This window comes from Agromyces mariniharenae, assembly GCF_008122505.1.
GTDB lineage: Bacteria > Actinomycetota > Actinomycetes > Actinomycetales > Microbacteriaceae > Agromyces > Agromyces mariniharenae.
The window spans coordinates 2,667,723-2,780,369 of the sequence record NZ_VSSB01000001.1 but is presented as its reverse complement, the minus strand read 5'-3'; the positions used below and the strand labels follow the sequence as shown (position 1 = coordinate 2,780,369).

Below are 112,647 nucleotides of genomic sequence, written 5' to 3'. Positions count from 1 at the left end.
CGCTCCACGTGGGCATGGCGGTGCTGGTGCTCGGACGGGGCGGCCGGGGCCGCGGCATCCGTGCTGGGATTCTCGGTCAAGAGCCGGCTGCGGGACTCGAACCCGCAACCACCGCTTTACAAGAGCGGTGCGCTACCAATTGCGCCAAGCCGGCGGGCGGCGATGCCTCACGACATCCTATCGGCAGCACGAAGGCCCGGCACGTGGCCGGGCCTTCGTCGCGCGTCGTGACCGCCTACTGCGGCGCGGGCGTCGGCGTCGGGGTGGGCGTCGCGCCGGAGTCGTTGAACGTCGCGCTCGTGGCCTGGAGCACGAACGCCTGGAACTCCTGCGGGTCCTCGAGCGAGCCGCCGTACTGCTGGCCGTTCACGAGCACCGTCGGCGTGCCGGTGACCGACGGCAGCTCGGGGTCCGTGTTCGGGATCGGCTCGGTGAGCGCGCGGTTCGTGGCGTCCTGCACCCACGACTTGAACTGCTGGTCGTCGATGCACTGCTCGATCGTCGAGAGGCTCGAGACGCCGGCCTCGTCGGCGAGCGTCTTCAGCTCGTCGTTCGTCAGGCCCGACGTGCCCTCCTCGGGCTGGTTCTCGAACAGGATCGCGTTGAAGTCGAAGAACGAGTCGGGCGACGAGTCCGCGACGCAGGCGGCGGCGTTCGCCGCACGCAGGGAGTACTGCGTGCCGGCCGACTTGTTCGTGAGGATCGCGATGGGGTGCACCTCGAGGGTGGCCGCGCCCGACTCGACCATCGTGCGGATCGAATCCGAGTTCGTCGCCTCGAACTGACCGCAGAACGGGCACAGGTAGTCGATGTACATGACGATGTTGGCGACCTCGCCGCTCTCGTCGGGAACGGTCGGCGTGGGGGCCTCGCCGGCGTCGAGCGCGGGGGTCTCGACGGCCACGATGGAGCCGTCCTCGCCGGCGGTCAGCACGATGCCGTCGCTGGCCATGTTCTGCGGGCCGGGGCCCGCGGGCTTCGTGTTCTGGACGACGATGCCGATGATGACCGCGGCGATCAGCGCGACGACGACGGTGACGCCCGTGATCAGGAGCGCCCGGTTGCGACGCTCGCGCTTCTTCTGCTGTTCCCGGAGGATCCGGGCCTTCTCCCGTGCCGCTTCCCTGCGTTCGTTTCGGGTCTGGCGTGGCTGGATGGATCCGCCGTAGGTCATCAGGTGGTCAACTCCGGTCGCTGTGTGGGCGCGCGCGAATGCATGCGAACGCACCCACGATAGTAGGAAGCGTGTCTGGGAATCACCCAAGCGGATGCCGCGTGCGGGCCGCGTCCGGCATGGGAGTCCACCCCATGTCGGGACCCTCCGTCGCGCGCCGGCTCGGGCCCGGCCGCCCGACCCCGATTCGGACCGCGCCTGAGCGTATGCGATACTGAGCGGGCGTCGACGGCGACGCACTCATCCATTCACTACGGATCGTCCGGCACGTACCTGCCGGTGAAGGAGAAGCAGAACCATGGCAACGGTCACGTTCGACAAGGCCACCCGGCTCTATCCCGGTGGCACCCGCCCCGCGGTCGACAAGCTCGACCTCGACATCGCAGACGGCGAGTTCCTCGTCCTCGTCGGCCCCTCGGGTTGCGGCAAGTCCACCTCGCTCCGCATGCTCGCGGGCCTCGAAGAGGTGAACGAGGGCAACATCTTCATCGGCGACCGCAACGTCACCGACGTGCCGCCGAAGGACCGCGACATCGCCATGGTCTTCCAGAACTACGCGCTGTACCCGCACATGACCGTCGCCGAGAACATGGGCTTCGCGCTCAAGATCGCGGGCGTCGGCAAGGAGGAGCGCGCCGCTCGGGTCCTCGAGGCCGCGAAGCTGCTCGACCTCGAGCCGTACCTCAGCCGCAAGCCGAAGGCCCTCTCGGGCGGCCAGCGCCAGCGCGTCGCCATGGGCCGCGCGATCGTGCGCCAGCCGCAGGTGTTCCTCATGGACGAGCCGCTGTCGAACCTCGACGCCAAGCTCCGCGTCCAGACCCGCACCCAGATCGCCTCGCTGCAGCGCCGCCTCGGCGTCACCACGGTCTACGTCACGCACGACCAGACCGAGGCCCTCACCATGGGCGACCGCATCGCGGTGCTCAAGGACGGGATCCTCCAGCAGGTCGGCACCCCGCGCGACCTCTACGAGATGCCGCAGAACGTGTTCGTCGCGGGCTTCATCGGCTCGCCCGCCATGAACCTGTTCCACGCCGACCTCGTCGACGACGGCATCAAGTTCGGCACCGCCACCGTTCCGGTCGACCGCGAGACGCTCGCGGCGTCGACCGGCAAGGTCGCGACGATCGGCGTGCGTCCCGAGGACATCACCGTCTCCCCCCACGAGGGCGAGGGCCTCGCGGTCGACGTCGACCTCGTCGAGGAACTCGGCGCCGACGGCTACCTCTACGGCCACTCGACCGTCGAGGGCAAGCGCACCGACATCGTCGCGCGCGTCGACGGCCGCAACCACCCGAACGCGGGCGAGCGCGTCTACCTCACTGCGACGCCGAACCACGTGCACGTCTTCGACGCCGAGACCGGAGAGCGTCTCAGCAAGAAGCCGGTCGTGGCCTGACGTCCACGCGACATCCGATGATGCCGGCCGGGGTTCGCCCCGGCCGGCATCGCCGTCTCCGCGCCACCCCCGGTTCCTCGACATCCGTGCCACCGGGCTACGCTGAACGAACGATGAGCGGTTCACTTTCGATCACGTCGGCCATGGCCGACCCCGCCCTGCTCGACCTCCCGTGGGACCTGCCCCTGGAGTCGTGGCCGAACGACGCGATCGCCGCGCTGCCCAAGGGCATCTCCCGGCACCTCGTGCGCTTCGCCCACCTGGCGGGGCACGTTGTGGCGATCAAGGAGACCACGGCCGAGATGGCCAAGGGCGAGTACGAGATGCTGCGGATGCTGCAGCGGCTCGAGATCCCGTGCGTCGACCCGGTCGCGGTGATCACGAACCGCTCCGACGCCGAGGGCGAGGAGCTGAAGCCCGTGCTGGTCACCCGGCACCTGCGCTTCTCCCTCCCCTATCGCGCGCTCTTCTCGCAGACGCTGCGCCCCGACACCGCGACGCGCCTCGTCGACGCGCTCGCCGTGCTGCTCGTGCGCCTGCACATCGTCGGGTTCTTCTGGGGCGACGTGTCGCTCTCGAACACGCTGTTCCGGCGTGACGCCGGCGCATTCGCCGCGTACCTCGTCGACGCCGAGACCGGCAAGCTCTACGAGGGCGGCCTCTCGAACGGCCAGCGTGAGAACGACCTCGAGATCGCACGGGTGAACATCGCCGGCGAGCTGCTCGACCTCGAGGCGGGCGGCCGCGTGGCCGACGAGCTCGACCCCGTGCGCATCTCGAACGGCATCGTCGAGGCGTACCGCAGCCTCTGGAAGGAGCTCACCGGCTCGGAGTCGTTCTCGACGGCGGAGCGGTGGCGCATCAACGAGCGCGTCAACCGGCTCAACGACCTCGGGTTCGACATCGAGGAGCTCGCGATCCGCACCGACGACACGGGCACGACCGTGCGCATCCAGCCGAAGGTCGTCGACGCCGGGCACCACCAGCGGCGCCTGCTGCGCCTCACCGGTCTCGACGCGGGCGAGAACCAGGCCCGTCGGCTGCTCAACGACCTCGACTCCTACCGCGCGGCCTACGGCAAGGGCGACCTCGACGAGGAGATGGTCGCGCACGAGTGGCTCATGCGCGTGTTCGAGCCCGTCGTGCGTGCGATCCCGGTGGAGCTGCGCGGCAAGCTCGAGCCCGCCGAGGTCTTCCACCAGCTGCTCGAGCACCGCTGGTTCATGGCGCAGCAGGCCGGGCACGACATCCCGCTCGCCGAGGCGGTGTCGTCGTACGTGAACACCGTGCTGCGGCACCGTCGCGACGAGGCGACGGTGATCGGGCCGCCCACAGGCTCGACGACCGCCATCGACGTCGTCGCGCCCGATACGTCCGCCATCGCCGTCGTCGACCCCGACGACGAGGAGGACTGGCGCCTGAAGGTCTAGGCGCCGTTCCTCGGCCGGTGTGGGGCCGGGGCCGTCGCAGCGCCGTCAGACCAGGAGCCGGAGGGGGTGCTCCACCAGTGCGGTGAAGGCGGCGAGCCAGCGCGCGCCCACGGCGCCGTCGAGCACGCGGTGGTCGGCCGAGAGGGTCACGGTCATCACGGTCGCCGCGACGAGCTCGCCGTCGACGACCACGGGGCGCGGCGTCGCGGCGCCCACCGCCAGGATGCCCGAGCGGGGCGGGTCGATGATCGCCGTGAACTCCGTCGTGCCGTACATGCCGAGGTTGGACACCGAGAACGCCCCGCCCGAGAGCTCGGCCGGACGGAGGCGACCCGATCGGGCACGGTCCGCGAGGTCGCGGGTCGCGCGGGCGAGGTCGGCGAGCGGCATCCGATCGACGCCGCGCACGACGGGCGCGATGAGGCCGTCGTCGAGTGCGACGGCGATCGCGACATCGACGCCGTCGAAGCGCCGGATGGCGTCGCCCAGGAAGATCGCGTTCGCCTCGGGCACCTCGCGCAGCGCCATGGCCACGGCCTTCACGACGAAGTCGTTGAGCGAGATGCGCTCCCCGGTCTGCTCGAGCAGGTCGGCCCGCAGGCGCGCAAGCGCGTCGATCCGGCAGTCCGCGCGCACCTCGAAGTGCGGCACGGTCGTGACGCTCTCGGTGAGGCGGCGGGCGATTGCCCGGCGCATGGGGGTGAGCGGCTCGTCGGTGAAGCCGGCCTCGGCACCAGCAGGCACCGCGGCGGGGGCCCGGCGGGCGGATGGCGCGGGAGCTGCTGGTGCCACGGCCGGCTCGGGCGCCGTGCCGGAGTCGGCCGACGCGGCCGCAGCGGTCAACAGCTCGTCGACGTCACGGCGCACGATGCGGCCGCCCGGTCCGCTTCCCGCGACGCGTGCGAGGTCGAGGTGGTGCTCGCGCGCGAGCCGGCGGACCAGCGGGCTCATGAACCGACGTCCTGTCGGCGCTTCGGCTGCCGGGCCGGCGGGTTCCCCAGTGGACTCCTCTGGGGGCTCGGCCCTCGCCGCGGCATCCGCCGTCTGGGCCGGGGGCGGCGTCGGCGCGTCGTCGAGCACGGGCGACCCCGACTCGGGGTCCGCGGGCGCGGGCGTCGGCGTCGCGGCATCCGTCACCCGAGCACCGGCCGTCGCCGCGACCGAGTCGGCGTCCGCCGCGCGCCGCGCATCGTCGGCCGACTCCCCTGCCTCGGCGAGCACGAGGATCGGCGACCCGACCGCCACCGCATCGCCCGGGCCGACGAGCAGCGCGGCGACGGTCCCGGCGTCCTCGGCGCCGTACTCCACGACCGCCTTCTCGGTCTCGATCTCGGCGACGGGCTGGCCGAGCGCCACGTCGTCGCCCGGCGCGACGAGCCAGGACTGCAGCGACGCCTCGGTCGCGCCGGCCATGACCGCCGGCATCCGCACGACGATGGCCATCAGGCACCGCCCCGGCCGACGCGGATCCGCTCGAGGCCGGCCACGACCTCCTCGGTGCGCGCGATCGCGGCGCGCTCGAGCACCTTCGAGATGCTCGGGCTCGCCTCGCCGCCCGTCACGCGCTCGATGGGCTGGTCGAGCCAGTCGAAGAAGCGGCGCTGCAGCTCGTCGGCGAGCCGGCCGCCGTACGACGTGCCGCGCGCGCCCTGCTCCACGATGAGCACGTTGTTCGTCTTGCGGATGCTCGCGCCGATCGTGTCCCAGTCGAGCGACGCGAAGTCGAGCCAGCGCAGGTCGACGAGCTCGGCGTCGACGCCCGACTGCTCGATCGCCTCGAGGCAGTGGCCGACCATCGAGAGGTAGCTGAGGACCGTCACCTCCGTGCCCTCGCGGCGGATCGCCGCACGACCGGGCGGCAGCACGTAGTCGAGGTCACCGGTCGGCACGGAGTCGCGCCGCGCGTAGAGGTCGACATGCTCGATGACGAGCACCGGGTCGTCGAGCGCCAGCGCCGCGTTCATGAGTCCGATGTAATCGGCGGCGGTCGACGGCGCGACGATGCGCCAGCCGGGGCTCGTCGAGAAGACGCCGGCCGGGTCCATGAGGTGCTGCGAGCCGTAGCCCGATCCCATCGCGACCTTCGTGCGCAGTACTAGCGGGATCGGGTTCTCGCCGCCGAACATGTGCCGCGCCTTGCCGATCTGGTTGAACACCTGATCGGCCGCGACCCAGGTGAAGTCCGCGTACATGAACTCGACGATCGGCCGGAACCGCCCGTCGAGCGCGAGGCCGCCGGCGAGCCCGGCGAACGCGTTCTCGCTGATGGGGGTGCCGAGCACGCGACCCGGGTAGGCGGCGGCGAGCCCCTTGGTCGCGCCGTTCGTGCCGCCGGCGAGCCGGTGGATGTCCTCGCCGAGCACGACGATGCGCTCGTCCTGCGACATGCGGCGGTCGAGCACGGCCGCGATCGCGTCGACGAACCGGGCCTCCTCCGGCGTGGCCGCATCGGGATCGGCGGCGGGCCCGGCCGATGCCGCGGGGTCGGCCACGCGCGCGCCGGCGAGCTCGCTCGCATCGCCTCGGATGCCCACGTCGACGAACGACGGGTCGGGCCACAGCGCCGGGACGATGCGCCGCTGCCCCTCGGTCTCGGGGTCGTCCTCGACGAGCTGCGCGACCGTCTCGCGCATCGCCTGCACGGCCTGCTCGCGCACGGATGCCGCCTCGGCCTCGCCGACGTGCCCGAGCGCGCGCAACTCCCGTTCCATCCGCGCGATCGGGTCGCGGTCGCGCCACGACTGCTCCTCGTCCTTCGTGCGGTAGCCGAACGCGCTGCCGGGGAACGGGCCGTTCTGGTGGAAGTAGCGGTAGACCTCGGCCTCGATCACCACCGGGCCACCGCCCGTGCGGAGCAGGTCGAGCGCCTCGGAGGCGGCGAGGTGCACGGCGAGCGGATCCATGCCGTCGACCCGCCAGGCCGGCGTCGCGAACCCGAGGCCCCGCGCCGACAGGCGCCGCTCGCGGGTCACCTCGTCGATGCGCGTCGCGACGGCGTAGAGGTTGTTCTCGATGAAGAAAGCGAGCGGGAGGTCCCACGCCGACGCGAGGTTCATCGTCTCGAGCACCGAGCCGATGTTCACCGCACCGTCGCCGAAGTAGGTGAACGTCGTGTCGCTCGTGCCGGCGTGCCGCTGCGCCCAGGCGCTGCCCGCCGCACCGGGTACGCCGCCGCCGACGATGGCGTTCGTGCCGAGCGCGCCGGCCTCGAGCCACTGCAGGTGCATCGAGCCTCCGCGGCCGCGGCAGTAGCCCTGCGCCAGCCCGAGGATCTCGGCGAGCGTGCGCCTGAGCACCTCGGCGACGTCGGGCGTCACGACCGCGTCGAGCGCGAAGCGCCCACCCGTGACGTGCGTGAGCGCCTTCGCGAGGAACTGGTGGTGACCCCGGTGCGAGCCGTTCACGGCGTCCGTCGACCGCAGCCCGATGATGGAGCCGACCGCACCGCCCTCCTGCCCGATGCTCGAGTGCGCCGGACCGTGCACGAGGCCGGCACCGGCCAGGTCGAGGACGGTTTCCTCGAACGCGCGGATGAGGTGCAGCTCGGCGAGCATGCCCGTGAGCAGCGCGGGATCGGCGGCCCGCCAGTCCTCCTCGGTCGAGCGCAGCTCGATCCACGGGGCTCCGGGGGCGAGGGGCTCGCGGCTGGGCATCACGCCCTCCTCTCCGTCGACGGGGCGCGCGGCGCCGCTCCGACGCGGGCGCCGCGTGCCGCCAGCATAGGCTCCGTTGCATCCAATCTCAATGGATTCAGTGCTCGATGCTCGCCATTCTCCGCTTCCAGCGTGATACTGGATCCAATACGACCCTGCGACCGGCTCGACCGACGCGGGACACGGGAACGCGAGGACGCGACCATGCCACTGCCCGGACTGCGAGGCGCCGACCACCTCGGCATCACGGTGCCCGACCTCGAGGAGGCGCACGCGTTCCTCGTCGACGTGCTCGGCGCGCAGTACGTGTACACGCTCGGGCCGTTCCAGCGCAACGACGACTGGATGCAGGAGCAGCTCGGCGTGCACCCCCGCACCGTCATGCGCGAGCTGCGCTTCTACCGACTCGGCCACGGCACCAACCTCGAGGTGTTCCAGTACGAGGCCGCCGACGGCCAGAAACCGGTGCCGCGCAACAGCGACCTCGGCGGTCACCACCTCGCGATCTACGTCGACGACCTCGACGCGGCGGTCGAGTACCTGCGCTCGCGCGGCGTCGAGGTGATGGGCGAACCCGTCGCGAGCCGCAACGCGAGCGAGGGGCAGCGGTGGGTGTACTTCCGCGCGCCGTGGGGCATGCAGTTCGAGCTCGTCAGCTTCCCGCAGGGCAAGGCCTACGAGGCGGATGCCGCGGTGCTCCTGTGGCACCCCGGGCACCCCGAGGCGTGAGCACGATGGCCCAGGCGACGGCGGCCCTCATCGCGGACGACACGGGAGCAGCGGCGCACGGCGCGGCCGGACGCCGGATCGCCGACGCGCTGCGCCGCGACATCCTCGACGGCGTGCTCGCCCCCGGCACCCGCATCCGCCAGGAGCGGCTCGCCGAGGAGTACGGTGCGAGCCGTGTGCCCGTGCGCGAGGCCATCCGGGCGCTCGAGGGCGAAGGGCTCGTCACGGTCGTCGCGAACACCGGCGCGTGGGTGTCGCGCCTGAGCCTCGCCGAGTGCGACGAGCTCTACCGGGTGCGCGAGCGCATCGAGCCGCTGCTCATCCGCATGAGCATCCCGGGCCTCGACGACGCGGATGCCGCGGAGCTCGCACGGCTCGCCGACGCCATGGAGTCCGCGGCCGACGCCGACGAGTTCGTGCGCCTCGACCGCGCGTTCCACGACCTCACCTACCGCGGCGCTGAGACGCTCATGCTCGGCGACACGGTCGCCCGGTTGTGGAACCGCACGCAGGCGTACCGCCGGGTGTACTCCCGGCTCTTCCTCCGGCATGCCGCCCGTGCCGTTCACCACGAGCACCACCTGCTCGTGCACGCCATCGAGACCGGCGACGCCGACGACGCCGAGCGGGTGCTGCTCGGGCACATCCGCCGCACGCGGCTCGCGCTGGCGAAGCATCCCGAGGTCTTCGACGACGCCGACGCGGCGTCGCTACAGTGAAGCTGGGCTGAACGGCCGAGCCGACCGCGTGAGGAGCGTGCGATGGCGGAAGTGGGATTCCTGGGCCTCGGGAACATGGGGAGCGCGATGGTGTCCCGCCTCGTGGCGGCGGGGCACGACGTCCTCGTGTGGAACCGGTCGCCCGAGGCGACGGAGCCGCACGTCGCCGCCGGCGCGACCGCCGCGACCAGCGCCGCGGCGGCCCTGCAGCGGCCGGTGTCCTTCTCGATGCTCGCCAACGACCAGGCGGCCGAGTCGGTGCTCACGGCCGAGGCGTTCGCCGGTGACCCCGGCCGACTGCACGTGGTGACCGCGTCGATCAGTCCCGACGCGGCCGACCGCATCTCCGCCGTGGCCGCCGATGCGGGCGTGCACTACCTCGCCTCCCCCGTGCTCGGGCGCCCGACGGTGGCCGCCGAGGGCGCGCTCAACCTGCTCGTCGCAGGCGACGCCGACGACATCGAGCGGGCACGGCCGTTCCTCGACGTCCTCGGCAAGCGCGTCTGGGTGCTCGGCCCGAACCCGCGCACCGCGAACGTCGTGAAGGCGGCGGTGAACTACGACATCATCCACGCGATGCAGGCCATCGGCGAGTCGCTGACGCTCGTCGAGTCCGAGGGCGTCGACGCGAACGAGTTCGTCGAGCTCCTCCGCAGCACGCTGTTCGCCGGGATCGTCTACACCTCCTACGGCGACATCATCGCGAACCGCAGGTACCACCCGGCGGGCTTCGACATCGCGCTCGGCCTCAAGGACCTCGGGCTCGCCGAGGACATCGCCGCGGCGGCCGGCGTCGAACTGCCGACGGCCGAGGCGCTGCGCGGCGTCTTCGAGGAGGCGCTCGCCGACCCCGAGCTGCACGACGCCGACTGGTCGGCCATCGCCGAGATCACGCGGCGGCGCCTGGCGCGCGACTGAGCACGCGGTCGCGTCAGCCTCGTGCGAGACCGGGAGCGCCCGATCGCGACGGCGAGGTCAGTCGCCGTCGGCCGCCCCGCCGAGCTCGCCCGCTTCGGCGGCCGACGGCTCGTGGTCCTCCACGACGGAGGCAGTGGTGGAGCCGAGCGAATCCCCCGCCCGCAGCTCGGCCGCCTCCATCGCCCGCTGGATGGCGAGGTCCGCGTCGGAGCCGCTCTCGATTCGATCGTCCATGTCTGGTGCCTCCCGCAACCACCGTAGGCGCGGGCCTAGGTGAGCCGCCACCCTCGATCGACGTAGACGCTCGTGCCCGAGACCCCGCGGTTGTCGAGCAGGAACTGCACCGCGCCCACCACGTCGGCCATGGTCGCGAGCTCGCCGCCCGGCGTGCGGGTCCGGTACTGGTCGAGCACCCCGGCCGGCTTCGCCGACCAGAACGGGCTGTCGCCGATGATGCCGGGATGCAGCGCGTTCACGCGGATCGGCGCGAGCTCGTGCGCGAGGGTGTTCACGAGGCCCTCGACGCCGCCGTTGATCGTCGAGACCGTCGTCGAGCCGGGGTACGGCATGTCCTTCGCTCGTCCGCCGAAGAGCACGATGCCCGTGCCGCCCGAGGGCTCCAGCCGGTCGAGCAGGGTGTGCACCGTCTCGGTGTAGCCCACGAGCTTCAGCGTGATGAGTCGTTGGGCGCGCACCATGTCGTAGTCGCGGATCGTGTTCGCGTCGCGCTCGATCGCGGCGAGCACGAGGCCGTGCACCGGGCCCTCGATCGCGGCGAGCGCGCCGGCGATCGTGGCGGGCTCCGAGATGTCGACCGCGACGCCCGACGCGCCCGGCCCGACGTCGGCGGCGATCGCCGCGGCCTTCGCATGATGGCGACCCGTGAGCGCGACCCGGTCGCCGCGCGCGACCAGGCTGCGCGAGAGCTCCAGGCCGATCCCCGACGTGCCGCCCACCACGACGATCGTTCGTGTGGTCATCTCGTCCGTCCTCCGTTCGTCGATGTCATCGGATGCCGCGCGCCGGCGCGTTCACGCCTCGCCGCGTCCCCACGTGGTGTTCAGGTGCGACTGGCTGTCGCGCCGCAGGTCGAGCGGGCCGTCGACGGTGTAGTACCGGCGTCCGGCCACGAGCAGCTCCTCGGCCGGGAACTTCGTGATCACCTCGCAGCCGTCGGCGGTCACGACGACCTCCTCCTCGATGCGCGCGGCGCCCCAGCCGTCGGATGCCGGCCAGTACGTCTCGAGCGCGAAGACCATGCCCTCCTCGATCACCTCGGGGTGGTCGAGCGACACGAGCCGGGAGAAGATCGGCTTCTCCCAGATCGAGAGCCCGACGCCGTGGCCGTACTGCAGCGCGAAGGCGGCCTCCTCGTCGGCGAAGCCGAACTCCTGCGCCTCGGGCCACACCTCGACGATGTCGGCCGTCGTCGCGCCCGGCCGCACGAGGGCGATCGCACGGTCCATGTACTCACGGGCTCGCGTGTACGCGTCGCGCTGCGCCGAGCTCGCGGAGCCGACCGCGAACGTGCGGTAGTAGCACGTGCGGTAGCCGTTGTAGCTGTGCAGGATGTCGAAGAAGGCCGGGTCGCCGGGCCGGATCAGCCGGTCGGAGAACACGTGCGGGTGCGGCGAGCACCGCTCCCCTGAGATGGCGTTCACGCCCTCGACGTACTCCGAGCCGAGGTCGTACAGCGTCTTGGCGACGAGCCCGACGGCCTCGTTCTCGCGCACGCCGGGGCGGAGGAAGCGGTAGAGGTCCTCGTACGCGGCATCCACCATCGAGCACGCCTGCGTGAGCAGCCGGATCTCATCGGAGGTCTTGATGCGCCGGGCCTCCATGAACACCTGCTGCCCGTCGACGACCTCGATGCCCTGCTGCTGCAGCGCGAACAGCACCGGCAGTTCGATGACGTCGACGCCGAGCGGCTGGTCGGCGACGCCGAACTTCTCGAGCTCGCGCGTGATCTTCCGCGCCAGCTCCTCGGCGATGCCGGCGTCGGGGGTGAACGCACCGCGCAGCGTCGAGATGCCCGCGCGGGCGCCGCGCTCGAGCCTCGGCCGCCGGGCGCCCTCATGGGGGGCGTTCGGATCGGCGTCGAGCTCGGCGGTCGTGACGTCGAGCCACGGGTTGTACAGCGCGTGGTGGCGGGCCGCCGACCCGAAGTCCCACGAGATCGGATCGGACTGCCGCGTGAGCAGGCTGAAGCGGATGAGCTTGTCCATCGCCCATGTGCCGATGTGGGTCGAGGTCATGTAGCGGATGTTCGAGAAGTCGAACGCGAGCAGTGCGCCGAGGTCGGAGCGCTCGAGCTCGGCCTTCAGCCGGCCGAGCCGATCCCAGCGCAACCGGTCCATGTCGACGCGAGCCTCCCAGTCGACGGCGTTCATCCCCGTCGTGCCGGTGTCCTTCATGGTCGCCCTCCTCTCGTGGTTGCGGCATCCGTGTGTCGTTGCCGAACGTTGTGCAGCTTCGCTGAACGATTTGCGGTGTATCCTCGCCACCACCAGCAGTGCGAGGGATCGGAGTCGGCATGGCCGCGGAGGACATCGGCGAGCGGCTGCGCGACGCTCGCCTCCGCCAGGGCCTCAGCCTGCGCGGGCTCGCGAAGGCGCTCGGCGTCTCGCCGAGCCTCATCTCCCAGGTCGAGACGGGCAAGACGCAGCCGTCGGTGTCGACCCTCTACGCGATCGTGAGCCTGCTGGGCGTCTCGCTCGACGAACTGCTCGGCGTCGGACCGGTCGCCCCGCGCGGCGCCGCGCAGCCGAGCCCCGTGCAGCGCGGGGCCGACAACCCCGTACTCGAGATGGAGAACGGCGTGCGCTGGGAGCGCCTCGCAGTTGGCGACGGCAGCAACGACGCCCTGCTCGTCACCTACGACCCGGGCGCGTCGAGCTCCGTCGAGGGCCGGCTCATGCGCCACGCGGGCGTGGAGTACGCCTACATCCTCGAGGGCGAGCTCACCCTGCAGCTCGACTTCGACACCTTCGTGCTCGGGCCGGGCGACTCCCTGCACTTCGACTCGGTGCGACCGCACCTCTACTCGAACCGGGGAACGTCGCCTGCGAGGGGCATCTGGTTCATCGTGGGGCGCCGCGAGCAGCACCGCACGCTCCCCGACGCGCCCGACGCACCCGAGTTCGACGCCGCGGCCCCGCTGACCTCGGCGGTCGACGTGCTGCGGGCGATGGACGGCCTGTCCCGCTGACGCGGGATGCCGGCGCACGACCTGCTCCATCACGTCCCCCTCACGACCGGGTGTGCACGGCCGGCCGGGGGGCGGCGATCCACGGGTCGATGAGCGTCTTGATCTGGCGGGCGCCGCCGCGCAGCAGCGGGGCGAGCGCATCGTCGACGAGTCCGTCGAGCGGGAGCACCTCCGCGGCGAGGTCCGACCAATCGGGTCGGGTGCCGAGCAGCCGCACCGCCTCGGGCACGTCGGTCGCGAACACGTGGGCGACGCTGCCCACGACGGCGAGCTCGCGCAGGGTCCACGATCCGAACGGCGCGGCGACCTCGGTCTTCTGCACGCCGACGGGCACGATGACCGAGCCGGGCACCGCCGCGGCGAACACGGCCTCGAGCCCGTCGGGCGAACCGCTGACCTCGAAGAGCACGTCGGGCTCCACGCCGAGCCGCCGGAGCCGGTCGGGCAGCGGCTCGTCGGCGAGCACCGCGTCGGACGCGCCGAGCGACCGCGCGAGCTCCAGCCGGGCGGGGCTGCGGTCGACCGCGACGACGCGGGCACCGGATGCCGCGGCCGCGAACGTGATGAACGAGCCGATGCCGCCGACCCCGACGACCACGGCGTCCTGACCCGCATGCAGGCCGCTGCGCGACACGACGTGCACCGCGATGGCCATGGGCTGCACGAGGCCGAGCGTGTCGAGCGACAGTCCCGAGCCCGAGACGTCGAGGAGGATGCCGGCTGGCGCCACGACGTAGCCCGCGAGCCCGCCGTCGAGCTGCAGGCCGAGCGTGCGGTACTCCCGGCAGAGGTTCGTGCGACCCTCACGGCAGCGCTTGCAGGTGCCGCAGCTGACGCCCGCGCCGCAGACGACGACCGCGCCCGGCGCGAGCCCGTCGACGCCCTCGCCGACCGCCTCGACGACGCCCGCGAACTCGTGCCCGAGCACGACCGGCGGCACCGTGAGCACCGGCCCGCGGTCGTACTCGGTCGCGTCGGTGCCGCACACGCCGCAGACCGCCACGCGCACGAGCACCTCGCCGGGCCCGGGGCTGGGCACCTCCCGGTCCTCCATGCGCAGGTCGCCCGCCGCGTGGAGGACCGCCGCACGCATGGTCCCGGTCACGGGCCGGCGTCCGCACCCAGCTCGAGCTGCACCGCCACGCGGTCGGCGATCATGCGGCCGAGCAGGCGTTCGTAGACGGCGGCGTGCGCCGGCGCGTCGAGGTAGGCCTCGAGCGCCCGCGCGTCCTCCACCATCGCGGCGACGCCGTAGTCGGCCGGGCTCGGCCGCACCCGCAGGTTGGGCCCGCAGTGGTACGACTGCAGCTCGGGGATCTGCGCGGCCATGTCGCGCAGCTGCGAGGTGAGCTCGGCGATGTCGTCGGCGGTGACGTCGTCCTTCCAGGTGAACGCGGCGAGATGCAGGATCATCGGTCTCCCGTCGCCGCCGTCACGTGGGCGTCGCCCTCGGTGTAGGTGTAGGGGTTCTCGATCTGCTCGGCCGGCGGCAGCTCGGGGTGCATGCCCTCGTCCCAGGCCTGGTCGCCGAGCTTCGAGCGCACGTACTCGACCGATGCCGCGACCTTGTCGGCGATCGGCGCCAGCTCCAGCCCGATGCGCTTGCCCGCGTACTTCACGACGCGTCCGTTCACGACCACGGTGTGCACGTCGGCCGTGCCCGCCTGGTACACGACGTGCGCATAGGGGTGCAGGATCGGCGTCATCGCCGGGGAGTCGTCGTTCTTGATGAGCAGCAGGTCGGCTTTCTTCCCGGGCGTGATCGACCCGATGACGTCCTCCATGCCGAGCGCCTTCGCGCCGCCCATGGTCGCCATGCGCACGACGTCCTCCGCGCGCAGGCGATTGGCGACGATCGTCTCGTTCACCGCGTGCGCCTCGAGGTGGTCGCGCGAGCGGTCGGCGCTCAGCGTCGCCCGCATCGCCGAGAAGAAGTCGGCGCTCCACCAGACGCTCGTGTCCATCGAGATCGAGGTCGGGATGCCGTAGCGGCGCGCCACCCAGCTCGACGGGTAGCCCTGCCCCGCGCTCTGCTCCGACTCGGTCGCCACCGAGATGGTGCCCCCGGTCGCGGCGATCTTCTGGTAGCTCTGCTCGTTGAGGGATGCCGCGTGCACGTACGTGATCTCGGGCGTCATGAAGCCCGCGTCGTACATCTGCGTGATCGCGGTGTCGGTCGTGGCGCCCCAGACGCCGGCGTGCGTGGTGACCCGGAGTCCGAGCTCCCGCGCGGCCTCGAACGCGGCGCGCTCGGGGAACTCGGCGGAGCCCGGCACGTCGAACGCGAGCTGCAGGCGCATCATGTCGTCGGGCGACGAGAAGTTGTCGGACACGAACTTCCGGAACTCCGGGGTGTTCGACCACTCCCACGGCCCGGCCAGGTAGTTGCCGTAGGCCAGGACGAACCGGCCCGGGATCTCGCGCAGCGCGGCGAGGGCGGCCTCGCCGTAGTCGGGGTTGCGCAGGCCGTGCGACCAGTCGAGCGTCGTGGTCACGCCCGTGTCGACCGACTCGAGCGCGCTCAGCAGGTTGCCGGCGTACACGTCCTCGGGGCGGAACACCTCGCCCCACTGCAGGTAGTAGAAGACGAAGTACTGGCTGAGGGCCCAATCGCCGCCGTAGCCGCGCAGCGCGGTCTGCCACATGTGGCGGTGCGAGTCGACGAAGCCGGGGGTCAGGATGCCGCCCGACGCGTCGATCTCGAGCGTGCCCTCCGGCACCTCGAGCGACGGGCCGACGGCCTCGATCGCGTCGCCGCGCACGAGGACGTCGCCGCCCTCGATGACGCCGGGCGAGTCGACGGTGATGACGGTCGCATTGCGGAAGACGAACGGTCGATCCGCGGTGAACTCGTCGGGACGGGGGGCTCGGGCGGAGGCCGCATCGGCTGCGCTCATCACTTCTCCTCTTCGAGAATGTTCAGCTGCAATCAACACTCTGCCCCCGTTCATGGGCCGTTTGCAACCGTTTCTTGCCCGGGTGTTCAATGTGACTGTAGCCCCGGCGTGTACGCGTGATTCCCGGGCCGATCGAAGGAGACGGCATGACCGATGGTGGGACCGACCTGCGCGTCGCGGTGCTCGGCGCGGGCGCGAACGGCGCCTCGATCGGCGCCGACCTCACCGCGGCCGGCGTCGACGTGACGTTGGTCGAGCAGTGGCCGGCGCACGTCGAGGCGATGCGCGAGCGGGGACTCGTGATCCGCATGGCCGACGGCGACCTCGAGGTGCGGCCGCGGGTCGTGCACCTGTGCGAGGTCGCGACGCTGCGGCATCCGTTCGACGTCGTGCTGCTCGTGATGAAGGCGTACGACTCGGAATGGGCGACGCAGCTCATCCGGCCGGTGCTCGCCGACGGCGGCGTCGTCGCCGCGGTGCAGAACGGCATGACGACCGAGGCCGTCGCGCGGGTGGTCGGGCCCGACCGGGCCGTGGGCACCGTCATCGAGGTGTCGGCGACCATGACCGAGCCGGGCACCGTGCACCGGCACACGCCGCCCGCGCGCTCCTGGTTCGCGGTCGACGCCCGCCCGGCCGGCGGTGCGGTCGCCGCACTGCTCGCGCACTCGGGCACGGTCGAACGCCTCGACGACATCGCCGCCGCGAAGTGGATGAAGCTCGTGAGCAACGCCACCACCCTCGTCACGACGGCGAGCCTCGGGCTGCCGATGCTCGATGCGATCGCCGTGCCCGGCCTGCGCGACCTCATGCTCCGCGCCGGGCAGGAGGCGCTCGACGTCGGACGGGCGGGCGGACGCGACATCCTGCCGATCTTCGGGCTCGGGGCATCCGACCTCGACCGACCCGACCAGGTCGTCGAGACCATGCTCGACGTGCTCTACGACCGGTTCGTCGTGCCGGGCGCCACGACGACCGTGCTGCAGGACTGGCGCAAGGGCCGACGCAGCGAGGTCGACGACCTCAACGGCGCGGTCGTCACCGAGGGCGCACGGCTCGGGGTGCCCACCCCGGTGAACCGCGCGGTCGTCGAGCTGGGCCACCGCATCGAGCGCGGCGAGCTCGACCCCGACCCGGCCAACGTGGGACTGCTGGCGGCCGCGTTGCGGGAGTGAGCCGGCTCAGACTTCCCTCAGAGCGCGACGCTGCGGTTCTCGCCGATGTCGGGCGGGCGACGGGTCACGATCGCCGCGGCGGCCTTGACGAGCGAGAACACGCCCGGCTCGGTCTTCGCCCAGTACTCGGCGCCGTCCCCGGCGACCTCGACGACGGCGATGCGCGGGTCGTCCCTGCCCTGCGGGAACCACGCCTCCGCGGCGGGATTCCACAGCTCGTCGACGAGGGCGTCGTCGCGCACGACCGAGGCCCGGCCGGCGATCGACAGGTAGCCGTGGCGCGACGCGAACGAGACGTTCACGACGGGATCCGCCTCGATCTCGAGCGTCTTCTCACTCGGATGCTGCACGAGGAACCGCACGATGCCGTCGAAGTCCTTCTGCAGCACCGCGAGCGGTCGCGCGTGCAGCGTGCCGTCGGCGCCACGGCTCGTGAGGAGCGCCGTGTCGGCACCCGTGACGAGTTTCGTGATGAGCTCGCGCTCGTCCTCGGAGTCGGGCGGCGGATCCGCGAGCTCGGCTCGCGTGACCGCGGCCGGCGTGCGTTCGGCCTCGGCTCGGTCTGCGGCTCGGTCGTCCCGGATCTCGTCCATGCGGTCGCTCATGCCGAGCGACGTTACGTGGGCGGGCGCGCCCGATCGAGGCCTTGACAGCCGCGGGCGGGCGAGGCAGCGCCGGGCGGGCGAGGCAGCGCCAGGCGGGCGAGGCAGCGCCCTGCGGGCGGGGCAGCGCCGCTCCGTTACTCCGTCGCCCGCAGCTTCGAGATCTCGTAGAGCGTGACGGATGCCGCGATGCCCGCGTTGAGCGACTCGGTCGACGACTCGATGGGGATCGAGACGATCGCGTCGCACGTCTCGGCGACGAGCCGCGAGAGGCCCTTGCCCTCGCTGCCGACCACGACGACGATCGGACGGTCGGCCCACGTGAGCCCGGGCAGGGACACGTCGCCGTCGCCGTCGAGGCCGAGCACGAAGACGCCGCGCTCCTTCAGCGACTTCAGCGTCTGCGTGAGGTTGGCGGCCATCGCCACGGGCACGCGGGCGGCGGCGCCCGCGGAGGTCTTCCACGCCGCGGCGTTGACGCTCACCGAGCGGCGCTGCGGCACGATCACGCCCTGCCCGCCGAACGCCCCCGTCGACCGCAGGATCGCGCCGAGGTTGCGTGGATCGGTGATGCCGTCGAGCGCCACGAGCAGCGGCGTCTCATCGCGTGCGATCACCTCGTCGAGCAGCTCGATCGGGTGGGCGTACTCGTAGGGCGGCACCTTGAGGGCGAGCCCCTGGTGCACCGCGCCCTCGCCCGCGAGCCGGTCGAGCTCGGGCCGCATGACCTCGAGGATCGGGATGTTGCGGTTGGTGGCGATCTTCATCGCCTCCTTCACGCGGTCGTCCATCTCGACGCGAGCGGCAACGTAGAGCGTGGTCGCCGGGATGCGAGCGCGCAGCGCCTCGACGACCGAGTTGCGGCCCGTCACGATCTCGGACTCGTCGCCCGACTTCGCCCGGCGCGACGCGCCCGAGGCGCCTCGGGGAGCACCGGCACGCTGGCCGGCGACCTTCTGGCCCGGCTTGCCCTTGCCGCCCGACGCGCGATACCGCTCCTCGGCGGCCTTGCGCTTGCCGGCCGGGTGCCAGGCGCGGTCCTCCGCCTTGGGGGTCGGACCCTTGCCCTCGAGCGCCTGCCGTCCCTGGCCGCCGGAGCCGACCTGCTTGCCCCTGCTCTTGCGCACCGCTCCGGCGCGCGACTTGCCGCTGCTGCCCTTCATGATCCGAGGCTCCAATGCGTTCCGGTCTGGCTGTCTTCGATGGTGATGCCCGCCGCGGCGAGCTCCGCGCGGATGCGGTCGGCCGCCGCGAAGTCGCGCCCTGCGCGTGCGGCCTGGCGGTCCTCGATGAGGCGGGTGACGAGCGCGTCGAGCGCGGATGCCGCGGGCCCCGCGTCGGGCGCCCAGTGCGGGTCGCGCGGGTCGATGCCGAGCACCTCGACCATCGCGACGACCTGGCCGTGCAGGCTCGCCGCGTCGTGCAGCTCCTCGGCGTCGAGCGCCTGGTTGCCGGCACGCACGGTGTCGTGGAGCACGGCGAGCGCCTGCGGCACGGAGAGGTCGTCGTCCATGGCCGCGGCGAACGCGTCGGGGATGACGGGGCTGCCGACGCCCGCGAAGCGCGTGCCGGCGAGGCGCCGCTCGACCCGCACGAGGAACGAGCGGATGCGGTCGACCGCCGCCTCGGACTCGGCGAGCGACGAGGGCTGGTAGTCGAGCGTCGACCGGTAGTGCGCCGCGCCGAGCAGGTAGCGCACGGCCAGCGGCGTCGCCAGCTCGAGGAGGTCGCTCGCGTAGACGGAGTTGCCGAGCGACTTCGACATCTTCTGCCCGCCGACGTTGACGAGCCCGTTGTGCACCCAGTAGCGCGCGAACGCCTGGCCGTCGGCCGTGGACTGGGCGAGCTCGTTCTCGTGGTGCGGGAAGCGCAGGTCGAGCCCACCGCCGTGCAGGTCGAACTCCTCGCCGAGGTAGCGGGCGGCCATGGCCGAGCACTCGATGTGCCAGCCGGGGCGGCCCGGACCCCACGGCGACTCCCATGCCGCCGACGCGGGCTCCTCGGGCTTGCGCCCCTTCCAGAGCGCGAAGTCGCGTGGGTCGCGCTTGCCGCGCGGGTCCGCGTCGGCCGCGGCCTCCATGTGGTCGCGCGACTGCCGCGTGAGCTCCCCGTAGGCGGGCCAGCTCGAGGTGTCGAAGTACACGTCGCCCGAGCCGTCGGGCGCGGCGTAGGCGTGGCGCTTCTCGATGAGGCGGGCGATGAGCTCCTGCATCTGCTGCACGCTCGCGGTCGCGCGCGGCTCGTAGGTCGGCGCGAGGATGCCGAGCGACGCGTACGCCGCCGTGAACTCGAGTTCGACGCGGTAGGCCAGCGCCCACCACTCCTCGAACTTCGAGTCCTCTTCATCGGCCGCGGCGAGGATCTTGTCGTCGATGTCGGTGACGTTGCGCACGAACATCACGTCGTAGCCGCGGTACGAGAACCAGCGACGCAGGATGTCGTAGACGAGCGCGCTGCGGAGGTGCCCGATGTGCGGGCTCGACTGCACGGTGGGGCCGCAGACGTACATGCCGACGCGCCCCTCGCGGAGGGGCACGAAGTCACGCAGGGCCTGGGCCTTCGAGTCGTAGAGTCGCACGGTCACCCGCCAAGCCTACCGGCGGGCGCAGCGCGGCCACTCGTGTGACGCGACGAGCTCAGGCGGGCACGACCACGGCGGTCGCGATCGCCGCGATGCCCTCGCCGCGGCCCGTGAACCCGAGGCCGTCGGTCGTCGTCGCCGCGACGCTCACGGGCGCGCCGAGGATGCCCGAGAGGAACGCCTCCGCCTCGCTGCGGCGCGGCGCGAGCTTGGGGCGGTTGCCGAGCACCTGCACCGACACGTTGCCGACCGCGAGCCCGGCCTCCTGCAGCAGCCGCAGGGTCTCGGCGAGGAACACCTCGCCGTGCGCGCCCTCGAAGCGCGGGTCGCCCGTGCCGAACACGCCGCCGACGTCGCCCAGGCCGGCCGCGGCGAGCAGCGCGTCGCAGATCGCATGGCAGGCCACGTCGCCGTCGCTGTGCCCGGCGAGCCCGCGCTCGTGCTCCCAGTGCAGGCCGGCGAGCCAGAGCGGGGTGCGCGGGTCGTCGGCGAACGCGTGCACGTCGACCCCCGTGCCGATGCGCGGCAGGGCGATCGCGGGCGCCTCGACGGACTCCTCGACGGTGGCGGCGGCCGCCGCGGCATCCGTCGCCTCGGTCGCAGCGGGCGCGAGACGCGACGCGCGCTCGGCGACGATCGCCTCGGCCCGGCGCAGGTCGGCGGGCAGCGTGACCTTGAACGCGCGCGCGTCGCCGGGCACGACGTCGACGGCGAGGCCGGCGGATGCCGCGAGCGCCGCGTCGTCCGTGAACTCCGTCGTCGCGGCGGCGTAGGCGGCGTCGAGCGCCGACCGCGGGAAGCCCTGCGGCGTCTGCACGGCGGCGAGCTCGGATCGGTCGATCGTCTCGAGCACGCGCCCGTGCGCGCCGACGCGCTTGATCGTGTCGACCACGTCGAGGGCGGGGATCACGCCGTGCCCCCGCGCCCGCACGGCCGCGACGACCTCGTCGAAGACGATCGACGGCGTCAGCGGGCGTGCGGCGTCGTGCACGAGCACGGTGTCGACGAGGTGGGGCAGCACCGCGAGGCCCGCCGCGACGGACCCCTGCCGGGAGTCGGCGCCCGCGACGACGTCGATGGGTGCGGATGCGGCGGCCGCGACGGCCTCGAAGCGGGCGCGCGTCTCGTCGACGCGGTCGCCGGGCACCACGACCACCACGTGCGGTGTCTCGTGCATGCCGAGCACGGAATCCAACGCGACGCCGAGGATCGTGTCGGCGCCGAGCGGCACGAACGCCTTGGGCTCGACGTGCCCGAGGCGCGTGCCGCTGCCCGCGGCGACGACGATGACGGCGACCGTTGACGCGCTCATGGTTCGAGCGTATCGCGCCGCACCCGGCGCGAGGCCGGGTGCGGTGGGACGGTGAGCGGTGGCTCCGCGCTAGGAGGCGAGCACCTCGTCGAGCACGGTCGAGGCCTGCTCCTCGTCGGTCTTCTCGGCGAGCGCGAGCTCGGAGATCAGGATCTGACGGGCCTTCGCGAGCATGCGCTTCTCACCGGCGGAGAGGCCGCGGTCCTGGTCGCGCCGCCACAGGTCGCGGACGACCTCGGAGACCTTGATCACGTCGCCCGAGGCGAGCTTCTCGAGGTTCGCCTTGTAGCGCCGGGACCAGTTGGTGGGCTCCTCGGTGAAGGGGGCGCGAAGCACCTCGAAGACCTTGTCGAGGCCTTCCTTGCCGATGACGTCGCGCACGCCGACGAGGTCGACGTTCTCGGCCGGAACCTCGATGACGAGGTCGCCCTGCGTGACGTTCAGCTTGAGGTAGAGCTTCTCTTCACCCTTGATGATCCGTTTCTTCACTTCGGTGATCGTTGCGGCTCCGTGGTGGGGGTAAACGACGGTCTCGCCAACCTCAAAAAGCATGAATGAATGTCCTTTCGGCAACTTTCAGGATATCACATTCGGGATCATGCTAAGGTTCGCCACCCCTCCCGGGAGGCGCCTGCGCCGTAGGCTACACTCGGAGCGATCCCCTTCGCGCGGGCTCGCATCCGTTCGCGCGCACGCACGCTCTTGGAGGTTCTGTGAAGGCGCGTCTCGCGGCATCCGCTGCCCTGGCCATCGTTCTCGCGCTCGGCGCGAGCGGCTGCGCCATGCTCACGTACCAGGCGACCACCGAGAAGTACGAGCCGAGCGACGGCGTCTCGGCCGACGTCGGAGACCTCGACCTGCGCAACATCCTCATCGTGAGCGAGGACGGCGACGAGGGCACCCTCGTGATGACCGTCGTCAACACGGGCGCCGACGATGCGACGCTCGGCGTGCAGGTCGGCGAGGGCGGCGGCGACGTCACCGAGATCGAGGTCGAGGCCGGCCAGACCGTGGTCCTCGGCTCCGAGGACGAGGAGAAGGTCGTGCTCGAGGGCCTCGACGCCGAGGTCGGCGGCCTGGCGCTCCTCTTCTTCCAGGCGGGCGACGCCGAGGGCCTCGAGAAGCAGGTCCCGGTGCTCGACTCGCGCCTCCCCGAGTACGCCGACCTCGCCCCGTAGGCGGCACGCGCGACCGCGCGAGCGATGCAGCGCGAGCGGATGCCGCGGCATCCGTGACGGCGCATGCACGCGCATGCCGTGACCGGCGTGCGAGCGACGCGACCGCCTACGCCTCGAAGCGGTACCCGAGTCCGCGCACGGTGACGAGCTGCACGGGCTCCGACGGCTGGCGCTCGATCTTCGACCGGATGCGCTTGATGTGCACGTCGAGCGTCTTGGTGTCGCCGAAGTAGTCCGAACCCCAGACGCGGTCGATGAGCTGGCCACGCGTGAGCACGCGACCGGGGTTGCGCATGAGCAGCTCGAGCAGCTCGAATTCCTTCAGCGGCATGGCGATGGGGTCGCCGTCGACCTCGACCGTGTGCCGGTCGACGTCCATGCGCACGCGCCCGCCCTCGAGGATCGCCTCGTCGAAGTCCTCGACCTCGAGCCGTCGTCGCAGTACCGCCCGGATGCGCGCCAGGAGCTCGCGCGTCGAGTACGGCTTCGTGACGTAGTCGTCGGCGCCGAGCTCGAGCCCCACGACGATGTCGATCTCGGAATCCTTCGCCGTGAGCATGATGATCGGCACGGTCGAGCGGGAGCGGAGCTCGCGGCACACCTCGGTGCCCGGCAGGCCGGGCAGCATGAGGTCGAGCAGCACGAGGTCGGCGCCGCGCTGGTCGAACGCGGTGATGGCCGACGGGCCGTCGTCGGCGACCTCCACCTCGTAGCCCTCGCGCTCGAGCAGGAAGCTGAGCGGGTCGCTGAGGGCGATCTCGTCCTCGACGAGCAGGATACGGGTCACGTGCGGTCTCCTCGGTCAGGGGTGGCGACGCGCGTCGCCGGCTCGGTCGCGCGGGACGAACGTCGTGCGCCGCGCTTGGGCTTGCCGGCGGAGGCCGGTGGGACCTGGGATGCGGCGTGCTCGCGCCGCGCGTCGTCGCCGTCGGGCTCGGGCTCGGGCGCCGTCTCGGCGACCGGGAGCCGGATCATGAACGTCGAGCCGCGCCCCGGCTTGGACCACACGCGCACGTCGCCGCCGTGGTTCTGCACGGTGTGCTTCACGATGCTGAGGCCGAGGCCGGAGCCGCCCGTGTTGCGGGCGCGCGCCTGGTCGACCCGGTAGAAGCGCTCGAAGATGCGGTCGAGCTCCTCGCCGTCGATGCCGATGCCCTGGTCGGTGATGGCGATCTCGACCGTCCCGTCGCTCACCTTGGCGCCGACGCCCACGCGGCCGCCCTCGTTCGAGTAGGCGACGGCGTTCGAGACGAGGTTGTGCACGGCGACGACCATGAGCGCGCGGTCGCCGTAGACCTGCGCCTTCGTGGACGCCTTCACCGCGATGTCGACGTGCTTGGCCGCCGCGACGACGCGGTTCTGGTCGACCGCCGCGGCGATGACCTCGTCGACGGGCACCAGCACGTCGGGCCGCAGCGCATCCCGCGCCTGCAGCCGGGACAGCTCGATGACCTCGCTCGTGATGTGCGCGAGCCGCGCCGCCTCGACCGAGAGCCGGCCGGCGAACCGGCGCACCTGCTCGGGCTCGTCGGCCGCATGGTCGAGCGCCTCGGCGAGCAGGCTCACCGACGCGATGGGCGTCTTCAGCTCGTGGCTGATGTTCGCCACGAAGTCGCGTCGCACCTCGTCGAGGCGGTGCGCCTCGGTGCGGTCCTCGGCGAGCAGCAGGATGAACCGGGTGCCGAGCCGGGCGACCCGCACCTGGAGGCGCATGGTCGACTCGCCGTAGGGCCCGCGCGCGACGTCGAGCTCCTCCGCCATGGTCTCCCCCGAGCGGCGCACGAGGCCGACGAGCTCGACGAGCTCGGGATGCGTGAGGTGCGACTGGCGCACGAGGCCCATCGCGAGGGCACCGGGCGACGCCTTCAGCACGTTGTTCGACGGATCGAGCACGACGCCCGCGGACTCCAGCACTTCGAGCACCTGGTCGATCCCGTCGGGAACGGTCGGCGCGACCACGCGGGCGGCGCTCGAACCGCGGCGCTCGGCCACGTGCAGCACGATCATGAAGGCGGCACCGAGGAAGATGCCGAAGGCCAGTGCCGTGAGCACCAACCACATGGAGTCCATGGCATCACCATAACCAGTCCGAGCGGATGCTCCGCCCGCACCGACGGCGACCGTCCCGAGGTTACGGCGGTAGGTTAACGAGTGTTCAGGGTCAGGGCACCTGTTGTTCACCTCCCGCAGGGAGGATGCCAGAGGCCGGATTCGACCGGTGCGTCCGCGCGCGCTCAGGCGCGGGATCGAGCAGCAAAGGATTTCGTTACATGCGTGAGGTGTTCCAGCAGGAACTGCGCGAGGTGCAGGACCGACTCGTGGAGATCGCCGAGCTCGTCGCGATCTCGATCGACAAGGCGACGCGGGCGTTCAACGAGTCCGACGTGAGCCTCGCCGAGGAGGTCATCGCCGAGGATCCGCGCATCGACCAGGCGACCGTCGCACTCGACGAGCTCGCGATCACGATCCTCGCGCGGCAGCAGCCCGTCGCCCGCGACCTCCGGATCGTCGTGAGCGCGCTGCGCATCAGCGCCTCGCTCGAGCGCATGGGCGACCTGTCGACGCACATCTCGCAGCTCGCCCGCTACCGCTTCCCCGACAAGGTCGTGCCGAAGTCGCTCCGCTCGACCTTCGCCGAGATGGGGGCGCTCGACGTCGAGATCGCGAACAAGCTCACCTCCCTGCTCCGCAGCGAGGACGTGCAGCTCGCCGAGGAGATCCGCAACGAGGACGACAAGGTCGACGCGCTGCACCTCTCGGTGTTCGACAAGGTGCTCGGCGAGAAGTGGAAGGGCGAGGCCGTCGACACGGTCGACGCGACCCTGGCGAGCCGCTACCACGAGCGCTTCGCCGACCACGCCGTCGCGATCGCGAAGATGGTGCAGTACCTCGCGACCGGCGACTGGGACCAGTCGGCGGCCTGACCCGGGCCCGGTCGTCGAGGAGCGCGCCGCGCAGCGGCACGCGTATCGAGACGCCTCGACCACCTCGAGACACGCGAAGGGCGGAGGATGCCGCATCCTCCGCCCTTCGGCGTTCCCGTGCGACCCGGGTTACTTCTTGCCCTGCGCGGCGACCGCGGCCGCACCGGCGGCGGCCGCCTCGGGGTCGAGGTAGCGTCCGGGAGCGAGCGGCATGAAGTCGTCGCCCAGCTCGTAGACGAGCGGGATGCCGGTGGGGATGTTGAGCTCGGCGATGTCCTCGTCGGAGATGCCGTCGAGGTGCTTCACGAGCGCGCGCAGCGAGTTGCCGTGCGCGGTGACGAGCACGACCTTGCCGGCGGCGAGGTCGGGGATGATGTCGGTCTCCCAGTACGGCAGCATGCGCGCGATGACGTCCTTCAGGCACTCGGTGCGAGGCAGTTCGTCGTCGGAGAGCTCGGCGTATCGGGGATCGCCGACCTGCGACCACTCGGCGTCGTCGGGGAGCGGGGGCGGCGGCACGTCGAACGAGCGACGCCAGAGCTGGAACTGCTCAGGCCCGTACTTCTCGAGCGTCTCGGCCTTGTCGAGGCCCTGCAGCGCGCCGTAGTGGCGCTCGTTGAGCCGCCACGACCGGCGCACGGGGATCCACGCCCGGTCGGCGACGTCGAGCGCGATGTTCGCGGTCTGGATCGCGCGCGTGAGCACCGAGGTGTGCTGCACGTCGGGCAGCACGCCCTGCTCGACGAGGAGCTCGCCGGCGCGGTTCGCCTCCTCGGTGCCGATGTCGCTGAGCCGCACGTCGACCCAGCCGGTGAACAGGTTCTTCTGGTTCCATTCGCTGTTGCCGTGGCGCAGCAGCACGAGCGTGTGAGGCATGGGGAACAGCCTAGCCGGGGCGGCATCCGCGCCCATGCCGCGTTTCGTCCGGCGACGCACGCCGCCGCGGGCGCGGGAGGCCGCCGCGGTGCTGCGAGACTTGAGGTCATGCCCGTCGGATCGATCACCCGCGGCACGACGAACACCAACCGCCTGCGCCGCGTGGACCGATGGATCGGCGAGCAGGCCGCGCTCCGTCACGCCGCCGACCCGTTCGTGGTCGACCTCGGGTACGGCGCGAGCGGCGTCACGACGTTCGAGCTCGCCGCGCGGCTCACGAGGACGCGTCCCGACGTCGAGGTGCTCGGGCTCGAGATCGATCCCGAGCGCGTGCGCGCCGCGCGCGAGCAGCTCGAGCGCACCCGCGCAGGCGACGGCCACTTCCCGGCCGACCTGCCGGTCGCGTTCGGGCTCGGCGGGTTCGAGGTCCCGACGCCGGGCGGCCGCCGGCCCGCGGTCATCCGGGCCTTCAACGTGCTGCGCCAGTACGACGAGACGCAGGTCGCCGACGCGTGGCGGCGCATGGCCGAGCGACTGGCGCCCGGCGGCCTGCTCGTCGAGGGCACGTGCGACGAGCTCGGCCGCGTCGCGAGCTGGGTCGGGGTCACGGCGGCGGGCCCGCGCACCTTCACCATCAGCCTGCGCCGCTCGGGCCTCGAGGCGCCGTCGATCGTCGCGGAGCGCCTGCCGAAGGCGCTCATCCACCGGAACGTGCCCGGCGAGCGCATCCACGAACTCCTCACCGCGTTCGACCTCGCCTGGCGCATCCATGCGCCGATGTCGGTCTACGGCCCGTCCCAGCGGTGGATCGCCGCGGTCGCGACGCTCCGGCACGAGGGCTGGCACGTCATCGGCGGCCCGAGGCGCACCCGCCTCGGCGAGCTCACGCTGCCGTGGGAGGCGGTCGCGCCGGGCTGACGGATGCCGCGTGCTCAGTCCGCCGGCAGCAGCGATCGTGCCGCGTCGAGCTCGAGCCCCGTGGCGGTGAGCAGGTCGACGAGGTAGGGCCGCAGCGCCGTGATCGTGTTCCGGTCGCCGACCGGGCCGTCGGGCAGGATCGCGGCCGGGTCGAGGTGCCGGGCGATCTCGGAGAAGGCCTGTCGTGCGACCGGCTGCGCCGAGACGTCGCGCAGCGAGTCGGCGAGCAGGGCGAGGGCCGTCGCGATGCGCGCGTGCACGTCGGCGATCTCGGGCCGCGGGCGCCCGTCGCGCAGCACCCACTCGATGCGCCGCGCGATGATGCGGAGGTTCCGCGTGGCGAGGTCGAGGCCCGAGCACATCACGAGCAGCCGCTCGAGGTCGAACCGCGACCGGCGCACGAAGGGCGACACGCGCGCGATCGCGAGTCCGGAGTCGACCGACGCGGTCCACGACTCCACGAGGGGCTGCGTGGCCCGGGCGCGGGAGAGCGCCCGGCCCGCGGCATCCGTGCGTCCTGCCCGGAGCGCGTCGGCGAGCTCGCCCAGCACGCCGACGTGCTCGTCGATGAGGCGTCGACCGTCGCGAACCGCGGTGCGGCGGGGGTCGCGCGGGATGATCGCGGTCGCCGCGAGCGCGAACGCACCGCCGACCACGGCGTCGAGCGTGCGCACGAACGGGCCGCCCGCGGGGGCCGGCACGAGCATGACGAGGGAGCACTGCACGGCGGCGGCGATGGCGAACGCGGCGTTCGCCGAGACGAGCCGCGCGACGGCGAGTGTCAGGGCGAGCGCGGCGCCGTACTGCAGCAGTCCTGGGCTGGCGGCGAGCAGCAGCACCTCGGCGAGCGCGATGCCGAGCGTCATCGCGACGACCGTCTCGAGCACGCGGATCGGGCGGGCGTCGCGCACGAAGCCGAGCGCCGTGATCGCGACGATCGCGGCGATGAGCGGCTCGTCGTGGCCGAGCACGTACACGGCGAAGGCGTACGCCGCCACCGCCGTGACCGTGACCTGCAGAATGGCGGGCACCGAGTCGCGGAGCCGCCGGGACCCGTCCGCGAGACGCGCGGAGAGCCCGGCGGCGGCGCTCACTTCCGGACGCCGAGCCGGGGCAGTCGTGGCACGTCGACCGCGGCACTGGCGTCGGCCGGCACGATCTCGACCTGCGCGGCGGCCACGTCGATGCCGTGGCTCTCGACGATGAGCGGCAGGTCGGCGGGCACGGCGCGCTTCACCACGGCGAGCGCCACCGGGCCGAGCTCGTGGTGCATGGCGCTCGACGTGATGCGGCCGACGGGCCGGCGCTCGGGCTCCTCGCCCTCGGCGGGCTCTGGGCGCGCCTTCTCGCCGACGACCAGGTCGCCGCGCGCGGGCAGCACCGTGTCGCTGCCGTCGAGGTGCAGCAGCACGAGCCGGCGCGGCGGCCGCCCGAGGTTCAGCACCTTGGCCACCGTCTCCTGGCCCTTGTAGCAGCCCTTGCCGAGGTCGACGGCGCTGCGCAGCCAGTCGAGCTCGTGCGGGATGGTCTTCTCGTCGACCTCCGACGCGAGCCGCGGGCGCCACGCCGCGATGCGCAGCGCCTCGGCGGCGAGCGATCCGGCGACGGGCACTCGGCCCGCGCGCACGGCGTCGGCCGCGACGGACAGCTGCTCGCGCGGCACGATCCGCTCGATCCAGTGCCACTCGGATGCCGGGTGGCCGGCGTCGGGCGCGTAGCGGTGGGCGGTCGGCGCGGGCTCGCTCCACGGGTCGGTCCAGTCGAGGGGCACGCCGTTCGGGGCGGACGCGGGCAACGCGGCATCCAGCGCGGCGACGGATGCCGCGGCGACGACGCCGAACTCGGCCGAGCGGTCGGCGACCTCGACCCGCAGCATGAAGCGCATGCGGTCGAGGAAGGCGGCCAGCGGCGCGGCATCCGACCCCTCGACGACGAGCCAGGTGGTCTCGCCGTCGTCGACGACGTGGGCGTCGTGCTCGATGTGGCCGGCCGCGTCGAGGAAGAGTGCCTCCGCGGAGGCGCCGGGCGCGAGGCGGTCGAGCGCCTGGCTCGCCATGGAGTGCAGCCAGCTCAGCCGGTCGGGCCCCGTGACGGTGAGGACGCCGCGGTCGGAGACGTCGACGATCGCCTCGCCGCGCTCGAGCCGTCGCTGCTCGACGATCGGGTTGCCGTAGTGGCCGGGCACGCCCTCGTCGATGCCCTCGGCGGGCACCGCGCCGTCGAGGGCCAGGAACGGCGAGCCCGACATCAGTCGACCTTCGCGAGTCGCGCGGAGGCGTGCGTGCGCAGGTCCTGGCCGAGCGCGGCCATGTCCCACGCCCAGAGCAGGTGCCCCTCGACGAGGCCGTAGAGGCGCGTCGCCGCGGCGTAGTCCTTGGCGCCCGCCGTGCGCATCACCGCGTCGGTGGCGAGGTCGATGCGCGGGCCCTTCACCTGGCCGAGGTAGAGCTCGGCGACGCCGCCGGGGTGCACGAGCGACACCTCGAGGTCGAAGCCGCCGTCGGCGTTGCGGAGCGTCTCGACGGACTCTGCGTCGGGGTACTCGGGGTCGCCCACCGCGGGGAGCAGGCCGGGACCGACGTCGCCCGTGCCGAGCTCGCGCTCGATGCGCCAGTAGCCGGTCTCGGTTGCGAGCGGCTTGGGGTCGCCGTCGGGCTCGTCGGGGAAGAGCCAGGTGTACGACGTGTAGTTGAGGTGCGGCAGCCCGTCGTGGCTGAAGCTCACGCGCTGCCCGAACTCGTGGGTGACCGACTCGTCGCCCACCTTGTAGTCGATGACGCCCGAACCCTCCCAGACCCCGATGAGCCAGGAGAGCGGGACGAGCTCGGCCGGAAGGTCGACGGGAAGCTCGATCATGCGATCAGCGCTGCCCCTTGAAGAGCTTGTAGACGACGACGCCGCTGATCCACGCGATCGCGAGGCTGGCCAACCCGAGCAGGCCGATGAAGAGGAGTTCGAGGGCGAGCAGCTGCGACATGGTCCGAGTCTACCCGCTCACCCGAGGGCCGACGGCGCCACCGCGAGGGCGGCCAGGGCGACGATCACGGCCGCGCCGGCCACGCTCGCGCTCGCCCGCGTGACGTAGCCGCTCGGTCGTCGCGTCGCCAGCTGCACGACGAGCGCGCCGAGCACGGATGCCGCGAAGACGATGCCGAGCGCGCCGTACACGCCGAGCGACCGGGGGTCGTCGAACCAGGCCCCCGAGCCCGAGTACGCGAGCGAGACGACGACGATCGAGCCGACCGCCGCGATGATCCACACGAGCACGATCCCGGGCCATCCGCCCCGCGTCTCCGAACCCGCCTGCATCGCAATCCCCGTTCGCCTCGCACAGCCGATGTCCGGCGTCACGTAGTATTGACCGCACCTTACTACTGGAGGGTGTGCGTGGCGCAGCTGCTGATCCTGTCGCCGGCGGCCAACGATGACGTTCTCCCGGCTCTGTCACTCCTGACTCACCGCGTGCGGATCATCCCCGCATCGCCTGAGCAGCTGGTCAGGGCGCCCGAATCCGATCTCGTCCTCCTCGACGCGCGCACCAACCTCGCCGGCGCGAAGGCGCTCTCGCAGATCCTGCGCACCACCGGACTCTCCGTCCCGCTCCTCCTCATCGTCACCGAGGGCGGGCTCACGGCCGTCACGCCCGACTGGGGCATCGACGACGTCGTGCTCGTCGACGCCGGCCCCGCCGAGGTCGACGCGCGCATCCGGTTGGCCCTCGGCCGCGCGCAGTCGAACCAGCCCTCCGAGCGCATCCAGACCTCCGGCGTCGTCATCGACGAGGCGAGCTACTCGGCCAAGGTGCACGGCCGCACGCTCGACCTCACCTACAAGGAGTTCGAGCTGCTCCGCTTCCTCGCGGCGCATCCCTCGCGCGTGTTCACCCGCGAGCAGCTGCTCAGCGAGGTGTGGGGCTACGACTACTTCGGCGGCACGCGCACGGTCGACGTGCACGTGCGGCGCCTGCGTGCGAAGCTCGGCGACCTCGACAGCCTCATCGGCACGGTGCGCAACGTGGGCTACCGATTCAACGTCCACGAGGAGGACGACCAGGGAGCGACGACCGTCAGCACCCGCTGACGTCGGCGTCACGAGCCGTTCACACGGTCCTCACCCCCGGTGACGTGCCCAGTGGCATGATGTTGGGATGACGGACGCCGCCCTCGACGAAGACCGCACCGCCAGCGACTTCGACGACGACTTCGAGCCCTTCGACATCGAGGGCGCGCCCGAGCTGCCCGCCGAGCGGTACCTCGACCGCGAGCTCAGCTGGCTCGCGTTCAACCAGCGCGTGCTCGAGCTCGCCGAGGACCCGCGCCTCCCCGTGCTCGAGCGCGCCAACTTCCTCGCGATCTTCGCGTCGAACCTCGACGAGTTCTTCATGGTGCGGGTCGCCGGCCTGAAGCGCCGCATCAACACGGGACTCGCCGTGCCCACCAACGTCGGGCGCGCGCCGATCGACGTGCTGAGCGATATCTCGCGCAAGGCGCACGAGCTGCAGGAGCGGCACGCCGCGGCATACCAGGAGCTCGTGAAGCCGGCGCTCGCGGAGGCCGGCATCCGCATCGTGACCTGGGCCGAGCTCGGAGAGCGCGAGCGCGAGCACCTGCACGGGTACTTCTCCCGGCAGATCTTCCCCGTGCTGATGCCGCTGGCGGTCGACCCGGCGCATCCGTTCCCCTATATCTCCGGCCTCTCGCTCAACCTCTCGGTGCGCGTGCGCAACAGCCGCAGCGGCCGCCAGGAGTTCGCCCGCGTGAAGGTGCCGCAGATGCTGCCGCGCTTCGTGCAGGTCGACCCCGACGAGTCCATCGAGGACGGTCGCTGGATCGCCCTGGAGGAGCTCATCGCGAACCACCTCGAGGACCTCTTCCCCGGCATGGAGATCGTGGAGCACCACGTGTTCCGCGTGACCCGCAACGAGGACGTCGAGATCGAGGAGGACGAGACCGAGAACCTCATCAAGGCGCTCGAGAAGGAGCTCCTGCGGCGTCGCTTCGGCCCGCCGATCCGCCTCGAGATCACCGACGACATGGACGAGGTGACGCTCGGCCTGCTCGTGCGCGAGCTCGACATCTCCGACCAGGAGGTCTACCGGCTCCCCGCGCCGCTCGACCTCGGCGGCCTGTTCGACCTCGCGCGGATCGACCGCCCCGACCTGCACTACCCGCCGCGCGTGCCGACGACGAACGCCCTGCTGCAGCCGACCGAGCCGAACCTCGATGCCGACATCTTCAAGGCCGTCTCCCGTCGCGACGTGCTGCTGCACCACCCGTACGAGTCGTTCTCGACGAGCGTCGTGGCGTTCCTCGAGCAGGCCGCGGCCGATCCCGACGTGCTCGCCATCAAGCAGACGCTCTACCGCACGTCGGGCGACAGCCCCATCGTCGAGGCGCTCATCGACGCGGCCGAGTCGGGCAAGCAGGTGCTCGCCCTCGTCGAGATCAAGGCGCGCTTCGACGAGGCGGCGAACATCACGTGGGCGCGCAAGCTCGAGAAGGCCGGCGTGCACGTGGTCTACGGCCTCGTCGGCCTGAAGACGCACTGCAAGCTCGCGCTCGTCATCCGCCAGGAGAAGGACGGGCTGCGCCACTACAGCCACATCGGCACGGGCAACTACAACCCGAAGACGAGCCGCATCTACGAGGACCTCGGCCTGCTCACGGCCGACGACCAGGTCGGCAAGGACCTCACCCGCCTGTTCAACGAGCTCTCGGGCTACGCCATCGAGAAGAAGTTCAAGCGCCTGCTCGTCGCCCCGCTGCACCTGCGCAAGGGGCTGCTCAAGCTCATCGCGGGCGAGATGCGCAACGCCGAGGCCGGCCGGCCGGCGCGCATCCGCATCAAGGTGAACTCGATCGTCGACGAGGCGATCATCGACGCGCTGTACCGCGCCTCGAACGCGGGCGTGCCGGTCGACATCTGGGTCCGCGGCATCTGCAGCCTGCGACCGGGCATCCCGGGGCTGAGCGAGAACATCCGGGTGCGCTCGATCCTCGGCCGCTACCTCGAGCATTCGCGGGTGTTCTCGTTCCACAACGACGGCGACCCGCAGGTCTACATCGGGTCGGCCGACATGATGCATCGCAACCTCGACCGTCGCGTCGAGGCGCTCGTGCGACTCGTCGACCCCGACCACCTCGCCGAGATCGAGTCGCAGTTCGACCAGGCGATGGACGAGCGCACCAGCTCGTGGTGGCTCGACAGCTCGGGCGAGTGGATCCGGCACTCGGTCGACGAGGCGGGGCATCCGCTCGACGACATGCAGGCGCGGCTCATGCAGCGGACGGGCCAGCGCACCCGCACGGGGAAGCGCCGTTGACGACCGCGATCTACGCCGCCGGCGCGGTCTGCTGGCGGATCATCGACGGGCGGATCCACGTGCTCGTCGTGCACCGCACGGTGTACGGCGACGTCACGATCCCGAAGGGCAAGGTCGATCCGGGCGAGTCGCTCCCCCGCACCGCCGTGCGCGAGATCGCCGAGGAGACCGGCCTCGAGGTCGCGCTCGGCGTGCCGCTCGGCATCTCGCGGTATCCGCTGCCCAGCGGCCGCGAGAAGATCGTGCACTACTGGGCCGCCGAGGTGAGCGAGAAGGCGGTGCAGCGCTCGACCTTCAAGCCGAACGCCGAGATCGCCGCGCTCGAATGGGTCACCATCAAGCGCGCCCGCACGTACCTCAGCTACGAGCCCGACGTCGAGATCCTCGAGAACTTCGCCAAGCTGGTCGACCAGGGCGTGACGTCGACGTTCGCCCTCCTGCTCGTGCGCCACGGCAAGGCCGTCGGGCGCAGCGGCTGGAAGGACGCGGATGCCGCGCGACCGCTCGTCGAGCGCGGCGTGCAGCAGGCCGCCGCGATGGTCGACACCGTCACCGCATGGGCGCCGAAGCGGATCGTCTCCTCGCCCGCGGTGCGGTGCATCACGACGGTCGCGCCGCTCGCCGCCGCGACGGGCATGACGATCAAGCGTGAAGAGGGCATCAGCCAGGAGGCCTGGGAGACGGGCCACGACGAGGTGCGCCGCGTGGTCGGCAAGCGCGTCCGCGCGGGCAAGACGGCGGTGCTCTGCAGCCACGGCCCCGTGCTTCCCGAGATCATCCGAGAGATCGCCCTCGCGACGGGCACCCCGCTCGGCTCCTACGTGACGGATGCGGCGGGGCTCGAGCCCGGCGCGTTCAGCGTCGTGCACCTGAGCGCCACGAACTCGGGCTCGGGCCTCATCGCGATCGAGACGCACGCGCCGAGGGCGTGACGCGCACCGTCACGGCCCCCTGCGAACGCCGGCCGCCCGGGCGGTCCTCGCGGAAACCACCGCCCATCTGGGGCATCCGGAGCCGACAAGTCTCGTTCACCTCCCGTTTACCGTCGTGGCGGAAGCTCGTAAGGCGCGAGTCCTAGCGTCGCAGGCGGGTCGGCACCCGGCCCACACCCTGCAATCAGAACCCCGGAAGGGAATCACGTGAACCTCAAGCGTTTCGGCGTGCCCGCCGTCATCGCCGTCACCGCGGCGATCGCGCTCAGCTCCTGCGCCTCGAACGAGGGCGCCGCTGCGCCCTCTGAGTCGGCCTCGTCGCTCTCGGGCAACCTCGTCGGCGCCGGCGCGTCCTCGCAGGACGCCGCCCAGCAGGCCTGGATCGCCGCGTTCCAGACGGCGAACCCCGACGTCACGATCGACTACGACCCCTCGGGCTCGGGCGCGGGCCGCGAGACCTTCCTCGAGGGCGCCAGCGACTTCGCCGGTTCCGACCGCGCGTTCAACGACGAGGAGATCGGCGCCGGCGGCTTCGCCAAGTGCGCGCCCGACACCGACATCGTCGAGCTCCCCGTCTACATCTCCCCGATCGCCGTGATCTTCAACGTCGAGGGCGTGGACACGCTCGACCTCGACGCGGCGACCGTCGCGGGCATCTTCGCCGGCACGATCACCCAGTGGAACGACCCGGCGATCGCCGACCAGAACCCCGACGCGACGCTGCCCGACCAGGCGATCACCCCGGTGCACCGCTCCGACGACTCGGGCACGACCGAGAACTTCACGGACTACCTGTCCGCCACCGCCCCCGACGTGTGGACCTTCGAGCCCGACGGCGTGTGGCCGCTCGAGAGCGGCGAGGGCGCGCAGGGCACCTCGGGCGTCGTCGACGCGGTGACCAACGGCACCGGCACCATCGGCTACGCCGACGCGTCGCGCGCCGGCGACCTCGGCACGGTGTCGATCAAGGTCGGCGACGAGTACGTCGCGTACTCGCCCGAGGCCGCCGCTGCGGTCGTCGACGCCTCGCCGCTCGCCGAGGGCCGCTCGGAGGGCGACCTCGCGATCGAGGTCGACCACGCGACCGAGGAAGCCGGCGTCTACCCGATCATCCTCGTGAGCTACCTCATCGGCTGCCAGGAGTACGCCGAGTCGGAGAACGTCGAGCTCGTGAAGTCGTACTTCTCGTACGTCGCCAGCCCCGAGGGCCAGGACGACGCGGCCGAGGCCGCCGGCTCCGCCCCGATCTCCGACTCGCTCCGCGAGCAGATCGTCGCGGCGATCGACTCCATCCAGTAAGTGGTCTCGTGCCCGACCCCCGAGGATCGACGGTATCCGACGGGGTCGGGCACGACCATGTCCCCGAACCACCACAGAAACACGAGGGTCAACGCCAGATGAGCACCGCACCCACCGCCATCAAGGCGAAGCAGCGACCCGGTGACCGGGTCTTCTCGGGCTCGGCCGTGTTCGCCGGGTCGATGATCCTCGTCACCCTCGCCGCCGTCGCGATCTTCCTGATCGTCCAGAGCATCCCGGCACTCGTGGCGGACCACGAGGACGCCTCGATCCTCCCCGAGAACTTCTGGTCGTACGTCGGCCCGCTCGTCTTCGGCACCGTGTGGGCCGCCGCCCTCGCCCTGCTCTTCGCCGTGCCGATCTCGATCGGCATCGCGCTGTTCATCTCGCACTACGCACCGCGCCGCCTCGCGTCGGTGCTCGGCTACATCGTCGACCTGCTCGCCGCGGTGCCCTCGGTCGTGTTCGGCCTCTGGGGCATCGGCGTGCTCGCGCCCGCCGTGCAGCCCATCTACTCCTGGCTGGTCGACAACCTCGGCTGGTTCCCGCTCTTCGCCGGCCCCGTCTCGGGCACCGGCCGCACGATCCTCACCGCCGCGCTCGTGCTCGCGGTGATGGTCCTGCCGATCATGACGGCCATCTGTCGCGAGGTCTTCCTGCAGACCCCGGTCCTCCACGAGGAGGCCGCGCTCGCGCTCGGCGCGACCCGCTGGGAGATGATCCGCACGGCGGTGCTGCCCTTCGGTCGCTCCGGCATCGTCTCGGCCTCCGTGCTCGGCCTCGGTCGCGCCCTCGGCGAGACGATGGCCGTCGCCATGGTGCTCTCCGCGACCGGCGCGGTGACCTTCCAGCTCCTCACCTCGGTGAACCCGACCACGATCGCCGCGAACATCGCCCTGAGCTTCCCCGAGGCCTACGGCATGAACGTCAACGTGCTCATCGCGACCGGCCTCATCCTGTTCGTCGTCACCTTCATCGTCAACGCGATCGCCCGCTGGATCGTCAGCCGTCGCAAGGAATTCTCGGGAGCCAACTGATGACCATGACGATGAAGCCCGAGCCGGCCACCGGCACCCCCATCGCCAACTCCCTCACCGCAGGTCGCCTGCCCGCGCCCGTCCCGTGGATCATCCTCGGCACCGCGATCGCCGTGTCCTTCGCCGTCTTCGGCGTGATGGCCCTCGCCGCCGGCACCGGCCTGAACTGGGGCGGCGCGCTCCTCGTGGGCGCCATCCTGTACATCCCGTCGATCTGGCTGTTCTCGATGCTCGTCGAGGGCCGCCGTCGCGCGATGGACCGCCTCGTGACCGCCCTCGTGACGGGCGCGTTCGTGATCGCGATGATCCCGCTCGTGTCGCTCACCATCACGGTGATCACGTTCGGCCTCAACCGCTTCGACCTCGACTTCTTCTCGATGTCGATGCGCAACGTCACCGGCGAGGGCGGCGGCGCGCTGCACGCGATCGTCGGCACGCTCCTCATGACCGGCACCGCCGCGCTCATCTCGATCCCGATCGGGCTCATGACCTCGATCTACCTCGTCGAGTACGGCCGCGGCCGGCTCGCCAGGGGCATCACGTTCCTCGTCGACGTCATGACCGGCATCCCGTCGATCGTCGCCGGCCTCTTCGCCTACGCGCTCTTCGCGATCTTCTGGGGCCCCGGCACCCGCACCGGCATCGCCGGCGCCGTCGCGCTGTCGGTCCTCATGATCCCGGTCGTCGTGCGCTCCAGCGAGGAGATGCTGCGGCTCGTGCCGAACGAGCTGCGCGAGGCGGCGTACGCGCTCGGCGTGCCGAAGTGGCTCACGATCGTGAAGGTCGTGCTCCCCACCTCGATCGCCGGCATCACCACCGGCATCATGATCTCCATCGCCCGCGTCATCGGCGAGACGGCCCCGCTGCTCATCGCGGCGGGCTTCACCGCGAGCATGAACTACAACCTCTTCGACGGCCGGATGTCGTCGCTCCCGGTGTTCGTCTACACGCAGTACGCCAACCAGGGCAATCCGGCCGAGGCCTACCTCGACCGTGCGTGGGCCGCCGCGCTCACCCTGATCCTCATCGTCATGTTGCTCAACCTCATCGCGCGGGTCGTCGCCAAGGCCTTCGCCCCCAAGTTCGGCCGCTGAAACGCCAGATAGGAAACCCGTGTCCAAGCGCATCGAAGTCCGCGATCTCAACGTCTACTACGGCAAGTTCCTCGCCGTCGAGGGCGTGAGCCTCGAGATCGAACCCCGCAGCGTCACCGCCTTCATCGGGCCGTCGGGCTGCGGAAAGTCCACCTTCCTCCGCACGCTCAACCGGATGCACGAGGTCATCCCCGGCGCGCGCGTCGAGGGCGAGGTGCTCATCGACGGCAACAACCTCTACGACCCCGCCGTCGACCCGGTGCTCGTCCGCCGCCAGGTGGGCATGGTGTTCCAGCGCCCGAACCCGTTCCCCACGATGTCGATCCGCGACAACGTGCTCGCGGGCGTCAAGCTGAACAACCGCCGCATCTCGAAGTCCGACGCCGACGACCTCGTCGAGAAGTCGCTGCAGGGCGCGAACCTCTGGAACGAGGTCAAGGACCGCCTCGACCGCCCCGGCTCCGGCCTCTCGGGCGGCCAGCAGCAGCGCCTCTGCATCGCCCGCGCCATCGCGGTGTCGCCCGAGGTCATCCTCATGGACGAGCCGTGCTCGGCCCTCGACCCCATCTCGACGCTCGCGATCGAGGACCTCATCGAGGAGCTGAAGCTGCAGTACACGATCGTGATCGTGACCCACAACATGCAGCAGGCGAGCCGCGTCTCCGACCGGACCGCGTTCTTCAACATCGCCGGCACCGGCAAGCCCGGCAACCTCATCGAGTACGCCGACACGACGACGATCTTCTCGAACCCGTCGGTCAAGGCCACCGAGGACTACGTCTCGGGTCGATTCGGCTGATCGGATGCCGCGTGCGCGGCGTTCGAGGCCCGGGGGCGGCCGTGCGTGCAGCACGGCCGCCCTCGTCGTTCCCGGCGCTCAGTCCCGGGGACTGAGCAGGTACTCGTTGAGGGCGCGGGTCTCGGCGGCGTCGTAGGGCATCGGGGCGCCGTCGAGTTCGGTGATGCCGGCCGCGAGCCGGACGCTCGACACGAGCCACGCGGCATCCGCCGACCGGAGCTCGTCGACGGGGATGTCGCGGTACTCGGTGCGCCGGTCGGTCGCCTCGAGGTGCTCGAAGAGGCTGAGCTGCGTGGTGCCGTGCAGGATCGCGCCCGAGGGCGCGGGCGTCGACCACACGTCGCCGTGGCGCAGGATGACGCTCGACGTGGGCCCCTCCATGACGTAGCCGTCGCTCGTGACGAAGATCGTGTCGTCGGCGCCGTGACGGTGCGCCTCGCGCAGCGCGGCCATGTTCACCGCGTAGCTCAGCGTCTTCGCGCCGAGCAGCAGCCAGGGCGCGCGCTCGGCCGTGCCGCGGTCGTAGCCGCGGTCGAGGGTGACGACGCGGATGCCGCGTTCGCGCGGCGCGCTGAAGTCGGCAGCGGGCGAGACGTGCAGCCAGGCCGTGGGCGCGGGGCCGTGCTCGACGCCGCGGCTCAGCACGAGCTTCAGCGCGAACTCCCCGGTCGCCGGCAGCGCCCCGACGGCGCGGGCGATCGCCGCCTCCCACTGCGCGAGGTTCGGCTCGGGGAGCTCGCAGATGCGCGCCGAGTTGCGGAGTCGTTCGAGGTGCGGGCGGACCTCCTGCGCGTGCCCATCGACGACGCCGATGGTCTCGAAGATGCCGTCGCCGCGCTGCGTCGACAGCTCGCCGACCCGCAGGGCGGGTGCTGAGGCGTCGACCTCTCGGAACGTCCCGTCGACGGCGGTCGCGTCGGCGTCGGCGGCGAGGGGCTCGATGAGCAGGGTGACGGTGTCGGGCATCCTCCGATGCTACGCGGCGCGACGTGCTCTCGAATGCGCACGGATGCCGCGACCGCCGTCTGCGGCGATCGTGATGCGCGGGCCCGGACATGGGAATACCGGGCCGCAGAACGCCTCTCGGCGCGAGGCCGCTCGGAGCGGCGAATATTGGAGCCCGGGGTTACTGCGGCCCGGCACAAAGAGTCTAAACGACGGTCGGGGGTGGTTCATTCCCCGATGCGCGGATCCGGTCGCACGGTGCGTCAGTCGAGCGCGTCGCGCCGCCAGAGCCGCGCGCACGACGTGAACTCATCGGCGAGCTGGGTGAGGCGCAGGGCGCGCTGGGTGAGCTCGGTGGGCCGGTCGGGATGCGCCGCGTCCGCGGCATCCGCATCGTCGGCCAGGCTGGCGAAGCCCGCGGCGACGACCCGGCAGAACGCGGCGGCGCGTTCGAGCGCGACCGCGAAGTCCCCCGTGAAGACGCCGTGCAGGATGCGGTCGGCGAGCTCCTGCACCTCGGTGGGTCCGGCGGGGATGGCGGCGCCCGCGACGACCTGGTCGATCGTGTGCGACACCTCGGTGCCGCGCTGGAAGGCGTGGCTCACGCCGAGCGGATCCTGGCGGATGAGCGTTCGGAGCAGGTAGACGCGCCAGAGCGCACCGGGGAGGCTCTTGGCGGACGACTGCGACCAGAGCTCGGCGATCGCGTCGATGCCGTGCTCGTCGGTGTACGTGATGAGGCGCTGGACGATGACCGGATCGGGGTCCTCACGCACGCGCGACAGGATCGCCGATGCGGTGTCGTGCGCGACGCGGCTCAGCGTCGCCGGGTCGTCGCCGCCAACGAAGCCCTCGAACATGCCGGGCGGGATGCGGGTGGGTCGGTGGTAGTCGGAAGCCATCGCGGCCACGATACTCCTCGCGCCCGAACGCGGACCGGGCGGACCGGGCTCACGTGGCCTCGCCCGCCCGTCGCATGAGCGCGGTGCGCCAGGTCTCGCCCATGCGCTCGTAGGTGACCTTCGCGTGGCAGTTGCGGCACCGCACGTCGCACTTCGCGATCTCGTCCATGACGCGGGCCCACGAGTACCCGTCTTGGACGAGCTTCATCACGTCGGCGCGCTTCGCGACATCGGGGCGATGATCGAAGTCGAGCACCCGAAGGTCGCCTTCGCCGCAGTCGATGCACGGGTTGGCCGCGAGGTACTGGGCGATCGCCTCGAGCGTCGCCCGACGGATCTGCGCCTTGCGCGCCATGATGACCCGGATGTGCGCCTCGCGGTGTTCGGCGTAGTACCGTCGCGCCTTCGCTCGATTGCACGATTTGCAGATGTTCTGCAGCCCGTCGGCTGACGCACGCCGGATGTTGAATTCAGCCAGTGGCCTAGACTGCTGGCAGGCGGAGCAGTGCTTCGTCGTCATCATGGAAAGCCCCCGTAGCTCAGAGGCAGAGCAGCTGACTTTTAATCAGCGGGTCGGGATGTCGGAATTCCCCGGGGGCACCACGGAACGGTGGACGCAAGCCCTTTCCGACCAGGTGCGGCAGTCGTCCCGTCAGCCTCATCCCAGCTCCTTCGTCTCCGGTTCCAGGAACGTATCCGACCCCGCCGACACGGACGAACCGCCCGTCGTCGCGAGGCTCGAGGGAATGGTCGCGAGCCGCGCTCGATGCATCTCGTGGGCGCCCTGTCAAGCCCTATCGTCCCCCGTTCGCGGGGCGTAGGAATGGAGTCACGGGTCCGAGCGACCCGAAGAGGCGGGCCGGACCGGCCGGCGCTGCGCTATCGACCACGCGCATCCCAGGACGTGTCGACCGGTGCCGGTCCGCCATCACCATTCATTCGATGGGGAGTGTGCCAGATGCTCTCGCGACCGCGTACGGAGACTCGTTCCCATGTCGAGTTGACGCCGCTCAGCGACAAGACCTGGCGCGTGTGCGACGACCGATTCGACTCCGGCGACCGACGCCGCATCGTGGGGTACCTCCAGGACCTCGACGGCGAGTACGAGATGCTGTGGATGCGACCGCATCCGGGCGTCGTCTACCGGCATCCCACGATGGAGTCCGCGGTCGCGGCAATCTCGGTACGACTCCACCGCACGTCGTTCGTCGACTGACACGAACGCCTCGCTCGATCGCCGACCCCTGTCGGCCCGCTGCCGCATGATCACGCGGATCCCGGCGTTCGGCGGGGGCACCGCCAGACGGGGGTTCGAAGGTCGAGTCGGGTCGGACCCAGGCTCAGAGCTCGAACGTCCCCGCCACGGCGGCTCCTCCCCAGGTTCCCCTTCCCCCACGGCATCGTGCGGGTGAGACACACGCTAATCCCGACCGGGTCGCTGCGCCAGCATCGTGCCCTGTTTTGGGGGACTTCCCGGTGTCGGAGGACGCTCGCAGCACCCTGCGAGTCGCAGGTGGCGGATGCCGCGGCGACACTCAGCCGACGAGCCGCCGGAACCCGGCCATCAGCGCCACGCGCTCGGCCGAGTCGCGTGCGAGCGGCGTCACCGCGAGCGTCGTGACACCCGCCTCGCGGAACGCCGCCACGCGCTCGGCGACGTACGAGGCCGGCCCGATGAGCGAGATCGCCCGCACGAGCTCGTCGGGCACCGCCGCGATCGCCTCATCGCGCCGACCCTCGAGGTAGAGGTCCTGCACGCGCGCCGCCTCGGCCTCGAAGCCGTAGCTCGCGATGAGGTCGTTGTAGAAGTTCCTGCCACGGGCGCCCATGCCGCCGACGTAGAGCGCGAGCTGCGGCTTGACGAGCGGCAGCACGGCCTCTGGCCGGTCGGTGATGGCGAGCGCGGGGCTCGCGAAGACGTCGAGCGGCGCGAGGTCGGGCTGCCGCTTCGTCGTACCGATCGCCAGCGCATCGCCCCAGACCGCGCCGGCGCGCTCGGGGTGGAAGAACATCGGCAGCCACCCGTCGGCGATCTCGGCGGTCTGCTCGACCGACTTCGGGCCGAGGGCTGCGACCGTGATCGGGATGCGTTCGCGCACCGGGTGGTTGATGAGCTTCAGCGGCTTGCCGAGCCCGGTCCCCTGCCCCTCGGGCAGCGGGATGCGGTAGTGACGCCCCGTGTGCACGACCGGCTCGCGTCGCCAGACCTGGCGGCACACGGCGATGAGCTCGCGGATGCGGCCGACGGGCGCGTCGTACGGCACGCCGTGGAAGCCCTCGACGACCTGCGGTCCGGATGCCCCGACACCGAGCTCGAAGCGGCCGTCGGACACGTAGTCGAGGCCCGCCGCCGTCATCGCCGTGAGCGTGGGCGTGCGCGTGTAGAGCTGCAGGATGCCGGACATGAGCGTCATGCGGCTCGTGCGGGCCGCGAGGAACCCGAGCTGGCTGACGGCGTCGAACGAGTACGCCTCGGGCACCGCCACGAGGTCGACGCCGGATGCCTCGAGCTCGGCGACCTCGTCGGCGACCTCCCGGAAGCCGCCCGCGTAGTTCAGGAACATGCCCACGCGCATCCGTCACTCCCTCGTCGTGTGCTGCGCCCGGCTCCGATGTCGTCGGGCACCTCAGACCATAACGGACGGTCGTGCGCCGACCCCGTCGATTGTGGACTCCCGACTACGTCTCGATGGCGACGATGGGTTCGGTCGTGGGTTGCGGCGAACCGCCGGCGGGCTCCACCGTGATCCCGACGACGACCCCGGGCGTGAAGGAGCCCTCGAGCACCCGCCACGTCTCGTCGCCCGACACGTCGAACGTGCCCGCCGGGGCGGCGCCCGAGTCGTCGATGTACCAGAGCTCGTAGGTCTGGTCGGCGCCGAGCTCGGGAAGGCCCTCGGTGACGACGACCGAACGCCCCTGCTCCGCCGACGACACGAGGGTGACCTCGCCGCCGCCCTCGACCTCGAGCGTCTGCGACTGCGCGTCGGGGGCCGCGGCGATCGCGGCGCGCTCCCGCTGCGCGCCCCAGCCGTTCGGCCCCGGCCAGCCGACGCCGATCACCCCGCCGACGACGAGGAGCACCGCGGCGGCAGCGGCGGCGATGACGGCGCCCGGACGCTGGAACCAGCGTCGCCGGGCGGCGGATTCCGCGGGCCCGGCCGAGACCGCCCGCGCTGCATCCGCGTCCGCCGCGACGGAGGTCGCGGCATCCGTCGACCCGACCTGGGGCGACGTGGCGACGTCGGCCATGAGCCGGTCGCGGAGGGACGGCGGCGGGGGCACGGGCTCGACCTCCTCGGCGAGGTGCGCCGCCGAGGCGCGGAACGCGTCGACCTCGGCGCGCAGGTCGGGCGAGCCCTCGAGCGCGCGCTCGAAGTCCGCGCGCTCGTCGGCGTCGAGGGCGTCGAGCGCGTAGGCCGCGGCCAGTCCGTGGAACGCCTCGATCGAGGCCGGGCGACCCGCGGATGCCGCGTCGCGCCGCTCGCGGTCGAGGTCGTCGTCGCGGTCGGTCATGTCGTCACCCCCAGCGCGTTCCTCAGGCGGATCATCCCGTCGCGGAGCCGGGTCTTCACGGTACCGAGCGGGACGTCGAGCCGTTCGGCGATCTCGGCCTGCGTGAGGCCGCCGTAGTACGCCAGCGCGACGCACTCGCGCTGGACCTCGGTGAGCTCGCCGAGCGCACCCCGCACGCGCTCGTGCTCGATGCTCGTCTCGGCGGCCTCCGCCACCGTGTCGACGGGCACGTCGAGGTCGCGGGCGCCGACGCGGAGGTCGCGATCGTGCGCAGCCTGCGCCGAGCGGATGCGATCGACCGCACGCCGGTGCGCGATGGTGAACAGCCACCCGACCGCGCTGCCCTTCGCCGCGTCGAAGCGCGAGGCGTTCTGCCAGATCTCGAGGTACACGTCCTGCGTCACCTCCTCGGCCTGGGCGGGGTCGACGACGAGCCGGCGCACGAGGCCGAACACGCGCGGCGAGGTCTCGTCGTAGAGCTCGCCGAACGCGTCGCGGTCGCCGCGGCCGACCCGGCCGAGCAGCGCGTCGACGGTCGGACGCGACGCCGGCGAGGGGTCGCCGTCGTCTGCCACGCCTCCCAGCATGGCAGACCGCACCGGGCCGCCCGTAGTGGTCGACGGCGCGGGCGGTGGAGCGAGCACATGGGTCATCATCACTTCCCGTCACGGGTGATTCGCGGCCGAGGGCGGATCCGATTGGTCCGCCGCTCCGCCGCTGTCAAGCCCCGGCGCCGCGGACACGCACTCGCAGCAGTCTCGAAGGCGGATGCCGCAGGCTGGAGGCCCGCGACCCGACGAGCGGACGGAGCCGACATGGTGTGGAGCATCGTGCTCGACGTGCTGCTCGTGCTCGTCTTCATCGGCGCGGTCGTGAACGGCTACCGCTCGGGCCTGCTGCACACCGCCGCGGGACTCGTCGGGCTCATCCTCGGCGGCATCGCCGCGTACTTCGTCATGCCGTGGGTCGCGAACCTCATCCCGGTGCCGCAGTGGCGTGCGCCGATCGCCGTGCTCGTCGCACTCGTGCTGCTGTCGCTCGGCGCCTGGCTCGGCGCGGTCGTCGGGCGCGCGCTCCGCCACGGCGCGGAGGCCGCGAAGCTCGCCGTGATCGATCGCGTGCTCGGCGCGATCGGCAACCTCCTCGTCACCGCGTTCGTCGTCGCGCTCCTGGGGTCGGGCGTCTCGGCGATGGGCGTGCCCGTGCTCTCACCCGCGGTCGCGGGTTCGCGCGTGATCTCGACGCTCGACCTGGTCACGCCGGCGCCGGCCCGCACGCTGCTCGCCGAGCTCCGCACCGCGGCGCTCGGCCAGGGCATCCCGTGGCTCGTCGAAGTGCTCGGAGGCCCCACAGAAGCGCCCGAGCTGCCCGTGGGCGAGCTCGACCAGGGCGCCCTCGCCGCGGCATCCGACTCGGTCGTGCGTATCACGGGCACCGCGTACCAGTGCGGCAGCAGCCTCTCGGGCAGCGGGTTCGTCGTCGCCGAGGACCGCATCGTGACGAACGCGCACGTCGTCGCCGGCGTCACCGAGCCGATCGTCGAGGCGCCGGGTCAGCCGGCCGTCCAGGGGCGGGTCGTGGCCTACGACGACGAGAACGACCTCGCGCTCATCGCGGTGTCGGGCCTGGCGACGCCGCCGCTCGCGATCGCCGATCCGGCCGACGGCGACGAGGTCGCCGTCGCGGGCTACCCGTTCGGCGGACCGCTCGAGGTGCGGCCGGCGCGCGTGATGTCCATCGGCCCGATCACGATCGAGGAATCGGGTCGCACGTCGGTGCGCGACATCGTGACCCTCGCGGCCGACGTCGACCACGGCAACTCAGGCGGCCCCGTGCTCACGGGCGACGGATCGGTCGGCGGCGTCGTGTTCGCGAAGTCCGACTCGGTCGAGAACGTCGGCTTCGCCGTGCCCGTGTCGACGCTGCGGCCGCTGGCCGAGCAGGCGGGGGCGCTCGAGGAGCCCGTCGACTCGGGCTCGTGCCTCAACTGAGCGACGCCCGGGGCGTCAGTCGGCGCTGAAGCCCTCGAAGCGGATGCCCCAGGTGAGCTGCCATTCCTCGCCCGGACCCAGCCAGCGCAGGCCGCGTCCGGAGTTGAACGCCTCGGCGGGCGCCGTCATCGGCTCGACGGCGATCGCGACGTCGCCGTCTTCGCCGGGGAACTCGCGCGTCGTGAACACCTGCACGTAGTCGAACTCGTCGTCGGCCCAGATCGACACGCTGCGCCCGTCGGGCGCGGTGAGCGTGTGCAGCACCTGGCCGTCTTCGCTCGCGAGTTCGCCGAAGGCGTCGTCGAGGTCGACGTCGCCGACGCGGCGTCCCTCGCGGAAATCCCACTCGGTGCCGTCGACGGGCACCTCGCCCGTGGGCAGCAGCCGGTCGTCGACCTCGATGTGGCTGGCAGCATCGAGCCGCAGCGTGAGGTCGGCCGTCGGCACGCCGCCGATCTTCAGGTACGGGTGCGAGCCGATCGCCACGGGCGCCGCCTCGACGCCGAGGTTCTCCACGAAGTGCGTGACCTGCAGGCCGTCGGACACGAGCTCGTAGTGCACCGCCGTGCCGAGCAGGAACGGGTAGCCGAGCTGGGGGTAGATCACCGCGCGGAGCGTCACGGAGTCGCGCTCCTGGGCGCTCGCCGTGTACTCGGTGTAGCGCAGCAGGCCGTGGATCGCGTTGTTGCGCGCGGGCTCGGTGATCGCGAGCTGGCGCGTGACGCCGTCGTGGGTCCAGCGGCCGTCGCGGATGCGGTTGGGCCACGGCGCGAGCACGATGCCGGCGCCCATGGGCGGCGCCTGGTCCTCGCCATAGGCGGGCACGAGGTCGATGCCGTTGATGCTGAGGGTGCGGATGCCCGCGGCCACCGCGGTGATCGTCGCCTTCAGGTCGCCGCTCGCGGTCGACGTCTCGAGCTCGAACTGCTCGCCCGTGGGAAGAGTCATGCGTCCACTCTAGGGTCTTGCGCCAACTGCACTGCGAGCCCCGAGGCCTCGAGCTCGGCGACGAGCGGCGTGGGCGCGGCGGCATCCGTCACGAGCACGTCGAACGCGTCGATCGGGGCGATGCGGCCGAGGTGGACCTCGCCGAGCTTCGACCCGTCGGCGACCACGACCGAGCGCGCCGCGGCGCGCAGCATGAGCGCCTTCACCGCCGCTTCAGGCAGGTTGGCGTTGGTCACGCCGTGCGCGGGATCGACGCCGTTGCAGCCGATGAAGGCGAGGTCGACGTGCACCTCGTCGAGCATCGAGCCGGCGAGCGGATGCACCAGCGAGTGCTGCTTGGGCCGCAGCGTGCCGCCGGTGACGACGACGGTGAAGCGCGGGATCTCGTCCTCGAGCTCGAGGGCGATCGAGATCCCGTTCGTGAACACGACGAGGTCCTCGAGGTCGGTGCGGGCGCGCAGGGCGCGTGCGATCTGCAGCGTCGTCGTGCCCACGTCGAGGATGATGCTCTGGCCGCTGCGCACCATGGCGGCCGCGTGCTCGCCGATGCGCCGCTTGGGCTCGACGGATGCCGCGAGCGCCTCCTCGAACGTCGGCTCGCGGTCGGGGCGCTCGGCCTCGACGGCCGACGACAGCGGGACCGCGCCACCGTGCACCCGGCGGATGGCGCCCTGGCGCTCGAGCGCGTCGAGGTCGGCGCGGGCGGTGACGGTCGTGACGCCGAACGCGCTGCTGAGCTCCGCGACGCGCACGAAGCCCCGCTCCGCGACGAGGGCGAGGGCGAGCTCGCGGCGCCGGGGCGCGTCGATGGGCGCGTTCGTCACGGCCGCGGCATCCGTCATACCGGCATCATGCGCGCCCACGGCCGACTTTGCAATACGAAACCCGGTTGTTTGCGAAACGAAAGTCGCGTATCGTGGCCGCGTGCAGACCGACCCCCGCATCGCCGTGCGCCCGACGTCGCTCGCCGACGGCCGCGAGCTCATCTACTTCGACGACGCCGACACGCAGCTCCCGTCCGAGCGCGCGGTCGACGAGCGCACCCTCGACCCGAGGCCCGCGACCGCCCGGATGCGGCAGGACCCGCTCACGGGCGAGTGGATCTCGATCGCCGCCGCGCGCCAGAACCGCGTGTTCCTGCCGCCGGCCGACGCCGATCCGCTCGCCCCGCAGACGCCGACGAATCCGTCGGAGATCCCGAGCAGCTACGACGTCGCGGTCTTCGAGAACCGCTCGCCGTCGTTCGGGCCCGAGCTGGCCGCGGCCGACGCGTCGAGCGCCGCGGCGCTGGCCGCCTTCCGCGAGGTCGGGCTCGAGCGCACGCTCCCCTCGGTCGGACGCTGCGAGGTCGTGTGCTTCAGCCCCGAGCACGAGGGATCGTTCGGCACGCTGACCCGGTCGCGGGCGCGCACCGTGATCGAGGCGTGGGCGCAGCGCACCGCCGCGCTGTCGGCGCTCCCGGGCGTCGAGGAGGTGTTCCCGTTCGAGAACCGCGGCCGCGAGATCGGCGTGACCCTGCCGCACCCGCACGGGCAGATCTACGCGTACCCGTACGTCACGCCCCGCACCGAGCGGCTCCTCGCGTCGATCGACGCGTACGGCCCGACGCTCATGGCCGACATCCTCGAGCGCGAGCGCAACGGCCCGCGGATGCTGCTGAGCGGCGACCACTGGACGGCGTTCGTGCCGTTCGCGGCCCGCTGGCCCATCGAGGTGCACCTGCTCCCCCACCGGCACGTGCCCGACTTCGCCGAGACCACGCTCGAGGAGCGCGACGAGCTCGCCGGGCTCTACCTGCGGCTCCTGCGCGGCGTCGACAAGCTCTACGACACCCCGACGCCCTACATCGCAGCGTGGCACCAGGCGCCCGTGCACGAGCACCGCGACGACGTGCGGCTCATGCTGCAGCTCACGAGCCCGCGGCGCGCCGCCGACCGCCTGAAGTACCTCGCCGGCTCGGAGGCGGCGATGGGAGCATGGATCGGGGATGTCCCCCCGGAGACGCAGGCGGACGCACTGCGGCGAGCGATCGACGAAGTCGGAGAGGTCGAGGCATGAACGAGGTCGCCGACGCGATGCACGGGTTCGCCGAGTGGTACGGACGGCGCCCCATCGGCGCGTGGTCCGCGCCCGGCCGGGTGAACCTCATCGGCGAGCACACCGACTACAACGACGGCTTCGTGTTCCCGTTCGCGATCGACCAGCGCACCGCCGTGGCGCTCGGCGACCGCGACGACCGCGTCATCCGCGTGGCCTCGAGCTTCGCGGCGGAGCCGGTGCAGGTGCACCTCGACGAGCTCACGCCCGACGCCCTCGAGGGCTGGGCGGCCTATCCGCTCGGCGTCGCCTGGGCGCTCGGCGAGCACGGCGCCGACCTCGAGCACGTGCGGGGCGTCGACCTCTACATCACGAGCTCGGTGCCGATCGGCGCGGGGCTCTCCTCGTCGGCGGCCATCGAGTCCGCGGTCGCGCTGGCGCTCGACGAGCACTGGGGGCTCAACCTCGACCGGCCCACGCTCGCGAAGGTCGGCCAGCTCGCCGAGAACCGCGTCGTCGGTGCGCCCACGGGCATCATGGACCAGTCGGCGTCGCTCCTCGGCGAGGCCGACGCGGGCGTCTTCCTCGACTGCCGCAGCCTCGACGCGGACGTGATCCCGCTCGGCTTCGCGGCGCACGGACTCTCGCTGCTCGTCGTCGACACCCGCGTGGAGCACGCGCACGCCTCCGGTGGCTACGCGGCCCGGCGCGCCTCATGCGAGGCGGGCGCGCGGGCGCTCGGCGTCGAGTCGCTGCGCGACCTCCGGCTCGACGACCTGCCTCGGGCACAGGCGCTCCTCGACGACGAGACGTTCCGCCGCGTGCGGCACGTCGTGACCGAGGACCAGCGCGTGCTCGACACCGTGCGCACGCTGCGCGAGCGGGGCCCCGGCGCGATCGGGCCGTTCCTCGACGCGTCGCACGTGTCGATGCGCGACGACTTCGAGATCTCGGTGCCCGAGCTCGACCTCGCCGTCGAGACCGCGCAGGCGAACGGCGCCGTCGGCGCGCGCATGACGGGCGGCGGCTTCGGCGGATCGGCCATCGCGCTCATCGCCGACGAGCTCGTGCCCGACCTCACGCGGGCGATCCGCTCGGCGTTCGCGGAGCGCGGCTACCGCGACCCGTCGCTGTTCACGGTGCACCCGAGCCAGGGCGCACGCCGCGACGCGTGACCCACTCGTCGGCGAGGATCCCGTAGGTGAATCCGTCGACCCAGCCGAGCTCGGCGTGCCACGAGTCCTCGACGCCGTGCTGTTCGCGCCGCATGCCGAGCTTCTCCATGACCCGCCAGGAGGCGACGTTGTCGGCGAAGCACCCGGCGGTGACCCGGTGCAGGCCGAGCTCGCCGAACGCGAGGTCGAGCAGCGCGCGCGAGATCGCCGTCGCGTACCCGCGGCCGGCATGGTCGGGGTCGATGAGGTAGCCGAGCAGGCCCTCCCTGCGGCGCCACGGGGCCGTCGGAGTCGGGACACCGGCGTCGGCCGGGCCGTCTGCGCCGGCTCGGCCGGGATCGACGGCGTCCGTCGGGTCGGCGCCGAACTGGCCCATGGCGTCGTGCACCTCGAGCGATCCGGTGCCGACGACCGCATCGTCGACCACCGCCACGATCGCGTGGTCGTGGGGATCGTCGGCGCTCGCGAGCCATGCCCGACGGTAGGACTCGGGGTCGACGGTCGTGCGCAGCAGCCAGCGGGTCACCTCGGGGCGGTTCCGCCACGCGAGCACGGCGTCGAGGTCGGCGGCGGTCGGCGGGCGCAGCTCGAGCGGCCCGGCCCGACGGGGCCAGGCGACCTGCGGCGACGTCACGCCGTCGCCGCTCGCGGCTCGACCGCGCGCGGCGTGCCGCCCGTGATGCGCACGAGCTCGTCGAACGTCGTCGGGAACACGGTCTTCGCGTGTCCGGCGGCCGCCCAGACCTCGTCGTACTGCGCGAGGTCGGTGTCGACGAACGTGCGCACGGGCGACGGATGCCCCACCGGCGCGACGCCGCCGATGACCTGGCCGGTGGCCGACTTCACGACCTCCTTCGACGCCCGGCCGATGACCCCGCCGAGCTCTCCGCCGAGCCACTCGGTATCGACGCGGTGCGCGCCCGAGGTGAGCACGAGGATGGGTTCGTCGTCGAGGGTGAACACGAGCGAGTTGGCGATCTGGCCGACCTGCACGCCGAGCGCGTCGGCCGCGAGCTGGGCGGTCGTGACGGCGTCGTCGAACCACACGACCTCGGGCGTGACGCCCTGTTCGCGGAGCGCATCGGTGACGCGGTCGACGGCGGCGTGCGATGGCGTGCTGGTCTGCTCGGCGGGCATGCGTCGATCCTACGGTGGGCACGGCGCACGCCATCCACCGGGGTGTGCACACGGTTCACCGGGGTGTGCACACGGTTCACGGGGGTGGAGTAGGGTGCCCGGGTGACCGCCCAGCAGCCCTCCCTCGCCCGGCGACTCGGGCTCCGCGACGCGATCGCGATCGGCCTCGCGTCGATGATCGGCGCGGGCGTGTTCGCCGTGTGGAATCCGGCGGCCGAGGCGGCCGGCGCGTGGCTCCTCGCGGGGCTCGCGGTCGCCGCCGTCGTCGCGTATGCGAACGCGAGTTCCACGGGCCAGCTCGCGGCGCGCTACCCCGAGTCGGGCGGCGCCTACCGGTACGGGCGCGAGCGACTCGGCGCGTGGCCCGGCTTCCTCGCCGGCTGGGGATTCGTCGTCGGCAAGACCGCGAGCTGCGCGGCGATGGCGATGACCGCGGCCGACTACCTGGTGCCGACCGAGTGGGAGCGCCCCGTCGCCGTGCTCGCGGTCGTCGTGCTGGCGGGCGTCAACCTCCTCGGCATCACGCGCACGGCGCGGGCGGCGACCCTCATCGTGATCGCGGTGCTGGCGGTGCTGGCGCTCGTGCTCGCGGCCGGCGCGACCCATCTCCTCCAGGCGGGCATCGGGCCGCAGCAGGCCGAGGGCGCGCCCGAGGTCGGCTGGTACGGCGTGCTGCAGTCCGCCGGTCTCCTCTTCTTCGCGTTCGCGGGGTACGCCCGCATCGCCACGCTCGGCGAGGAGGTGCGCGAGCCGGCGCGCACGATCCCCCGCGCGATCGCGATCGCGCTCGGCATCGTGGTCGTGATCTACGCGGCGGTCGCGTTCGTGCTGCTGCTCGTCCTCGGCCCCGGATACCTCGCCGCCTCGGTCGACGCCCCGCTCGCCGACCTCGTGGTCGTGAGCGGGTGGGCCTGGGCGGCACCCGTCGTGCAGGTCGGGGCGGCGGTCGCCGCGCTCGGCGCGCTGCTGGCGCTCATCGCCGGTATCGGCCGCACCGCGCTCGCGATGGCGCGCGACCGCGAACTCCCCGCGGCGCTGGCCACGGTGCATCCGCGCGCGCACGTGCCCTGGGTCGCCGAGGTCGCGGTGGCCGCCGCCGTCGTCGTGCTCGTGCTGGTCGCCGACCTGCGCGGCGCCATCGGATTCTCGAGCTTCGGCGTGCTCGTCTACTACCTCATCGCGAACCTCTCCGCCGTGACCCAGCCGCGCGAGGAACGGCGGGTGCCGAGGTGGCTCAGCATCCTCGGCGCGATCGGATGCGTCGTGCTCGTCGCCACGCTTCCGATCGAGGCGGTCGTGGGCGGCCTCGTCGTCTTCGCCGTCGGGGCGCTCGTGCGCCTCATCGTCCTCGCGGTGCGACGCCGCAGGAACGCCGGGAGCGCCCGACCGGCCGGAGAGCCCGACGGGGCCGAATAGGCTGGCGCCATGAGCGCAGACCCGTCCGCCCGCATCCTCACCATCGCCGGGATCCCGGCCCCGGTCGTCGACGACGACGCGTTCGTGGCCGCCGGCGCCGTGATCGTCGGGAACGTGCGCCTCGAGCCGGGCTCGAGCGTCTGGTACAACGCCGTGCTGCGCGCCGAGGCGGAGCCGATCGTGCTCGGCGCGGACGCCAACCTGCAGGACACCGTCGTCTGCCACGTCGACGCGGGCTTCCCGCTCACGATCGGACGCGGCGTCTCCGTGGGCCACGGCGCGGTGCTGCACGGCTGCACGGTCGAGGACGAGTGCCTCATCGGCATGGGTGCGACGGTGCTGAACGGCGCCGTCATCGGCTCGGGTTCGCTCGTCGCCGCGGGCGCCGTGGTGCTCGAGGGGACCGTGGTGCCGCCCGGGTCACTCGTCGCGGGCGTGCCCGGCAAGGTCCGGCGTGAGCTCTCCGACGCGGAACGGGACGGGATCCGCCGCAATGCCGCCGCTTACCTGCGGCACGTCGAGGAACACACCGCGCCCGTCGACTGAGCCGGGACGGCCGGTCGCGGCATCCGTCGAGCCCTGCAGTCGCCGCTGCAGCCGACGCACACGCCGCACCGCCGTGCGGGCCGCCACCCCGAGCGCCCACGCCACGGTGCCGAGCGGCTCGCGGTCGTAGGGGCCGAGCATGCGGCGTCGCTCGTACGCCCTGCGCAGCGCGCCGCCGCTCACGTCGTGCCGTCGCTCGACCGGCGGCAGCGGCACGATCTCACGGGCGGCGACGAGCGCGTCGAGCCGCCCGGTCCAGTCGTCGCCGTCGGCGCCGTGGAAGTAGTTGTCGGCGGTCCACGCGGGTGCGGCGCGCCGGAAGCGGCCTGCGACGAGGTCGTGCGTGGAGCCGAACAGGCCCGACCCCTCGAACACCGTGTTGATCATCACCGGCGAGACGCCGAAGTCGTCGAGGAGGAGCACGGGGAGGTCCATCGCCACGGCCTCGAGCGCCGCCGTCGAGCTCACGGTCACGAGCGCGCCGGCCCGCGCGAGCTTCGCGGCCATGGGCCCGTGCTCGACCACGAGGTTCGGCGGCGCGGGCGGCACGAGCTCGCCGACGAGGTCGGCGTAGTCGTGCTCCTCGCGGTGGGTCTGGGCCTCGCCGCGTCGCGCGCGCACCTTCACGACCACGCGCCGCTCGGGGTTCCGGCGGGCGTGCTCGGCGAGCGCCTCCAGCACGAGCAGGCGATCCTCGAGCTGGGCGGGCACCTTCGCCTGGGCGGCGAAGACGACGTCGCCATCGGATGCCGCGGGCACGATCCCGCCCGCCGCGTCCGAGACGCTCGACATGCCCGACGCGCGCGCGGCACGACGCACCCCGGTCGCGAGGAACGGCAGCGTCGCGAGCCCGAGCGCGGGGTCCACACCCAGCTCGAGCGCGTTCGCGTCGAACTCGCGCACCTCCCGGCGGCTGTGCAGCACGATGAGGTCGGTCTGCTCGCGATAGATCACCGCCTTCGGCACCGCGGGGATCGTGAGCCCGGGGAATCCGCTGAGGAGCGCCGGCCGGTCGGCCCGGCGCTGCAGGAGCGGCGCGACGACGCGCACGAACGGTCCCCGCAGCGAGAGCAGCACCGCGTGCGGCCGCTCCTCGTCGACGAGCGTCTCGAGGTCGTCGACGTGGACGACGCGCACGTCGCCGCTCGTGAAGCGCGTGCCGGCGAGCGCGTCGGCGAGCTGGCGTCCGCTCGGCATCACGGGCGAGGCGAGGATCACGAGCGTGGCCGTCCACGCCTCGGGCAGGGTCGAGGCGAGCGCCGCGCCCCACTTCACGTAGGAGTCGGAGTCGGCGAGGACGAGGAGGCGGCGCGCCGCGGCATCCGCCCACTCGGGATCGGCCGCGACCGCGGCATCCGCCCGCTCGAAGCCGGCCGTCACGCGGGGACCCGGCGCAGCTTCGCCCGCGGGGCCTCCTCGCCGGGGAAGACGCGCTTCACGCCGTCGCCCATGGCCTCGCCGATGATGCGGATGTCGCGCACGAGGTGCTCGAGGCCCTGCGGCTCGAGCGAGGCGGCCTGGTCGCTCCCCCACATCGCGCGGTCGAGGGTGATGTGCCGCTCCACCGCGACCGCGCCGAGCGCGACCGCCGCGAGCGAGATCTGCAGGCCGCGCTCGTGACCGGAGTAGCCGACGGGCACGCCCGGGAACCGGCGCTGGAGCGCCGGGATCATGCGCAGGTTGGCCTCGTTCGCGGGCATCGGGTAGCTCGACGTGGCGTGCATGAGCACGAGGCGGTCGGTGCCGAGCACCTCGACGGCCCGATCGATCTCGTCGAGGGTCGACATGCCGGTCGAGAGGATCACGGGCTTGCCGGTCGCGGCGACGGCCTCGAGCAGCTCGAGGTCGGTGACCGACGCCGACGCGATCTTGTGCGCCACGACGTCGAGGCGCTCGAGGAACTCGACCGACGGGACGTCCCACGGCGAGGCGAACCAGTCGACGCCCGCGCGCAGCGCGTACGACGCGATCTCGAGGTACTCGGCCTCGCCGAACTCCACGCGACGGCGGTAGTCGAGGTAGGTCATGGTGCCCCACGGCGTCTCGCGCGGCACGTCGCGCATGTGCTCGGGCGTCGCGATCTCGGGCGTGCGCTTCTGGAACTTCACCGCCTGCGCGCCCGACTCGACGGCCACGTCGATGAGCCGCTTGGCGATCTCCACGTCGCCGTTGTGGTTCAGGCCGATCTCGCCGATGACGTAGACGGGCATGCCGGGTCCGACGACCGAACGGCCGATGCGCACTGCTGACATTGGTCAGGCTCCTTCGAGGGCGGTGGTGAGGACGGGGGATGCCGCGGCGCGCGCGGCGAGGACGGCGTCGGCGAGCTCGCGCACCGCGCCCTGCCCGCCGGCGCGCTCGAGGACGACACGGGCGAGCCGCGTGACCTCCGGGATCGCGTCGGCGACCGCGACGGGCCAGCCGACGAGCTCGAGCGCGGGCAGGTCGCCGCGGTCGTTGCCGAGGTAGGCGATGCGGTCGAGGCGGATGCCCCGGGCCTCAGCCCACTCGGTGAGCGCCGTCGCCTTGTCGCCGACGCCCTGTCGCACCTCGACCCCGAGCTTGGCGGCGCGGGCGCTCACGACGGGGTGGGTCTCGGCCGAGAGGATGAGCATCGGGATGCCGGCCTCGCGCAGGCGCGCGACGCCGTGCCCGTCGCTGCGGCTGACCCGTACGAACTCGACGCCCGCCTCGCCCACGATGGCCGTGTCGTCGGTGTGCACGCCGTCGAAGTCGGTGACGACGGCGTCGACGTCGATGGCGTGCGTCCGGCCGTCGATGAGGTTGGCGAGCGCCTGCGCGACGACGAGGTCGGCGGCCGTGTCGATCTCGACGCCGTGGAGGTCGGGCACGAGGTGCACGGCGATGCGGCCGAAGAAGCGATGCCGCGCCTCACGGAAGCCGCTCGTGCGCATGGCGTAGAACGCGCCGGTCTCGCGGAACTCCGCCGGGCGGTCCTGGCGCCGAAGGCGCACGCCGGCGTCGTGGTTCACGCCGAACGCGCCGCGCGAGTTGCGACCGTGCTCGTCGCGCCAGATGAACGCGTGGCTCGGCACGGCCGCGAAGACGCTGTCGGCCTCGCCCGTCGCGACGGCGGTGACCGCGGCGTCGAGGTCCTCGGGCTCGACGAACGGCGACGTCGCCTGGATGAAGAGCGTGACGGATGCCTCATCCCGGCCGCTCCCCGCCAGCGCATCGAGCGCGTGCAGCAGGGCCGACTCCGAGGATGCGGTGTCGCCGGCGAGCTCGGCGGGGCGCTGCACGACGGAGGCGCCGGCCTCGCGGGCGACGCGCGCGATCTCACCGTCGTCGGTCGTGACGACGACGCGGCCCACGGTGCGTGCGGCCCGGGCTGCGGCGACCGCCCGCGCGACGAGCGGGATCCCGCCGACGCGCATCACGTTCTTGCCGGGCAGGCCCTTCGAGCCGCCCCGCGCCGGGATGATCGCCACGGCGTGCGCGCGGTCGGCGCTCGACTGGTCGCGGTCCATGCGGCGAAGCTATGCCGCGACGGTGGCGCGATCGTGCACGCGGGGTGAACGGCCGATTGCCGGAGGGCGGACGGACGGGAAGGCCGGCGCAGGGTCGGCGCAGGACCGGCCCGGACGAGCGGATGCCGCGGGCACGTGGCCCGCGGCATCCGTTGCGTCGACGCTGTTGCGCTCCCGCTGCGCCTAGCGGTGCAGGCGCTGCTCGGCCGCCTTCACGACGTTGGCGAGCAGCATCGCGCGGGTCATGGGACCCACGCCGCCCGGGTTCGGCGACAGGTGGCCCGCCACCTCGGCGACGGCCGGGTCGACGTCGCCCGTGAGGCGACCCTTGCCGGTCTCCTCGTCCTGCACGCGCGTGATGCCCACGTCGAGCACCGCGGCGCCCGGCTTGATCCAGTCGGGTTGCACGAGGTGCGGAACCCCGACGGCGGCCACGACGATGTCGGCGCGACGCACCTCGGCGGCCAGGTCGGCCGTGCGCGAGTGCGTGAGCGTGACCGTGGCGTCGAGGCCCTTGCGCGTGAACAGCAGCCCGAGCGGACGACCGACCGTGAGGCCGCGGCCGATCACCGTGACGTGGCGGCCGCGGATCGGCACGTCGTAGCGGCGCAGCATCTCGACGATGCCGGCGGGCGTGCACGGCAGCGGCGAGTGCAGCTCGCCCTCGATGCCGAGCACGAGCCGTCCGAGGTTCGTCGGGTGCAGCCCGTCGGCGTCCTTGTCGGGGTCGATGAGCTCGAGCATCGCGTTCTCGTCGTGCCCGGCGGGCAGCGGCAGCTGCACGATGTAGCCCGTGACCGACGGCGAGGCGTTGAGGTCCCTGATCGCCGCTCGCACGTCGGCGGTGGTCGCCGACGTCGGGAGGTCGATGCGGATCGACTCGATGCCGACCTCGGCGCAGTCGCGGTGCTTGCCCGCGACGTACGACCGCGACGCCGGATCGTCGCCCACGAGGAGCGTGCCGAGTCCCGGCACGACCCCGTGGGCGCGCAGCAGCGCGATCCGGCTCTTCAGCTCGTTCTTGACGGCGGACGCGGTGGCGACGCCGTCGAGGGTGATCGCCGTCATGCCGCTCCCTACTGCTGGAGGCCGGGGTAGAGCGGGAACGCCGCCGTGAGCGCCTCGACGCGCGAGCGCAGCGCCGCGACATCCGCCCCGCCCTGCAGCGCGAGCGCGATGATGTCGGCGACCTCGGTGAACTCGGCGTCGCCGAAGCCGCGCGTGGCGAGCGCGGGCGTGCCGATGCGCAGGCCGGAGGTGACCATCGGCGGGCGCGGGTCGAACGGGACGGCGTTGCGGTTCACGGTGATGAGCGCGTCGTGCAGCAGGTCCTCCGCCTGCTGGCCGTCCATCGCGGAGTTGCGCAGGTCGGCGAGCACGAGGTGCACGTCGGTGCCGCCCGTGAGCACGTCGACGCCCGCGGCGCGCGAGTCGTCGGCGGTGAGGCGCTCGGCGAGGATCTGCGCACCGCGGATGGTGCGCTCCTGGCGGTCCTTGAAGTCGGCGGATGCCGCGATCTTGAACGCCGTGGCCTTGGCCGCGATGACGTGCATGAGCGGGCCACCCTGCTGGCCGGGGAACACGTTGGAGTTGAGCTTCTTCGCGAGCTCCATGTCGCGCGCGACGATGAAGCCCGAGCGCGGGCCGCCGATCGTCTTGTGCACGGTCGACGACACGACGTCGGCGTGGGGCACGGGCGACGGGTGCAGGCCCGCGGCCACGAGGCCCGCGAAGTGCGCCATGTCGACCCAGAGCTTGGCGCCGACCTCGTCGGCGATCTCGCGGAACGCGGCGAAGTCGAGGTGGCGCGGGTAGGCCGACCACCCGGCGATGATGACCTGCGGCTTGTGCTCGAGGGCCTTGTCGCGCACGACGTCCATGTCGACGACGAAGGTCTCGGGGTTCACGCCGTAGCTCACGGCGTTGTAGAGCTTGCCCGAGAAGTTGAGCTTCATGCCGTGCGTGAGGTGGCCGCCGTGCGCGAGCTCGAGGCCGAGGATGGTGTCGCCGGGGGTGGCGATGGCCGACAGCACGGCGGCGTTGGCGGTGGCGCCCGAGTGCGGCTGGACGTTCGCGTACTCGGCGCCGAACAGGCTCTTCGCCCGCTCGATCGCGAGCGACTCGGCGATGTCGACGTACTCGCAGCCGCCGTAGTAGCGGCGGCCGGGGTAGCCCTCGGCGTACTTGTTGGTGAGCACCGACCCCTGCGACTGCAGCACCGAGACGGGGACGAAGTTCTCGCTCGCGATCATCTCGAGGTAGTCGCGCTGGCGGCCCAGCTCGAGCTCGAGAACTTCGGCGATCTCGGGGTCGACCTCGGACAGCGGGGCGTTCAGCACCGATTGCTGGGAAATGGCGGATTCGGCCAAGACTGGCTCCTTATGACATGCGGACCTGAAGGGTGCTGCTGCGAGCGCGACTCGCGCGGCAGCAGGCGCACCGGCCCAGGCGTGCGGTCGGTCCGTGCCAGTCGCTCCCCGATGGGTGCCCATCTCAACGCCAGTCGCGACGGTGGCAAGCATAGCAACGGATGCCGCGCGCGGTCGTGTCCGCGGCATCCGCCCCTGTCATTCGGCGACGCGGCGTGGCAGGATGGTGGCCGTACGTGTTTGTAAGGACTCCTGCCTTATCGGCGGGAGGCCTCTCCGGCCCGGCTCCGGCGCCGGCCGCCCGACCACCGCCACGAAGCCAGGGGACGCATGCACCGACGCACCGCCCGCCGGGGCACCGCCGCACTCGCCGCCGCCGCGGTCGTCGCGGCCGTGCTCGGCGCCCTGACCGCCTGCACCGCACCAGAGAACGGAGACGCCGTGACCGGCATCGTCCCCGCCCCCACATCCGCCGAGTACCCCGACGCGGCGCCGTTCCGGCTCGACGCCTCGTCGCGCGTCGTCGCGTCGGGTGCGGGCGCCGCCGCGGTCGCCGAGCTGTTCGCCGAGCAGGCGCGGCGAGCCACCGGGTTCGAGCTGCCCGTGGTCGACGGGGAGGCGGCGGCATCCGACCTCTCGTTCGTGGTGGCCGCCGGGTCGGGGCCCGATGGCGCCGAGGAGGGCTACACGCTCGAGGCCGGCGCCGACGGCGTGCGCATCGCGGCGGACACGGCGGCGGGGCTGTTCCGCGGCACGCAGTCGCTGCGGCAGCTGCTGCCGCCGGCGATCGAGCGCACGGATGCCGCGGGCGGCGAGCCCGACGGCGGATGGACCGTGCCCGCGGCATCCGTCGCCGACGCGCCCCGGTTCGCGTACCGCGGGGCGATGCTCGACGTCGCGCGGCACTTCTTCCCCGTCGAGGACGTGCTCGCCTACCTCGACGCGATGGCGCTCGTGAAGCTCAACGTGCTGCACCTGCACCTCACCGACGACCAGGGCTGGCGCCTGCAGATCGATGCGTGGCCCGAGCTCACCGGGATCGGCGCCTCGACGTCGGTGGGCGGCGACGGCGGCGGCTTCTACACGAAGGACGACTACCGCCGCATCGTCGACCACGCCGCCGAGCGGTTCATCACGATCGTGCCCGAGGTCGACCTGCCGGGGCACACGAACGCGGCGCTGAGCGCGTACCCCGAGCTGAACTGCGACGGCATGGCGCCCGAGCCGTACGAGGGCACCGAGGTCGGGTTCTCGTCGCTCTGCGCGGCGCCGTCGCGGGCTGAGGTCACCGATCGGTTCCTGGCGGATGTCACGCGCGAGGTCGCCGAGCTCACGCCCGGGCCGTGGCTGCACCTCGGCGGCGACGAGTCGCTCTCGACGAGCACCGAGGACTACCTCGACCTCGTGCGACGCATCGCCGCCGCCGGCGCCGCGACGGGCAAGACCGTGATCGGCTGGCACGAGATGGGCGCATCGCGGGAGCTGCCGCCCGGCACGATCGGGCAGTACTGGAGCTTCGTCGAGCCCGAGGACGATGCGGCGGCGCAGGCGCGCTCCTTCGTGGAGCAGGGCGGGCGCGTGATCATGTCGCCCGCCGACGTCGCGTACCTCGACATGGAGTACGTGGACGACCCGCAGGGACCGCTCGGCGGCCGGCTCGGGCTCGACTGGGCCAAGGGGCCGACGTCGCTCGACGAGGCCTTCAAGTGGGATCCGGCGGCGGTCGTGCCGGGCATCGGCGACGACGAGCTCCTCGGCGTCGAGGCGCCGCTCTGGACCGAGACGATCCGCGCGCACTCCGAGCTCGAGTTCATGGCGTTCCCGCGGATCCTCGCGATCGCCGAGGTCGCGTGGTCGCCGCGGCCCGCCGGCGGCGACGGTGTGCGCGGCGACGCCGACATCCCGGAGTTCTTCGGGCGCGTGGCCGCCGTCGGACAGCACCTCGACGCGCTCGACGTCGCCTACCACCCCGTGCGCGGCGTCCCCTGGGCGGAGTAGCGGCCGGCGCGGCTGCACCGCACGGTCCCCCACTCCTCGCTCGCTCGCAAGCTCGGCAGGAGATCGCTTGGAGGACAGGACCGAATCGCCGAGCGCATCCTGCACGACGAGCGAATGCCTGCGCTCCAGGCGGGGCCTCCGATGGATGCGTCCAGTCCTCAACAGCCCGGCGATGCACGCGGCCGTCACTGGCTCACGTCGGTGCACAGCTCTTCGCATCGACGAGCGCAACGCTTCGACCATGGAACTCGAGCGTTGGGCCGGAGCACGATCCGGCGTCGTCCACCAGCACGACGCGATTCGCGCCGGGTTCACTCGCTACGCGGTGCGACGAGGACTCGAACGAGGCCAGCTGCGTCGCATCCGCGGCCCATGGCTGGCGACCGCCGACGCGTCGCCCTCGCTGGTGCGTGCCGCCCGGATCGGTGGTCGGCTCGCCTGCGTGAGCGCGACACGACACCACGGCCTGTGGACGCTCGACGATGCGACGATCCACGTCGCCGTCCCGCCGCATTCGTCGAGGCATCAGGCCGATGGCGCCGTGCTGCATTGGAGCGAGGGTCCGATGGCGACGCATCCGTACGAGTTGGTCGAACCTGTCGTCAACGCCCTGATGCACGTCGCCGATTGCCGTCCGTTCGATGAGGCGGTGGCCGTGTGGGAGTCGGCGCTGAACTCGCGGCGGGTCTCCGCCGGAATGCTCGCCCGGCTCCCGATGCGGAGCGCCGCTGCACGTCTCGTGCGCTCGACGAGCACGACGCTCTCCGATTCGGGGATCGAGTCGATTCCCGTGGTCAGACTGGCGAGGATCGGAATCGTCGCCCGTCAGCAGGTCGTGCTCGACGGCCATCCCGTCGATCTCCTCATCGGGGAGCGACTGGTCGTGCAGATCGATGGTTTCGAGTCCCATCGTCGAGCGGTGCAGCGCGAACGCGATCTCGCCCAGGATCGTCGTCTCCGGCTCCTGGGATTCACGGTGTTCCGCTACGGCTACCGCCAGGTCCTGACCGAGTGGGACACGGTCGAGTCCGAGATCCGCCTGGCCGTCGCCCAAGGCCTCCATGTCGCGGGGTGAGGGCGTCAGGGCGCAGGTAGCCCGCGCGCGGCGCAGGTAGCCCGCGCGCGGCGCAGGAGATCGCTCGCACGACAGGACCAGATCAGCGGAAGCGTCCTGCGCAGCGAGCGAGCTCCTGCACAGCGAGCGGCGCGCGCCACGGGTGCGAGCCGGGCTCCGCCCCGCGCGCTACTTCACGCTGCCGGCGGTGAGGCCGCCGACGAGGCGCTTCTCGATGATCATGAAGAGGATCACGACGGGGATGATCGCCACGATCGAGACGCCGAACACGTAGTGCCACGAGGTCTCGTACTGGCCCACGAACTTCGTGAGGGCGACCGAGAGCGGCTGGTTGCCCGCCGTCGAGAGGATGACGAGCGAGGCGGCGAACTCGTTCCAGCACGCGACGAACGTGAACACGATCGCGGTGACGATGCCCGGCCACACGAGCGGCAGCTGGATGCGGAACAGCACGGTGAGCCGCCCGGCCCCGTCGATCTGCGCGGCCTCGTCGATCTCCTTCGGCACGCCCGCGAAGAACGAGTGCATGATCCACACCGCGAACGACAGGTTGAACGCCGCGTTGATGAAGATCATCGCCGCCCAGGTGTCGATGAGGCCGAGGGTCACGAACTGGCGGAACAGGCCCGAGGTGAGCACGGCGGGCTGCAGCATCTGGGTGACGATCACGAGGAAGAGGAACACGAAGCGCCCTGGGAACCGGAACCGCGCCGTGTAGTACGCCGCGGGCAGCGCGACGGCGAGCACGAGGAGCGTCGCGAACACCGAGATGACGATCGTCGAGACGAGGTTCTGCGGCAGCGGCGTCTCGGGGGTCGACCACATGTTGATGTAGTTCTCCCAGTGCCACTCCGTGGGGAGGTACGTGGGGTCGACCGAGCGGATCTGCGCCTTCGTCTTCACGGAGCCGAAGAACATGATCGTGTACGGGAGGATGAACACGACGAGCACGATCGCGCCGGCGAACATGCGCAGCAGCACGCGCCAGATCGAGACCTGGTCCTCGGTGTAACGGCGTCGCCGGTTGACCGGCGCGGGCGCGCCGATCGTCTCGAACGCGGGTGCGGTGACGGCCACGGGTCAGACCTCCCGGGTGGGCTTGACGACCTTCACGTACACCGCGACGATCACGATGACGATGAGGAAGGCGACGACGGACAGGGCGCTCGCGACGTCGACCTTGTGCTGGTTCTGGATGTACTTGAAGATCAGCGTCATGATCGTGTCGGCGTCGTAGCCGGGGATCGACCCGGTCATCACCTTCAGGATCGGCAGCGAGTTGAAGACGTTGATGATGTTGATGAGCACGGCCACCGACAGGGCGCCGCGCAGCTGCGGGAGCACCACGCTGAAGTAGGTGCGGAACGGGCCGGCGCCGTCCATCTTCGCGGCCTCGACCACGTCGCCGGGCACGGTCGCGAGGCCCGCGAGGATCGTGTAGGTCGTGAACGGCAGCGACACGAACACCGCGACGACGATCGACCACGCGAATGCGGTCGTGGGGTTGCGGGTCCAGCCGTAGCCCTCGGGCGTCTCGATGAGGCCCACGTCGACGAGGAACTTGTTGATGATGCCGAAGTACGGCTCGAGCCCGTAGTAGACGACGAGCGTCGTCATGACGACGGATGCCGCCCACGGGATGATCACCGCGAGTCGCACGATGCGGCGGCCGGGGAACGCCTTGTCGAGGATCTGCGCGAGCCCGAGCGAGATGAGCACCGTCGCGCCCACGACGACGACGACCCACACGATGGTGCGCAGGAAGATCGGCCAGAAGTAGGGGAACGAGAACACCTCGACGTAGTTGTCGAAGCCGACCGATCCCTTGTCGAGACCCGAGATCGAGATGTCGCGGGTCGAGTTGTAGAACATGACGACGGCCGGGAACAGCACGACGCCGAGGATGAGGATGAGCGCGGGCCCGATCCAGGGCAGCGAGGCGAGCAGGTCGCGGCCGCCGGGCTTGCGCGCGGCCGGGCCGTCGGATCCGGCCCCGCCGGTGCGGGGGCGGCCGGTGGCCGCCCCCGCGGGGGTCGATGACGTATCGGTCGAGGTGCTCATGGTGCGATGGTCACCGATCCCTCCGGTGGTGCGATTCGTTGCGGATGCCGCGGCGTCAGCCGGCGTCGACCTGGGCCTGGATCTCGGTCAGCACGTCCTGTGCCGGCTTCGTCTGGATCTGGCCGAAGAGCGCCTTGAACGCGGCATCCGTCGCCGACCACTGCGGGTTGGTGGACGGGTAGAACTGCGCGTCGGGCAGCACCTCGAGGAACGGCGCGAGCGCCTCCTCGCCGCCGAGCGCCTCGGCGCCCGACTTCGTGACCGGCAGGAAGCCCTCGGCCTGCACCCACGGGACGTACACGTCCGACGAGTAGTAGTAGTCGAAGAACGCCGTGATCGCGTCCTGCTTGTCGCCGTCGTTCTGGAAGGCCATGAGCTGGTCCATGACGCCGAGCGTGAAGGGGCTGCCGTCCTGCGTGGGGATCGGCACGATCGAGTAGTCCAGCTCGGGGTTGTTCTCCTCGATCTGGCCGACGGTCGGCGGGAGGCCCACCTGCATGCCGATCTTGCCCTGGATGAAGATGTCCATCAGCGGCGAGCGGTCGGTCGAGCCGGGGTCCGCCTGGGTCGCGCCCGCGTCGATCATCTTCTTGATCTGATCGGCGCCCGGGAGGTTCGCCGGGTCGTCGACGGTGATCGCGTCGGCGTCGCCGAACGTGCCGCCACCGCCCCAGAGCCACACGGCCGCCTCGGCCTGCGCCTCCTCGGAGCCGAGCGGCATGCCGTAGCCGGCGATGCCGCCGCCGAGGGCGGAGATCTTCGTCGCCGCGTCGAGCAGCTCGTCCCACGTGGCGGGCGGCGCCGCGACGCCGGCCTGCTCGAGCAGGGCGTTGTTGACGAACAGGGCGCGCGCCGATGCGATGAGCGGCAGCGCGTAGGCGGTGCCGTCGACCTCGGCGTTGGCGAGGAACGACTCCTGGAAGTCGCCGTAGGTCTCGCTGGAGACGACCTCCTCGGCCGGGTAGAGCAGCCCGTCGGCCGCGAAGCCGGCGAAGGGACCGCCGTTGTAGATGTCGGGCGCCTCGCCACCCTGGATCTTCGTGGTGATCACGCTCTCGAGGTTGTCCCACGACTGCACCTCGAGGTTGACGCTGATGTCGGGGTTCTCCTCCTCGAACCCGGCGATGACGTCCTCCCAGAGGCCCTGCGTGGCGTCGGAGTAGCTCGGGACGAGCAGGTCCAGCGTGGTCCCGTCGCCCTCGGCGTCGCCGCCGGAGCCGCCGCCCCCGAACCCGCAGGATGCGAGCGTGAGCGACGCGGTGGCCGCGAGTGCGATCGCGGTGCCGAAGCGTAGCGACTTCTTCATTCGTGCTTCCTCACTGTGCATGGTGTGATCACAGGCGCCGCGATGGCCGCGCCGGTGCGGTGGGTGGCGGAACCTCTCCGCCATGTGCATGAATCTGACGCGAAACAGCAAGCATCGATCAGTTTCAGTCACTTCGTGGTCACGATGATGTCGGAGCAACGGCCGATCCGTCAAGTGCCGGTCACATGATCGTTACCAAGCGGATGCCGCGCCGCCTCGAACCGGAGGGTGTCATCCTCTCGCTCACGCATATGATCACTGGACACTCGCATCGATCATTTGCAATCATGGTGTTTGCTCGCCGACCCGATCCGCATGGAGGACTCTCGATGACCCACGGCACCGACGCCGCACCGCCCGCACGCCACGTCGACCCCGTCGATCGCGTGAGCGCACCCGGGGCGCACATGGCCGCCGAGCTCGCCTCGCAGCCCGAGACGTGGGCACGGGCGGCGACGCTGCGCGACGAGCAGGCACTCCTCCCGGCCCGCGGCGCGCGCATCGCCGTCGTCGGCTGCGGCACCTCGTGGTTCATCGCGCAGTCGTTCGCGTGGCTGCGCGAGACGGGCGGGCACGGCGAGACCGACGCGTTCGCGGCATCCGAGGCCTTCGTCGACCGCGGCTACGACGCGGTCGTGGCGCTCACTCGCTCGGGCACGACGACCGAGGTGCTCGAGCTCGTCGAGCGGCTGCGCGGCCGGGTGCCCACGGTCGGCGTCATCGGCGACCCGACCTCGCCGCTCGTCGGCCTCGTCGACCGGGCCGTGACCCTGCCGTTCGCCGACGAGCAGTCGGTGGTGCAGACCCGCTTCGCGACCACCGCGCTCGCGCTGTTCCGCGCGTCGCTCGGCGAGGACCTCGAGGGCGCCGTCGCCGACGCCCGCCGGGCGGTCGCCGAGGACCTCGACCCCGAGCTCGTCGCAGCCGAGCAGTACGCGTTCCTCGGCCGCGGCTGGACCGTCGGGCTGGCGCACGAGGCGGCGCTCAAGATGCGCGAGGCCTCGCAGTCCTGGACCGAGTCGTACCCCGCGATGGAGTACCGCCACGGCCCGATCTCGATCGCCGCACCGGGTCGCGTGACCTGGCACTTCGGCGAGCCGCCCGCCGGCCTCGCCGAGGAGGTCGCCGCCACCGGCGCTCGCTTCGAGGCCGGTCCCCTCGACCCGATGGCCGAGCTCGTGCGCGCGCAGCGCGTCGCCCTCGCCCGGGCCCTCGACCGCGGCCTCGACCCCGACTCGCCGCGCAACCTCACGCGCTCGGTCATCCTCGAGGGCTGACGGGCGTGACCACGACGACGGATGCCGCGCCGGCGCCCCTCGGGCCCGGCGAGGCCGTGCTGGCGTTCGACGTCGGCGGCACCGACACCAAGTCGGCGCTCGTCGACGCCGACGGGCGCGTGCTCGGCCTGCGCCGCACGCCGACGCCGCTCGACGGCGAGCGCACGGCCGAGGCCGTCGTCGGGCGCGTCGCCGAACTCGCCGCGGAGCTCCGGGACGCGCATCCCGACGTGCGCCCGATCGCGGCGGGCCTGCTCGTGCCGGGCATCGTCGATGCCGAGCGCGGCGTCGGCGTGTACGCGAGCAACCTCGGTTGGCGCGACGCGCCGATCCGCGACCTCGCCGAGCAGGCGACCGGGCTTCCGGTCGCGTTCCACCACGACGTGACCGCGGCGAGCTGGGCCGAGCACCGGCTCGGTGCCGCACGCGCGTACGACGACGTCGTGGTGCTCGTCATCGGCACGGGCATCGCCGGCTCGCTCATCCTCGACGGGCGGCCGCACCTCGGCGGCGGTTACGCGGGCGAGATCGGCCACTCCCCCGTCGCCGACGAGCCGCGATGCCCGTGCGGGGCGCGCGGCTGCCTCGAGGCGATCGGCTCGGCCGGCGCGATCGTGCGCCGCTTCGCCGAGCGCACGGGCGAGGCCGTCGACGGCGCCCGCGAGGTGCTCGCCCGCGCCGAGGCCGGCGACGCCGATGCCCGCACGGTCTGGGAGGCCGCGCTCGACGCGCTCGCCTTCGCCGTGGCGCAGCTCGCGGCGACCGTCGCGCCCGAGGCGATCGTGATCGGCGGCGGACTCTCGCGTGCGGGTGACGCCCTGTTCGTCCCGCTCGCCGAGCGCGTCGACGCCCGGCTCAGCTTCCACCGCCGCCCCCTGCTCGTGCCCGCACAGCTGGGTGGCGACGCCGGGCTGCTCGGCGCCGCGATCATCGCCCGCGAGAGCGTCGGCGCATGATCCTCACCGTCACGCCGAACCCGGCCGTCGACCTCACCTGGCACGTCGACGCGCTCGAGCCGGGCGCCACCCATCGCGTGCCAACGGGCGCGTCGCGCGCGGGCGGCAAGGGCCTGAACGTGGCGCGCGTGCTGCGCGCGACGGGCCACGACGTGCTGGCGGTCGCGACCGCGGGCGGCGCGACCGGCGACGAGCTGCGCGCCGACCTCGAGGCATCCGGCCTGCCGCACCGGCTCGTCCCGACGCGCGCGGCCACGCGCCGTACCGTCGCCATCGTCGACGAACGCGTGGGCGAGACGTCGATCCTCAACGAGTTCGGCGCCGCCCTCGCATCGGGCGAGGCGCGAGCGCTGGCCGAGGCCGCCGCCGAGCTCGGCCGCGATGCGGACGCCGTGGCGATCAGCGGCAGCCTGCCGCCCGGGTTCGGCCCCGACGAGCTCGGCGCCCTCGTCGAGCGGCTCGTGGCCGCCGGCGTGCCGGTGATCGTGGACACGAGCGGTCCCGGCGTGCTCGCCGCGGCATCCACCGGTGCCACTGCACTGAAGCCGAACCGCGAGGAGCTCGCGGCGGCGACGGGCCTCGCCGACCCGCTCGACGGCGCCCGATCGCTGCTCGCACGCGGCGCCCGCGTCGTGGTGGTGTCGCTCGGCGCCGAGGGGCTGCTCGTCGTCGGCCGCGACGGCGCCCCGGTGCGCGCTCGACTCCCGCGCGTGCTGCACGGCAATGCCACGGGTGCGGGCGATGCCGTCGTCGCGGCGATCGCCGTGTCGCTCGCCGACGGCGACGACCTCTGGTCCGACAGGGGTGCCGCGGCCGACGCCAGGGCGCGGCTCGCCCGCCGCGCGACCGCGTGGTCGGCGAGCGCGGTGCTCATGCCGCTCGCGGGCGAGCTGTCGCCCGACCATGCCGAGCTCGCGGACGAGGTCCGCATCACGATGATCGACGAGGACGCCGAATGACGCTGACCCCCACCCGCACGCTGCTCGACGAGGCGCGCGCCGCCAACCGCGGCATCGGCGCGTTCAACGTCGTGCACCTCGAGACGGCCGAGGCCCTCGCCGGCGCCGCGGAGGACGCGGGCCTGCCCGTGATCCTGCAGATCTCCGAGAACTGCGTGCGGTACCACGGCGCGCTCGACCCCATCGCGCTCGCGACGCTCGCGATCGCCGAGGCGTCGTCGGCGCGCGTGGCCGTGCACCTCGACCACGCCGAGGAGCCCGAGCTCGCCCTGCGCGCGATCGACCGCGGCTTCGGCTCGGTCATGTACGACGGCGCGAAGCTCGACTTCGCCGAGAACGTCGCGACGACGCGACGGGTCGTCGAGCGGGCGGATGCCGCGGGCGTGCTCGTCGAGGCCGAGCTCGGCGAGATCGGCGGCAAGGACGGCGCCCACGCACCCGGCGTCCGCACCGACCCCGACGAGGCGGCCCGGTTCGTCGCCGAGACGGGCGTCGGCGCGCTCGCGGTCGCCGTGGGCTCGTCGCACGCGATGACCGAGCGCGTCGCCGCGATCGACCTCGACCTCATCGCGCGGCTCGCGGCCGCCGTGCCGGTGCCGCTCGTGCTGCACGGCTCCTCGGGCGTGCCCGACGAGACGATCGTGCGCGGCATCCGCTCCGGGCTCGTGAAGGTCAACGTCTCCACCCACCTGAACGGGGGGTTCACGGGGGCGGTGCGGTCCTACCTCTCGGCGCACCCCGCAGCCGTAGACTCGCGCACGTACGTCGCCGCGGGCCGTGCGGCGGTGCGCGACGAGGCCGCCCGGCTCCTCGCCCTGTTCGCCTCGACCGAGCACTCCATCGAGAAGGAGCCCGCATGAACCGCGCCGAACGGCTGAGCGCCGTGCTCGACCTGCTCGCCGAGGGCGGCCAGGTCGAGGTCGACCAGATCGTCGAGCGACTCGACGTATCGCCCGCGACCGCGCGTCGCGACCTCGACGCGCTCGCCGAGCAGCAGCTCCTCACGCGCACGCGCGGCGGAGCGGTCGCGCACTCGGTCGCCTACGACCTGCCCATCCGCTACAAGAACCAGCAGAACCCCGAGGCGAAGGCGGCGATCGCCCGCGCCGCCAGCGCGCTCGTGCCGCGCGGCGCGGTCATCGGACTGTGCGGCGGCACCACGGCCACGGCCATCGCCGACGCGCTCATGTCGCGTGCCGACATCATGGAGCCCTCGCACGAGCCGAGCCTCACGGTCGTGACGAACGCCATCAACATCGCGATGCAGCTCGCCATGCGTCCGCAGATCAAGACCGTGGTCACGGGCGGCGTCGTGCACGCGCGCTCCTACGAGCTCGTCGGCGCGTACGCCGACGCCGTGCTCGGCAGCATCACGCTCGACCTCGCGTTCATCGGCGTGAACGGCGTCGATGCGACGGTCGGCCCGACCTCGCACGACGAGCGCGAAGCCGCGGTGAACGCCCTCATGGCGTCGCGGGCCGCACACCCCGTGCTCGTCGCCGACGCGTCGAAGATCGACAAGCGCGCGTTCGCGGCCATCGGGCACCGGCGGCTGTTCCCGACGATCATCACGGACTCCGGGGCCACCCGCGACCAGCGCCAGCGCCTCGCGGACAGCGGCTACGACGTTATCGTTGCGTAGGTGAGCACCCCCTCGACGGTCATCCACTCCGCCCGCCTCGTGACCGGCCGCGACACCGTGGCCGACGCGTGGGTGCGGTTCGAGGGCGACCGCGTGGCCGCACGCGGCATCGGCGACGAGTGGCGGGCCGCCCTCGGCGCCGACACGACGGTGACGGATGCCGCGGGCCGCACGCTCGTGCCCGGGTTCATCGACCTGCACTGCCACGGCGCCGGCGGCGCCTCCGTCGAGGAGGGCGAGGCCGCGATCGAGCGGGCGCTCGCCGTCCACACGGCGCACGGCACGACCCGGAGCGTCCTCTCCCTCGTGACGGCGTCCGTCGACGTGCTCGCAGGGCACCTGGCGACGATCGCCGGCGTCGCGGCATCCGACCCGCGCGTCCTCGGCGCGCACCTCGAGGGACCGTTCCTCGACCACGAGTTCCGCGGCGCGCACGACCCCGAGCTGCTGCGCACCGCCGACGCCGCGTCGGTCGAGCGGCTGCTCGCCGCGTCGGCGGGCATGCTGCGCCAGATCACCATCGCGCCCGAGCACCCCGGCGCGCGCGAGGCCATCGCGCGGTTCGTCGACGCGGGCGTCGCCGTGGCCGTCGGGCACACGGGCGCCGACTTCGGCACCGCGCTCGCGGCGTTCGAGGCGGGCGCGTCGATCCTCACGCACGCGTTCAACGGCATGCGCGGCATCCACCACCGGGCTCCCGGTCCCGTCGTGGCCGCGATGCACGCCGACCACGTGACGCTCGAGGTCATCAACGACGGGGTGCACGTGCACCCCGACGTCGTGCGGCTCGCGTTCTCGGGGGCGCCCGGACGCGTCGCGCTCGTCACCGACGCCATGGCGGCGGCCGGCGCGGCCGACGGACGCTACGTGCTCGGCTCGCTCGAGGTCGTCGTCGACGCCGGCGTCGCACGACTCGTCGAGGGCGGGTCGATCGCGGGCTCGACGCTCACGCAGGACGTCGCCCTGCGTCGCGCCGTCATCGACAGCGGCATCCCGCTGCACGAGGCCGTGGGGGCGCTCACCGTCGCGCCGGCCGCGGCGATCGGCCGCTCGGGCGACCTCGGGCGCCTCGACGCCGGCTACGCGGCCGACGCCGTGCTGCTCACCGACGACCTCGAGATCGAGGCGGTCTGGGGCGCGGGCGCGCGGCTCGCCTGACGCCTGCCCCCTCGGTCGGGCTTCCGGCGTGCCGGCGCTGACACGCACGGTCGTGGCGGGGTCCGGAGGCGTGCTCCCCATCGCCTCCGGACCTCCGCCCGTTCCGAGGCGCCGCCTCGACCCCCCGACGCGGCGCCTCACGCCGGCTGCGCCGGCCCCGCCTCGCGTCGAGGACGCGCAGGCGGCGGTTCGTTCGGGCCCGCGCACGGGCCTTCACCGAAGAGACGGCGAACCGGTGGATCCATGACGCGCGTTCGCGGAAAATCTGCTGGAATTGGTCGGATCCCCGCGAGGCGCGTCATGATCGCCCCTGCTCCACGTCTCTTCCATGACGCCCAATCCCCCCACCCATGGAGGCGACGTGCCACCCCTGCGCACCGACCTGTCCGACGGCGCGCTCATCGAGCGCACGCGCCGCGGCGACCGTGCCGCCTACGGCGAGCTCTGGCAGCGCCACGCACCGTCGGCGCGCACCGTGGCCCGCTCGTTCAGCTCGCTCGACCCCGACGACCTCGTCGCCGAATCGTTCACGCGCATCTACGACGCGATCCTCGCGGGGCGCGGCCCGACCGGCGCCTTCCGGCCCTACCTCTTCACGACCGTGCGCAACACGGCTGCGAGCTGGGGGCGGTCCCGGCACGAGACGACCCTCGACACGCTCGAGTCCTTCGAGGACCCCGCGACGAGCGAGTCCGCGACCCTCGACGCGCTCGACCGGTCGACGACGGCGCAGGCGTTCCGCTCGCTGCCCACGCGCTGGCAGGAGGTGCTCTGGTACACCGAGGTCGAGGGCATGCAGCCCGCCCAGGTCGCACCGCTCGTGGGCATGAGCGCGAACGCCACGGCGGCACTCGCCTACCGCGCCCGCGAGGGGCTGCGGCAGGCGTGGATCCAGGCGCACCTGCGCAACGCCGAGGAACCCGAGTGCCGATGGACGATCGACCGGCTCGGCGGCTACACGCGCGGGCGACTCCGCACGCGCGACACGGCGCGACTCGAGGCGCACCTCGACGACTGCGCGCGCTGCACCATCGTGGCCGCCGAGGCCCGCGAGGTCGGCTCGCGGCTCGCCCTCGTGCTGCTGCCGCTGGCGGCCGGCGTCGGCGGTGCCACCGCGTACTCGGCGTGGCTCTCACAGGGCGCGCCGGTCGCGCACGTCGCGCTGGGTGCGGCGGGCCTGCCGCCGGTGCTCGTGGGGCACGTCGCCGCGGGGTCGGGCGCGGGATCCGCGGCCGGTGCCGGGTCCGCCGGCGCCGGTGCCGGTGCGGGCGCGGCATCCACCGGATCGGCCGGCGGCGCATCCGCGGGCGCGGCCACGGCGGCAGCGGCGGGCACGACGGGCGCCAACGGCGTCGCGATCGGCGCCGGCATCGGTGCCGTCGCCCTGGCGGCCGCGGCGGTCACCGCGGCCGTCGTGCTCCCGTCGCTCGCGACCGCCGACCAGGCGCCCGCGGCGATCGTCGCGCAGGCGGAGCCCGACAGCGACGCACCGCCCATCGAGCTGCCCGGCGGACCGGTGCCGCCCACGCCGCTCCCGGCGCCGCCGGGCATCCCCGACGCCCCCGCAACCGGTGACGCCGACGGCGAGGGCACCGATGTCGCCCCGCCCGCCGCCCCGACGTCGCCGTCGGTTCCCGGCCCGACGCCCGCACCGGGTCCGACGCCCACGCCGACCCCCACCCCCACGCCCGAACCCGAGCCCGTCGACGACACGGCAGCGGCACCGGCGTTCACCGCCGACACCGCGGGCGGCCTCGTCGACCCGCTGCTCTCGGGCACCGCCGAGCCGGGCGCGGCCGTCACGGTCACGTCGGGCGACGGACGCACCTGGTCCACGACCGCCGGCGCGTCTGGCACGTGGAGCGTCGTGGCGGACGCGCTCCCGGCCGGCGCCACCGAACTCACAGCCGCGCAGGTGGACGTCGCGGGCAACGCCTCGGCCGCGAGCGACCCCGTCGTGGTCGAGCTGTCGAGCCCCTCGCTGGAGCTGCGACCGAGCGGCCCGATCGTGTGGCACCTGACGTTCGGCGGCGCGGCATCCGCCGACGTCCAGGTGCTCGTCGACGGCGCGCCGGCCGCCACCGTGACGCTCGACGGCAACGGATCCGTCCGGTACATCGGGTTCGGCTTCATCACGGCGGAGAGCCTGGTCGAGGTGCGCTACGCGGTCGACGCCCGCACGGGCCCCGTCTCGACGGCGACGCTCGAGCGCGGCTGACGCATGCGGGCGGCGCGGCGGGTCGCTCCGACGAGCACGACCGCGACGAGCATCAGGACCACGGCGTAGAGCAGCGGCAGGCCCTGCACGCCGATCCGCTCGAAGAGCACGGCGCCCACGAGCGCGCCGCCGCCGATGCCGACGTTGAACGCCGTCGTGTACAGCGCGCTCGCGGCATCCCGCTGGCGCGGCGGCGTCGCCTGGAGCAGGCGCGTCTGCAGGAGCGGCGGCACCGCACCGAACGCGAGCCCCCACACCGCGAAGGCGATGAGCGAGGGCACGACGCCGGGCGCGAGCCCGAGCACGATGAGTGCGGCCGCGGCGACCCCCATGGCGGTCACGATCGCCGCGGTCGGGCGCCGGGCGAGCGGCGAGCCGGCGATCACGAGGCCGATCGCGCCGGTCACGCCGTAGACGAAGAGGAGCGGGCCGACCGCGCCGGGCTCGAGGCCGACGACATCGGTGATGAGCGGCGCGACGTAGGTGAACACCGCGTACTGGCCCAGCATGGTGGCCGCGGTCACGGCGCACACGAGCAGCACGGGCCCGAGCGCGGCGTCGCCACGGCGGAAGCGCGCGGCGGTCGCACCTGCCTCGGCGGCCACCGGCGGCAGGAACCGCCACACGGCGAGCGCGCCGACGAGCGTCAGCCCGGCGACGATGGCGAAGACGGGTCGCCAGCCGATGACCTGGCCGAGCACGGTGGTGGCCGGCACGCCGGCGACCAGGGCGAGCGTGCCGCCGCCGAGCGTGACCGAGATCGCGCGACCGATCTGGTCCTCGGGCACGAGGCGCGACGCGTAGGCGGCCACGATCGCCCAGAACAGGCCGTGCGCCACGCCGCCGACGACGCGCACGGACGCGAGCATCCAGTACTCGGGCACGAACGCGGACGCGAGCGTGGTGAGCCCGAGCACCGCGAGCACGAGCACGAGCAGGCCGTGCCGCGGCATCCGGCTCGTGAGGGCCGTGAGCGGCGTCGACGTGACGACGACCGTGAAGGCGAAGACCGAGACGAGCAGCCCGACGAACGGCTCGGCGACGCCGAGGCCCTCGCTCATCTCGGGCAGGAGGCCCGTGGGCAGCATCTCGATGGTGATGGACAGGAAGACGCCCGCGGCCAGCAGCAGGAGGCCCGGCCAGGGCAGTCGGGGTGCGCGCACGCGCGCGGATTCGGTGACGGACATTGGGGATGTCTCTCCGACGGCGTTCCCCGCTGCGGGAAACCTCACCGCGCGGGTCGACTACGCGCTCATGTGCGCGCCCAGGGCCATGCGTTGTCCGCCGACCACGGACCAGTGTACCGGACGCACTACTCTGGGCGGATGACCACGGATGCCGCCCCCACCCACCTGTACCACTGGGTCGTGACGCTCGCCTGCACCGACGGGCCCGGCATCGTGCACGCCGTGAGCGGGGCGATCGTCGCCGCGCGCGGCAACATCACCGAGAGCCAGCAGTTCGCGAGCCTCGACACGGGCCGCTTCTTCATGCGCGTGCAGGTCGAGTCGCCGGCGGGCCGCGAGGAGTTCGAGACCGCGCTGGCGCCCGTCGTCGAGCGGTGGGACATGACCTGGCACCTCGACGAGGTCGGCCGTCCGCTGCGCACGCTCGTGCTCGCCTCGACCGCCGGGCACTGCGTCAACGACCTCCTGTTCCGCCAGCGCGCAGGCCAGCTGCCCGTCGAGATCCCGCTCGTGCTCTCGAACCACGGCACGCTCCGTGACCTCGTCGACTTCTACGGCGTTCCGTTCGAGTCGGCCGCGGTGACGGATGCCGCGTCGAAGGCCGCGTTCGAACAGCGCGTGCTCGCCGCGGTCGACGAGCACGACATCGAGCTCGTCGTGCTCGCCCGGTACATGCAGATCCTGACCCCCGAGCTGTGCGACGCCCTCGCCGGGCGCTGCATCAACATCCACCACTCGTTCCTCCCGGGTTTCAAGGGCGCCAACCCCTACCGCCAAGCGCACGCCCGCGGCGTGAAGCTCATCGGCGCCACCGCGCACTTCGTGACGAGCGACCTCGACGAGGGACCCATCATCGAGCAGAACGTGGTGCGCGTCGACCACTCCCGGTCGGTCGCCGAGCTCGTCGCCATCGGCCAGGACGAGGAGAGCCGCACCCTGAGCCAGGCGGTGAAGTGGTTCGCCGAACGCCGCGTGCTGCTCGACGGCGCCCGCACGATCATCTTCCGCTGACCCGGGCCGTGCCTCGAGCGAAGTAGGCTGGAGAGCCGTGAGCACCGCAGTCCCCCCGCAGTCCCAGCCGAAGATCGGCCCGAACGACGTCCTCCGCTTCTTCCTGGAGCTCTTCGCGTTCGTGAGCCTCGGCATCTGGGGCTTCACCGCGTTCCCGCTGCCGTGGCCCGGCGTGCTCATCGGGCTCGGCGCGCCGGCGCTCGCCATCCTCGCGTGGGCGCTCTTCCTCTCGCCGAAGGCGGTGCTCCGCATCGACCCGTTCGGCCAGGCGCTCGTGGAGATCGCGGTGTTCTCGTCCGCGGCCATCGCGTGGTGGCTGATGGGCCAGCCCGTCGTCGCGGTGGTGTTCGCGGTCGTGGCGGCCGTCAGCGGCATCCTGCACGGGCGCAAGCAGCTCGCCGACTGAGCCGCCGAGCCCCCCGCACGCGACAACAGCCGCAGAGCCCGCCGCACGCGCGGAGGCAGCCGCCGGGCCCGGCGAACGCGCGAAGGCACCCCGCTGAACCCGGCACGCCGATGGGCGTCGGCTCGCGCCGACGCCCATCCCGATTCAGGCGATCGTCCTCGGCTCAGGCCGGCACGCGCGGATCCTGCCTGAGCTCGGCCCCATCGCCTGACTCGTCGGCGTGCGCCGCCTCCGCGTCGGGCTCCGCGCCGCCCGCCGTGCGGAAGTGCCCGAGCACCGAGAGCAGGATGCCGCCGACCGCCCACGCCGTGAGCACGAGCCACGGGAACGTGGTGTCGGCCGCGGGGAAGTACGACAGCTCGCGCATGAGCGTGGCCGCGGCGCCCGGCGGGAACCACTGCCCCACCTCGCCCCACGGCACGGGCAGGAACTCCTTCGGGATCGCCGCCGCGGAGATCGGGTTGGCGAACAGCAGCATCACGATCGGTCCGACGGCGATGCCCGCGCGTCCGATGAGGGCGACGAACCCGGTGATCGGCGCGGCGATCGCGGTGAGCGCGAGGGCGATGCCCGCGGAGTTCAGCCAGTAGTCGCCCTGCAGCGCGCCGAACCAGCCCTGCAGGATCGCCGCGAGCGCGAGCCCGCCGACGGCCGAGTACACCAGGACGGCGGTGACGCGCCGCATCGCGCCGATGACGACGAGCGAGATGGCGATGCCGCCGATCATGCCGCCGAGCACGAGCGGGAAGAGCGCCGCGGTGAGGCCCGTGCCGCGCGGGTCGCTCTCGGCGAGCGGCACCACGTCGGTGACCGGGACCTCGATGTGCGGCGGCGCGGACGGCGCCCCCGCCGCGGCGGCGGCTGCGGCCGCCTGCGCGTTCACGCCCTCCTCGAGCTGGCCGGCGACGTTGCCCAGCAGCTGCGCGACGGCGAGGCTCGAGGCCGACGAGGTGAGCACCTCTGGCTCCTGGCCGAGCACGATCGCGCCGTAGGCCTCGCGCGTCTCGATGGCGTCGACGGCGGCGGCCCGGTCGTCGACCTCCTTGAACGCGATGGCGCCGGGCGACTGCTGGTCGACCGCGTCCTCGGCGGCGGAGACCGCCTGGGCCGGGCCTGTGATGGCGATGGGCAGGTCCTTGGGCTCGGCCGTCACCGACGGCCACGAGAAGGCGAGCACGATCACGGCGAGGACCGCCGCGAGGGCCAGCGCGAGTCCGAGCACGCGACCGATCGGGGTGCGTTCGGTCGTGGCATCCGCGTGTGCCATGATTCCTCCAAAAAAAGCGAATGTTCGTTCTTTATTAGTGTGCGACCGCCGCCTATGCTTGTCAAGAACGTTCATTCGGTTTGGCTGGAAGGGGCGCACGGATGCCGCGAGTGACCGAGGCCTACCGCACCGCGCGACGCGACGAGATCATCGCCGCCGCCCTGCGCTGCTTCGCCGAGAAGGGCTACCAGCGCACGTCGATGGCCGACATCATCGAGGAGTCCGGGCTCTCGGCCGGCGCGATCTACGGGCACTTCGCGGGCAAGCAGGAGCTCTTCGCGGCCGTCGCCGGCCGCGTGCTCGACGCGCGGGCCGGCGAGCTCGAGGCGATGCGCGGCTCGGGCGATCCGCCGTCCCCCGGCCGGATCATCGCGACCCTCCTCGACGGCATGCGGCGCGAGCCGTTCAGCGGCGTGCTCCTGCAGCTCTGGGCGGAGGCCGTGATCGATCCCGCGATCCGCGAACAGGTGCAGCAGGTGCTCGGTCGGCTGAAGGCGACGCTGCACGCGCGGCTGGCCGAATGGGCTGCGGTGCCGGGGCACGTCGAGGGCGACCCCGAGGCGTGGGCGGCGCGCGCGGTCCCGGTCGTCATCGGGCTCGGTCCGGGCTTCATCGTGCAGCGCGCCCTCGTCGACGGGTTCGACGAGGATGCCTACCTCAGGGCGCTGCCCGAGCTGCTCCCGCACTGACGGCGGCGAGCGGCATCCGCTCGATCAGAGCCGGGCACGCGGATGCCGCGACGTCGGCTCGGATCAGATGCCCTGCCAGGCGGGCTTGTTCGCCCACGCATGCCGGTAGTAGTCGAGGTTCTCGAGCTCGGCCGCGGCCGCCTCGTCGACGATCACGGTCGTGTGCGGATGCAGCTGGATCGCCGAGCCGGGCTGGCTCGCCGTGACCGGGCCCTCGACCGCCGCGGCGACCGCGTGCGCCTTCGCCTCGCCGAACGCGAGCAGCACGAGGTGCCGGGCGCGCAGGATCGTGCCGATGCCCTGCGTGATGCAGTGCATCGGCACGTCGTCGGGCGAGTCGAAGAACCGCGCGTTGTCGACGCGGGTCGGCTCGGTGAGGGTCTTCACGCGCGTGAGCGATGCGAGCGAGGATCCGGGCTCGTTGAAGCCGATGTGGCCGGTGCGGCCGATGCCGAGGATCTGCAGGTCGACCCCGCCGGCCGCGTCGATCGCGGCCTCGTAGTCGGACCCCGCGGTGCGGATCGTCGCGGGGTCGCCGTTCGGCACGCGCACGAGCTCGGGCGTGAGGCCGAGCGGCTCCACGACCTCGCGCGAGATGACCGAGCGGTAGCTCTCGGGGTGCCCGGCGGGCAGGCCGACGTACTCGTCGAGGGCGAAGCCGCGCACGCCGCGCACGTCGATGCGCTCCTCGGCGATGCGGTCGGCGAGCGCCCGGTAGCTGGCGAGCGGCGTCGAGCCCGTCGCGAGCCCGAGCACGGCGTCGGGCTTCTGGCGGATGAGGGAGACGATCGCGTCGGCCACGAGGGCGCCGGCGGCGTCCTCATCGGCGACGATCACGACTTCGGCCATCGGTGTCCTCCTACGAGGGCGGCACCAACGGCGGCCGCCGGGAATCCTGGTGGGATGACCTGCACGCGAGCGGCGAGGTCGAGCGATGCGAGGAAGGCCGACGAATCGGCCCACCCGTTCAGGATACGGTGCGTCCCACCGAGGAGGTCGTCGCCGAGGGCGGCGAGCCCGCCGCCGATCACCACGTCGTCGACGTCGGTCGTGAGCACGAGTAGTCGCACGGCGGCAGCGACGCCCGTGAGGAAGCGCTCGCGCACGTCGACCGCGGCCTGATCGCCGGCCGCGGCCGCGTCGAACAGCGCGCGGGCCGGGTGACGGTCGGCCGACGGCCAGGCGCGCGCGATCGCCCAGCCCGAGGCGAGGGTCTCGAGGCATCCGCGCTGGCCGCATCCGCACACCTCGCCGGCCGGGTCGACCGGGATGTGGCCGATCTCGCCGGCGACGCCGTGCCCGCCGCGGAGGAGCCGGCCGTCGAGCACGATGCCCGCCGCGAGCCCCGTGCCGAGGTTGAGGTACGCCATCGAGTGCGTGCGCAGGCCGTCGGCGATGCCGAGCAGGTGGTGGGCGCCGAGCGCCGCCGCCTTCACGTCGTTCTCGACGCGCACCTCGACGCCGAGCCGGTCGGCGAGGCGGGGGCCGAGGTCGAGGCCCTCGAGGCCGAGGTTCACGGCGTGCGCGACGCGACCCGTCGTGCTGTCGACCGCGCCGGGGATGCCGATGCCGATCGACGTGAACGCCCCCGCCGCGACGCCCGCGAGCTGCGTCATGCGCTCGACGGTGCGCAGCGCCGTGGCGACCACCTCGTCGGCGCCGAACCCGGTGGGCATGCGCACCTGGTCGCTCAGCTCGCCATCGGCGCCGATCGCGACCGCGGCGGTCTTCGTGCCGCCGATGTCGATGCCGAGCCTCATGTCGCGTCCAGCGCGACCGGAGTGCGCGCGGGAGCGGCTGGCGGCGTCGCCGGCATGGCGAGCGTCGAGTCGAGCAGCGCGATGAGCGCCTCGCCCACGAGGCGGGAGGCGCCGAAGGTCGCGATGTCGGCATACGCGCGATCCTCGGACGGCCACCCCATGTCGACGGTGACGACGTCGTCGCGCGCGGCCCGCAGCGCGGCGATCGCCTCGGCGGCGAACGGATGCCGGTGCAGGTCCTTGCCCACGAGGAGCACGGGTCCGGGCAGCGACGCTGGATCCCGGAGGGGGGCGTCCGCCGAGACGGCGACGACGCCCGCGGCATCCGGCCACCGCTCCCCCCGCGCCGCGGCGTCGACCGCGAAGGGGCCCCACGGCGCGACGCCGATCGCGATGTTCGCGACGGTGTCGACGCGCACCACGGTGCCGAGGAGGTCGGATGCCGCGAGCCGCTCGCGCGCGGCATCCGTCACGTCGAACGCGGCGGCGATGCGGGCGAGCTCGCTCGCGTCGTGCACCGGCTCGAGCGATGCGGACGCGACCGACGCGGGCAGCGCCGGCGCCGACGCGCCGAGCCCGCGCACGCGCGTTGCGGCCTCGCGGATGCGTTCCGCGGGGAGTCGGCCCGCAGCGACGGCGGCCTCGACGGCCGCCACGATCTCGTCGAGCTGCTGGTCGGTGTTGTCGCTGCCGATGCAGAGCAGGTCGCAGCCGGCGGCGAGGGCGAGCACGGCGGCTTCGGGGATGCCGTGCACGCCGCTCGCCCCGTGCATGTCGAGGGCGTCGGTGACGATGACGCCCTCGAACCCCAGCTCCCCGCGGAGCAGGCGTTGCACGATGTGCGGGGAGAGGGTCGCGGGCTGCTCCGCGTCGAGGCGGGGCAGGAGGATGTGCGAGGTCATGATGGTGCGGGCTCCGGCGGCGATCGCCGCACGGAACGGCACGAGCTCGCGCTCGCGGAGCGTCTCGAGCGCGACGTCGACCACCGGCAGCGCGAGGTGCGAGTCGGTCGCGGTGTCGCCGTGGCCGGGGAAGTGCTTCGCGCTCGCGGCCACGCCCGTCGACTGGACGCCGCGTACCCAGGCGGCCGCGTGCCGCGCCGCGAGCGACGGGTCGGCGCCGAAGCTGCGCACGCCGATCACCGGGTTGTCGGGGTTCGAGTTCACGTCGACGTCGGGCGCGAACGTGACCGTGCAGCCGAGGGCGGCGAGCGCCTCGCCGACCGTGCGGGCGACCCGCTCGGTGAGGTCGACGTCGTCGATCCGACCCAGCAGCGCGTTGCCCGGGTAGGGCGCGCCGCGGTCGTAGAACAGGCGCGTGACGTCCCCGCCCTCCTCGTCGATGGCGACGACCGCGAGCGGGTTCGCCCCCCGCAGGGCGGTGTTCAGTGCGAGCAGCTGCTCGGCCGACGCGAGGTTCTGCCCGAACAGGCACACGCCGCCGAGCCCGTCGCGCAGCCGTCGCAGCAGCCATTCGGGCGCCGCCACGCCGGGGAAGCCCGGGAGCAGGGTCGTGAGGATGTCCCGGCGCAGGTCGTCGCCCGCGCCGGTGGGGTGCTGCCCGGTCATCCCTTGACGGCCCCGCTCACGAGTCCGCTCGTCATGCGGCCCTGGACGAGGAGGAAGAACACGATGACCGGGATCGCCATGAGGGTCGAGCCCGCCATGATCGCGGCCCAGTTCGTCGTGCCGTTCGCCACGAGGTAGGTGCGCAGCCACACCGGCAGCGTCATCATCTCGGGCCGGGCGTTGAGCACGAGCGCCATGATGAACTCGTTCCACGCCTGGATGAACCCGAAGACGCCCGTGGCGATGAGGCCCGGCGCGAGCAGGGGGAACGTGACCCGCCAGAAGGCGCCCGCCCTGGAGCATCCGTCGATCATCGCGGCCTCCTCGAGCTCGACCGGGACGCCGTTCACGAACCCGCGCAGGGTCCAGATCGTGAACGGCAGCACCGTCGCGATGTACACGAGCGTGAGGCCGATGATCGTGTTGAGCAGGTGCCAGCCGTCGATGACCCGGAAGACCGAGACGATCATCGCCTCGCCGGGGATCATCTGCACGACCAGGATCGTGACGATGAACAGGCGGCGGGTCTTGAAGCGGAAGCGGGTGACCGCGATCGATGCGAGGAACGCGAAGACCAGGGCGACGATCACGGTGAGGATCGTGACCACGAGCGAGTTCGCGGCCGCCGGCAGGAACGGCGTGCGACCCGGATCGAACAGCACCGTCTCGTAGTTGCGCAGCGTGAAGTTGTCGGGCCAGAAGTGGATCTCGGAGCCGCGGATCTGGTTGTTCGGCTGGAACGACGTGTTCACCATCCAGTAGACGGGGAACACGAAGATCACGAAGAGCACGACCGAGACGGCGCTGAGGACCCACGTGGTCATCCGACGGCGCCCGCCGCCGGTGCGGCGCACGCTGCGCGACGACCCGGTCTCGGCGATGAGTCCGCCGACCTGCTGGCCGGGGGCGACGGTGGCGCTCACAGCTCCTCCTCCTTGGTGACCTGGCGGATGTAGTAGATCGAGATGGACATGAGCAGGATCGCCGTGATGACCGCGATCGCACCGCCCTGGCCGAACTCGCCGCCCGCGATCGAGATCTGGTAGATGTACACGCCCAGCGTGTTGGTCAGTGCCCGGATGCCGCCGATGTCCTGCAGCGCGAAGATCTGCGTGAAGACGCGCAGGTCCCAGATGACCTGCAGGATCGTCACGATCAGGAAGATCGGCTTGAGGTACGGGAAGATGATGAGCCGGAACCGCTTGACGCCGCCGGCGCCGTCGAGCTGGGCCGCCTCGAGCACTTCGTCGGGCACCTGGGTGAGGCCCGCGTAGAGCGTGAAGGCCACGAACGGCACCGCGCCCCACACGATGATGATGCCCGCGACGAGGAAGAAGCTCAGCGGGTCGATGAGCCAGGAGTGCTGGAAGTACTGCTCCTGGCCGAACCAGTTCACGAGCACGTAGTTGACGACGCCGTAGGCCGTGTCGAACATCCAGCCCCACACGACCGTGGCGGTGAGGGCCGGCATCGCCCAGGCGAGGAGCATGCCCACGGAGAGGAGGATGCGGAACGGCTTCGGCAACCGCATCATCATGAGGGCGACGAGCGTGCCGACGAGCATCGTGACGATCACGCAGGCGGCCGAGAAGACCAGCGTGCGCGCGAGCACCTGGTAGAACACGGGGTCGGTCAGGACGTTCGCGTAGTTCTCGAACCAGACCCACTCGGGCGGGGCGCCGAAGACCTGGGCGCGGCCGAACTGCTGGAACGAGGTGACGACGAGCTGAATGAGCGGCCAGCCCGTGATGAGCGCCAGGATGACGATCGCCGGGCCGAGCAGCGCGTAGGGGGCGAGTCCGCCGCGGCGGCGGCGGCGCGGGCCGGCGGGCTTCGGGTTCGGCGCCAGGAGGCGCTCGCCCTCGAAGGCGCTCGGTGCGGGGTCGAGTCCGCGGTCGACCGTGGTCATGGTGGTGCTCCTGGGAGTCGAGGGGTGGGGGCGGGCGGTGGGGCCCGCCCCCGGTCCGGACGCGCCGTGTGTGGTCGGCGTCGTCCGGGGGTGGGGTGCGGTGCGGCGGCGGGAAGGGGGGTCGCCGCCGCACCGCGCGCGAGCCGGACGGGTCCGACTAGCCGTTGAGGATGGCTTCGATGTCCGTGTCGGCCTGCTCGGCGAGCGCCTTCACGTCACCGCCCTGCGCGATGTTGACGAAGAGGTCCTGCAGGATGCCCGCGGCCTCGACGTCGGCCCACTTCGGCGAGGCCGGAGTGAGCTTCGCGTTGCCCGCGGCCGCCGCGATCGCCTGGGCGACCTCGTCGGTGCCGAGGGTGTCGGCGAGCGAGAGCTTGGCCGGCACGAGGCCGTTCTCGCCGTAGATCGTCTGGAACTCGTCCGAGAGGATGATCTCGAGCGCCTTCACCGCGAGCTCGGGGTGCGCCGACTTCGCCGACACGCCGATGTTCGAGCCGCCGGCGAAGACCTGCGCCGCGCCTCCGTCCATGCCCGGGAGGGCGTAGACGCCGAGGTTGGCCTCCTGGTCGGGGCAGCCGGGCGCCTCGGCGTCGGCCGGGGCGAGGATGGACCACTTGACCCAGCTCGGAGCCGACAGCTGCAGCGTGGTGCCGTCGCAGAAGCCGACCTCGGGGCTCGTCTCGTTGCCGTCCTTCGGAGCGCGCGAGGCGTTCGTCATGACCTGCTGCACCTGCTCGAGACCGGCGATCGACTCGTCGGAGCTGAGCTGCGCGTCCCACTCCTCACCGTCGGGAACCGCGACCTCGCCGCCGTTCTCCCAGATGTAGGGCAGGGCGTTGTACCAGTCCTGGCCGGGCCACCAGATCCCCGACTTGCCGGGGTTGTCGGCCGCGAGCTTCTCGCCGTTCGCGATGTACTCGTCGAGCGTCGTCGGCACCGCGAGGCCCGACGCGGCGAGCGCATCCTTCTTGTAGAACACGAGGCGGGCGCCGGAGTAGAGCGGGGCTGCGTAGAACTTGCCGTCGTACGAACCGGCCTCGACGAAGCCGGGGAGCAGGTCGTCGCCGCCGAGCTGGTCGTAGTACTCGGTGAGGTCGAGGAACGCGCCGGCCGACGTGAACGCCGACGCCTGCGTGTTGCCGACCTCGACGACGTCGGGGCTGTCCGAGCCGGAGAGGCTCGTGGTCAGGCGGTCGACCAGGCCGTCCCACGACTGCTCCTCGATGACGAGGGTCGAGCCGGGGTTCTCCTCCTCGAACGTGTCGATGAGGTACTGACGCGCCTCGTCGGGCGTGTCGGTGCCGACCAGCCAGACGCGGATCTCGGCGTTCTCCTCCGAGGCTCCGCTGCCTCCGGAGGCACAACCGGCGAGGGTGAGCGCAGCCGCGGCGCCGAGCGCCACGATGCCGAGTTTCCTCATTTGTCGTTTCCTTTCATGGGGTGGGGGGAAGCAGCGGGGGTTCGCTGTGCCCGTGGTGCGTGGAGTCCCTCACGAGACCCCGAGTTGTCCGGACAGGACCATGACGGCCGCGCCGCGGAGGACGATGTCCTCCGCCTGCTCGGTCATCCGGAGCCTCAGATCACGGTTGTGTTCCGCCATCGTCCGCATCCGGAGCGTGTCGACGGTCGCCTCGTGGAGCGCGCCGTCGAGCAGTTCTGCGGGGCCGCTGAGCACGACCTCCGACAGGTTCAGGGCCCCGACCACTGGGGCGAGCACGATGCCGAGCCGGCGGCCGGCCTCGTGCAGGATCTCGTCGCGAGCGGATGCCGCGTCGGGCGACTCGGGGTCGATCGCGTCGAGCTGGGCGGTGAGGCGCGGCACGGCGAGCCAGGCCTCGAGGCATCCGTGCTTGCCGCACGCGCATCGCGGACCGCCGTCGGTGCCGACGACGACGTGGCCGATCTCGCCCGCGGCGAAGCCGCCGCCGATCACGGGCCGGCCGCCGATGATGAGGCCCGCGCCGACACCGTGCCCGACCTTCACGAGCAGCAGGTCGTCGAGCGGCGTGGCGCCGTGCTCGGCGAGCACCGCGACGTTCGCGTCGTTCGCGACGTGCACGGGCACGCCGAACTCGCGCTGCAGGCGGGCCTGCAGGGCGACGTCGGTCCAGCCGAGGTTCGGGGCGGAGCGCACGACCCCGACCGGGTCGACGACGCCGGGCGAGCCGACGCCGATGCCGAGCACGCGAGTCGTCGCGGCGGCGAGGAGCCGCCGGACGAGCTCGACGACGAGCTCGACCGCGTGGTCGCCGCTCGCGCCGTCGCACGCGACCTCGTCACGGGCGACGATGCCGCCGTCGAGGTCGACGACGGCGCCGAGGAAGCGCTGGTGCTCGGAGAGGTCGACGCCGACGATCTGGAACGCGCCGCGGTCGACGTCGATGAGCGTGGCGGGCTTGCCGGGGCGGGCGTCCTCCCGCTGGCCGAGCTCGACCACGAGGCCCTCGGCGATGAGCTCGGCGACGAGGTCGGACACCGTGACCCGGGTCAGCCCGGTCTCGCGCGCGACATCCGCCCGGCTGCGCGCGCCCGACGTGTAGAGCGTCTGCAGCACGAGGGCCCGGTTGTGGCTGCGGGCGTGCTCGGGCAGCACCTTGCCGGTCGGCCGCAGGGCCCGCGACCGGGTGAAGATCGGGGCGTCGACGAACGGGACGGTGAGCACGTCGCCACCGGCCTGGTGGAGGGTGCCGGCCTCGATGGGGCCCCGTTGCGCGTCCGTCGTCACGTTTGTTAGTAAAGCTTACGAACAAACCAGATGCAAGCTTCGCGTGCGGGTTGGCCGGGGTGTTACCGACTTGTGATCTGCGTGGGTCAGCGGGCGGATGCCGCGGGCACGGCCATCACGGGCGTCGCCGCCTTCGCGTCGAGGCGCCCGCCGATCGCGCGCAGCGCCGCGAGGATCGTGGCGAGGTCGACGACCTCCTGCAGCAGTGCGCCCACGGTCGCGGGGATGACGCCGAACGCGGCCACGATCATGAGCCCGACGCTCACGATGATCCCGAGCCAGATGCTCTGCAGTGCGATGCGAACGGTGTCCTTGCCGATCTCGACGGCTTTGGCGGTGCGCGAGATGTCGTCGACCAGGATGACCGCCGACGCCGACTCGCTCGCCGCGGTCGCGCCCTTCGCGCCCATCGCGATGCCGACGTCGGCGGCCGCGAGCACGGGCGCGTCGTTGACCCCGTCGCCCACCATGATCACGGGCCGCTCCGCGATGGCCGCGACCTCCTCCACCTTGTCGACGGGCAGGCAGTCGGCGCGCACGCGCGTGATGCCGAGCTCCGCGGCGATATGGTCGGCCGTCGCCTGCGCGTCGCCGGTGAGCATCATGGTCTGGTGCACCCCGAGCTCGTCGAGCCGCTCGAGCGTCGCCCGGGCATTGTCGCGCAGGCGGTCGCTCGCGAGGAGCGCACCGGCGAACCGGCCGTCGATCGCCACGTACACGGCGAGCTCGCCCGGCGCGATGGGCGTGCGCGCGGCATCCGGTGCGTGCTCGGCGACGAACCGGAACTTGCCGACCACGACCTCGCGACCGCCGACCTGCGCCTGCACGCCGTTCGTCGCCGCCTCGCGCGCCCACTCGGCCTCGTCGAGGTGCAGCCCGCGGTCATGCGCGGCCGCGATCATCGACGTCGCGAGCACGTGCGACGAGTACTGCTCGGCCGACGCGACCGCCGTGAGGAGCTCGTCCTCGCCGAACCCGTTCTCGGGGCGGATCGCCACGAGCGTCGGCGCCCCGTAGGTGAGCGTGCCGGTCTTGTCGAACACGGCCGTCCGCGCGGCGGAGAGCTGCTCGAGCACGCCGCCGCCCTTCACGATGACGCCGTTGCGCGCTGCGCGGCTCATGCCGCCGATGAACGCCACGGGCGCCGCGATGAGCAGCGGGCACGGCGTCGCGAGCACGAGCACCTCGGCGAACCGCACCGGGTCGCCCGATACCCACCACGCGACGCCGGCGAGCGCGAGCGAGAACACCGTGAAGGGTACGGCGTACCGGTCGGCGAGCCGCACGACTGGTGCCTTCGATGCCGCGGCCTCGGTGACGAGCGCGACGATCTGCTGGTACTGGCTGTCGGCGGCGGTCGCCGTCGCGACGACCTCGACCGCGGCCTGGCCGTTCACGGATCCGCTCAGCACGGCATCGCCCGCGACCTTCTCGACGGGCACGCTCTCGCCCGTGATCGAGGATTCGTCGAACGCGGCCTCGGCCGAGCGCAGCGCCGCGTCGACGGGCACGATCTCGCTCGGACGTACGAGCAGCACGTCGCCCGGATGCACCTCGTCGGCCCGCACCTCGACGATCTCGTCGCCCTCGATGCGGTGCGCGAGCTGCGGCGCGCGCGTGAGCAGCGCGTCGAGCTCGCGCTTGGCGCGCCGGTTCGCGTAGTCCTCGAGCGCCTCGCCGCCCGTGAGCATGAGCACGACGAGGAGCGCGGCGACGTACTCCCCCACGAGCACGGTCGCGACGATCGCGGTCACCGCGAGGATGTCGAGCCCCCAGTGCCCGCGCAGGATGTCGCGCACCATGCCGACCGCCTGCCACGCGGCGATCGCGAGCGCGTAGCCGCTGAAGATCCACGGCACGACCGCCCCGGCACCCGCGAGCGCCAGAACGACGCCGAGCAGCCCGATCGCGAGCGTGAGCGTCACGACCCAGTAGCGTCGGGCGATCCGGAGGAGGCGAGCCATGCGTCCCATCCTGCCTCGTCGGTTCCGGATGCCGCGGCATCGGGAACCCAACCGGCGGGCGCCGCGGCATCCGCATTCCGAACGCAGGAAGAACCACCGCGGACGCGGAGTGTCGCCGGCGCGACACGCCGTCGTACGCCCGAGAGTTCCTGCATCGGAGCAGGACGCGTGGCGGCAGGTGCGGGCGAGACGGCGAAGGGGCCGGATGCCGCGGCATCCGGCCCCTTCGAACCGTGAGGCGAGACGGACCTACGCGGCCAGCCGCGCCTTGAGGTTGTCGCTCAGCGTCTGGAGGAATTCCTCCGTCGTCTGGTACGGCTGCTCGGGGCCGACGAGGAGCGCGAGGTCCTTCGTCATGGCGCCCGACTCGACGGTCGTGATCACGACGTCCTCGAGGGTGTGCGAGAAGTCGATGAGCTCCTGGTTGCCGTCGAGCTTGCCGCGGTGCGAGAGGCCGCGCGTCCACGCGTAGATCGAGGCGATCGGGTTCGTCGAGGTGGGCTTGCCCTGCTGGTGCTGGCGGTAGTGGCGCGTGACCGTGCCGTGCGCCGCCTCGGCCTCGACGACCTTGCCGTCGGGCGTGGCGAGCACGGAGGTCATGAGGCCGAGCGAGCCGAAGCCCTGCGCGACGGTGTCGGACTGCACGTCGCCGTCGTAGTTCTTGCACGCCCAGACGTAGCCGCCCTCCCACTTCAGCGAGGCGGCGACCATGTCGTCGATGAGGCGGTGCTCGTAGGTGAGGCCCGCGGCGTCGAACTTCTCCTTGAACTCGGTGTCGAAGACCTCCTGGAACAGGTCCTTGAACCGGCCGTCGTAGGCCTTCAGGATCGTGTTCTTCGTCGAGAGGTACACCGGGTAGTTGCGGTCGAGGCCGTAGTTCAGCGAGGCGCGGGCGAAGTCCTTGATGGACTCGTCGAGGTTGTACATGCCCATCGCGACGCCCGACCCCGGGGACTGGAAGACCTCGAACGACTGCGGCTCCGAGCCGTCCTTCGGGGTGAAGGTCATCGTGAGCGTGCCCTCGCCCTCGAAGCGGAAGTCGGTGGCGCGGTACTGGTCGCCGAAGGCGTGACGGCCGACGATGATCGGCTTGTTCCAGCCGGGCACGAGCCGCGGGATGTTCGAGATGATGATCGGCTCGCGGAAGATCACGCCGCCGAGGATGTTGCGGATGGTGCCGTTGGGCGAGCGCCACATCTTCTTGAGGCCGAACTCCTCGACGCGCGCCTCGTCGGGCGTGATGGTGGCGCACTTGACGCCGACGCCGTGCTTCTGGATGGCGTGCGCCGCGTCGACCGTGATCTGGTCGTCGGTCTCGTCGCGCTTCTGGATCGAGAGGTCGTAGTACTCGAGGTTCACGTCGAGGTACGGGTGGATGAGCTGGTCCTTGATGGCCTGCCAGATGATGCGGGTCATCTCGTCGCCGTCGAGCTCGACGACGGTGCCTTCAACCTTGATCTTGGACAAGTTGAGTTCTCCTTGGATCTCTCGTGGGGAATGAGGAAGTCTCGTGGGCGGACACGCCGCCTGCCAGCTTACCGCGTCGCGCGAATATCTCGACATCGAGACAACTTGGGGCTCGCAGCCGGCCCGGCGCCGCCCTGTCCGGCACGTCGATCCGACGGCTGCTTCCTGACGCGGGCCGCCACGGGTTAGCCTTAGCGGCATGGCTGATCTGCGACTCGAAGAACTGAACGCGACGAACATCGTGGCCGCGAACAACCTGTCGCTGAAGCCCGGGCAGGAGCAGTTCATCGCTCCCGTCACCTACGCCGCCGAGGCCTCGGTCGTGAACCCCGACACCGCCTGGCAGCGCGTCGCCCTCTCCGAGGAGCGCGTCGTCGGATTCATCCACGGCAACTTCGACCCCGAGAACGTCCACGAGGAGTTCCGCGCTTGCATCTGGCGCATCAACGTCGACGCGGAGGTGCAGGGCAAGGGCGTCGGCCGCTTCCTCGCGCACGCCCTCGCCGAGGAGGCGAAGCGTCGCGGCTTCGACCGCATCACGGTGCTGTGGGAGCCGGGCGCCGAGGGCCCCGGCGAGTTCTTCCACCGGATCGGCTTCCAGGACGTCGGCGAGACGCAGTACGGCGACGTGATCGGCGCCCTCGAGCTCTGAGCCGGCGGATGCCGCAGGGCGAACGGATGCCGCAGGCCGCCGCCGCACGTCGTGCTCCCGAGCCCCCGGCGGGCTTCGTCGAGGCCGTGCTCGCCGTCGTCGACGACATCCCGCCGGGCTGCGTCGCCACGTACGGCGACGTCGCCGCGATCCTCGGATCGCGCGGCGCGCGCGCCGTCGGCCAGGTCATGGCCAGGTACGGCTCGGATGCCCCGTGGTGGCGTGTCGTGCGCGCGGGCGGGCGTCCGCCGTCGGGCCACGCCGCCTCGGCGCGGCCGCACTACGACGCCGAGGGCACGCCGCTCGTCGCGACGACCGACGAGGACGGCTACCGCATCGTCATCGCCGCGTGCCGCTGGCGGCCCTGACCCGGGGCGCCACGCGCCGGGCCGCCACGCGTCAGGCTTCCGCGAGCTGCCCGTCGAGCGGGATCCGCACCGTGAGGGTCGTGCCCGCGCCGGACGGGCTGTCGACCTCGAGCGTGCCGCCGACGGCGTCGACGCGGTCGGCGACGCCGAGCATGCCCGTGCCCTTGTCGAGCGACGCCCCGCCGGTGCCGTTGTCGCGCACGACGAGCTCGAGGTCCCCGTCCTCGACGTAGGCGCGCACCCACGCCCGGCTGGCGCCGGAGTGCTTCGCCACGTTCGCGAGCGCCTCCGAGAGCACGAAGTAGGCGGTCGACTCGATGAGCTCGGGCAGCCGGCCCTCGGCCTGCACGTCGACCTCGACGGGGACCGGGCAGCGACCGGCGAGCTCGGGCACCGCGAGCGAGAGTCCGCCCGATGAGAGCAGGCTCGGGTGGATGCCGTGGGCGAGCTCGCGGAGCTCGCGCAGCGCCATGTTGAGCATCTGGATGGTGCCCTCGAGCTCGGTCGCGAGCTGCACCTCGTCGGTGTCGCGCGCTTCGTTCGCCGCGAGCCGCAGGCGCATGCCGAGCGACACGAGGTGCTGCTGCGCGCCGTCGTGCAGGTCGCGCTCGATGCGTCGCCGCGCCTCGACGCCCGCCTCGACGATGCGCTGGCGGGACTGGCGGACCTGCTCGAGCGTGCGCTCGATCTCGGATCGCAGCCGCCCGTTGTCGACCGAGAGCCGGAGGGCGCTCGACACGCCGTCGAGCAGGCGCGCGTTGTCGGTGAGCACGCGGTCGTGCCGGATGAGCGCGATCGGGGCGCCGAGCGGCGACGCGACGGGGAGGATGCTGTGGCTGCCCCGGGGATCCGCGTCGGCGTCCTCGATGGGCGTGCCCGCGGCATCCGCGTACCGGCCCTTCTCCTCGTCCCACCAGTACACGCGCACCGACGCGTCGCGCAGGGTGCGGGCGAGCGACTCGGCCCACAGGCCGCGGTCGGCGCCCTCGCGCGTGATGCGCATGAGGTCGGCGACGCGGGCGCGCATGTTGCGCGTGTGCGCCACGCCCGCGACGAAGCTCACCGGGATGGAGGCGAGCGCCACGAGGGAGACCGTGATGAGCACCTTGTCGGCGTTCGTCTCCGCGGCGTACGTCACGACCAGGGCCGCAAGGGTCGCCGTCCAGGCGAAGAGGGCGACCGGCATGAGGAACGCGACGGCGCGCGCCGGGATGCTGCCGCGCACCCAGCCCACGAGCAGGCGGGCGGCGATGACGAGCGCGACGGCCGCCCCGATCATGCGGTATCCGTTGTCGATCAGGGCGAAGATGCCCGGGGCATCGGCGACCTGGTAGGGGTTGGGCACGCAGGCGCAGAACGTGGGGTCGGCGGGCTCGCCGACGAGCAGCACCGCCCCGAGGAAGAAGACGACCGAGATGCCCAGGATGATGCCGACGAGCCATCGATCGATCGGTGCGGAGAGCTGTCCGCGGGGGTACACGACCGGGAGCAGGATCGGGACGATCGCCCACAGGAGGTGCGCACCGTACAGGAGCGGCCAGAGCCAGCCGATGCCCTCGACGACCTGGAAGAACGTCGTCGGGATCCAGAGCGCGACGAAGGCCACCATCATCCGCGCCGGCACGGGGTTGGGGCCGAGGCTCCAGGCGACGCCCGCGCACGCGGCGTAGACGAGCGGCACGATCGCGTGCATCGTCACGTAGGCGACCTCGGGTCGGAACTCCTCGGGCGTGGCCAGGAACCCGGACACCTCCATGAACAGGCTCAGCACGATGACCGCGACGATGATCGCGGTGCGCCTGGCGATCCGGCCTCTGCGGCCGGGGGCCATCACCGTTCGCCGAGGAGCGTGAGCACCGCGAGCACGCGGCGGTGATGCTCGGGCGACTCCTCGAGGTCGAGCTTCTGCAGGATGCTCCGCACGTGCGTCTCGACCGTCTTCAGGCCGAGGAACAGCGTCTGGGCGATGCCGCCGTTGGAGTAGCCCTGCGCCATGAGCTCGAGCACCGACCGCTCCCGCTCGGTGAGGCGCGACAGCGGGTCGTCTGCCCGCGTGCGCTTCACCAGCTGCTCGACCACCTCGGGGTCGACCACGGAGCCGCCCGACGCGACCGTCTCGACGGCGCGCACGAGCGTCTGCGGCTCGGAGACGCGCTCCTTCAGCAGGTAGCCCGTGCCGCTGCCGGCGCCCATGACGCGCAACGCGTACTCGGGCGTCGCGTACATCGAGAGCAGCAGCACGCCGATCGTCGATCCGCTCTCGCGGATCTGCTCGAGGGCGACGATGCCCTCGTCGCGGTAGCTCGGCGGCATCCGGATGTCGAGCACGGCGACGTCGACGTCGCCCTCGCCCACCACCTCGAGCAGTTCGTCGCCGGTGCCCACCGAGGCCACGACCTCGATGCCACCACCTTCCAGGACCTTCGCGATACCCTCGCGCAGCAGCAGCGCGTCGTCCGCGATCGCGACGCGCAGGGGTCGAGCGTCGTTCATCGCACCTCCGTCCGAAGGCAGGGGCGACCGTTCGGGGGACGCCGCCCACCTGTGCCGACTGTATCGCGTCCGTCCGGTCCCCGGTCCGACCCAGTTCTGGGGGTGGATCCGCGCATTTCCGCACCGCGCGGCCGACTCCGGGCATACCCGTCCGAACGTTCAGTGGCAGCGTGCATGCGATCGGGGTGACCGCCCGGATCCGGCCGCTTCGACCCGCGAGGACCATCGAGGCATGTCCACGATCGATCGGCTGCAGGAGCAGGGCCTCCGCGACGCACTCCGCTCGCCCGGGGCATCCGCAGACGATCCCGTCTCCGAACCCCACCGTGAAGGGGCACTGCGATGACCACCACGATCGCGGAACGGACCCGGCGCATCGCCGGGCGTGCCGTCCGCATCACCAAGACCGACCGGGATGCGATGCTGCCGGAGCAGCCGCCGCACCGCGAGGAGGTGCGGCGGCAGCTCGCCGCCGACGCCGCCCGCCTGCACGTGACCGATCTCGTGCGCGAGCACGGCAGCCCCCTGTTCGTGCTCGACGTCGACCGCGTGACGACGCAGCTGCTCGCGCTCCGCCGCGAGCTGCCCGACGTGGAGATCCACTTCGCGACGACGTCGCTCCCCCATCCCGCCGTCATCCGCGCTGTCGACGCGTTCGGCGCGACCTTCGAGGTCGAGTCGCGCGGCGAGATCGACCTCCTCGAGCGCGAGGGCGTCGCGATCGGCCGGTGCGTCCACAGCAACCCCGTGAAGTCGGTGGCCGACATCACGGGCGCGTACCTGCGCGGAATCCGCACGTTCGTCGTCGACCGCCACTCGGAGATCGACAAGTTCCGCTGGCTTCCCGGCGTCGCCGTGCTGTTGCGGCTCTCGTTCCCCGATCCGGCCGCCGACCGCGACACGTCGGAGTTCGGCGTCCCGCCCGAGGAGGCCGACGCGCTCATCGCGCACTGCCTCCGCGCGGGCCTGCGCATCGCCGGATTCACGTTCCACGTCGGCAGCCAGACCGTCTCGGCGGAGCCATGGATGCGCGCCATCCACCGCACGCTGGTGCTGATGCGACGGCTCGAGCACGAGCACGGCATCCGGTTCGACACGCTCGACATCGGCGGCGGGTTCCCGATCGCCTACGACGAGCGCGTCCCGGCCTTCGCCGAGCTCGCACGCGGCATCCGCTCGGCCCTGGCGGCCGCGCCGTCGCGCTACCGCATCCTCGTCGAGCCGGGGCGGTTCGTCTCGGCACCCGCGATCACGCTCGTGACGCGGGTCGTAGGCACGACCGAGCGGCCCGACGGCGACTGGGCCTACCTCGACGACGGCGTCTCCGACGCGTACTCGAACCTCCCCTCGGAGCAGGCGCATCCGCTCGTCTTCGCCGCCGCCGAGCTCGATGCCCAGCCCGTGCGCGAGCCCGAGCGTGCGCGCGTCGAGCGACGGCTGCGGGCCCGCCGGCACCGTCCGGTCACGCTCGCCGGGCCGGCCTGCGACCACGTCGACGTCATCGCCAGGGCCATGCCGTTGCCGACGCTGCACGAGGGCGACCTGCTGCTCAGCCCCATGATGGGCGCCTACACGGTGGTTCCCGCCTCGGGCGTCACCGGCGTCGGGCCCGCCGTCGTCGTGGCGGCGTGACGTCCCCGTGTGAGCGGATGCCGCGAATCCGTGCGCACTGCATGACGTGAGCGGATGCCGCGGACCCGTGTGCACCGCATGACGTGAGCGGATGCCGCGGGCCCGTGCCCGCGGCATCCGCCCCGCTCGCCTCGCCCCCTAGACGAGCGAGTCGCGCCAGGCCGCGTGCAGCGCCGCGAACCGGCCCTCGCCGCCGATGAGGTCGGAGGGTGCGCCGTCCTCGACGATGCGGCCGTGCTCCATGACGAGCACGCGGTCGGCGATCGCGACCGTCGAGAGGCGGTGCGCGATGATGACGGCCGTGCGGTCGGCGAGCAGCGACTGCAGGCCCTCCTGCACGAGGCGCTCGCTCGGGATGTCGAGCGAGGAGGTCGCCTCGTCGAGGATCAGCACCGCCGGGTTCGCGAGGAACGCTCGCGCGAACGAGATGAGCTGCCGCTGACCCGCGCTCACGCGTCCGCCCCGCTTGTTCACGTCGGTGTCGTAGCCGTTCGGCAGCGACTCGATGAACTGGTGCGCGCCCACGGCCTTCGCCGCGGCCACGATCTCGTCGAACGACGCGTCGGGCCGCCCGAGGGCGATGTTGTCGGCGACCGAACCCGAGAACAGGTACGCCTCCTGCGTCACCATGACGATCGCGCGGCGCAGGTCCTTCGGGTGCATCCGCCGCAGGTCGACGCCGTCGAGCTCCACGACGCCGTCGCTCGGGTCGTAGAACCGCGCGATGAGCTTCGCGAGCGTCGACTTGCCGGCGCCGGTCGACCCCACGAGCGCGACCGTCTGCCCGGCCGGGATCTCGAGGTCGAATCGGGGCAGCACGACGCGGTCGGCCGTGTACGCGAACTCGACGCGCTCGAACCGCACCGCGCCGTCGGCCGTCCAGAGGTCGACCGGATGCGTCGGATCGGGCACGCTCGGCTGCTCCTCCAGCACGCCCGAGATCTTCTCGAGGGCGGAGGCCGCCGACTGGTAGGAGTTGTAGAACATCGCCAGCTCCTCCATCGGGTCGAAGAAGCGCTTCGTGTAGAGCACCGCTGCGAGCAGCACGCCGACCTCGAGGGCCCCGTCGACGACGCGGAAGCCGCCGATGAGCAGCACGGCCGCGACCGCGATGTTGCCGATGAGCGCGAGCGACGGGTTGTAGATCGCGAACAGGCCGAGCACCCGCGCGTTCACGTCGCGGTAGTCCTCGACGAGGTCGCCGAACTCCTCCTCGTTGCGACGCTCCTTGCGGAACGCCTGCACCGCGCGGATGCCCGTCATCGTCTCGACGAACTGCACGATGAGCCTGGCGCTCGCAACGCGCGAGCGACGGAACAGCTTCTGCGAGCGCAGTTGGAACCATCGCGTGAGCAGCGCGAGCGGCAGGAGCGTCGCCACGAGCACGAGGCCCGAGACCCAGTCCAGCCACACGAGCGCGATCGCGGTGAACACCATGTAGAGCACGCCGCGCACGAGCTGGTTGATGCCCTCGTCGAGCAGCTCCCGGATCGCGTCGAGGTCGCTCGTCTGCCGCGAGATGATGCGACCCGACGTGTACGACTCGTGGAACTCGAGCGAGAGCTTCTGCGTGTGCAGGAACACGCGCGTGCGCAGGTCGATGAGCACGGCCTGGCTGATGCGCGCCGACAGGCGGATGTACCACGCGATGAGGAACGCGCCGACGGCGCCCGTCACGAGGTACGCCAGGCCGGCGAGGCTCACCGGCATCCAGTCCTGCTGCATGAGCGCAGGCAGGCCCTGGTCGATGCCGTACGCGATGATCGCCGGGCCCGCGACCTGCGCCGCGGTCGAGACCACGATGATCGCCATCGTGGCCCACAGCTGCGCACGCAGCGGGTTCAGCAGCGATCCGAGCAGGCGCAGGCTGCGCGCCCGGATCTGGCGCGACTCGGCCTTCGTGTACTCGTGGCGCTCCTCGCCCTGCACGCCGGTCACGGTGCTCATCGGATCGCCTCCTCTCGTACGGTCTCTTCGGGTGGTCGGGTCCCGGCCGACGCGGCCGTCTCCGACAGCTCTTCGTCGTCGATCAGGTCGGATGCCTCCGCCTTGGCGCGACGCTCCTCGTCCTCGAGGCTCGAGATGACGAAGCGGTAGTGCTCCGACTCCCGCAGGAGCTCCGAGTGCGTGCCGACCGCGGTGATGCGGCCCTCCTCGAGGAGCGCCACCCGGTCGGCGAGCATGACCGTCGACGGGCGATGCGCGACGATGAGCGCGGTCGTGTCGGCGAGCACGCTGCGCAGCTCCGCCTCCACCTTCGCCTCGGTCGTGACATCGAGCGCCGACAGCGGGTCGTCGAGCACGAGCACCGCCGGCTTCGCCGCCACCGCGCGTGCGAGCGCGAGGCGCTGCCGCTGGCCGCCCGAGAGGCTCATGCCCTCCTCCCCGACCTTCGTCTCCACGCCGTCGGGCAGGTCGTACGCGAAGCCGGCCTGCGCGATGCGCAGCGCCTCGTCGAGGACGCGCTGCGCCTCGGCGCGGGTGGCCGGGTCGTCGCCCGCGAGCTCGGGGCGGCCGAGCAGCACGTTCTCGCGCACCGACGCCGAGAACAGGGTCGCGTCCTCGAACGCCATCGCGATGTGCCGGCGGAGCTCCTCGCGCGTGAGCGCGCGCACGTCGACGCCGTCGAGCGTGACCGAACCCGACGTGACGTCGTAGAGTCGCGTCGTGAGCGCCGTCATGGTGGTCTTGCCGCTGCCCGTGAGGCCGACGAGCGCCATGGTCTCGCCCGGCTGCAGCACGAGGTCCACGCCGTCGAGCAGGTCGCCGAAGCGCTCGGGCGAGTCCTGGTAGCGGAAGTGCACGTCGTCGAACGCGAGCTCGCCGCGCGGACGCTCGACCGACACCGGACGCGCCGGGTCGGTCACGTCGTTCTCGCTGTCCATGATGTCGAAGAACCGGTCGGTCGCGGTGCGCGCGTCCAGCGAGAACGCGAGCAGGAAGCCGATCGACTCGATCGGCCACGCCAGCACCGCCGCGGTGGCGAAGAACGCGACGAGCTGGCCCATCGAGAGCTGCGCCTGCGACGCGAGCCACACCCCGAGCACGAGGCAGATCGCGAGCGCGACCGTCGGCACGATGAGGATCCACACCCAGATGTTCGCGTCGAGGCGCGCCTTCTCCATCTCGGTCGAGCGCAGCTGCTCGGCCTGCGCGCGGAACGAGCTGAGCGCGTGCTTGCCGCGCCCGAACGCCTTCAGCACGCGGATGCCGTGCACCGACTCCTCGACCGCCGTGGCGAGGTCGCCCGACTGGTCCTGGCTGCGCCGCGACACCTCTGAGTAGCGGCCCTCGAAGCGGTAGCCGACGATCCACAGCGGGACCGAGCAGGCGAGGAAGACGAGCCCGAGCACCCAGTTCATCGAGATGAGCACGATCGCGCCCACGATGAGCACGAGCAGGTTGCCGACGAGCAGCACGAGCCCGAAGGCGAGCCAGCGGCGGATGAGCCCGAGGTCGCTCACGGCGCGCGAGAGCAGCTGCCCGCTCGGCCAGCGGTCGTGGAAGCTCACGGGCAGGTCCTGGAGCTTGGCGTAGAGCGCGTTGCGCATGCGCGCCTCGACCCGGGTGGTCGGCGTGAGCACCAGCCACCGGCGCAGCGCGAACATCGCCGCCTCGCCGACGCCGAGGGCGAGCACGAGCAGCGACAGCGGCACGACCGCGGCGCGGTCGCCGTCGGCCAGCGGGCCGTCGACGATCGACTCGAGCACCTGCGGGATGGCGAGCGCGATGAGCTGCGCGACGAGGTAGGCCGCCATGCTGGCGACGATCGCGACCATCGCGGGGCCGATGTACGTGCGCAGCCGGTACAGCGCGCGCACGGTGCCGACGCGGGCGACGGAGGGGTCGTGGTGGAGCGGGGTGGCTGACAAGCCGGTTCCTTCCGGAAGGCGCAGCTGGGGTCCTCGTGGGACGCCGAGCGGCGTGCTGGATCGAGCGACGCGAGAGTGGGCGCGTCAGGGCGCGGGCGGATGCCGCGGATCGTGCAGGCTGCGCCTGCGGGGCTGGGAGCGGAGCTACCCGGAGATGCCCTCGTGCACGAGGAACGCCGGACGGGCAGCGCCGCCGACCGCGACCGTGCGGGCGTAGCTGTCTGTCGTCATGGTGTCCTCCTGCGTCGTCGTCGTCGAACCTCGCGGCCGGCGATTTCTCGCGCAGGCCAGCCCTACAGCCTATGGGGATTCGACAGTCGCATGCAAGACCGATCTGCGGGGTACGCTGTGCGAATTCGTCGACGCGCGCGGCGGTGCCCTACACCACGCTCTCGCGCGACCGGACCGACGTCTCGAGGAGACCCCGTGGGAGCACTGCGCATCGCGTTCGCGCGCGCCGCGGCGCGCGCGGGCGTGCTCGGATCGGTCGCGGCCGTCGTGCTCCTCCTCGCCGGCCTCGGCACGGGCGTCGCCGACGCGCTCGCGGGCGCGTCGACCTCGGGCCTGCGTGCGGAGGTCGCGTCGACCACGGGCATCGACGCCGCCGCGCGCTGGCAGATCCGCATCGCACGCGACGCCGACGCGCAGGCGGATGCCGCGGCATCCGCGCTCGACCGCATGATCATGCCGCACGGCGCCGCGTGGACCCGCACCGTCGAGACCGCGCCCGTCGACGCCGTCGCCGACGACGGCACCACGTTCGGCGCCGTGCTGCTCGCCGACGCGGGCGTGCCCGGCCGGGCCGTGCTCGAGAGCGGATCGTGGCCCGAGGCCGACGACGCGATCTCGGCCGCGGCCGACGCCGACGCGCTGCCCACGGCGCTGCACGCCGCCGCGGCCGCCGCGCTCGACCTCGCCGACGGCGACGTGATCGAGCTGGAGGACGGCGACGGTGCGCGACGGCTGCTCGTCGTCGGCACGTGGTCGCCGACCGATCCCACCGAGCCCGCCTGGTTCGGCGAGCCGATCGTCGCCACGGGTGCCGTCGAGGGCGGCGCCGGCCCGTTCCTCGTCGGCGACGACGCGATGGACGACCTTCCGGCCGCCACGATCGTTCGCTGGACGGCGACCGTCGACGCCGACGAGCTGACGCCCGACGCCGCCACGGCGCTGCGCTCGGCCCTCCCGAACGTGGAGCCGGCGTTGCGGGCGGACGAGGCGGTCGGCACCGACGGACTCGCCGCCCTCGGCGGCCTGGGTGCGACCCTCGACCGCCTGCTCGCGGGGCTCGGCGCCGTGCGCGCGATCGCCCCGCTCCCACTGCTCCTGCTCGCGTTCGCCGGATTCGCCGCGCTCGACCGGCTCGCCGCGCTGCTCGCGTCGTCGCGCCGCGGCGAGACCGTGCTGCTGCGCGCCCGCGGCGCCTCGGCGACCCGGCTCGCGCGCGACACGGCGATCGAGGTCCTCGCCGTCGGCATCCCGGCGGCGGCGGTCGGCGCGATCGCGGCAGAGGCCGTGCTCGCGGTGCTGCGCCCCGGGGAGGCCCGCGCCTGGCCGCTCGCGGTCGTCGCGGCATCCGTGGCGGTCGTCGGCGCCGTGCTGCTCGCGGCGGGCCGGGCCTGGCGGGACGCGACCCGCCCGGTCGTGCGCGGCTCGGGCGACGAGGTCGGGCGGATGCCGCGCCTCGCCGCCGCGGGCGGCGCCGTGCTGCTCGCGGTCGCCGCGGCCGTGGCGCTGTGGCAGTTCCGCCTCTACGGCTCGCCGCTCGTGCGGAGCGCGGCGGGCACGGTCGAGGTCGACCCGCTCGCCGTGCTCGCGCCCGTGCTCGTGCTCGTGGCCCTGTGCCTCGCCGCGCAGCTGCTCACGCGCCCGATCGGCCTGCTGCTCGAGCGTGTCGGCGCGCGACCGCCCGGCCTCGTGCCCGCGCTGCCGATGCGCCAGCTGGCCCGGCGCGCGGCGTCGTACTCGTCGGCGTCGCTCGTGGCGATGCTCGGCGTCGCCGGGATCACGCTCGCGGCGGTGTTCGCGGGGAGCTGGCAGGCGTTCGACCGGGCGGCATCGGCCGTCGAGACCGGCGGAGACGTGCGCGTGGTCCTCGCCGGACGCGATGTCGTGCGCGGCGACGACCCGCTCGCGCTCGTCGATCCGTTCGCCGACGTCGAGGGCGTCGCCGACAGCGTGCCGGTGGCCCGCGGCGAGGCCCGGATCGGCTCGGAGCCGGCGACGATCCTCGCGCTGCCCGTGGCGGCGTGGTCGGCGGAGGCCGACGGGATCGACGGCGACCGTCCCGCCGGCGATGCCGTCGAGCGGCTCATCACCTCGGGCGAGTCCGCCGCACCTGCGCTTCCCGACGGCGCCGAGTCCGTGACCGCGCGCGTGGTCATCGACGCGCCCGCCGGCACGCCCGGCTCGGTGGCGGTGACGGCCTGGGTCCTCGGCGCCGGCGGGGACGCGCGCCGGCTGCCGGCCGGCGAGTTCGCGGTCGCCGACGGCGGCGGCACGGCCGAGGCGGAGCTGCCCGATGCACCGGGCCTGCACCTGCTGGGCTTCGCGGCGTCGCTGTCGGGGGCGCAGGATGCCGACGAGGTTCCCGTGGCGATCGACGAGGTCACGGCCGTCGGCGGCGATGACGCCCGGACCGGGGACGACCTCGCGGTGGACGGCACGATCGAGCTCTCCTCGACCCGTCCGAGCGGCCGGCTCCCGACTGCAGCCGGATCCACCGATCCGCTCCCCGTCCTCCTCGGCGCCGCCCTCGCCGAGGAGATCCAGGCCGGGCCGGGCGACCCCCTCGCCTTCCGTCTGCTCACGGGCGGCGCCGACGTCGACGCCGTCGTGGCCGGCGTCGCCGACACGGTCCCCGGCGCGGGCGACGCCGCCATCCTCGCCGATCTCGGCGCGCTGTCCCGAGCCGCGTTCGACGCCGGCGCGGGCGTGCCCGCCTCCACCGAGCGCTGGCTCGCGACGACGGAGCCCGACCGGGTCGCCGCGACGATCGAGCATGACCGCACGGCGGCGCTCACCACGCGCACGGCGGCGGATGCCTCGTCGTCGCCGTTCATCGCGACCGCCCTCGCCGCCCTGTGGGTCGGGGCCGTCGGCGCGCTGCTGTTCGCCCTCGTGGCCGTCGTCGCGCTCGTCGCCGCCCTCGGTCGCGCCCGCTTCGGCGAGGTCGTGGTGCTGCGCGTCGTGGGCGTGCCCGCCCGGGTGCAGGCGCGCGCCCGCTTCGCCGAGCTCGCCGCCGCGGTGCTCGCCGCGAGCGCGGTGGGCGTCCTCGTCGGTGCCGCCACGGCCCTCGTGACCGCGCGCGAGCTCGCCCGGGCGTCCGTCGCCGGCGCACCGGCTGCGCTGCCCGTCCCGGCGCAGGTCGACTGGCTGCCGTGGGCCGTCGCGCTCGCCGCGTTCCTCGGGCTCGCGGCCGCGATCGGCGCGGGCGCCGCGGCATCCGTGCGACGCGTGGCCGGGCAGCCGGGCCTGCGGGAGGAGGAGCGATGAGCGGGCACCGTTCGCACCTGTCGACGCCCGGCCTGCTCCGCCGGCAGTTCCTCGCCGGACCCGGCGCCTCGATCGCCCTGGCCGTGCTCGTGCTCGTCGGGGCGTTCCTCGCCACCGCCGTGCCGCGGGCCGTCGCCGCGCTGCACGACGCGGCCCTCGCCGAGCACCTCGCGCAGTTCCCGGCGAACGAGCTCGACCTCACCACCGAGACGCGGGCGCACCCCGACGCCGGCCCGTCGACCGGGAGCACGACGCTCGCCGACGACGTCGACGCGGTCTGGGGGCACCAGGAGGACCTCCTCCGCGGCATCCGCGACCGACTGCCCGAGCCGCTGCACGGCATCACGGGCGAGCCGCTCGCCGCACTCACCATTGGGCCGGTTCGGGCCCGAGTGCCCGGCGCCTCGCCGAGCTCGCCCGAGTACCGGGTGATGCCCGGATTCGACCCGCGCCTGCGCGAGCACGTCGAGCTCACGTCGGGCGACTGGCCCACCCCCGTCGAGGGCGGACTCGACGGTGCGACGCCCCTCGACGTCGTGGTCATCGACGCCGTCGCCGACCGCATGGACTGGGAGCTCGGCGAGGTGCGCACGTTCGGCCAGGGCACGCTCGACCAGCCCATCCGGCTCGTCGGCACCGCCGCGCCCGTCGATGCCGACGCGGGCATCTGGACCCACGTGGCCAGCGCACTGACGCCGTCGGTCGTCGACAACGGGCTCGCCCCGCCGATCATCACGGGCGTCGTCTTCGTCGATCCGGGCTCGTGGCCCGCGTTCGCGGAGGTCAGCCTGCCGACGATCATGCAGGCGTGGATCCCCGTCGAGACCGGCCGGATCGTCGCCGGTGAGACCCCCGAGCTGCGCGGGCGACTGGGCGAGTTCTCGAGCGCCGTGCACAACCTCGGCTCCGGCGACTTCACCGGCTTCGTCGCGACGGTCGGCGACGTCGGCTTCCTGAGCGGCCTCGGCGAGGCGCTCGGCGAGGCCGCCTCCGCCGCGGCCGCGAGCGACGCCGTGCTCGCGACCATCGCGTCGGGTCCGATCGGCGTCATGATCGCCGTGCTCGTGCTCGGCGGCAGGGTGGTCTTCGAGCGACGCCGCACCGGGCTCGAGCTCGCCGCGGCGCGCGGCGCCGCGACCGGCCAGCTCCGCGGCATCCTCGGCCTCGAGGGGCTCATGATCGGCGTGCCCGCGGCCCTGGTCGGCGGCATCGCCGGCACCCTGGCCGTCGCCGCCGATGCCGGGCCGGGCGGGTGGCTGCTCGTCGCCGCGTTCGCCGTGACCCCCGCGATCCTGCTCGTCGCGTCGGCCCCGGCACTGAGCCCCCTGCGGCGCGCCCGTGCCGATCTCGGCGGCGCCCGCGGCGGCCGGTTCCGGTGGATCGTCGAGCTCGTCGTGGTGCTGCTCGCGGCGGCGGCCGTCGTGCTGCTCCTGCGGCGCGGTCTCTCGACGTCCGCAGCTGAGACCGGCGTGGACCCGCTCCTCGCGGCGGTGCCGCTGCTGCTCGCGCTCGTCGCCTGCATCGTGGTGCTCCGCCTCTATCCGCTGCCGCTCGCTCGCCTGGTCCGCGCCACCGGCGCCCGGTCGGGCCTCGTGCCGTTCCTCGGCTCGGCGCGGGCGCTGCGCGACCCGAGCGCGGGCCTCGTGCCGGTGCTCGCGGTCGTCGTCGGCGTCTCGGTCGCCGTGTTCTCGGCCGTGCTGCTCGGCACGGTGCAGTCCGGCGTCGATCGGGCCGCCGACCGGCAGGTCGGGGCGGATGCCGCGGTGTCGGGCATGCCGCTGACGCTCGCGCAGCTCGACGAGTTCCGCGCCGTGCCCGGGGTGGAGGCGATCGCCCCGGTGTACTCGACGCGCGGCGCGGACCTCTCGCTCGACGGCCGGCCGCGCTCGACGACCCTCATCGTCGTGGACGCCGCCGAGATGCGCGCCCTGCAGGCCGGCCGCGCCGACGCCACCCCCCTGCCCGAGGCCCTCGCCGACGCGACGGACGACGACGGCGTGCCGGTGCTCCTCTCGGGCATCGTCGACGAGCTCGTCGGGCAGGCCGACACGGCCGAGCTCGACGGCCAGTCGTTCCGCGCGCTCGGGGTGGTCGACGGGCGCACCGCGTACTCCCCGCGCGCCAACTGGGTGCTCATGGACCGTGCGAACGCCGAGCCGTTCACCGACACGCTCGTGCCGCGCACGGTGCTGGTGCGCTTCGAGCCCGGGGCCGACGCCGACGCGGTCACCGCCGCCCTCGCATCGATCGCGGGCGAGGGCACGACCGTGACCACGCCCGACGATCTCGCCGCAGAGCTGTCGGGCCGGCCCACCGCGCAGGGCCTGGTGGTGGGGCTCGTCGCCGCGATCGTGCTCGCGAGCCTGCTCACCGCCCTCGCGATCGTGCTCACCCTCGTGGTGGGGCGACCCGCCCGCGACCGGCTGCTGCCGCTGCTCGCGACGCTCGGCCTCGGGCGCCGCGGCGAACAGGCGCTCGTCGCCTGGGAGGTCGGGCCCGTGGCGGTCGTGGCGGTCGTCGTCGGCGCCGCGCTCGGCGTCGTGCTGCCCGTCGTCGTGCTGCAGGGCGTCGACCTGCGCGCGTTCACGGCCGGTGACGCGCAGCCGGCGATCGCGTACGACCCGTGGCTCATCACGGCGGTGCTCGCGGGTTCGATGCTCGTATCGGTGGCGGCCGCGTGGGCCGCCGCGCGCATCGGCAGCCGCGTCGACGCGGCTCGCGCGATGCGCAAGGAGGAGGAAGGATGATCGGCGTGGCCGAGACGACGGAACCGCACATCCTGTGCACCGACCTCGTGCGGATCTTCACCGCCGACGGGGTCGAGGTGCAGGCGCTGCAGGGCCTCAACCTCCGCGTCGACCAGGGCGAGATGGTCGCCGTCGTCGGCGCGTCGGGCTCGGGCAAGTCGACGCTGCTCACCATCCTGTCGGGGCTCGACACCGCCACGGCCGGTGTCGCCCGCGTCGCGGGCCACGACCTGCTCACCATGAATTCGCGCGAACGCGTGGCCTACCAGCGACGCACCGTCGGGTTCGTGTGGCAGCAGACCTCGCGGAACCTCCTGCCCTACCTCACGGCCGGCGAGAACATCGCCCTCGCGATGAACGTCGCGCGCACGCGCCGCGGTGCGGAGCGGGCACAGCGGGTCGACGAGCTGCTCGAGCTGACCGGGGTGGGCGAGGCGCGCGATCGGCGTCCCGGTGAGCTGTCGGGCGGGCAGCAGCAGCGCGTCGCCATCGCGGTCGCCCTCGCGAACGCGCCCCTCGTGCTGCTCGCCGACGAGCCGACCGGCGAGCTCGACGAGACCACCTCGGCGTCGGTGCTCGAGGCCATGCGCGGCGTCAACGAGGAGCTCGGCGTGACGACGCTCATCGTGACCCACGATCCGACGGTCTCGGGCCACGTGCGCCGCACGGTGCAGATCCGCGACGGCCGCACGTCCACCGAGGTGCTCCGCTCGACGCGCGTCGACGAGCACGGCGCCGAGCAGCACGTCGCGGAGGAGTTCGCGGTGCTCGACCGGGTCGGTCGCCTGCAACTCCCCCACGAGTTCGTGCAGGACCTCGCGCTCCGCGATCGGGTGCGGCTCGCGCTCGAGCCCGATCACGTGGGCGTGTGGCCGGGCCACGAGGGGGCGGATGTCCCGTCGCGACGCGAGAGCTCCGCTGACATGCCGCCCGCGGCATCCGCGCCCGACCCGGCACCGCCGCACCGCGGCCGCCATGCCGCCCCGGCATCCGACGACGCCCCCGACAGCGCACCCGAGGAGGACCGATGACCACCCTGCGCGCCGAAGCGGTGAGCCGCGTCTTCGAGACGGCCGGCGAGGCGGTGCCCGCCGTGCAGGACGTCTCGCTCGAGGTGCGCCCCGGCGAGCTCCTCGTCGTGACCGGCCCGTCGGGCGCGGGCAAGACCACGCTCCTCAACCTGCTCGGCGGCCTCGACCGGCCGACCGCGGGCCGCGTGTTCCTGGGCGACGACGAGCTGTCGGCACTGGGCGAGGACGAGCTGGCCGCGGTGCGTCGCGACCGCCTGGGCTACGTCTTCCAGTCGTTCGGGCTCATCCCCGTGCTGTCGGCGGCCGAGAACGTCGAGGTGCCGCTCCGGCTCCAGCGGATGCCGCCGGCCGAGCGCGACGCGCGCGTCACCGAGTCGCTCGAGCTCGTCGGCCTCGGCGGGCACGCGGCCCAGCGCCCCTACGAGCTCTCGGGCGGACAGCAGCAGCGCGTCGGCATCGCCCGGGCGCTGGCGGCCCGCCCGCAGCTGCTGCTCGCCGACGAGCCGACGGGCCAGCTCGACAGCGGTACGGCCGCGACCGTCATGGACCTCATCGGCGAGCTCGTGCACGCACGCGGCGTGGCGGCCGTCGTGACCACCCACGACGCGGCGCTCGTGCGCCGCGCCGACCGGGTGCTCGAGCTGCATGACGGGCGGACCAAGGCCCCCGCGATCACCTGAGACGAACGCACGGTTCTGACGGTGCGGCGGTGCAGACACGGATTCCACCCGCCGCACGTCGACCTCGGTCGATCCTCAGGACGCCGCGGCTTCCGCTGCCTTCTTCAGGTCGGCGGCGACCTGCTCGAAGTTCTCGTCCAGAGGCGGGATCATCCGGGCGACGAACGGGTAGAGCGGACCGCCGATGCGTTCGACGACCACCACTCGCGTGCCGCCCGCCTCGCCGCTGAGGGAGCACGTGCGGAGGAACATCGCATTGCCCAACACCAGGCGCGAGTTCGGCTCGAACTCCTTGATCTTCAACGAGAACGTGCGGCTCGGGTCGACTGTCGAGACGAGCTTGATCTTCGAGCCGAGCGCGATCCGGCCATCCAGCGAGACGACCGTCGAGTTCCACCTCGGGATCTCTGCCGCAGTGGTCAGCAGTCGCCATACCGTCGCGGCGTCGGCGTCGATGTGCTGGGCGATGCGGGTGGAGCGACTGAACGTGGTGCGGGTCGTGGAGGCGACTCCATCGGATGCAGTGGTGGACATGTGATTCCCCGTTCTCTGCCTGAGGCCGAGTGTAGAGCGCACGGTCACCGTTGGAGTGGATTCGTCGGGTTGCGATGACCGTCGGAGCCCGCCGAACGGCTACCGCACGCGCACCGACAGGCACGTGACGCAGCCCTCGAGCTTCTCGAACTCGCCGATGTCGACCGTGACGACGCGATAGCCGAGGTCGGCGAGCATCGCGGCGGTCTTCGGCGCCGCCGACGACATGAGCAGGGACTCGGGCGACAGCTCGACGACGGCCACGCCCTCGGGCTCGGGAACCGGCAGGAACCGCGGGAACAGGCTCGGCACGTCGACCAGGTCGGGGTCGCCGATGATCGTGCCGTCGGGCAGCGCGGTCATCGTGCTCTTCAGGTGCAGCGCCTTCGTCACCGGCACGGCGACCACGGAGTAGCCGTGCGGCGTGAGCAGGCTGCGCAGCTGGCGGATGCCCTCGGCGTTCGTACGGCTCGACGCGCCGACGTACACCGTGGAGTCGACCTTCAGCACGTCGCCGCCGTCGAGCGTGCCCGGCAGCTCGATGCGCTGCACGGTGAGTCCCGGGATGGCGCGCACGGTGCGCTCGGCCGCCTCGATCTCTGGGCGTCGCGACTCCGCGCCGGGGCTCGTGATCACGGCGAGGTCGCCGAAGAGCACGACGGTGTCCTCGACGAACACCGAGTCGGCGAGCTCTGGGGCCGCATCGACCTCGAGCGTCTCCCAGCCCTCGGCGAGCAGTGCGGCGCAGTAGTTGTCCCACTGCTCGTCGGCGAGCTCCTTGTCGACCGGGAGGCGATCGCGATGCGTCAGCTCTGCCTCGTCGAGGTTCGACGCTGGGATGCGCACGAGCGCCATGCGCCGCGGTGCGCGATTCGGGGCGTAGCGCAGGATGCCGCGAAGCACCTTCGGCGCGAGGAACACCTCGGCCGCGGTCGCCGCGAGGATGAACACGAGGTTGAGGCTCACGAGCGAGCCGACCACGAACAGGTACAGCTGCGCCGACAGCGGGTTGCCGGCGCCGGCGGCGGTCACGGTAGTGGCGAGCAGCGCCGCGAGGCACGACGACGTCAAGCCGGTGATGAGCGCGAGGAACCACGCTCGCGTCGCGCCGAGCGCGTTCGCGATCGACAGCAGGAGCCACGTGATGAGCGCGACGAGCGCGAAGTGCGGGACGAGCTGCGAGAAGATCCTGGGGTCTTGACCGTTGCCGACGAAGAACGAGAACAGCGCGACGACCATCGCCGAGACGGCCACCACGGCGGCCGACGTGAGCACCGCCAGCACCCGCCGCCCCGTGGTCGGCGCCGGCCGGAACCGGGCAGGGGCGGGCGGGGGCGTGGCGGCGGGGGACGTCATGGCACCGAGCCTATCGGCCGGTGCCCACCCCTCAGCGCGCGGCGTCGAGGCGAGCGCGGGCGAGTCGCTCGGCGGCCGCGAGCGTCGTCGTGCCGTGCTCCTCGGCCGACCGCAGCACGGATGCCACGGTGTCGCCGATGCCCGCGATCCGGGCGTCGAGCGCCGCCTGGTCGGCGTCGGGCGCACTCGCGACGTCGAGGTAGATCACGCCGCCGGCGTTGGCCACGAAGTCGGGCGCCCACACGATGCGACGCTCGGTGAGGCGGGCGGCGACGTCGCGCGAGGCGAGCTGGTTGTTCGCCGCGCCGACCACCGCGCGCACGCGCAGCGCGTCGACGACCTCGTGCGTGAGCACGCCGCCGAGGCCGCAGGGCACGAACACGTCGGCCTCGACGAGGTGCGCCTGGTCGGGCGCCACCCACGTGGCGCCGAGCTCCTCGGCGAGCGCACGCTTCGACTCCGCGACATCCGTCACCGTGAGCCGGGCGCCCGCGGCGGCGAGGCTGCGCGCGAGGCGGCCGCCGACCTGGCCGAGGCCGGCGACGACGAAGTGGCGACCCGTCACGTCGTTCGACCCGAACACGTGCCCGAGGGTCGCGAGGATCGAGGCGTAGACGCCCGCGGCGGTCGCGTCGGCGGGCTCGCCGACGCCGCCCTGCTCGGGCGGGAGGCCGCACACGTGCGCGGTGCGCTCGGCGACGACGGCCATGAGCTCCGCGCTCGTGCCCACGTCTTCGGCGGTCATGTAGGCGCCGTCGAGCGACTCGACGGCGTCGCCGAGGTCGAGCATCGCGGCGATGGTGGTCTGCTCGTCGAGCGTGACGCCCGAGGGGATGCAGACGACGGACTTGCCGCCGCCGCGCGCGAGGCCGGCCGCGGCGTTCTTGAGGGTCATGGCCTGCGAGAGGCGCAGGGCGTCGGCGAGGGCGTCGGTCCAGTGGCCGTAGCGCCAGACGCGCGCGCCGCCGAGGGCCTGGCCGAGGCGCGTGGAGTGCACGGCGACGATGATGGTGAGGCCGGAGCGGGGACCGCGGGTGATGAGCACGCGCTCGTGCTCGGGGGCCTCGGTGGGAAGTGCTGCGCTGACCTCGGCTGCAGGGGTGGCCGGGGCGTGGGTGATCGTCATCGATCGGTCTCCTTGTCCATCCGCTTCGTGGGCGGAACCGTGCGGGCGCCTTCTGAGCGCCTCACTTCAAGGGTACCGCCGTCGCGCGCTCGCGGTGGCCAGCCGACTCAGTGGAAGAAGTGCCGCTCCCCGGTGAAGTACATGGTGATGCCGGCCGCGTTCGCGGCCGCGACGACCTCCTCGTCGCGCACGGATCCGCCGGGCTGCACGACCGCGCGCACGCCGCCGTCGATGAGGATCTGCAGCCCGTCGGCGAACGGGAAGAACGCATCGGATGCCGCGACCGAGCCCGCGGCCCGGTCGCCCGCGCGCTCCACTGCGAGCTTGCACGAGTCGACGCGGTTCACCTGTCCCATGCCGACGCCGACGGACGCGCCGCCGGAGGCGAGCAGGATCGCGTTCGACTTGACGGCCCGGCAGGCGCGCCACGCGAAGTCGAGGTCGGCGAGGGTCTCCTCGTCGGCGGGTTCGCCGGCGGCGAGCGTCCACTCCGCCGAGGACGCGAACCGCCGGTCAGCCTGCTGCAGCAGCATCCCGCCCGAGACCTGGCGGAGCTCGACCGCGGTCGGCGAGAAGCCCTCGGGCAGCGTGAGGAGGCGGATGTTCTTCTTCTGCGTGAGCAGCTCGACCGCCTCGGCCTCGAACGCCGGCGCGACGAGCACCTCGGTGAAGATGCCCGACACGGTCTCGGCCATGCCGAGCGTCACGGTGCGGTTCGCGGCGATGACGCCGCCGAACGCCGACACCGGGTCGCACTCGTGCGCGCGGCGGTGGGCGTCGGCGATCGGGTCGGATGTCCCGGGCGTCGCGACCGCGATGCCGCACGGGTTGGCGTGCTTGATGATCGCCACGGCGGGCTCGTCGAAGTCGAAGGCGGCGCGCACCGCGGCATCCGCGTCGACGTAGTTGTTGTACGACATCTCCTTGCCATGCAGCTGCACCGCCTGCGCGATGCCCGGGCGGCCGCCCTGCGACGCGTAGAGGGCCGCCCGCTGGTGCGAGTTCTCGCCGTAGCGCAGGTCGGCGGTCTTCGTCCAGGACCCGCCGACCCAGGCCGGGAACGGCGACACGTCGACGGCCTGGTCGGGCGCCACGACGCTGCCGAGGTAGGAGGCGACGGCGATGTCGTAGGTCGCCGTGTGGCGGAACGCCTCGCGTGCGAGCTCACGGCGCTGCGCGAGGGTGGTGCCGCCGCCGCGGACCGCCTCGACGACCTCGTCGTAGCGGTCGGGCGAGACGACGACCGCCACGTTGGCGTGGTTCTTCGCGGAGGCGCGGACCATGGCGGGTCCGCCGATGTCGATCTGCTCGACCGCCTCGTTCGGCGAGGCGCCGGCGGCCACCGTCTCGGCGAACGGGTAGAGGTTCACGATGACGAGCTCGTAGGGCTTGATGGCGAGCTCGGCGAGCTCGCGTTCGTGGTGCTCGAGGCGCAGGTCGGCGAGGAGCCCGGAGTGCACGGCGGGGTGCAGCGTGCGCACGCGCCCGTCGAGGTGCTCGGGGTAGCCGGTGACCGAGGCGACCTGCGTGACGGGCAGCCCCGCCTCGGCGATCGCGGCGCTCGTGCCCCCCGTCGACACGATCTCGACGCCCGCGTCGACGAGCGCCGTCGCGAGCTCGACCAGCCCGCGCTTGTCACTGACTGCGACGAGCGCACGGCGCACGGGCACTCGGTCGCGTTCCCGGTAGAGGGTCGGGTCGATCGATCGGCCGCTGCTCATCTTCTGCTCAGTTCCTTCAGGTCGAGATGCGAGTTGGCGATGTCGAGCACGGCCTGGATGAGCAGGCGGCGCTCGACGGGCTTGATGCGGTCGTGCAGGGTCGACTCGGTGTCGCCCGGCAGCACCGGCACGCGCTCCTGCGCGATGATGGGCCCGCCGTCGACCGAGTTGTCGACGACGATGAGGCTCGCCCCCGTCTGGTCGACGCCGGCGGCGATCGCGTCGCGCACGCCGTGCGCCCCGGGGAACTCGGGCAGGTACGCGGGGTGCGTGTTGATGAGGTGCGGCGAGAACGCGTCGACCACGGCGGGCGGCACGAGGCGCATCAGGCCCGAGAGGATGACGAGGTCGGGCCCCCAGTGACGCACCTGCTCGATGAGCGCCTCGCCCCACGACTCGCGGTCGGGGTAGGCCGTGAACGGGACCGTGAAGGTCGGGATGCCGAACTCCTCGCCCAGGAGGAGGCCGTCCGCCTCGCGGTCGGCGCCGATGGCGACGACGCGCGCCGGGAACTCGGCGTCTTCCGAGGCTTCGAGCAGGGCGCGGAGGTTGGAGCCTGTGCCCGAGATGAGCACGACGAGCTTCTGCACCACTCGAGCCTACCCGCTGCGCGGATGCGCACCGTGCGGGGCATCCGACGCTCGGATGCCGCGACTGCCCGCCCGGAGCGACCGCGGGGTCAGCGGTC

102 protein-coding genes, 2 tRNA genes, 2 pseudogenes and 1 riboswitch (2 of these 107 running past the window's edge) are annotated in these 112,647 nt (G+C 72.6%); of the genes and pseudogenes, 44 read left to right on the top strand and 62 right to left on the bottom strand.

The genetic code is table 11. The features are described from left to right. The 3 genes from FYC51_RS12875 to FYC51_RS12865 all read right to left on the bottom strand — a co-directional run. Window positions 1-80 carry the start of a DMT family transporter gene (locus FYC51_RS12875; RefSeq protein ID WP_238476323.1) on the bottom strand. The gene continues 1,000 nt to the left of window position 1, outside the view, so 80 of the gene's 1,080 nt are visible here — the first part of the coding sequence; its start codon is at window positions 78-80; its stop codon lies off the left edge, out of view. A 1-nt stretch (window position 81) separates the two neighbouring features. Further along, window positions 82-154: transfer RNA gene (locus FYC51_RS12870), tRNA-Thr, on the bottom strand. An 81-nt stretch (window positions 155-235) separates the two neighbouring features. Next, complete coding sequence (locus tag FYC51_RS12865; RefSeq protein WP_148733966.1) at window positions 236-1,174, bottom strand: DsbA family protein; 939 nt, start codon at window positions 1,172-1,174, stop codon at window positions 236-238. A 298-nt stretch (window positions 1,175-1,472) separates the two neighbouring features. Here FYC51_RS12865 and FYC51_RS12860 point away from each other — a divergent pair, with 298 nt between their 5' ends. Beyond that, on the top strand, window positions 1,473-2,573 hold the full coding sequence (locus FYC51_RS12860) for an ABC transporter ATP-binding protein (RefSeq protein WP_148733965.1): 1,101 nt from the start codon (window positions 1,473-1,475) through the stop codon (window positions 2,571-2,573). 113 nt (window positions 2,574-2,686) lie between these two features. Continuing rightward, window positions 2,687-4,003 (top strand): DUF4032 domain-containing protein, encoded by a 1,317-nt coding sequence (locus FYC51_RS12855; RefSeq protein WP_148733964.1) that lies wholly within the window; start codon window positions 2,687-2,689, stop codon window positions 4,001-4,003. Window positions 4,004-4,048: 45 nt separating this feature from the next. Here the strand turns inward: FYC51_RS12855 and FYC51_RS12850 are convergent, their stop codons facing one another. Both FYC51_RS12850 and FYC51_RS12845 read right to left on the bottom strand, forming a co-directional pair. Continuing rightward, window positions 4,049-5,446: a dihydrolipoamide acetyltransferase family protein gene (locus tag FYC51_RS12850; protein ID WP_148733963.1), complete on the bottom strand. Its 1,398-nt coding sequence runs from the start codon at window positions 5,444-5,446 to the stop codon at window positions 4,049-4,051. After that, window positions 5,446-7,656 carry an alpha-ketoacid dehydrogenase subunit alpha/beta gene (locus FYC51_RS12845; protein WP_148733962.1) on the bottom strand — a complete coding sequence of 737 codons (2,211 nt, stop codon included), beginning with the start codon at window positions 7,654-7,656 and terminating at the stop codon, window positions 5,446-5,448. Before FYC51_RS12845 ends, FYC51_RS12850 begins: the two co-directional genes overlap by 1 nt. A 204-nt stretch (window positions 7,657-7,860) precedes the next feature. On the opposite strand from FYC51_RS12845, the gene FYC51_RS12840 reads away from it, so the two are divergent. The 4 genes and pseudogenes from FYC51_RS12840 (at window position 7,861) to FYC51_RS19820 (ending at window position 10,022) form a co-directional block, all read left to right on the top strand. Then, window positions 7,861-8,385: a VOC family protein gene (locus FYC51_RS12840; RefSeq protein ID WP_148733961.1), complete on the top strand. Its 525-nt coding sequence runs from the start codon at window positions 7,861-7,863 to the stop codon at window positions 8,383-8,385. 5 nt (window positions 8,386-8,390) lie between these two features. Then, the gene (locus FYC51_RS12835) at window positions 8,391-9,104 is read left to right on the top strand and encodes a GntR family transcriptional regulator (protein ID WP_148733960.1); all 714 of its coding nucleotides are present in this window, start codon (window positions 8,391-8,393) and stop codon (window positions 9,102-9,104) included. Between the two features lie 15 nt (window positions 9,105-9,119). Beyond that, window positions 9,120-9,608, top strand: a pseudogene (locus FYC51_RS19825) (NAD(P)-dependent oxidoreductase); the annotation flags it as partial. Between the two features lie 3 nt (window positions 9,609-9,611). Continuing rightward, on the top strand, window positions 9,612-10,022 hold the full coding sequence (locus FYC51_RS19820) for an NAD-binding protein (protein WP_338014704.1): 411 nt from the start codon (window positions 9,612-9,614) through the stop codon (window positions 10,020-10,022). Window positions 10,023-10,079: 57 nt separating this feature from the next. On the opposite strand, the gene FYC51_RS19290 is transcribed toward FYC51_RS19820, so the two are convergent. The 3 genes from FYC51_RS19290 to FYC51_RS12820 are packed head-to-tail and all read right to left on the bottom strand — an operon-like array spanning window position 10,080 to window position 12,436. Next, complete coding sequence (locus tag FYC51_RS19290; RefSeq protein WP_187432613.1) at window positions 10,080-10,256, bottom strand: hypothetical protein; 177 nt, start codon at window positions 10,254-10,256, stop codon at window positions 10,080-10,082. 35 nt (window positions 10,257-10,291) lie between these two features. Next, a complete protein-coding gene (locus tag FYC51_RS12825) occupies window positions 10,292-11,002 on the bottom strand; it encodes an SDR family NAD(P)-dependent oxidoreductase (RefSeq protein ID WP_148733958.1) in 711 nt (236 codons plus the stop codon). A gap of 51 nt (window positions 11,003-11,053) precedes the next feature. Further along, window positions 11,054-12,436 (bottom strand): M24 family metallopeptidase, encoded by a 1,383-nt coding sequence (locus FYC51_RS12820; RefSeq protein ID WP_148733957.1) that lies wholly within the window; start codon window positions 12,434-12,436, stop codon window positions 11,054-11,056. A 119-nt stretch (window positions 12,437-12,555) separates the two neighbouring features. On the opposite strand from FYC51_RS12820, the gene FYC51_RS12815 reads away from it, so the two are divergent. Continuing rightward, window positions 12,556-13,230 (top strand): helix-turn-helix domain-containing protein, encoded by a 675-nt coding sequence (locus FYC51_RS12815; protein WP_148733956.1) that lies wholly within the window; start codon window positions 12,556-12,558, stop codon window positions 13,228-13,230. 40 nt (window positions 13,231-13,270) lie between these two features. Here the strand turns inward: FYC51_RS12815 and FYC51_RS12810 are convergent, their stop codons facing one another. The 3 genes from FYC51_RS12810 to FYC51_RS12800 are packed head-to-tail and all read right to left on the bottom strand — an operon-like array spanning window position 13,271 to window position 16,127. After that, window positions 13,271-14,335, bottom strand: a complete 1,065-nt coding sequence (locus FYC51_RS12810; RefSeq protein WP_148733955.1) for a zinc-dependent alcohol dehydrogenase — start codon at window positions 14,333-14,335, stop codon at window positions 13,271-13,273. After that, window positions 14,332-14,643, bottom strand: a complete 312-nt coding sequence (locus FYC51_RS12805; RefSeq protein WP_148733954.1) for a Dabb family protein — start codon at window positions 14,641-14,643, stop codon at window positions 14,332-14,334. Before FYC51_RS12805 ends, FYC51_RS12810 begins: the two co-directional genes overlap by 4 nt. After that, window positions 14,640-16,127, bottom strand: coding sequence for an amidohydrolase family protein (locus FYC51_RS12800; RefSeq protein ID WP_148733953.1), 1,488 nt, complete (start codon window positions 16,125-16,127; stop codon window positions 14,640-14,642). The genes FYC51_RS12805 and FYC51_RS12800 overlap by 4 nt, the downstream gene beginning before the upstream one ends. Before the next feature lie 146 nt (window positions 16,128-16,273). Between FYC51_RS12800 and FYC51_RS12795 the strand changes: the two genes are divergently transcribed. Then, on the top strand, window positions 16,274-17,302 hold the full coding sequence (locus FYC51_RS12795; RefSeq protein WP_148733952.1) for a ketopantoate reductase family protein: 1,029 nt from the start codon (window positions 16,274-16,276) through the stop codon (window positions 17,300-17,302). 17 nt (window positions 17,303-17,319) lie between these two features. On the opposite strand, the gene FYC51_RS12790 is transcribed toward FYC51_RS12795, so the two are convergent. The 5 genes from FYC51_RS12790 to FYC51_RS12770 form a co-directional block, all read right to left on the bottom strand. Further along, window positions 17,320-17,907 carry a pyridoxamine 5'-phosphate oxidase family protein gene (locus FYC51_RS12790; protein ID WP_148733951.1) on the bottom strand — a complete coding sequence of 196 codons (588 nt, stop codon included), beginning with the start codon at window positions 17,905-17,907 and terminating at the stop codon, window positions 17,320-17,322. Window positions 17,908-18,041: 134 nt separating this feature from the next. Continuing rightward, complete coding sequence (rlmB, locus tag FYC51_RS12785) at window positions 18,042-19,067, bottom strand: 23S rRNA (guanosine(2251)-2'-O)-methyltransferase RlmB (protein WP_148733950.1); 1,026 nt, start codon at window positions 19,065-19,067, stop codon at window positions 18,042-18,044. Next, entirely contained in the window at window positions 19,064-20,488 is a 1,425-nt protein-coding gene (gene cysS / locus FYC51_RS12780) for a cysteine--tRNA ligase (RefSeq protein WP_148733949.1), read from the bottom strand. Before cysS ends, rlmB begins: the two co-directional genes overlap by 4 nt. Window positions 20,489-20,540: 52 nt before the next feature. After that, window positions 20,541-21,797 (bottom strand): 2-C-methyl-D-erythritol 4-phosphate cytidylyltransferase, encoded by a 1,257-nt coding sequence (gene ispD, locus FYC51_RS12775; RefSeq protein ID WP_148733948.1) that lies wholly within the window; start codon window positions 21,795-21,797, stop codon window positions 20,541-20,543. Window positions 21,798-21,866: 69 nt separating this feature from the next. Further along, window positions 21,867-22,349 carry a CarD family transcriptional regulator gene (locus FYC51_RS12770; protein WP_056734541.1) on the bottom strand — a complete coding sequence of 161 codons (483 nt, stop codon included), beginning with the start codon at window positions 22,347-22,349 and terminating at the stop codon, window positions 21,867-21,869. Between the two features lie 161 nt (window positions 22,350-22,510). Here FYC51_RS12770 and FYC51_RS12765 point away from each other — a divergent pair, with 161 nt between their 5' ends. Beyond that, window positions 22,511-22,975 (top strand): hypothetical protein, encoded by a 465-nt coding sequence (locus FYC51_RS12765; protein ID WP_148733947.1) that lies wholly within the window; start codon window positions 22,511-22,513, stop codon window positions 22,973-22,975. 106 nt (window positions 22,976-23,081) lie between these two features. On the opposite strand, the gene FYC51_RS12760 is transcribed toward FYC51_RS12765, so the two are convergent. Together FYC51_RS12760 and FYC51_RS12755 are read right to left on the bottom strand one after the other, a co-directional pair. Beyond that, window positions 23,082-23,762, bottom strand: coding sequence for a response regulator transcription factor (locus FYC51_RS12760; RefSeq protein WP_148733946.1), 681 nt, complete (start codon window positions 23,760-23,762; stop codon window positions 23,082-23,084). Continuing rightward, window positions 23,759-25,045, bottom strand: a complete 1,287-nt coding sequence (locus tag FYC51_RS12755) for a sensor histidine kinase (RefSeq protein WP_148733945.1) — start codon at window positions 25,043-25,045, stop codon at window positions 23,759-23,761. The genes FYC51_RS12760 and FYC51_RS12755 overlap by 4 nt, the downstream gene beginning before the upstream one ends. A gap of 200 nt (window positions 25,046-25,245) precedes the next feature. Between FYC51_RS12755 and phoU the strand changes: the two genes are divergently transcribed. Continuing rightward, window positions 25,246-25,899 (top strand): phosphate signaling complex protein PhoU, encoded by a 654-nt coding sequence (phoU, locus tag FYC51_RS12750; RefSeq protein ID WP_148733944.1) that lies wholly within the window; start codon window positions 25,246-25,248, stop codon window positions 25,897-25,899. Window positions 25,900-26,028: 129 nt separating this feature from the next. Here phoU and FYC51_RS12745 read toward each other — a convergent pair whose 3' ends face one another. Continuing rightward, entirely contained in the window at window positions 26,029-26,775 is a 747-nt protein-coding gene (locus FYC51_RS12745) for a phosphoglyceromutase (protein WP_148733943.1), read from the bottom strand. A gap of 108 nt (window positions 26,776-26,883) precedes the next feature. Here FYC51_RS12745 and FYC51_RS12740 point away from each other — a divergent pair, with 108 nt between their 5' ends. Then, the gene (locus FYC51_RS12740) at window positions 26,884-27,693 is read left to right on the top strand and encodes a class I SAM-dependent methyltransferase (protein WP_148733942.1); all 810 of its coding nucleotides are present in this window, start codon (window positions 26,884-26,886) and stop codon (window positions 27,691-27,693) included. A gap of 14 nt (window positions 27,694-27,707) precedes the next feature. Here FYC51_RS12740 and FYC51_RS12735 read toward each other — a convergent pair whose 3' ends face one another. The 4 genes from FYC51_RS12735 to FYC51_RS12720 form a co-directional block, all read right to left on the bottom strand. After that, window positions 27,708-28,724, bottom strand: coding sequence for an FUSC family protein (locus FYC51_RS12735; RefSeq protein ID WP_187432612.1), 1,017 nt, complete (start codon window positions 28,722-28,724; stop codon window positions 27,708-27,710). 59 nt (window positions 28,725-28,783) lie between these two features. Next, window positions 28,784-29,941, bottom strand: a complete 1,158-nt coding sequence (gene ygfZ / locus FYC51_RS12730) for a CAF17-like 4Fe-4S cluster assembly/insertion protein YgfZ (protein WP_148733940.1) — start codon at window positions 29,939-29,941, stop codon at window positions 28,784-28,786. After that, window positions 29,941-30,549: a nitrobindin family protein gene (locus tag FYC51_RS12725; RefSeq protein ID WP_148733939.1), complete on the bottom strand. Its 609-nt coding sequence runs from the start codon at window positions 30,547-30,549 to the stop codon at window positions 29,941-29,943. Before FYC51_RS12725 ends, ygfZ begins: the two co-directional genes overlap by 1 nt. A gap of 138 nt (window positions 30,550-30,687) precedes the next feature. Then, window positions 30,688-31,002 (bottom strand): hypothetical protein, encoded by a 315-nt coding sequence (locus tag FYC51_RS12720; RefSeq protein ID WP_148733938.1) that lies wholly within the window; start codon window positions 31,000-31,002, stop codon window positions 30,688-30,690. Between the two features lie 78 nt (window positions 31,003-31,080). Between FYC51_RS12720 and FYC51_RS12715 the strand changes: the two genes are divergently transcribed. The 7 genes from FYC51_RS12715 (at window position 31,081) to pstB (ending at window position 39,176) form a co-directional block, all read left to right on the top strand. Continuing rightward, window positions 31,081-31,773, top strand: a complete 693-nt coding sequence (locus tag FYC51_RS12715; protein WP_148733937.1) for a response regulator transcription factor — start codon at window positions 31,081-31,083, stop codon at window positions 31,771-31,773. Window positions 31,774-31,840: 67 nt separating this feature from the next. After that, a complete protein-coding gene (locus tag FYC51_RS12710; RefSeq protein ID WP_148733936.1) occupies window positions 31,841-34,015 on the top strand; it encodes an RNA degradosome polyphosphate kinase in 2,175 nt (724 codons plus the stop codon). Further along, window positions 34,012-34,947 carry an NUDIX hydrolase gene (locus FYC51_RS12705; protein WP_148733935.1) on the top strand — a complete coding sequence of 312 codons (936 nt, stop codon included), beginning with the start codon at window positions 34,012-34,014 and terminating at the stop codon, window positions 34,945-34,947. The genes FYC51_RS12710 and FYC51_RS12705 overlap by 4 nt, the downstream gene beginning before the upstream one ends. Before the next feature lie 207 nt (window positions 34,948-35,154). After that, window positions 35,155-36,246: a phosphate ABC transporter substrate-binding protein PstS gene (locus FYC51_RS12700; RefSeq protein WP_148733934.1), complete on the top strand. Its 1,092-nt coding sequence runs from the start codon at window positions 35,155-35,157 to the stop codon at window positions 36,244-36,246. A gap of 98 nt (window positions 36,247-36,344) precedes the next feature. Further along, entirely contained in the window at window positions 36,345-37,283 is a 939-nt protein-coding gene (gene pstC, locus FYC51_RS12695) for a phosphate ABC transporter permease subunit PstC (RefSeq protein ID WP_148733933.1), read from the top strand. Next, window positions 37,283-38,377: a phosphate ABC transporter permease PstA gene (gene pstA, locus FYC51_RS12690; protein WP_148733932.1), complete on the top strand. Its 1,095-nt coding sequence runs from the start codon at window positions 37,283-37,285 to the stop codon at window positions 38,375-38,377. Before pstC ends, pstA begins: the two co-directional genes overlap by 1 nt. Before the next feature lie 19 nt (window positions 38,378-38,396). After that, window positions 38,397-39,176 (top strand): phosphate ABC transporter ATP-binding protein PstB, encoded by a 780-nt coding sequence (gene pstB / locus FYC51_RS12685; protein WP_148733931.1) that lies wholly within the window; start codon window positions 38,397-38,399, stop codon window positions 39,174-39,176. 78 nt (window positions 39,177-39,254) lie between these two features. Here the strand turns inward: pstB and FYC51_RS12680 are convergent, their stop codons facing one another. The 3 genes from FYC51_RS12680 to FYC51_RS12670 all read right to left on the bottom strand — a co-directional run bounded on the left by FYC51_RS12680 (window position 39,255) and on the right by FYC51_RS12670 (window position 41,546). Beyond that, window positions 39,255-40,142: an aminodeoxychorismate lyase gene (locus FYC51_RS12680; protein ID WP_148733930.1), complete on the bottom strand. Its 888-nt coding sequence runs from the start codon at window positions 40,140-40,142 to the stop codon at window positions 39,255-39,257. Between the two features lie 242 nt (window positions 40,143-40,384). Then, window positions 40,385-41,023: a DNA-directed RNA polymerase subunit beta gene (locus tag FYC51_RS12675; protein WP_148733929.1), complete on the bottom strand. Its 639-nt coding sequence runs from the start codon at window positions 41,021-41,023 to the stop codon at window positions 40,385-40,387. 49 nt (window positions 41,024-41,072) lie between these two features. Further along, on the bottom strand, window positions 41,073-41,546 hold the full coding sequence (locus FYC51_RS12670) for a hypothetical protein (RefSeq protein ID WP_148733928.1): 474 nt from the start codon (window positions 41,544-41,546) through the stop codon (window positions 41,073-41,075). A gap of 5 nt (window positions 41,547-41,551) precedes the next feature. Here FYC51_RS12670 and FYC51_RS12665 point away from each other — a divergent pair. Beyond that, window positions 41,552-41,626: transfer RNA gene (locus FYC51_RS12665), tRNA-Lys, on the top strand. Between the two features lie 397 nt (window positions 41,627-42,023). Beyond that, window positions 42,024-42,239, top strand: coding sequence for a hypothetical protein (locus FYC51_RS12660; RefSeq protein WP_148733927.1), 216 nt, complete (start codon window positions 42,024-42,026; stop codon window positions 42,237-42,239). A 319-nt stretch (window positions 42,240-42,558) separates the two neighbouring features. Here FYC51_RS12660 and FYC51_RS12655 read toward each other — a convergent pair whose 3' ends face one another. The 3 genes from FYC51_RS12655 to FYC51_RS12645 form a co-directional block, all read right to left on the bottom strand. Then, window positions 42,559-43,599, bottom strand: a complete 1,041-nt coding sequence (locus tag FYC51_RS12655; protein ID WP_148733926.1) for an LLM class F420-dependent oxidoreductase — start codon at window positions 43,597-43,599, stop codon at window positions 42,559-42,561. A gap of 103 nt (window positions 43,600-43,702) precedes the next feature. Further along, a complete protein-coding gene (locus FYC51_RS12650) occupies window positions 43,703-44,539 on the bottom strand; it encodes an anti-sigma factor (protein ID WP_148733925.1) in 837 nt (278 codons plus the stop codon). Beyond that, window positions 44,536-45,126, bottom strand: coding sequence for a sigma-70 family RNA polymerase sigma factor (locus tag FYC51_RS12645; RefSeq protein WP_148733924.1), 591 nt, complete (start codon window positions 45,124-45,126; stop codon window positions 44,536-44,538). The genes FYC51_RS12650 and FYC51_RS12645 overlap by 4 nt, the downstream gene beginning before the upstream one ends. Before the next feature lie 228 nt (window positions 45,127-45,354). Between FYC51_RS12645 and FYC51_RS12640 the strand changes: the two genes are divergently transcribed. Continuing rightward, a complete protein-coding gene (locus FYC51_RS12640) occupies window positions 45,355-46,530 on the top strand; it encodes a MarP family serine protease (RefSeq protein ID WP_187432611.1) in 1,176 nt (391 codons plus the stop codon). 15 nt (window positions 46,531-46,545) lie between these two features. Here FYC51_RS12640 and FYC51_RS12635 read toward each other — a convergent pair whose 3' ends face one another. Next, window positions 46,546-47,478: an aldose 1-epimerase family protein gene (locus tag FYC51_RS12635; protein WP_148733922.1), complete on the bottom strand. Its 933-nt coding sequence runs from the start codon at window positions 47,476-47,478 to the stop codon at window positions 46,546-46,548. Next, a complete protein-coding gene (locus FYC51_RS12630; protein ID WP_148733921.1) occupies window positions 47,475-48,320 on the bottom strand; it encodes a DeoR/GlpR family DNA-binding transcription regulator in 846 nt (281 codons plus the stop codon). Before FYC51_RS12630 ends, FYC51_RS12635 begins: the two co-directional genes overlap by 4 nt. An 82-nt stretch (window positions 48,321-48,402) precedes the next feature. Here FYC51_RS12630 and galT point away from each other — a divergent pair, with 82 nt between their 5' ends. Together galT and galK are read left to right on the top strand one after the other, a co-directional pair. Then, window positions 48,403-49,536, top strand: coding sequence for a galactose-1-phosphate uridylyltransferase (gene galT, locus FYC51_RS12625; protein ID WP_238476322.1), 1,134 nt, complete (start codon window positions 48,403-48,405; stop codon window positions 49,534-49,536). Beyond that, window positions 49,533-50,690, top strand: a complete 1,158-nt coding sequence (galK, locus tag FYC51_RS12620) for a galactokinase (RefSeq protein ID WP_148733919.1) — start codon at window positions 49,533-49,535, stop codon at window positions 50,688-50,690. The genes galT and galK overlap by 4 nt, the downstream gene beginning before the upstream one ends. On the opposite strand, the gene FYC51_RS12615 is transcribed toward galK, so the two are convergent. Further along, window positions 50,650-51,324 carry a GNAT family N-acetyltransferase gene (locus FYC51_RS12615; RefSeq protein ID WP_148733918.1) on the bottom strand — a complete coding sequence of 225 codons (675 nt, stop codon included), beginning with the start codon at window positions 51,322-51,324 and terminating at the stop codon, window positions 50,650-50,652. The two genes, galK and FYC51_RS12615, sit on opposite strands and share 41 nt — an antisense overlap. Next, complete coding sequence (locus FYC51_RS12610) at window positions 51,321-51,827, bottom strand: YbaK/EbsC family protein (protein WP_148733917.1); 507 nt, start codon at window positions 51,825-51,827, stop codon at window positions 51,321-51,323. The genes FYC51_RS12615 and FYC51_RS12610 overlap by 4 nt, the downstream gene beginning before the upstream one ends. A gap of 102 nt (window positions 51,828-51,929) precedes the next feature. Between FYC51_RS12610 and FYC51_RS12605 the strand changes: the two genes are divergently transcribed. Together FYC51_RS12605 and FYC51_RS12600 are read left to right on the top strand one after the other, a co-directional pair. Further along, on the top strand, window positions 51,930-53,243 hold the full coding sequence (locus FYC51_RS12605) for an APC family permease (protein ID WP_238476321.1): 1,314 nt from the start codon (window positions 51,930-51,932) through the stop codon (window positions 53,241-53,243). 9 nt (window positions 53,244-53,252) lie between these two features. Next, window positions 53,253-53,789, top strand: coding sequence for a gamma carbonic anhydrase family protein (locus FYC51_RS12600; RefSeq protein ID WP_148733916.1), 537 nt, complete (start codon window positions 53,253-53,255; stop codon window positions 53,787-53,789). Between the two features lie 246 nt (window positions 53,790-54,035). Here the strand turns inward: FYC51_RS12600 and FYC51_RS19815 are convergent. The 5 genes and pseudogenes from FYC51_RS19815 to glyA form a co-directional block, all read right to left on the bottom strand. After that, window positions 54,036-55,169: pseudogene (locus FYC51_RS19815) on the bottom strand (DUF6716 putative glycosyltransferase); the annotation flags it as partial. Next, entirely contained in the window at window positions 55,166-56,041 is an 876-nt protein-coding gene (locus FYC51_RS12595) for an N-acetylneuraminate synthase family protein (RefSeq protein ID WP_148733915.1), read from the bottom strand. The gene FYC51_RS12595 and the pseudogene FYC51_RS19815, both read right to left, overlap by 4 nt. A 3-nt stretch (window positions 56,042-56,044) precedes the next feature. Continuing rightward, window positions 56,045-57,280 (bottom strand): acylneuraminate cytidylyltransferase, encoded by a 1,236-nt coding sequence (locus FYC51_RS12590; protein WP_148733914.1) that lies wholly within the window; start codon window positions 57,278-57,280, stop codon window positions 56,045-56,047. Between the two features lie 183 nt (window positions 57,281-57,463). Further along, a complete protein-coding gene (locus FYC51_RS12585) occupies window positions 57,464-58,348 on the bottom strand; it encodes a bifunctional methylenetetrahydrofolate dehydrogenase/methenyltetrahydrofolate cyclohydrolase (protein WP_148733913.1) in 885 nt (294 codons plus the stop codon). Window positions 58,349-58,356: 8 nt separating this feature from the next. Then, on the bottom strand, window positions 58,357-59,649 hold the full coding sequence (glyA, locus tag FYC51_RS12580; protein ID WP_274379488.1) for a serine hydroxymethyltransferase: 1,293 nt from the start codon (window positions 59,647-59,649) through the stop codon (window positions 58,357-58,359). A 66-nt stretch (window positions 59,650-59,715) separates the two neighbouring features. Beyond that, window positions 59,716-59,797, bottom strand: a riboswitch (ZMP/ZTP riboswitch). Window positions 59,798-59,979: 182 nt separating this feature from the next. Here glyA and FYC51_RS12575 point away from each other — a divergent pair. Next, window positions 59,980-61,647, top strand: a complete 1,668-nt coding sequence (locus FYC51_RS12575; protein WP_148733912.1) for a beta-N-acetylhexosaminidase — start codon at window positions 59,980-59,982, stop codon at window positions 61,645-61,647. Window positions 61,648-61,714: 67 nt separating this feature from the next. Continuing rightward, window positions 61,715-62,722, top strand: coding sequence for a DUF559 domain-containing protein (locus FYC51_RS12570; protein WP_148733911.1), 1,008 nt, complete (start codon window positions 61,715-61,717; stop codon window positions 62,720-62,722). A 168-nt stretch (window positions 62,723-62,890) separates the two neighbouring features. On the opposite strand, the gene FYC51_RS12565 is transcribed toward FYC51_RS12570, so the two are convergent. The 3 genes from FYC51_RS12565 to FYC51_RS12555 are packed head-to-tail and all read right to left on the bottom strand — an operon-like array spanning window position 62,891 to window position 66,089. Next, entirely contained in the window at window positions 62,891-63,799 is a 909-nt protein-coding gene (locus FYC51_RS12565; protein ID WP_238476320.1) for a carbohydrate ABC transporter permease, read from the bottom strand. A 3-nt stretch (window positions 63,800-63,802) separates the two neighbouring features. Beyond that, window positions 63,803-64,783: a carbohydrate ABC transporter permease gene (locus FYC51_RS12560; RefSeq protein ID WP_148733910.1), complete on the bottom strand. Its 981-nt coding sequence runs from the start codon at window positions 64,781-64,783 to the stop codon at window positions 63,803-63,805. A 55-nt stretch (window positions 64,784-64,838) separates the two neighbouring features. Next, window positions 64,839-66,089: an extracellular solute-binding protein gene (locus tag FYC51_RS12555; protein ID WP_148733909.1), complete on the bottom strand. Its 1,251-nt coding sequence runs from the start codon at window positions 66,087-66,089 to the stop codon at window positions 64,839-64,841. Window positions 66,090-66,496: 407 nt separating this feature from the next. Between FYC51_RS12555 and FYC51_RS12550 the strand changes: the two genes are divergently transcribed. The 7 genes from FYC51_RS12550 (at window position 66,497) to FYC51_RS12520 (ending at window position 74,299) form a co-directional block, all read left to right on the top strand. Then, on the top strand, window positions 66,497-67,366 hold the full coding sequence (locus tag FYC51_RS12550; RefSeq protein WP_148734286.1) for an SIS domain-containing protein: 870 nt from the start codon (window positions 66,497-66,499) through the stop codon (window positions 67,364-67,366). Window positions 67,367-67,371: 5 nt separating this feature from the next. Continuing rightward, window positions 67,372-68,322: an ROK family protein gene (locus FYC51_RS12545; protein ID WP_238476319.1), complete on the top strand. Its 951-nt coding sequence runs from the start codon at window positions 67,372-67,374 to the stop codon at window positions 68,320-68,322. Then, a complete protein-coding gene (locus FYC51_RS12540) occupies window positions 68,319-69,281 on the top strand; it encodes a 1-phosphofructokinase family hexose kinase (RefSeq protein ID WP_148733908.1) in 963 nt (320 codons plus the stop codon). The genes FYC51_RS12545 and FYC51_RS12540 overlap by 4 nt, the downstream gene beginning before the upstream one ends. Then, window positions 69,278-70,141, top strand: a complete 864-nt coding sequence (locus FYC51_RS12535; RefSeq protein WP_148733907.1) for a class II fructose-bisphosphate aldolase — start codon at window positions 69,278-69,280, stop codon at window positions 70,139-70,141. Before FYC51_RS12540 ends, FYC51_RS12535 begins: the two co-directional genes overlap by 4 nt. Continuing rightward, the gene (locus FYC51_RS12530) at window positions 70,138-70,923 is read left to right on the top strand and encodes a DeoR/GlpR family DNA-binding transcription regulator (protein ID WP_148733906.1); all 786 of its coding nucleotides are present in this window, start codon (window positions 70,138-70,140) and stop codon (window positions 70,921-70,923) included. Before FYC51_RS12535 ends, FYC51_RS12530 begins: the two co-directional genes overlap by 4 nt. Beyond that, window positions 70,924-72,081, top strand: coding sequence for an N-acetylglucosamine-6-phosphate deacetylase (nagA, locus tag FYC51_RS12525; RefSeq protein WP_148733905.1), 1,158 nt, complete (start codon window positions 70,924-70,926; stop codon window positions 72,079-72,081). A gap of 361 nt (window positions 72,082-72,442) precedes the next feature. Then, on the top strand, window positions 72,443-74,299 hold the full coding sequence (locus FYC51_RS12520; RefSeq protein WP_187432610.1) for a sigma-70 family RNA polymerase sigma factor: 1,857 nt from the start codon (window positions 72,443-72,445) through the stop codon (window positions 74,297-74,299). Here the strand turns inward: FYC51_RS12520 and FYC51_RS12515 are convergent. Further along, window positions 74,242-75,486, bottom strand: coding sequence for an MFS transporter (locus tag FYC51_RS12515; RefSeq protein WP_148733903.1), 1,245 nt, complete (start codon window positions 75,484-75,486; stop codon window positions 74,242-74,244). The genes FYC51_RS12520 and FYC51_RS12515 overlap by 58 nt on opposite strands. Window positions 75,487-75,624: 138 nt before the next feature. On the opposite strand from FYC51_RS12515, the gene purU reads away from it, so the two are divergent. Continuing rightward, on the top strand, window positions 75,625-76,497 hold the full coding sequence (gene purU, locus FYC51_RS12510; protein ID WP_148733902.1) for a formyltetrahydrofolate deformylase: 873 nt from the start codon (window positions 75,625-75,627) through the stop codon (window positions 76,495-76,497). 37 nt (window positions 76,498-76,534) lie between these two features. Then, complete coding sequence (locus tag FYC51_RS12505; protein ID WP_148733901.1) at window positions 76,535-76,903, top strand: YrdB family protein; 369 nt, start codon at window positions 76,535-76,537, stop codon at window positions 76,901-76,903. A gap of 163 nt (window positions 76,904-77,066) precedes the next feature. Here the strand turns inward: FYC51_RS12505 and FYC51_RS12500 are convergent, their stop codons facing one another. Next, window positions 77,067-78,170, bottom strand: a complete 1,104-nt coding sequence (locus FYC51_RS12500; protein ID WP_148733900.1) for an ABC transporter permease family protein — start codon at window positions 78,168-78,170, stop codon at window positions 77,067-77,069. Between the two features lie 101 nt (window positions 78,171-78,271). On the opposite strand from FYC51_RS12500, the gene FYC51_RS12495 reads away from it, so the two are divergent. After that, window positions 78,272-78,859, top strand: a complete 588-nt coding sequence (locus tag FYC51_RS12495; RefSeq protein WP_148733899.1) for a TetR/AcrR family transcriptional regulator — start codon at window positions 78,272-78,274, stop codon at window positions 78,857-78,859. Window positions 78,860-78,922: 63 nt separating this feature from the next. On the opposite strand, the gene nagB is transcribed toward FYC51_RS12495, so the two are convergent. The 9 genes from nagB to FYC51_RS12450 form a co-directional block, all read right to left on the bottom strand. Next, window positions 78,923-79,708, bottom strand: a complete 786-nt coding sequence (nagB, locus tag FYC51_RS12490) for a glucosamine-6-phosphate deaminase (protein WP_148733898.1) — start codon at window positions 79,706-79,708, stop codon at window positions 78,923-78,925. Next, window positions 79,693-80,619, bottom strand: coding sequence for an ROK family protein (locus FYC51_RS12485; protein WP_148733897.1), 927 nt, complete (start codon window positions 80,617-80,619; stop codon window positions 79,693-79,695). Before FYC51_RS12485 ends, nagB begins: the two co-directional genes overlap by 16 nt. Further along, window positions 80,616-82,187, bottom strand: a complete 1,572-nt coding sequence (locus FYC51_RS12480) for a glycoside hydrolase family 3 protein (protein ID WP_148733896.1) — start codon at window positions 82,185-82,187, stop codon at window positions 80,616-80,618. The genes FYC51_RS12485 and FYC51_RS12480 overlap by 4 nt, the downstream gene beginning before the upstream one ends. Then, complete coding sequence (locus FYC51_RS12475) at window positions 82,184-83,011, bottom strand: carbohydrate ABC transporter permease (RefSeq protein WP_148734284.1); 828 nt, start codon at window positions 83,009-83,011, stop codon at window positions 82,184-82,186. The genes FYC51_RS12480 and FYC51_RS12475 overlap by 4 nt, the downstream gene beginning before the upstream one ends. Window positions 83,012-83,106: 95 nt before the next feature. Beyond that, complete coding sequence (locus tag FYC51_RS12470) at window positions 83,107-84,096, bottom strand: carbohydrate ABC transporter permease (RefSeq protein ID WP_148733895.1); 990 nt, start codon at window positions 84,094-84,096, stop codon at window positions 83,107-83,109. 157 nt (window positions 84,097-84,253) lie between these two features. Further along, a complete protein-coding gene (locus tag FYC51_RS12465) occupies window positions 84,254-85,516 on the bottom strand; it encodes an extracellular solute-binding protein (RefSeq protein ID WP_148733894.1) in 1,263 nt (420 codons plus the stop codon). 69 nt (window positions 85,517-85,585) lie between these two features. Next, a complete protein-coding gene (locus FYC51_RS12460) occupies window positions 85,586-86,758 on the bottom strand; it encodes an ROK family transcriptional regulator (RefSeq protein WP_420797248.1) in 1,173 nt (390 codons plus the stop codon). 149 nt (window positions 86,759-86,907) lie between these two features. Further along, the gene (locus FYC51_RS12455; protein ID WP_148733893.1) at window positions 86,908-88,785 is read right to left on the bottom strand and encodes a heavy metal translocating P-type ATPase; all 1,878 of its coding nucleotides are present in this window, start codon (window positions 88,783-88,785) and stop codon (window positions 86,908-86,910) included. 249 nt (window positions 88,786-89,034) lie between these two features. After that, a complete protein-coding gene (locus tag FYC51_RS12450) occupies window positions 89,035-90,252 on the bottom strand; it encodes an NADP-dependent isocitrate dehydrogenase (protein WP_148733892.1) in 1,218 nt (405 codons plus the stop codon). A 199-nt stretch (window positions 90,253-90,451) separates the two neighbouring features. Here FYC51_RS12450 and FYC51_RS12445 point away from each other — a divergent pair, with 199 nt between their 5' ends. Then, the gene (locus FYC51_RS12445; protein ID WP_148733891.1) at window positions 90,452-90,904 is read left to right on the top strand and encodes a GNAT family N-acetyltransferase; all 453 of its coding nucleotides are present in this window, start codon (window positions 90,452-90,454) and stop codon (window positions 90,902-90,904) included. Window positions 90,905-90,912: 8 nt separating this feature from the next. Next, window positions 90,913-91,272 carry an MGMT family protein gene (locus FYC51_RS12440; RefSeq protein ID WP_338014702.1) on the top strand — a complete coding sequence of 120 codons (360 nt, stop codon included), beginning with the start codon at window positions 90,913-90,915 and terminating at the stop codon, window positions 91,270-91,272. A gap of 31 nt (window positions 91,273-91,303) precedes the next feature. On the opposite strand, the gene FYC51_RS12435 is transcribed toward FYC51_RS12440, so the two are convergent. Together FYC51_RS12435 and FYC51_RS12430 are read right to left on the bottom strand one after the other, a co-directional pair. Beyond that, the gene (locus tag FYC51_RS12435) at window positions 91,304-93,103 is read right to left on the bottom strand and encodes a sensor histidine kinase (RefSeq protein WP_148733890.1); all 1,800 of its coding nucleotides are present in this window, start codon (window positions 93,101-93,103) and stop codon (window positions 91,304-91,306) included. Continuing rightward, window positions 93,103-93,765, bottom strand: a complete 663-nt coding sequence (locus FYC51_RS12430) for a response regulator transcription factor (RefSeq protein WP_148733889.1) — start codon at window positions 93,763-93,765, stop codon at window positions 93,103-93,105. The genes FYC51_RS12435 and FYC51_RS12430 overlap by 1 nt, the downstream gene beginning before the upstream one ends. A 342-nt stretch (window positions 93,766-94,107) precedes the next feature. On the opposite strand from FYC51_RS12430, the gene FYC51_RS12425 reads away from it, so the two are divergent. Further along, the gene (locus tag FYC51_RS12425; RefSeq protein ID WP_148733888.1) at window positions 94,108-95,397 is read left to right on the top strand and encodes a type III PLP-dependent enzyme domain-containing protein; all 1,290 of its coding nucleotides are present in this window, start codon (window positions 94,108-94,110) and stop codon (window positions 95,395-95,397) included. 138 nt (window positions 95,398-95,535) lie between these two features. On the opposite strand, the gene FYC51_RS12420 is transcribed toward FYC51_RS12425, so the two are convergent. Both FYC51_RS12420 and FYC51_RS12415 read right to left on the bottom strand, forming a co-directional pair. Then, a complete protein-coding gene (locus tag FYC51_RS12420; RefSeq protein ID WP_148733887.1) occupies window positions 95,536-97,344 on the bottom strand; it encodes an ABC transporter ATP-binding protein in 1,809 nt (602 codons plus the stop codon). Then, complete coding sequence (locus tag FYC51_RS12415) at window positions 97,341-99,269, bottom strand: ABC transporter ATP-binding protein (RefSeq protein ID WP_420797236.1); 1,929 nt, start codon at window positions 99,267-99,269, stop codon at window positions 97,341-97,343. Before FYC51_RS12415 ends, FYC51_RS12420 begins: the two co-directional genes overlap by 4 nt. A gap of 426 nt (window positions 99,270-99,695) precedes the next feature. On the opposite strand from FYC51_RS12415, the gene FYC51_RS19285 reads away from it, so the two are divergent. Genes FYC51_RS19285 through FYC51_RS12395 form a run of 4 tightly spaced genes read left to right on the top strand, consistent with a single transcriptional unit; the run spans window position 99,696 to window position 107,222 of the window. Further along, on the top strand, window positions 99,696-102,764 hold the full coding sequence (locus FYC51_RS19285) for a hypothetical protein (RefSeq protein ID WP_187432609.1): 3,069 nt from the start codon (window positions 99,696-99,698) through the stop codon (window positions 102,762-102,764). Next, complete coding sequence (locus FYC51_RS12405) at window positions 102,761-105,511, top strand: ABC transporter permease (RefSeq protein ID WP_148733886.1); 2,751 nt, start codon at window positions 102,761-102,763, stop codon at window positions 105,509-105,511. The genes FYC51_RS19285 and FYC51_RS12405 overlap by 4 nt, the downstream gene beginning before the upstream one ends. Further along, window positions 105,508-106,542, top strand: coding sequence for an ABC transporter ATP-binding protein (locus FYC51_RS12400; RefSeq protein WP_148733885.1), 1,035 nt, complete (start codon window positions 105,508-105,510; stop codon window positions 106,540-106,542). Before FYC51_RS12405 ends, FYC51_RS12400 begins: the two co-directional genes overlap by 4 nt. Next, window positions 106,539-107,222, top strand: coding sequence for an ABC transporter ATP-binding protein (locus FYC51_RS12395; protein ID WP_148733884.1), 684 nt, complete (start codon window positions 106,539-106,541; stop codon window positions 107,220-107,222). Before FYC51_RS12400 ends, FYC51_RS12395 begins: the two co-directional genes overlap by 4 nt. Window positions 107,223-107,297: 75 nt before the next feature. Here the strand turns inward: FYC51_RS12395 and FYC51_RS12390 are convergent, their stop codons facing one another. The 6 genes from FYC51_RS12390 to FYC51_RS19280 form a co-directional block, all read right to left on the bottom strand. Beyond that, complete coding sequence (locus tag FYC51_RS12390; RefSeq protein ID WP_148733883.1) at window positions 107,298-107,756, bottom strand: SRPBCC family protein; 459 nt, start codon at window positions 107,754-107,756, stop codon at window positions 107,298-107,300. Between the two features lie 99 nt (window positions 107,757-107,855). Beyond that, window positions 107,856-109,112, bottom strand: coding sequence for a dimethylargininase (gene ddaH / locus FYC51_RS19740; RefSeq protein ID WP_148733882.1), 1,257 nt, complete (start codon window positions 109,110-109,112; stop codon window positions 107,856-107,858). Window positions 109,113-109,143: 31 nt separating this feature from the next. Next, on the bottom strand, window positions 109,144-110,238 hold the full coding sequence (locus FYC51_RS12380; protein ID WP_148733881.1) for a Glu/Leu/Phe/Val dehydrogenase family protein: 1,095 nt from the start codon (window positions 110,236-110,238) through the stop codon (window positions 109,144-109,146). Window positions 110,239-110,345: 107 nt separating this feature from the next. After that, entirely contained in the window at window positions 110,346-111,959 is a 1,614-nt protein-coding gene (gene purH, locus FYC51_RS12375; protein ID WP_148733880.1) for a bifunctional phosphoribosylaminoimidazolecarboxamide formyltransferase/IMP cyclohydrolase, read from the bottom strand. Further along, the gene (gene purN, locus FYC51_RS12370; RefSeq protein ID WP_148733879.1) at window positions 111,956-112,549 is read right to left on the bottom strand and encodes a phosphoribosylglycinamide formyltransferase; all 594 of its coding nucleotides are present in this window, start codon (window positions 112,547-112,549) and stop codon (window positions 111,956-111,958) included. Before purN ends, purH begins: the two co-directional genes overlap by 4 nt. Window positions 112,550-112,638: 89 nt before the next feature. Beyond that, window positions 112,639-112,647, bottom strand: partial view of a cell division protein PerM gene (locus FYC51_RS19280; RefSeq protein WP_187432608.1) — the end only. Its footprint extends 1,299 nt past the window's final position; the window shows 9 of its 1,308 coding nt (coding positions 1,300-1,308); its start codon lies off the right edge, out of view — the gene reads right to left on this strand; the stop codon is at window positions 112,639-112,641.

Excerpts from the sequence above, each read along its gene's own strand:
- FYC51_RS12865 (WP_148733966.1), bottom strand. The coding sequence starts at position 1,174 with ATGACCTACGGCGGATCCATCCAGCCACGCCAGACCCGAAACGAACGC.
- FYC51_RS12860 (WP_148733965.1), top strand. The coding sequence starts at position 1,473 with ATGGCAACGGTCACGTTCGACAAGGCCACCCGGCTCTATCCCGGTGGC.
- FYC51_RS12855 (WP_148733964.1), top strand. The coding sequence starts at position 2,687 with ATGAGCGGTTCACTTTCGATCACGTCGGCCATGGCCGACCCCGCCCTG.
- FYC51_RS12850 (WP_148733963.1), bottom strand. The coding sequence starts at position 5,446 with ATGGCCATCGTCGTGCGGATGCCGGCGGTCATGGCCGGCGCGACCGAG.
- FYC51_RS12845 (WP_148733962.1), bottom strand. The coding sequence starts at position 7,656 with ATGCCCAGCCGCGAGCCCCTCGCCCCCGGAGCCCCGTGGATCGAGCTG.
- FYC51_RS12840 (WP_148733961.1), top strand. The coding sequence starts at position 7,861 with ATGCCACTGCCCGGACTGCGAGGCGCCGACCACCTCGGCATCACGGTG.
- FYC51_RS12835 (WP_148733960.1), top strand. The coding sequence starts at position 8,391 with ATGGCCCAGGCGACGGCGGCCCTCATCGCGGACGACACGGGAGCAGCG.
- FYC51_RS19290 (WP_187432613.1), bottom strand. The coding sequence starts at position 10,256 with ATGGACGATCGAATCGAGAGCGGCTCCGACGCGGACCTCGCCATCCAG.
- FYC51_RS12825 (WP_148733958.1), bottom strand. The coding sequence starts at position 11,002 with ATGACCACACGAACGATCGTCGTGGTGGGCGGCACGTCGGGGATCGGC.
- FYC51_RS12820 (WP_148733957.1), bottom strand. The coding sequence starts at position 12,436 with ATGAAGGACACCGGCACGACGGGGATGAACGCCGTCGACTGGGAGGCT.
- FYC51_RS12815 (WP_148733956.1), top strand. The coding sequence starts at position 12,556 with ATGGCCGCGGAGGACATCGGCGAGCGGCTGCGCGACGCTCGCCTCCGC.
- FYC51_RS12805 (WP_148733954.1), bottom strand. The coding sequence starts at position 14,643 with ATGATCCTGCATCTCGCCGCGTTCACCTGGAAGGACGACGTCACCGCC.
- FYC51_RS12800 (WP_148733953.1), bottom strand. The coding sequence starts at position 16,127 with ATGAGCGCAGCCGATGCGGCCTCCGCCCGAGCCCCCCGTCCCGACGAG.
- FYC51_RS12795 (WP_148733952.1), top strand. The coding sequence starts at position 16,274 with ATGACCGATGGTGGGACCGACCTGCGCGTCGCGGTGCTCGGCGCGGGC.
- FYC51_RS12790 (WP_148733951.1), bottom strand. The coding sequence starts at position 17,907 with ATGAGCGACCGCATGGACGAGATCCGGGACGACCGAGCCGCAGACCGA.
- rlmB (WP_148733950.1), bottom strand. The coding sequence starts at position 19,067 with ATGAAGGGCAGCAGCGGCAAGTCGCGCGCCGGAGCGGTGCGCAAGAGC.
- ispD (WP_148733948.1), bottom strand. The coding sequence starts at position 21,797 with ATGAGCGCGTCAACGGTCGCCGTCATCGTCGTCGCCGCGGGCAGCGGC.
- FYC51_RS12770 (WP_056734541.1), bottom strand. The coding sequence starts at position 22,349 with ATGCTTTTTGAGGTTGGCGAGACCGTCGTTTACCCCCACCACGGAGCC.
- FYC51_RS12755 (WP_148733945.1), bottom strand. The coding sequence starts at position 25,045 with ATGGACTCCATGTGGTTGGTGCTCACGGCACTGGCCTTCGGCATCTTC.
- phoU (WP_148733944.1), top strand. The coding sequence starts at position 25,246 with ATGCGTGAGGTGTTCCAGCAGGAACTGCGCGAGGTGCAGGACCGACTC.
- FYC51_RS12745 (WP_148733943.1), bottom strand. The coding sequence starts at position 26,775 with ATGCCTCACACGCTCGTGCTGCTGCGCCACGGCAACAGCGAATGGAAC.
- FYC51_RS12740 (WP_148733942.1), top strand. The coding sequence starts at position 26,884 with ATGCCCGTCGGATCGATCACCCGCGGCACGACGAACACCAACCGCCTG.
- ygfZ (WP_148733940.1), bottom strand. The coding sequence starts at position 29,941 with ATGTCGGGCTCGCCGTTCCTGGCCCTCGACGGCGCGGTGCCCGCCGAG.
- FYC51_RS12725 (WP_148733939.1), bottom strand. The coding sequence starts at position 30,549 with ATGATCGAGCTTCCCGTCGACCTTCCGGCCGAGCTCGTCCCGCTCTCC.
- FYC51_RS12720 (WP_148733938.1), bottom strand. The coding sequence starts at position 31,002 with ATGCAGGCGGGTTCGGAGACGCGGGGCGGATGGCCCGGGATCGTGCTC.
- FYC51_RS12710 (WP_148733936.1), top strand. The coding sequence starts at position 31,841 with ATGACGGACGCCGCCCTCGACGAAGACCGCACCGCCAGCGACTTCGAC.
- pstC (WP_148733933.1), top strand. The coding sequence starts at position 36,345 with ATGAGCACCGCACCCACCGCCATCAAGGCGAAGCAGCGACCCGGTGAC.
- pstA (WP_148733932.1), top strand. The coding sequence starts at position 37,283 with ATGACCATGACGATGAAGCCCGAGCCGGCCACCGGCACCCCCATCGCC.
- FYC51_RS12680 (WP_148733930.1), bottom strand. The coding sequence starts at position 40,142 with ATGCCCGACACCGTCACCCTGCTCATCGAGCCCCTCGCCGCCGACGCC.
- FYC51_RS12675 (WP_148733929.1), bottom strand. The coding sequence starts at position 41,023 with ATGGCTTCCGACTACCACCGACCCACCCGCATCCCGCCCGGCATGTTC.
- FYC51_RS12670 (WP_148733928.1), bottom strand. The coding sequence starts at position 41,546 with ATGATGACGACGAAGCACTGCTCCGCCTGCCAGCAGTCTAGGCCACTG.
- FYC51_RS12655 (WP_148733926.1), bottom strand. The coding sequence starts at position 43,599 with ATGCGCGTGGGCATGTTCCTGAACTACGCGGGCGGCTTCCGGGAGGTC.
- FYC51_RS12650 (WP_148733925.1), bottom strand. The coding sequence starts at position 44,539 with ATGACCGACCGCGACGACGACCTCGACCGCGAGCGGCGCGACGCGGCA.
- FYC51_RS12645 (WP_148733924.1), bottom strand. The coding sequence starts at position 45,126 with ATGCTGGGAGGCGTGGCAGACGACGGCGACCCCTCGCCGGCGTCGCGT.
- FYC51_RS12640 (WP_187432611.1), top strand. The coding sequence starts at position 45,355 with ATGGTGTGGAGCATCGTGCTCGACGTGCTGCTCGTGCTCGTCTTCATC.
- FYC51_RS12635 (WP_148733922.1), bottom strand. The coding sequence starts at position 47,478 with ATGACTCTTCCCACGGGCGAGCAGTTCGAGCTCGAGACGTCGACCGCG.
- FYC51_RS12630 (WP_148733921.1), bottom strand. The coding sequence starts at position 48,320 with ATGACGGATGCCGCGGCCGTGACGAACGCGCCCATCGACGCGCCCCGG.
- galK (WP_148733919.1), top strand. The coding sequence starts at position 49,533 with ATGAACGAGGTCGCCGACGCGATGCACGGGTTCGCCGAGTGGTACGGA.
- FYC51_RS12610 (WP_148733917.1), bottom strand. The coding sequence starts at position 51,827 with ATGCCCGCCGAGCAGACCAGCACGCCATCGCACGCCGCCGTCGACCGC.
- FYC51_RS12600 (WP_148733916.1), top strand. The coding sequence starts at position 53,253 with ATGAGCGCAGACCCGTCCGCCCGCATCCTCACCATCGCCGGGATCCCG.
- FYC51_RS12595 (WP_148733915.1), bottom strand. The coding sequence starts at position 56,041 with ATGTCAGCAGTGCGCATCGGCCGTTCGGTCGTCGGACCCGGCATGCCC.
- FYC51_RS12590 (WP_148733914.1), bottom strand. The coding sequence starts at position 57,280 with ATGGACCGCGACCAGTCGAGCGCCGACCGCGCGCACGCCGTGGCGATC.
- FYC51_RS12585 (WP_148733913.1), bottom strand. The coding sequence starts at position 58,348 with ATGACGGCGATCACCCTCGACGGCGTCGCCACCGCGTCCGCCGTCAAG.
- FYC51_RS12575 (WP_148733912.1), top strand. The coding sequence starts at position 59,980 with ATGCACCGACGCACCGCCCGCCGGGGCACCGCCGCACTCGCCGCCGCC.
- FYC51_RS12560 (WP_148733910.1), bottom strand. The coding sequence starts at position 64,783 with ATGAGCACCTCGACCGATACGTCATCGACCCCCGCGGGGGCGGCCACC.
- FYC51_RS12555 (WP_148733909.1), bottom strand. The coding sequence starts at position 66,089 with ATGAAGAAGTCGCTACGCTTCGGCACCGCGATCGCACTCGCGGCCACC.
- FYC51_RS12550 (WP_148734286.1), top strand. The coding sequence starts at position 66,497 with ATGGCCGCCGAGCTCGCCTCGCAGCCCGAGACGTGGGCACGGGCGGCG.
- FYC51_RS12540 (WP_148733908.1), top strand. The coding sequence starts at position 68,319 with ATGATCCTCACCGTCACGCCGAACCCGGCCGTCGACCTCACCTGGCAC.
- FYC51_RS12535 (WP_148733907.1), top strand. The coding sequence starts at position 69,278 with ATGACGCTGACCCCCACCCGCACGCTGCTCGACGAGGCGCGCGCCGCC.
- FYC51_RS12530 (WP_148733906.1), top strand. The coding sequence starts at position 70,138 with ATGAACCGCGCCGAACGGCTGAGCGCCGTGCTCGACCTGCTCGCCGAG.
- FYC51_RS12515 (WP_148733903.1), bottom strand. The coding sequence starts at position 75,486 with ATGTCCGTCACCGAATCCGCGCGCGTGCGCGCACCCCGACTGCCCTGG.
- purU (WP_148733902.1), top strand. The coding sequence starts at position 75,625 with ATGACCACGGATGCCGCCCCCACCCACCTGTACCACTGGGTCGTGACG.
- FYC51_RS12500 (WP_148733900.1), bottom strand. The coding sequence starts at position 78,170 with ATGGCACACGCGGATGCCACGACCGAACGCACCCCGATCGGTCGCGTG.
- FYC51_RS12495 (WP_148733899.1), top strand. The coding sequence starts at position 78,272 with ATGCCGCGAGTGACCGAGGCCTACCGCACCGCGCGACGCGACGAGATC.
- nagB (WP_148733898.1), bottom strand. The coding sequence starts at position 79,708 with ATGGCCGAAGTCGTGATCGTCGCCGATGAGGACGCCGCCGGCGCCCTC.
- FYC51_RS12485 (WP_148733897.1), bottom strand. The coding sequence starts at position 80,619 with ATGAGGCTCGGCATCGACATCGGCGGCACGAAGACCGCCGCGGTCGCG.
- FYC51_RS12480 (WP_148733896.1), bottom strand. The coding sequence starts at position 82,187 with ATGACCGGGCAGCACCCCACCGGCGCGGGCGACGACCTGCGCCGGGAC.
- FYC51_RS12475 (WP_148734284.1), bottom strand. The coding sequence starts at position 83,011 with ATGACCACGTGGGTCCTCAGCGCCGTCTCGGTCGTGCTCTTCGTGATC.
- FYC51_RS12470 (WP_148733895.1), bottom strand. The coding sequence starts at position 84,096 with ATGACCACGGTCGACCGCGGACTCGACCCCGCACCGAGCGCCTTCGAG.
- FYC51_RS12465 (WP_148733894.1), bottom strand. The coding sequence starts at position 85,516 with ATGAGGAAACTCGGCATCGTGGCGCTCGGCGCCGCGGCTGCGCTCACC.
- FYC51_RS12455 (WP_148733893.1), bottom strand. The coding sequence starts at position 88,785 with ATGGCTCGCCTCCTCCGGATCGCCCGACGCTACTGGGTCGTGACGCTC.
- FYC51_RS12445 (WP_148733891.1), top strand. The coding sequence starts at position 90,452 with ATGGCTGATCTGCGACTCGAAGAACTGAACGCGACGAACATCGTGGCC.
- FYC51_RS12440 (WP_338014702.1), top strand. The coding sequence starts at position 90,913 with ATGCCGCAGGGCGAACGGATGCCGCAGGCCGCCGCCGCACGTCGTGCT.
- FYC51_RS12435 (WP_148733890.1), bottom strand. The coding sequence starts at position 93,103 with ATGGCCCCCGGCCGCAGAGGCCGGATCGCCAGGCGCACCGCGATCATC.
- FYC51_RS12430 (WP_148733889.1), bottom strand. The coding sequence starts at position 93,765 with ATGAACGACGCTCGACCCCTGCGCGTCGCGATCGCGGACGACGCGCTG.
- FYC51_RS12425 (WP_148733888.1), top strand. The coding sequence starts at position 94,108 with ATGACCACCACGATCGCGGAACGGACCCGGCGCATCGCCGGGCGTGCC.
- FYC51_RS12420 (WP_148733887.1), bottom strand. The coding sequence starts at position 97,344 with ATGAGCACCGTGACCGGCGTGCAGGGCGAGGAGCGCCACGAGTACACG.
- FYC51_RS12405 (WP_148733886.1), top strand. The coding sequence starts at position 102,761 with ATGAGCGGGCACCGTTCGCACCTGTCGACGCCCGGCCTGCTCCGCCGG.
- FYC51_RS12400 (WP_148733885.1), top strand. The coding sequence starts at position 105,508 with ATGATCGGCGTGGCCGAGACGACGGAACCGCACATCCTGTGCACCGAC.
- FYC51_RS12395 (WP_148733884.1), top strand. The coding sequence starts at position 106,539 with ATGACCACCCTGCGCGCCGAAGCGGTGAGCCGCGTCTTCGAGACGGCC.
- FYC51_RS12390 (WP_148733883.1), bottom strand. The coding sequence starts at position 107,756 with ATGTCCACCACTGCATCCGATGGAGTCGCCTCCACGACCCGCACCACG.
- ddaH (WP_148733882.1), bottom strand. The coding sequence starts at position 109,112 with ATGACGTCCCCCGCCGCCACGCCCCCGCCCGCCCCTGCCCGGTTCCGG.
- FYC51_RS12380 (WP_148733881.1), bottom strand. The coding sequence starts at position 110,238 with ATGACGATCACCCACGCCCCGGCCACCCCTGCAGCCGAGGTCAGCGCA.
- purH (WP_148733880.1), bottom strand. The coding sequence starts at position 111,959 with ATGAGCAGCGGCCGATCGATCGACCCGACCCTCTACCGGGAACGCGAC.